The sequence below is a fragment of the Vibrio sp. SCSIO 43140 genome (assembly GCF_023716585.1).
GTDB lineage: Bacteria > Pseudomonadota > Gammaproteobacteria > Enterobacterales > Vibrionaceae > Vibrio > Vibrio maritimus_B.
In genome coordinates this window covers 2,811,176-2,926,518 of sequence record NZ_CP071850.1, presented here as the reverse complement: position 1 = coordinate 2,926,518, position 115,343 = coordinate 2,811,176, and the positions used below count along the sequence as shown (strand labels likewise).

110 protein-coding genes, 1 pseudogene and 1 other annotated feature (2 of these 112 running past the window's edge) are annotated in these 115,343 nt (G+C 46.3%); of the genes and pseudogenes, 53 read left to right on the top strand and 58 right to left on the bottom strand.

Going from position 1 to position 115,343, the window contains the following annotated elements; genetic code table 11:
* On the bottom strand, positions 1-524 hold the beginning of the coding sequence (locus tag J4N45_RS14010) for an MFS transporter (RefSeq protein ID WP_252011995.1). The gene continues 781 nt to the left of window position 1, outside the view; only the first 524 of its 1,305 coding nucleotides appear in the window; the start codon lies at positions 522-524; the stop codon falls past the left edge of the window.
* 337 nt (positions 525-861) lie between these two features.
* Between J4N45_RS14010 and J4N45_RS14005 the strand changes: the two genes are divergently transcribed.
* Positions 862-2,403 carry a sodium:solute symporter family transporter gene (locus tag J4N45_RS14005; RefSeq protein WP_252011993.1) on the top strand — a complete coding sequence of 514 codons (1,542 nt, stop codon included), beginning with the start codon at positions 862-864 and terminating at the stop codon, positions 2,401-2,403.
* A gap of 14 nt (positions 2,404-2,417) precedes the next feature.
* Positions 2,418-3,788 carry an L-serine ammonia-lyase gene (locus tag J4N45_RS14000; RefSeq protein ID WP_252011991.1) on the top strand — a complete coding sequence of 457 codons (1,371 nt, stop codon included), beginning with the start codon at positions 2,418-2,420 and terminating at the stop codon, positions 3,786-3,788.
* A 63-nt stretch (positions 3,789-3,851) separates the two neighbouring features.
* Here J4N45_RS14000 and J4N45_RS13995 read toward each other — a convergent pair whose 3' ends face one another.
* Positions 3,852-4,814: an NAD(P)H-dependent oxidoreductase gene (locus J4N45_RS13995; protein ID WP_252011988.1), complete on the bottom strand. Its 963-nt coding sequence runs from the start codon at positions 4,812-4,814 to the stop codon at positions 3,852-3,854.
* Between the two features lie 138 nt (positions 4,815-4,952).
* On the opposite strand from J4N45_RS13995, the gene J4N45_RS13990 reads away from it, so the two are divergent.
* The gene (locus J4N45_RS13990) at positions 4,953-5,855 is read left to right on the top strand and encodes a LysR family transcriptional regulator (protein ID WP_252011986.1); all 903 of its coding nucleotides are present in this window, start codon (positions 4,953-4,955) and stop codon (positions 5,853-5,855) included.
* Between the two features lie 16 nt (positions 5,856-5,871).
* Here J4N45_RS13990 and J4N45_RS13985 read toward each other — a convergent pair whose 3' ends face one another.
* Positions 5,872-6,420 (bottom strand): ricin-type beta-trefoil lectin domain protein, encoded by a 549-nt coding sequence (locus J4N45_RS13985; protein ID WP_252011985.1) that lies wholly within the window; start codon positions 6,418-6,420, stop codon positions 5,872-5,874.
* Between the two features lie 234 nt (positions 6,421-6,654).
* Between J4N45_RS13985 and J4N45_RS13980 the strand changes: the two genes are divergently transcribed.
* Complete coding sequence (locus J4N45_RS13980; RefSeq protein ID WP_252011983.1) at positions 6,655-7,275, top strand: HAD family hydrolase; 621 nt, start codon at positions 6,655-6,657, stop codon at positions 7,273-7,275.
* A gap of 51 nt (positions 7,276-7,326) precedes the next feature.
* Here the strand turns inward: J4N45_RS13980 and J4N45_RS13975 are convergent.
* The 7 genes and pseudogenes from J4N45_RS13975 to J4N45_RS13945 all read right to left on the bottom strand — a co-directional run.
* Positions 7,327-8,166: pseudogene (locus tag J4N45_RS13975) on the bottom strand (IS3 family transposase); the annotation flags it as partial.
* Entirely contained in the window at positions 8,166-8,669 is a 504-nt protein-coding gene (locus J4N45_RS13970) for a helix-turn-helix domain-containing protein (RefSeq protein ID WP_252011981.1), read from the bottom strand. The pseudogene J4N45_RS13975 and the gene J4N45_RS13970, both read right to left, overlap by 1 nt.
* Before the next feature lie 64 nt (positions 8,670-8,733).
* A complete protein-coding gene (locus J4N45_RS13965) occupies positions 8,734-9,207 on the bottom strand; it encodes a DUF2947 domain-containing protein (protein WP_234495728.1) in 474 nt (157 codons plus the stop codon).
* Positions 9,208-9,215: 8 nt separating this feature from the next.
* Positions 9,216-9,806 (bottom strand): HD domain-containing protein, encoded by a 591-nt coding sequence (locus J4N45_RS13960; RefSeq protein ID WP_252011980.1) that lies wholly within the window; start codon positions 9,804-9,806, stop codon positions 9,216-9,218.
* Positions 9,803-10,381: a ribosomal protein S5-alanine N-acetyltransferase gene (rimJ, locus tag J4N45_RS13955; protein ID WP_128648876.1), complete on the bottom strand. Its 579-nt coding sequence runs from the start codon at positions 10,379-10,381 to the stop codon at positions 9,803-9,805. The genes J4N45_RS13960 and rimJ overlap by 4 nt, the downstream gene beginning before the upstream one ends.
* Positions 10,381-11,922, bottom strand: coding sequence for a transcriptional regulator TyrR (tyrR, locus tag J4N45_RS13950; RefSeq protein WP_128648877.1), 1,542 nt, complete (start codon positions 11,920-11,922; stop codon positions 10,381-10,383). Before tyrR ends, rimJ begins: the two co-directional genes overlap by 1 nt.
* Positions 11,923-12,042: 120 nt before the next feature.
* Complete coding sequence (locus tag J4N45_RS13945; protein WP_234495725.1) at positions 12,043-12,372, bottom strand: STAS domain-containing protein; 330 nt, start codon at positions 12,370-12,372, stop codon at positions 12,043-12,045.
* A gap of 193 nt (positions 12,373-12,565) precedes the next feature.
* On the opposite strand from J4N45_RS13945, the gene J4N45_RS13940 reads away from it, so the two are divergent.
* Complete coding sequence (locus J4N45_RS13940; protein ID WP_252011979.1) at positions 12,566-13,432, top strand: DMT family transporter; 867 nt, start codon at positions 12,566-12,568, stop codon at positions 13,430-13,432.
* Between the two features lie 49 nt (positions 13,433-13,481).
* On the opposite strand, the gene glpD is transcribed toward J4N45_RS13940, so the two are convergent.
* Positions 13,482-15,014 carry a glycerol-3-phosphate dehydrogenase gene (gene glpD / locus J4N45_RS13935; protein WP_252011978.1) on the bottom strand — a complete coding sequence of 511 codons (1,533 nt, stop codon included), beginning with the start codon at positions 15,012-15,014 and terminating at the stop codon, positions 13,482-13,484.
* A 270-nt stretch (positions 15,015-15,284) separates the two neighbouring features.
* On the opposite strand from glpD, the gene glpK reads away from it, so the two are divergent.
* Positions 15,285-16,772 carry a glycerol kinase GlpK gene (gene glpK, locus J4N45_RS13930; protein WP_252011977.1) on the top strand — a complete coding sequence of 496 codons (1,488 nt, stop codon included), beginning with the start codon at positions 15,285-15,287 and terminating at the stop codon, positions 16,770-16,772.
* Positions 16,773-16,806: 34 nt separating this feature from the next.
* Here the strand turns inward: glpK and J4N45_RS13925 are convergent, their stop codons facing one another.
* Positions 16,807-17,469, bottom strand: coding sequence for an HAD family hydrolase (locus J4N45_RS13925; protein WP_252011976.1), 663 nt, complete (start codon positions 17,467-17,469; stop codon positions 16,807-16,809).
* A 139-nt stretch (positions 17,470-17,608) separates the two neighbouring features.
* Between J4N45_RS13925 and J4N45_RS13920 the strand changes: the two genes are divergently transcribed.
* A complete protein-coding gene (locus J4N45_RS13920; protein WP_252011975.1) occupies positions 17,609-18,631 on the top strand; it encodes an AbrB family transcriptional regulator in 1,023 nt (340 codons plus the stop codon).
* Positions 18,632-18,634: 3 nt separating this feature from the next.
* The gene (locus tag J4N45_RS13915; RefSeq protein ID WP_252011974.1) at positions 18,635-18,922 is read left to right on the top strand and encodes a DUF134 domain-containing protein; all 288 of its coding nucleotides are present in this window, start codon (positions 18,635-18,637) and stop codon (positions 18,920-18,922) included.
* Positions 18,923-18,928: 6 nt separating this feature from the next.
* Here J4N45_RS13915 and nqrM read toward each other — a convergent pair whose 3' ends face one another.
* From nqrM to J4N45_RS13895, 4 genes are all read right to left on the bottom strand, one after another.
* A complete protein-coding gene (gene nqrM / locus J4N45_RS13910) occupies positions 18,929-19,129 on the bottom strand; it encodes a (Na+)-NQR maturation NqrM (RefSeq protein WP_252011973.1) in 201 nt (66 codons plus the stop codon).
* A 13-nt stretch (positions 19,130-19,142) separates the two neighbouring features.
* Positions 19,143-19,580: a NifB/NifX family molybdenum-iron cluster-binding protein gene (locus tag J4N45_RS13905; protein ID WP_252011972.1), complete on the bottom strand. Its 438-nt coding sequence runs from the start codon at positions 19,578-19,580 to the stop codon at positions 19,143-19,145.
* 322 nt (positions 19,581-19,902) lie between these two features.
* Positions 19,903-20,820, bottom strand: coding sequence for a pseudouridine-5'-phosphate glycosidase (locus J4N45_RS13900; RefSeq protein WP_252011971.1), 918 nt, complete (start codon positions 20,818-20,820; stop codon positions 19,903-19,905).
* A complete protein-coding gene (locus J4N45_RS13895) occupies positions 20,814-21,911 on the bottom strand; it encodes a PfkB family carbohydrate kinase (RefSeq protein WP_252011970.1) in 1,098 nt (365 codons plus the stop codon). The genes J4N45_RS13900 and J4N45_RS13895 overlap by 7 nt, the downstream gene beginning before the upstream one ends.
* Positions 21,912-22,249: 338 nt before the next feature.
* On the opposite strand from J4N45_RS13895, the gene J4N45_RS13890 reads away from it, so the two are divergent.
* Complete coding sequence (locus J4N45_RS13890) at positions 22,250-23,278, top strand: HD-GYP domain-containing protein (protein WP_252011969.1); 1,029 nt, start codon at positions 22,250-22,252, stop codon at positions 23,276-23,278.
* Positions 23,279-23,338: 60 nt separating this feature from the next.
* On the opposite strand, the gene J4N45_RS13885 is transcribed toward J4N45_RS13890, so the two are convergent.
* Positions 23,339-24,100 (bottom strand): DeoR/GlpR family DNA-binding transcription regulator, encoded by a 762-nt coding sequence (locus tag J4N45_RS13885; protein WP_252011968.1) that lies wholly within the window; start codon positions 24,098-24,100, stop codon positions 23,339-23,341.
* A gap of 38 nt (positions 24,101-24,138) precedes the next feature.
* A complete protein-coding gene (locus tag J4N45_RS13880; protein ID WP_252011967.1) occupies positions 24,139-24,870 on the bottom strand; it encodes a glycerophosphoryl diester phosphodiesterase in 732 nt (243 codons plus the stop codon).
* 243 nt (positions 24,871-25,113) lie between these two features.
* Here J4N45_RS13880 and ugpB point away from each other — a divergent pair, with 243 nt between their 5' ends.
* Genes ugpB through J4N45_RS13855 form a run of 5 tightly spaced genes read left to right on the top strand, consistent with a single transcriptional unit; the run spans position 25,114 to position 30,109 of the window.
* Positions 25,114-26,421: a sn-glycerol-3-phosphate ABC transporter substrate-binding protein UgpB gene (gene ugpB, locus J4N45_RS13875; protein ID WP_252011966.1), complete on the top strand. Its 1,308-nt coding sequence runs from the start codon at positions 25,114-25,116 to the stop codon at positions 26,419-26,421.
* A 58-nt stretch (positions 26,422-26,479) separates the two neighbouring features.
* On the top strand, positions 26,480-27,361 hold the full coding sequence (gene ugpA / locus J4N45_RS13870; RefSeq protein WP_042472334.1) for a sn-glycerol-3-phosphate ABC transporter permease UgpA: 882 nt from the start codon (positions 26,480-26,482) through the stop codon (positions 27,359-27,361).
* Positions 27,361-28,209 carry a sn-glycerol-3-phosphate ABC transporter permease UgpE gene (ugpE, locus tag J4N45_RS13865; protein ID WP_128648886.1) on the top strand — a complete coding sequence of 283 codons (849 nt, stop codon included), beginning with the start codon at positions 27,361-27,363 and terminating at the stop codon, positions 28,207-28,209. Before ugpA ends, ugpE begins: the two co-directional genes overlap by 1 nt.
* Positions 28,210-29,313 (top strand): sn-glycerol-3-phosphate import ATP-binding protein UgpC, encoded by a 1,104-nt coding sequence (locus J4N45_RS13860; protein WP_252011965.1) that lies wholly within the window; start codon positions 28,210-28,212, stop codon positions 29,311-29,313.
* The gene (locus J4N45_RS13855; protein WP_252011964.1) at positions 29,306-30,109 is read left to right on the top strand and encodes an HAD-IIB family hydrolase; all 804 of its coding nucleotides are present in this window, start codon (positions 29,306-29,308) and stop codon (positions 30,107-30,109) included. Before J4N45_RS13860 ends, J4N45_RS13855 begins: the two co-directional genes overlap by 8 nt.
* 78 nt (positions 30,110-30,187) lie before the next feature.
* Here the strand turns inward: J4N45_RS13855 and J4N45_RS13850 are convergent, their stop codons facing one another.
* Positions 30,188-31,582 carry a nucleobase:cation symporter-2 family protein gene (locus J4N45_RS13850; RefSeq protein WP_252011962.1) on the bottom strand — a complete coding sequence of 465 codons (1,395 nt, stop codon included), beginning with the start codon at positions 31,580-31,582 and terminating at the stop codon, positions 30,188-30,190.
* 251 nt (positions 31,583-31,833) lie between these two features.
* On the opposite strand from J4N45_RS13850, the gene J4N45_RS13845 reads away from it, so the two are divergent.
* Positions 31,834-32,973 (top strand): acyl-CoA desaturase, encoded by a 1,140-nt coding sequence (locus tag J4N45_RS13845; RefSeq protein ID WP_252014697.1) that lies wholly within the window; start codon positions 31,834-31,836, stop codon positions 32,971-32,973.
* A 117-nt stretch (positions 32,974-33,090) separates the two neighbouring features.
* Positions 33,091-34,296: an MFS transporter gene (locus J4N45_RS13840; RefSeq protein WP_252011960.1), complete on the top strand. Its 1,206-nt coding sequence runs from the start codon at positions 33,091-33,093 to the stop codon at positions 34,294-34,296.
* Positions 34,297-34,358: 62 nt separating this feature from the next.
* Here J4N45_RS13840 and J4N45_RS13835 read toward each other — a convergent pair whose 3' ends face one another.
* Together J4N45_RS13835 and J4N45_RS13830 are read right to left on the bottom strand one after the other, a co-directional pair.
* Positions 34,359-35,312: a sensor domain-containing diguanylate cyclase gene (locus J4N45_RS13835; RefSeq protein ID WP_234495704.1), complete on the bottom strand. Its 954-nt coding sequence runs from the start codon at positions 35,310-35,312 to the stop codon at positions 34,359-34,361.
* Positions 35,309-36,271 carry a response regulator gene (locus J4N45_RS13830; RefSeq protein WP_252011958.1) on the bottom strand — a complete coding sequence of 321 codons (963 nt, stop codon included), beginning with the start codon at positions 36,269-36,271 and terminating at the stop codon, positions 35,309-35,311. The genes J4N45_RS13835 and J4N45_RS13830 overlap by 4 nt, the downstream gene beginning before the upstream one ends.
* 280 nt (positions 36,272-36,551) lie before the next feature.
* Between J4N45_RS13830 and J4N45_RS13825 the strand changes: the two genes are divergently transcribed.
* Entirely contained in the window at positions 36,552-37,721 is a 1,170-nt protein-coding gene (locus J4N45_RS13825) for a helix-turn-helix transcriptional regulator (RefSeq protein WP_252011957.1), read from the top strand.
* A 121-nt stretch (positions 37,722-37,842) separates the two neighbouring features.
* Positions 37,843-40,308, top strand: a complete 2,466-nt coding sequence (locus tag J4N45_RS13820) for a hypothetical protein (protein WP_252011955.1) — start codon at positions 37,843-37,845, stop codon at positions 40,306-40,308.
* A gap of 39 nt (positions 40,309-40,347) precedes the next feature.
* Here the strand turns inward: J4N45_RS13820 and J4N45_RS13815 are convergent, their stop codons facing one another.
* Positions 40,348-40,602 carry a DUF1289 domain-containing protein gene (locus tag J4N45_RS13815; RefSeq protein WP_252011953.1) on the bottom strand — a complete coding sequence of 85 codons (255 nt, stop codon included), beginning with the start codon at positions 40,600-40,602 and terminating at the stop codon, positions 40,348-40,350.
* A gap of 268 nt (positions 40,603-40,870) precedes the next feature.
* Here J4N45_RS13815 and J4N45_RS13810 point away from each other — a divergent pair, with 268 nt between their 5' ends.
* Entirely contained in the window at positions 40,871-41,329 is a 459-nt protein-coding gene (locus tag J4N45_RS13810) for an META domain-containing protein (RefSeq protein ID WP_128648896.1), read from the top strand.
* 194 nt (positions 41,330-41,523) lie between these two features.
* A complete protein-coding gene (locus J4N45_RS13805; RefSeq protein ID WP_252011951.1) occupies positions 41,524-42,393 on the top strand; it encodes a patatin-like phospholipase family protein in 870 nt (289 codons plus the stop codon).
* Positions 42,394-42,459: 66 nt separating this feature from the next.
* Here the strand turns inward: J4N45_RS13805 and J4N45_RS13800 are convergent, their stop codons facing one another.
* From J4N45_RS13800 to J4N45_RS13790, 3 genes are all read right to left on the bottom strand, one after another.
* The gene (locus J4N45_RS13800; RefSeq protein WP_252014696.1) at positions 42,460-43,392 is read right to left on the bottom strand and encodes a class I SAM-dependent methyltransferase; all 933 of its coding nucleotides are present in this window, start codon (positions 43,390-43,392) and stop codon (positions 42,460-42,462) included.
* Positions 43,393-43,409: 17 nt separating this feature from the next.
* A complete protein-coding gene (locus J4N45_RS13795; RefSeq protein ID WP_252011949.1) occupies positions 43,410-44,096 on the bottom strand; it encodes a TIGR01621 family pseudouridine synthase in 687 nt (228 codons plus the stop codon).
* 105 nt (positions 44,097-44,201) lie between these two features.
* Positions 44,202-45,545: a sodium-dependent transporter gene (locus tag J4N45_RS13790; protein WP_252011946.1), complete on the bottom strand. Its 1,344-nt coding sequence runs from the start codon at positions 45,543-45,545 to the stop codon at positions 44,202-44,204.
* 472 nt (positions 45,546-46,017) lie between these two features.
* On the opposite strand from J4N45_RS13790, the gene cls reads away from it, so the two are divergent.
* The 3 genes from cls (at position 46,018) to J4N45_RS13775 (ending at position 49,191) form a co-directional block, all read left to right on the top strand.
* The gene (cls, locus tag J4N45_RS13785) at positions 46,018-47,472 is read left to right on the top strand and encodes a cardiolipin synthase (protein WP_252011945.1); all 1,455 of its coding nucleotides are present in this window, start codon (positions 46,018-46,020) and stop codon (positions 47,470-47,472) included.
* A gap of 144 nt (positions 47,473-47,616) precedes the next feature.
* The gene (locus J4N45_RS13780) at positions 47,617-48,822 is read left to right on the top strand and encodes a cystathionine beta-lyase (RefSeq protein ID WP_252011942.1); all 1,206 of its coding nucleotides are present in this window, start codon (positions 47,617-47,619) and stop codon (positions 48,820-48,822) included.
* 54 nt (positions 48,823-48,876) lie between these two features.
* Complete coding sequence (locus J4N45_RS13775; RefSeq protein ID WP_234495694.1) at positions 48,877-49,191, top strand: DUF6693 family protein; 315 nt, start codon at positions 48,877-48,879, stop codon at positions 49,189-49,191.
* A gap of 78 nt (positions 49,192-49,269) precedes the next feature.
* On the opposite strand, the gene J4N45_RS13770 is transcribed toward J4N45_RS13775, so the two are convergent.
* Positions 49,270-49,905 (bottom strand): SDR family oxidoreductase, encoded by a 636-nt coding sequence (locus tag J4N45_RS13770; RefSeq protein WP_252011940.1) that lies wholly within the window; start codon positions 49,903-49,905, stop codon positions 49,270-49,272.
* Positions 49,906-50,051: 146 nt separating this feature from the next.
* Here J4N45_RS13770 and J4N45_RS13765 point away from each other — a divergent pair, with 146 nt between their 5' ends.
* The 3 genes from J4N45_RS13765 to J4N45_RS13755 all read left to right on the top strand — a co-directional run bounded on the left by J4N45_RS13765 (position 50,052) and on the right by J4N45_RS13755 (position 54,356).
* The gene (locus tag J4N45_RS13765; RefSeq protein WP_252011938.1) at positions 50,052-50,678 is read left to right on the top strand and encodes a DsbA family protein; all 627 of its coding nucleotides are present in this window, start codon (positions 50,052-50,054) and stop codon (positions 50,676-50,678) included.
* A 136-nt stretch (positions 50,679-50,814) separates the two neighbouring features.
* Positions 50,815-52,578: an ABC transporter ATP-binding protein gene (locus J4N45_RS13760; RefSeq protein WP_252011936.1), complete on the top strand. Its 1,764-nt coding sequence runs from the start codon at positions 50,815-50,817 to the stop codon at positions 52,576-52,578.
* The gene (locus J4N45_RS13755; RefSeq protein ID WP_252011934.1) at positions 52,572-54,356 is read left to right on the top strand and encodes an ABC transporter ATP-binding protein; all 1,785 of its coding nucleotides are present in this window, start codon (positions 52,572-52,574) and stop codon (positions 54,354-54,356) included. Before J4N45_RS13760 ends, J4N45_RS13755 begins: the two co-directional genes overlap by 7 nt.
* A gap of 273 nt (positions 54,357-54,629) precedes the next feature.
* Here J4N45_RS13755 and gyrA read toward each other — a convergent pair whose 3' ends face one another.
* The gene (gene gyrA, locus J4N45_RS13750) at positions 54,630-57,263 is read right to left on the bottom strand and encodes a DNA topoisomerase (ATP-hydrolyzing) subunit A (protein ID WP_252011932.1); all 2,634 of its coding nucleotides are present in this window, start codon (positions 57,261-57,263) and stop codon (positions 54,630-54,632) included.
* 325 nt (positions 57,264-57,588) lie between these two features.
* Here gyrA and ubiG point away from each other — a divergent pair, with 325 nt between their 5' ends.
* From ubiG to yfaE, 4 genes are all read left to right on the top strand, one after another.
* Positions 57,589-58,299 carry a bifunctional 2-polyprenyl-6-hydroxyphenol methylase/3-demethylubiquinol 3-O-methyltransferase UbiG gene (gene ubiG / locus J4N45_RS13745; RefSeq protein WP_128648901.1) on the top strand — a complete coding sequence of 237 codons (711 nt, stop codon included), beginning with the start codon at positions 57,589-57,591 and terminating at the stop codon, positions 58,297-58,299.
* Between the two features lie 507 nt (positions 58,300-58,806).
* Entirely contained in the window at positions 58,807-61,095 is a 2,289-nt protein-coding gene (gene nrdA / locus J4N45_RS13740) for a class 1a ribonucleoside-diphosphate reductase subunit alpha (RefSeq protein ID WP_252011930.1), read from the top strand.
* A gap of 89 nt (positions 61,096-61,184) precedes the next feature.
* Positions 61,185-62,318, top strand: coding sequence for a class Ia ribonucleoside-diphosphate reductase subunit beta (gene nrdB / locus J4N45_RS13735; RefSeq protein ID WP_042472287.1), 1,134 nt, complete (start codon positions 61,185-61,187; stop codon positions 62,316-62,318).
* Positions 62,318-62,593, top strand: a complete 276-nt coding sequence (gene yfaE, locus J4N45_RS13730) for a class I ribonucleotide reductase maintenance protein YfaE (protein WP_128648584.1) — start codon at positions 62,318-62,320, stop codon at positions 62,591-62,593. The genes nrdB and yfaE overlap by 1 nt, the downstream gene beginning before the upstream one ends.
* A gap of 79 nt (positions 62,594-62,672) precedes the next feature.
* Here yfaE and J4N45_RS13725 read toward each other — a convergent pair whose 3' ends face one another.
* On the bottom strand, positions 62,673-63,224 hold the full coding sequence (locus tag J4N45_RS13725; RefSeq protein WP_252011928.1) for a metal-independent carbonic anhydrase family protein: 552 nt from the start codon (positions 63,222-63,224) through the stop codon (positions 62,673-62,675).
* 330 nt (positions 63,225-63,554) lie between these two features.
* Here J4N45_RS13725 and J4N45_RS13720 point away from each other — a divergent pair, with 330 nt between their 5' ends.
* On the top strand, positions 63,555-65,087 hold the full coding sequence (locus J4N45_RS13720; protein WP_252011926.1) for a phospholipase D-like domain-containing protein: 1,533 nt from the start codon (positions 63,555-63,557) through the stop codon (positions 65,085-65,087).
* A 14-nt stretch (positions 65,088-65,101) separates the two neighbouring features.
* Here J4N45_RS13720 and J4N45_RS13715 read toward each other — a convergent pair whose 3' ends face one another.
* The 4 genes from J4N45_RS13715 to J4N45_RS13700 all read right to left on the bottom strand — a co-directional run bounded on the left by J4N45_RS13715 (position 65,102) and on the right by J4N45_RS13700 (position 68,025).
* The gene (locus J4N45_RS13715) at positions 65,102-65,746 is read right to left on the bottom strand and encodes a Crp/Fnr family transcriptional regulator (RefSeq protein WP_252011924.1); all 645 of its coding nucleotides are present in this window, start codon (positions 65,744-65,746) and stop codon (positions 65,102-65,104) included.
* A gap of 35 nt (positions 65,747-65,781) precedes the next feature.
* Positions 65,782-66,573, bottom strand: a complete 792-nt coding sequence (gene ppk2, locus J4N45_RS13710; protein WP_252011922.1) for a polyphosphate kinase 2 — start codon at positions 66,571-66,573, stop codon at positions 65,782-65,784.
* Positions 66,566-66,805 carry a hypothetical protein gene (locus tag J4N45_RS13705; protein WP_252011920.1) on the bottom strand — a complete coding sequence of 80 codons (240 nt, stop codon included), beginning with the start codon at positions 66,803-66,805 and terminating at the stop codon, positions 66,566-66,568. The genes ppk2 and J4N45_RS13705 overlap by 8 nt, the downstream gene beginning before the upstream one ends.
* Before the next feature lie 137 nt (positions 66,806-66,942).
* Complete coding sequence (locus J4N45_RS13700) at positions 66,943-68,025, bottom strand: baeRF10 domain-containing protein (RefSeq protein ID WP_252011917.1); 1,083 nt, start codon at positions 68,023-68,025, stop codon at positions 66,943-66,945.
* Between the two features lie 219 nt (positions 68,026-68,244).
* Between J4N45_RS13700 and J4N45_RS13695 the strand changes: the two genes are divergently transcribed.
* The 6 genes from J4N45_RS13695 (at position 68,245) to J4N45_RS13670 (ending at position 74,233) form a co-directional block, all read left to right on the top strand.
* Entirely contained in the window at positions 68,245-69,177 is a 933-nt protein-coding gene (locus J4N45_RS13695) for a LysR family transcriptional regulator (RefSeq protein WP_252011915.1), read from the top strand.
* A gap of 98 nt (positions 69,178-69,275) precedes the next feature.
* Positions 69,276-69,674: a DMT family transporter gene (locus tag J4N45_RS13690; protein WP_252011913.1), complete on the top strand. Its 399-nt coding sequence runs from the start codon at positions 69,276-69,278 to the stop codon at positions 69,672-69,674.
* Between the two features lie 9 nt (positions 69,675-69,683).
* Complete coding sequence (locus J4N45_RS13685; RefSeq protein ID WP_252011912.1) at positions 69,684-70,013, top strand: SMR family transporter; 330 nt, start codon at positions 69,684-69,686, stop codon at positions 70,011-70,013.
* A 160-nt stretch (positions 70,014-70,173) separates the two neighbouring features.
* Entirely contained in the window at positions 70,174-70,578 is a 405-nt protein-coding gene (locus J4N45_RS13680) for a hypothetical protein (protein ID WP_252011911.1), read from the top strand.
* 5 nt (positions 70,579-70,583) lie between these two features.
* Positions 70,584-71,423, top strand: a complete 840-nt coding sequence (locus tag J4N45_RS13675) for a magnesium transporter (protein ID WP_353505871.1) — start codon at positions 70,584-70,586, stop codon at positions 71,421-71,423.
* A gap of 89 nt (positions 71,424-71,512) precedes the next feature.
* A complete protein-coding gene (locus J4N45_RS13670) occupies positions 71,513-74,233 on the top strand; it encodes a cation-translocating P-type ATPase (RefSeq protein WP_252011909.1) in 2,721 nt (906 codons plus the stop codon).
* Between the two features lie 24 nt (positions 74,234-74,257).
* Here the strand turns inward: J4N45_RS13670 and J4N45_RS13665 are convergent, their stop codons facing one another.
* The 4 genes from J4N45_RS13665 to J4N45_RS13650 form a co-directional block, all read right to left on the bottom strand.
* Positions 74,258-75,100: a sterol desaturase family protein gene (locus J4N45_RS13665; RefSeq protein WP_252011906.1), complete on the bottom strand. Its 843-nt coding sequence runs from the start codon at positions 75,098-75,100 to the stop codon at positions 74,258-74,260.
* Positions 75,101-75,134: 34 nt separating this feature from the next.
* Positions 75,135-76,154: a DUF2804 domain-containing protein gene (locus J4N45_RS13660; protein WP_252011904.1), complete on the bottom strand. Its 1,020-nt coding sequence runs from the start codon at positions 76,152-76,154 to the stop codon at positions 75,135-75,137.
* A gap of 191 nt (positions 76,155-76,345) precedes the next feature.
* Complete coding sequence (locus J4N45_RS13655) at positions 76,346-76,585, bottom strand: hypothetical protein (RefSeq protein ID WP_042472241.1); 240 nt, start codon at positions 76,583-76,585, stop codon at positions 76,346-76,348.
* A gap of 191 nt (positions 76,586-76,776) precedes the next feature.
* Positions 76,777-78,018: a CinA family nicotinamide mononucleotide deamidase-related protein gene (locus J4N45_RS13650; protein WP_252011902.1), complete on the bottom strand. Its 1,242-nt coding sequence runs from the start codon at positions 78,016-78,018 to the stop codon at positions 76,777-76,779.
* Between the two features lie 162 nt (positions 78,019-78,180).
* On the opposite strand from J4N45_RS13650, the gene J4N45_RS13645 reads away from it, so the two are divergent.
* Positions 78,181-78,756: a TetR/AcrR family transcriptional regulator gene (locus J4N45_RS13645; protein WP_252011900.1), complete on the top strand. Its 576-nt coding sequence runs from the start codon at positions 78,181-78,183 to the stop codon at positions 78,754-78,756.
* A gap of 59 nt (positions 78,757-78,815) precedes the next feature.
* Here J4N45_RS13645 and J4N45_RS13640 read toward each other — a convergent pair whose 3' ends face one another.
* The 9 genes from J4N45_RS13640 to J4N45_RS13600 all read right to left on the bottom strand — a co-directional run bounded on the left by J4N45_RS13640 (position 78,816) and on the right by J4N45_RS13600 (position 87,897).
* Entirely contained in the window at positions 78,816-80,318 is a 1,503-nt protein-coding gene (locus J4N45_RS13640; RefSeq protein ID WP_252011898.1) for an arylsulfatase, read from the bottom strand.
* A gap of 18 nt (positions 80,319-80,336) precedes the next feature.
* Positions 80,337-80,738, bottom strand: coding sequence for a DUF4345 domain-containing protein (locus tag J4N45_RS13635; RefSeq protein ID WP_252011896.1), 402 nt, complete (start codon positions 80,736-80,738; stop codon positions 80,337-80,339).
* Between the two features lie 75 nt (positions 80,739-80,813).
* Positions 80,814-81,281, bottom strand: coding sequence for a hypothetical protein (locus J4N45_RS13630; protein ID WP_252011894.1), 468 nt, complete (start codon positions 81,279-81,281; stop codon positions 80,814-80,816).
* 12 nt (positions 81,282-81,293) lie between these two features.
* Complete coding sequence (locus tag J4N45_RS13625) at positions 81,294-82,535, bottom strand: anaerobic sulfatase maturase (protein ID WP_252011892.1); 1,242 nt, start codon at positions 82,533-82,535, stop codon at positions 81,294-81,296.
* Positions 82,536-82,638: 103 nt separating this feature from the next.
* Entirely contained in the window at positions 82,639-84,381 is a 1,743-nt protein-coding gene (locus J4N45_RS13620; protein WP_252011890.1) for an arylsulfatase, read from the bottom strand.
* Positions 84,382-84,410: 29 nt separating this feature from the next.
* On the bottom strand, positions 84,411-84,833 hold the full coding sequence (locus J4N45_RS13615) for a tetratricopeptide repeat protein (protein WP_252011888.1): 423 nt from the start codon (positions 84,831-84,833) through the stop codon (positions 84,411-84,413).
* 9 nt (positions 84,834-84,842) lie between these two features.
* A complete protein-coding gene (locus J4N45_RS13610) occupies positions 84,843-85,247 on the bottom strand; it encodes a hypothetical protein (protein ID WP_252011886.1) in 405 nt (134 codons plus the stop codon).
* Between the two features lie 105 nt (positions 85,248-85,352).
* Positions 85,353-86,534 carry an iron-containing alcohol dehydrogenase gene (locus tag J4N45_RS13605; protein WP_252014695.1) on the bottom strand — a complete coding sequence of 394 codons (1,182 nt, stop codon included), beginning with the start codon at positions 86,532-86,534 and terminating at the stop codon, positions 85,353-85,355.
* Between the two features lie 19 nt (positions 86,535-86,553).
* Entirely contained in the window at positions 86,554-87,897 is a 1,344-nt protein-coding gene (locus tag J4N45_RS13600) for a coniferyl aldehyde dehydrogenase (protein WP_353505884.1), read from the bottom strand.
* Positions 87,898-88,258: 361 nt separating this feature from the next.
* On the opposite strand from J4N45_RS13600, the gene J4N45_RS13595 reads away from it, so the two are divergent.
* The gene (locus tag J4N45_RS13595; RefSeq protein ID WP_252011881.1) at positions 88,259-88,774 is read left to right on the top strand and encodes a glycine cleavage system transcriptional repressor; all 516 of its coding nucleotides are present in this window, start codon (positions 88,259-88,261) and stop codon (positions 88,772-88,774) included.
* Positions 88,775-88,865: 91 nt separating this feature from the next.
* On the opposite strand, the gene J4N45_RS13590 is transcribed toward J4N45_RS13595, so the two are convergent.
* Complete coding sequence (locus tag J4N45_RS13590) at positions 88,866-89,546, bottom strand: DNA-3-methyladenine glycosylase I (RefSeq protein WP_252011879.1); 681 nt, start codon at positions 89,544-89,546, stop codon at positions 88,866-88,868.
* Between the two features lie 112 nt (positions 89,547-89,658).
* Here J4N45_RS13590 and J4N45_RS13585 point away from each other — a divergent pair, with 112 nt between their 5' ends.
* Positions 89,659-90,462 carry a fumarylacetoacetate hydrolase family protein gene (locus J4N45_RS13585; protein ID WP_252011877.1) on the top strand — a complete coding sequence of 268 codons (804 nt, stop codon included), beginning with the start codon at positions 89,659-89,661 and terminating at the stop codon, positions 90,460-90,462.
* Here the strand turns inward: J4N45_RS13585 and J4N45_RS13580 are convergent.
* The 5 genes from J4N45_RS13580 to J4N45_RS13560 all read right to left on the bottom strand — a co-directional run bounded on the left by J4N45_RS13580 (position 90,454) and on the right by J4N45_RS13560 (position 97,627).
* On the bottom strand, positions 90,454-91,059 hold the full coding sequence (locus tag J4N45_RS13580; RefSeq protein WP_252011875.1) for a DNA-3-methyladenine glycosylase I: 606 nt from the start codon (positions 91,057-91,059) through the stop codon (positions 90,454-90,456). The genes J4N45_RS13585 and J4N45_RS13580 overlap by 9 nt on opposite strands.
* Before the next feature lie 462 nt (positions 91,060-91,521).
* On the bottom strand, positions 91,522-94,623 hold the full coding sequence (locus J4N45_RS13575) for an efflux RND transporter permease subunit (protein WP_252011872.1): 3,102 nt from the start codon (positions 94,621-94,623) through the stop codon (positions 91,522-91,524).
* Positions 94,623-95,699 carry an efflux RND transporter periplasmic adaptor subunit gene (locus tag J4N45_RS13570; RefSeq protein ID WP_252011869.1) on the bottom strand — a complete coding sequence of 359 codons (1,077 nt, stop codon included), beginning with the start codon at positions 95,697-95,699 and terminating at the stop codon, positions 94,623-94,625. Before J4N45_RS13570 ends, J4N45_RS13575 begins: the two co-directional genes overlap by 1 nt.
* Before the next feature lies 1 nt (position 95,700).
* Positions 95,701-96,735: an efflux RND transporter periplasmic adaptor subunit gene (locus tag J4N45_RS13565; RefSeq protein WP_252011868.1), complete on the bottom strand. Its 1,035-nt coding sequence runs from the start codon at positions 96,733-96,735 to the stop codon at positions 95,701-95,703.
* Between the two features lie 124 nt (positions 96,736-96,859).
* Positions 96,860-97,627, bottom strand: coding sequence for a carbohydrate deacetylase (locus J4N45_RS13560; protein WP_252011856.1), 768 nt, complete (start codon positions 97,625-97,627; stop codon positions 96,860-96,862).
* A gap of 226 nt (positions 97,628-97,853) precedes the next feature.
* On the opposite strand from J4N45_RS13560, the gene J4N45_RS13555 reads away from it, so the two are divergent.
* A complete protein-coding gene (locus tag J4N45_RS13555) occupies positions 97,854-98,480 on the top strand; it encodes an SGNH/GDSL hydrolase family protein (RefSeq protein WP_252011854.1) in 627 nt (208 codons plus the stop codon).
* A gap of 67 nt (positions 98,481-98,547) precedes the next feature.
* Here the strand turns inward: J4N45_RS13555 and pspC are convergent, their stop codons facing one another.
* Genes pspC through pspA form a run of 3 tightly spaced genes read right to left on the bottom strand, consistent with a single transcriptional unit; the run spans position 98,548 to position 99,851 of the window.
* Positions 98,548-98,967 (bottom strand): envelope stress response membrane protein PspC, encoded by a 420-nt coding sequence (gene pspC, locus J4N45_RS13550; RefSeq protein WP_197058701.1) that lies wholly within the window; start codon positions 98,965-98,967, stop codon positions 98,548-98,550.
* Complete coding sequence (gene pspB, locus J4N45_RS13545) at positions 98,927-99,163, bottom strand: envelope stress response membrane protein PspB (protein WP_128648555.1); 237 nt, start codon at positions 99,161-99,163, stop codon at positions 98,927-98,929. Before pspB ends, pspC begins: the two co-directional genes overlap by 41 nt.
* Positions 99,164-99,182: 19 nt before the next feature.
* Positions 99,183-99,851, bottom strand: a complete 669-nt coding sequence (gene pspA / locus J4N45_RS13540; protein ID WP_234495650.1) for a phage shock protein PspA — start codon at positions 99,849-99,851, stop codon at positions 99,183-99,185.
* Between the two features lie 192 nt (positions 99,852-100,043).
* On the opposite strand from pspA, the gene pspF reads away from it, so the two are divergent.
* From pspF to J4N45_RS13510, 6 genes are all read left to right on the top strand, one after another.
* A complete protein-coding gene (gene pspF / locus J4N45_RS13535; protein ID WP_252011852.1) occupies positions 100,044-101,078 on the top strand; it encodes a phage shock protein operon transcriptional activator in 1,035 nt (344 codons plus the stop codon).
* 138 nt (positions 101,079-101,216) lie between these two features.
* Positions 101,217-102,836: an ABC transporter substrate-binding protein gene (locus tag J4N45_RS13530; protein ID WP_128648586.1), complete on the top strand. Its 1,620-nt coding sequence runs from the start codon at positions 101,217-101,219 to the stop codon at positions 102,834-102,836.
* Positions 102,837-103,799 carry an ABC transporter permease gene (locus tag J4N45_RS13525; RefSeq protein ID WP_234495647.1) on the top strand — a complete coding sequence of 321 codons (963 nt, stop codon included), beginning with the start codon at positions 102,837-102,839 and terminating at the stop codon, positions 103,797-103,799.
* Positions 103,786-104,673, top strand: coding sequence for an ABC transporter permease subunit (locus J4N45_RS13520; protein WP_042472205.1), 888 nt, complete (start codon positions 103,786-103,788; stop codon positions 104,671-104,673). Before J4N45_RS13525 ends, J4N45_RS13520 begins: the two co-directional genes overlap by 14 nt.
* Complete coding sequence (locus tag J4N45_RS13515) at positions 104,673-105,668, top strand: peptide ABC transporter ATP-binding protein (RefSeq protein WP_234495646.1); 996 nt, start codon at positions 104,673-104,675, stop codon at positions 105,666-105,668. Before J4N45_RS13520 ends, J4N45_RS13515 begins: the two co-directional genes overlap by 1 nt.
* Positions 105,665-106,450: a peptide ABC transporter ATP-binding protein gene (locus J4N45_RS13510; protein ID WP_042472203.1), complete on the top strand. Its 786-nt coding sequence runs from the start codon at positions 105,665-105,667 to the stop codon at positions 106,448-106,450. Before J4N45_RS13515 ends, J4N45_RS13510 begins: the two co-directional genes overlap by 4 nt.
* Positions 106,451-106,522: 72 nt before the next feature.
* On the opposite strand, the gene J4N45_RS13505 is transcribed toward J4N45_RS13510, so the two are convergent.
* Positions 106,523-107,419, bottom strand: coding sequence for a LysR family transcriptional regulator (locus tag J4N45_RS13505; RefSeq protein WP_252011850.1), 897 nt, complete (start codon positions 107,417-107,419; stop codon positions 106,523-106,525).
* A gap of 236 nt (positions 107,420-107,655) precedes the next feature.
* Between J4N45_RS13505 and J4N45_RS13500 the strand changes: the two genes are divergently transcribed.
* Positions 107,656-108,627 carry a linear amide C-N hydrolase gene (locus tag J4N45_RS13500; RefSeq protein ID WP_252011848.1) on the top strand — a complete coding sequence of 324 codons (972 nt, stop codon included), beginning with the start codon at positions 107,656-107,658 and terminating at the stop codon, positions 108,625-108,627.
* Positions 108,628-108,775: 148 nt separating this feature from the next.
* Positions 108,776-109,450: a trimeric intracellular cation channel family protein gene (locus tag J4N45_RS13495; protein WP_252011845.1), complete on the top strand. Its 675-nt coding sequence runs from the start codon at positions 108,776-108,778 to the stop codon at positions 109,448-109,450.
* A gap of 67 nt (positions 109,451-109,517) precedes the next feature.
* Here the strand turns inward: J4N45_RS13495 and rluB are convergent, their stop codons facing one another.
* The 3 genes from rluB to rnm all read right to left on the bottom strand — a co-directional run bounded on the left by rluB (position 109,518) and on the right by rnm (position 112,265).
* A complete protein-coding gene (rluB, locus tag J4N45_RS13490; RefSeq protein WP_252011843.1) occupies positions 109,518-110,450 on the bottom strand; it encodes a 23S rRNA pseudouridine(2605) synthase RluB in 933 nt (310 codons plus the stop codon).
* 139 nt (positions 110,451-110,589) lie between these two features.
* On the bottom strand, positions 110,590-111,210 hold the full coding sequence (locus J4N45_RS13485) for an L-threonylcarbamoyladenylate synthase (RefSeq protein ID WP_252011840.1): 621 nt from the start codon (positions 111,208-111,210) through the stop codon (positions 110,590-110,592).
* A gap of 158 nt (positions 111,211-111,368) precedes the next feature.
* Positions 111,369-112,265, bottom strand: a complete 897-nt coding sequence (gene rnm, locus J4N45_RS13480) for an RNase RNM (protein ID WP_252011838.1) — start codon at positions 112,263-112,265, stop codon at positions 111,369-111,371.
* 79 nt (positions 112,266-112,344) lie between these two features.
* Here rnm and trpL2 point away from each other — a divergent pair, with 79 nt between their 5' ends.
* The 4 genes from trpL2 to trpD form a co-directional block, all read left to right on the top strand.
* Entirely contained in the window at positions 112,345-112,455 is a 111-nt protein-coding gene (gene trpL2, locus J4N45_RS27350) for a tryptophan operon leader peptide (RefSeq protein ID WP_503055324.1), read from the top strand.
* Positions 112,402-112,504 (top strand) — a sequence feature (Trp leader region). It overlaps the preceding gene by 54 nt.
* Positions 112,505-112,668: 164 nt before the next feature.
* Complete coding sequence (locus J4N45_RS13475) at positions 112,669-114,234, top strand: anthranilate synthase component 1 (RefSeq protein ID WP_252011836.1); 1,566 nt, start codon at positions 112,669-112,671, stop codon at positions 114,232-114,234.
* A gap of 5 nt (positions 114,235-114,239) precedes the next feature.
* Positions 114,240-114,875 carry an aminodeoxychorismate/anthranilate synthase component II gene (locus J4N45_RS13470; protein WP_252011834.1) on the top strand — a complete coding sequence of 212 codons (636 nt, stop codon included), beginning with the start codon at positions 114,240-114,242 and terminating at the stop codon, positions 114,873-114,875.
* A 28-nt stretch (positions 114,876-114,903) separates the two neighbouring features.
* Positions 114,904-115,343, top strand: the start of a protein-coding gene (trpD, locus tag J4N45_RS13465) for an anthranilate phosphoribosyltransferase (RefSeq protein WP_234495637.1). 562 nt of this gene lie beyond the right edge of the window; 440 of the gene's 1,002 nt are visible here — the first part of the coding sequence; the start codon lies at positions 114,904-114,906; its stop codon lies off the right edge, out of view.

Below are 115,343 nucleotides of genomic sequence, written 5' to 3'. Positions count from 1 at the left end.
AGGCTTTGCCATGGAGCATCGATGCTTGTGATAAATGCTGCATACGCACCCATTACCATCAAAGCGACAGAGAACATAGAAGATGCAAAGGCCGTCAACTTACCGCGCACTGTTGGTGTGAATAGACCAATCATTAATGAAACAGCAACCGTGAAGTAGCCACCCAATGATAGACCGATGATGAAACGCATTGCAGCCCATGTCGCGTAGTCGGTAAACATCATATTGATGATGGTTGCGCCACCGTTTAGTGCAGTAATAGCAATCAAGGTGTTCTTTTTACCAAACTTGGTTGCGAACCAAGCACAGCTTAATGCACCAATCAGGGCACCAACTGACTGCCATGTATAGAACTGAGCCGTATCCGACAAGCTAATTCCGTCGTACGCTTCAACGATGTAGGGGCGTACGTAGTCAATAATTACAAAGTTATAACAGTAAAAGAAGTAACCAACCAAGATAGCTAAATAGGCAGCTACCCTTTGGATCATTGGAACTTCGCTCATGTGTTTTTTAGCGGTCATAGCCGTTAAACCCTTATTTTAATTAGGTATAGTATTTTTAATGGCGAGCACAGTGTTTCTAAACTTTGTTTGACTGCCCCCGTCCAGCGAGATGAATCTTACTTTTTTTGTGGTTTAAAGATCCGTGATCCATATCAAAAACCAATGAATACGCACCCAAAGCGCAGGTTTTAGTGACAACGATCACACTAACACGCAAAATTCGCCATTTTGATGTATTTGTAGTCAGTTTAGTCGATAAATCTCACATTTATTGACTCAGAACTGTATCATTCGCCTACAATGACGATAGAATCCACTCGAATTTGAAGCAAAAGATGTTTTGGAATAATCAAGAATGGTTACGTACTCAAGCCTCGTTGTAATCGCCCTATACATTACAACAACCATATTTATCAGCTACTTAGTAAATAGGAAGCTGAAAACGGGTGGAGACTTTTCGACAGGTGGACGTCAATTCGGTTGGTTTACAGCGGGAGTATCCATTCTCGCGACTTATATAAGTGCAATGACCTTTATCGGAATGCCCGGTTGGGTCTATGGAACAGGGATGGAAGCGATGGCGATCCATCTCAACTACCCTTTGGTGATCTTTTTCACCGTGGTGTTTTTCGTTCCTATCTTCTACAAGCTCAAGCTGACTTCTATCTATGAGTATCTAGAGATGCGTTTTGGTATCTATGCCAGAACCATCAACTCGATCGTTTTTCTTGTGGTGCAATGTATTTCCGCAGGTGTCATCTTGTATGCGGTGTCGCTAATTCTGGTTCAGGTGTTACCCATCACTATTACCCAAGCGATTCTATGCATAAGCGTATTTACTGCGATTTATACCTATGCTGGAGGTATTTCGACGGTCATTTGGACAGATATGCTTCAGTCGCTGATCCTAGTCATTGGTACTATCGCTATCTTCTTTATTTTAATTTTCGACATAGATAGCGGTGTGAAATCGACACCTGAGATGCTCAACGTCATTAACCTGAATATGGATCCAAGTGTCGATACCACACTCTGGGCAGGGTTAGTTGCCGTTGCGTTTCTGCATCTAAGTGTTTACGGCACCAATCAACTAATAATCCAGCGCACTCTGGCAACCAAGTGCGTTAATACAGCCCAAAAATCGATGCTACTTTGCGGTTACGGCGCGTTTTTTATCTATCTACTGTTCGCCATTTTAGGTGTGCTGCTCAATGTATTCTATGAAGGGCAAGTCTTTGATAACCAGAATGAAGTCATCCTAGATTTCGTTTTCAACCACACCAACCCAATTATTATAGGCCTGATTATTTCTGCATTAGCAGCCGCGGCGATGTCGACACTGGATTCAACCTACAACTCAATGGCAACCGTAGCGACATTTGATATTTATAAGCGCTTTATTAAAACCGATGCTGAAGATGCGCATTATGAAAGTACCGCGAGAAAAATGAGTTTAGTTGCAGCCGCTTCGGTAGTCGTACCGGCAATTTTGGCGGTATCTAACGAATCCGTATTAAAGACGATCGCTAGTCTGACCTCAATTTTTGTAGGTATTCGTCTCGGCTCTTTTGTGTTAGGAATAGCATCTAAGAAAGCCAACGAAAAAGGCATTATTCTCGGAAGTATTGTTAGCATGGTCGCCGTATTTACTGCCAAAGGATTGGACATCGCGTGGCCGTGGTTTGCACCAATAGGGACTTTGGTATTTTTGGTCGTAGGATTGACCACTAGCTATAAATGGGGCGAAGTAACGCCCGAACAGCTAGACTTTATTCATAAACAGAAGCACTTGATCGCTAAGCCAAAAGCCAGCCACTACGGGCTATTTGTCTTCGCAGCGTTCACTGTGGTTATTTGTCTATATATCCCCGACTGGCTTGGTTCAGTACTGCTGTAATAAGGTAATAAGTTATGTTGTCCATTTTCGACATATATAAAGTTGGTGTCGGCCCTTCAAGTTCCCATACGAATGGCCCAATGATCGCTGGCTATCAGTTCACAAAGCTCATTGCTGACAACCTTGATAAGGTGAATCGTGTACAGGTTGACCTCTATGGTTCGCTCTCTTTAACGGGTATTGGTCACCACACCGATAGAGCGACAATCTTAGGTCTTCTTGGCAACAAGCCAGACACCATCAAGATTTCTAGTGCTAACCAAGCTATGAAGAAAGCGATTGATGATGGCGAACTGCCTCTTGCTGGTACACATACCATCGCATTCGACTACAAAACAGACATGCTGTTCCATGAAGAAAACCTCCCTCTCCATGAAAACGGCATGACGATCTCCGCTTTTGATAAAGAAGGCAATCGTGTTGGTTTCGAAACCTATTACTCGATCGGTGGCGGCTTCATTGCGACGGAACATGAGTTGCAACACGGCAAAGACGAAGAAGAAGTCAGCGTTGAGTATCCATTCACTAGCGCAGATGAGATGTTAGCACTTGCCGAGAAGAACGGCATGAGTCTTGGCGGTATGGTGCTTCGTAACGAACTTGCGTTTAAAGACATCGAAGATATCAACGAAAAAGCTGAGCAGATTTGGCGTGTGATGACGCGCTGTATGGAACGCGGCTTTGAAACGGAAGGTATTTTGGATGGCGGTCTAAACGTGACTCGTCGTGCCCCTAACCTTCTTAAGAAGCTGGAAGCTAACGCAGCAGTAGAAAACGATCCAATGGAGATCATGGATTGGATTAACCTGTTTGCGTTTGCTGTCAGCGAAGAAAACGCAGCGGGTGGTCAAGTGGTGACCTCACCGACTAATGGTGCGGCTGGCGTTATTCCTGCCGTCTTGATGTACTACCACAGATTCATCAAAGAACTGGATACCAAACAGCTTAAAGACTTCCTTGCTGTGTCCGGCGCTATCGGTATCTTGTACAAAACCAATGCTTCGATTTCAGGTGCTGAGGTAGGTTGTCAGGGTGAAGTTGGTGTGTCTTCTTCAATGGCAGCAGCGGGTCTCACGGCGCTTCGTGGCGGCAGCAACGAGCAGATGTGTATCGCTGCAGAAATCGCTATGGAGCACTCTCTCGGTATGACTTGTGACCCTATCGGTGGTTTGGTGCAGGTTCCATGTATCGAGCGCAACGCAATGGGTGCGATGAAAGCCATTAACGCCTCGCGTATGGCGCTTAAGCGTACAAGCAAATGCCTAATCTCTCTCGATAAAGTCATTGATACCATGTACCAAACTGGTAAAGATATGAACAAGAAATATCGTGAGACGTCTCAAGGCGGTTTAGCACTGATTCACCTTGCTCCACCTTGTGAGTAATCAGTAGTTGATCAAAAACGGCAGCTCAATGAGCTGCCGTTTTTACTAACTCAGTCTAGTTTACTATGAGTTAACGGGTATCACTTCGTAGCTATGGATACGAACATCGCGATCGCTATCAAAGCTCACTTGCCAAGTTTCATTGACTAACAAGTTAATGTCATCGCCCTTCATTGGAGAGTCATCAAACGTCTCCGCGATCAATCGGATTCTAAGTTCAGCGACATAACCCAACTCCGACTCCTTCACCTCGACTTGTTCCACCACATGGTCACAATCCGGTTTAAAGACCTTGCGAACCATCGCATACCAATCTATAAATCCTTCATGTCCAATGAACTCACCTTCCGGTACTGTCCACTTAACATCCTCGGCCAAATAGCGCGTAAACTGTTCTGTCGACTCTTCAAGGCGGTCGAACTTAGCAAACCAGTTCGCAACAAACTTCTGAATACGATTCTCTGGCGAGTAAATCAGATCCTCAATTTGCGCTTCGACTCGGGTTGCATGGTCACGCGCACGCGCTTCCACCTCTTCAAGCTTGTTATACACACCCGGAATGTACACCATACGATGAGTATAGATTGGCTTGATGTAATTCATGCCCGCAAGATAAGCCGTTTGCTGCATCGGACGAAGCATCTCTTCAATAGTGAAGTGATTATACCCAAGCGGATCGTAGGACTCCTCAGGACCACCCACCGTCAACGAGAGAATGAAATCTTTACCTTTGAGCTTGTCACCTTCTGGACCATACGCGAAGTTGAAGCTAAACACGTCGTCCATCCACTTCTTCAACAAAGCAGGCATTGAATACCAGTAGAAAGGGAACTGAAGGACGATAACATCGGCTTTGATCATCGCTTGCTGCTCCGCTTCAATATCAATCTTGTAGTCTGGGTACAAGGTATCAAGGCGACGTACTTCGATGTCAGAAATGTTATCGCTAAGCTGATTTAGGATGACTTTATTGGTATATGACGAATCAAGCTCTGGGTGACCAGAAATAACAAGTACTTGGCTCATAGTCTTTCTCTCTTAGTAATTCTGTTGGTTCGTGGTGACTTAACTTGCTGAGAATTGTAGCGCCAACAATTAATAAAGATTAGATGAATTTTGTCTAAATCATTATTAGTCTATAACTAATAGTTAAAGAGGTTTGTTATGAATGGAACGACGTTTAATCAACTCGTGGTTTTCAACACCATAGTTCAGGAAGGCAGTATCACTAAGGCGGCACAAAAGCTTGAGATGGCCGCGCCGTCTGTCAGCAATGCACTGAAGGCACTTGAACAGCACATCGGACTGCCTTTGTTTACACGTACAACGAGACGTATCGAGGTGACGGAAGCAGGCAAATTACTTCACGATAGAACCTATCACTCTATATCCGACTTAAATCTAGCGGTTGAAAGCATAAGTGACCTAAGCCGCGTGCCCACAGGAAAGGTACGCATAACCGTACCTAGGTTCGTCTACCAATATGTACTCGAGCCCATCTATGCCGAATTTTGTCATCGCTACCCCCATATTGAGTTAGAGATTTCCATCTCTGACGCCGCTATTGATATCCTCAATGAAGGCTTTGATTTAGGGGTAAGGTTTGGAGACAGGGTTGAGGAAGGTATGGTGGCTAAAAAACTCACCTCCCCAACCAAAGAAGCCTTTTTTGCCTCAAAAGACTACGTGCAGAAATTTGGCCTACCGGGCAAGCCTGACGATCTAAAAGCGCACAAGATGATCCAATATCGTTTCATCTCTTCGAATCAAATCGCCCCTCTTATCCTCGATAACGGCGGAGAAAACCTCGTCGTAGAGATGCCGACCGCTATGGTGGTCAATGACACCACTCTCATGGTCAACGCAGCGCGAAAAGGTTTAGGGATTGGGCGGTTGATTGAGCCCATGATTCAAGAAGACCTTGCTCGAGGAGAGCTTATACCTGTGCTGCCTGAGTATTGGTTCCCTTATTCAGGGCTCTATGTGTACTTTCACCGCAATACACAAAAGGCGAAGCGCGTTCGGGTGCTGATCGATTTTCTGACGGAAAAAACACAGCACCTATAACAGTGCGCGAGCTAGTTTAGAGCGTGTTGGTCACCCAAGTTTGATAGTCACTACTCTCTGCTTCGCACAACTCTAGAGAAATTGGTCTCATGACATGCACAGGTGACCCTCCACGACCTTCTTTTTTCTCAGTGCTATTTACCGTAACACACAGGCTCGGCTCAGATTGAGAAACGATATTACCTTGAGCTGTTAGAGAAAAACTCTGCTCTTTAGAACCATCACAAGGGTTTAACCCTAGCGTAGCTCCCTGTTCTAGACTTGAGGCTGTCATACAAACGTCAAAATAGGAAATTCGGAACTGGTTTTCTGCCAAAAGCGCCACGTCAAACCCTTGATCTTCTAGAATACCACCCTTGTAGTTATAGCAAGTATGCGCTTGAAGCCCCTTCTCGATTGGGGCGTTAGCTCCCTGTCCCCCTGCGATATCGATGCAGTATCCACGAGACTCATCCAACTTCGATGCCAACATCACTTCTGCAACACTTTCATCTGCCGCATGGGAAGGAAAAGATGAGACAATAAGCCCAAGGATGGCACTTGATGCTAAAACACGCTTACTCATAATCTGACTCACTTTATCAATAGTAACGACCGCTAGTATAGTCAATCATTGATACGCTCTCGATATGACATAGGAGTGACCTAGTTAAAGCACTTATATGAAAGTCATTCTTATATATGCTACAGCGCTTTATGCTCGGACTTCGCTTGGTTAAACTGCTAAACACAATCACTTCATATCAAAGCAATACTGTCTTGGTACAGTCTGTTTTAATTATGACAAAAGGAAAACACCGTGAAATCTGAAAGTATAAAGAATGTTGTCTTCGACGTCGGCAACGTCATTGTTCGCTGGTCGCCTATTGAAATCGTCAACCTAACTTTCGGTACTCAAGGTGATGAATCGAAAGAGTTAGCTACACGTATTTTCCAGTCTGAAACATGGCTAGATATCAACAAAGGCTTGCTTACCGAGCAGCAGGCTAAAGCGCAGTATCAGGCGACATTGGGCTTAAGTGCTGCTGAGTGCGACAGACTGTTTTACTACGTTAAAGAAACGCAAATCTTGCTGTTTGGTACGCTCGACCTGATTAATGCATTAAAACAAGCCGGGTATCGGATCTTCGCACTCACCGACAACGTGAATGAAATTGTCGCGCATTTAAAACAAAGATACGATTTTTGGCCGCTGTTCGAACATGCCACGATTTCATCAGAACTGGGCTTTTTGAAACCGAGTAATGACATTTACCAGTCACTGCTGACTCACAACGATTTAATTGCCGAAGAAACCGTGTTTCTTGATGATATGCCTTATAACGTAGAAGGGGCGAAAAAGAGCGGCATGCACGCCATTCAGTTTGCCGATGCGGAGCAAGCCTCGGGAGCACTTAGAGAGCTGGGACTTACCTTCTAGACAGAAAAACGCCAGCAATAGTGAACTGACCCCATAAAGTTGGACTCATTTCTAAGCGGCTGCTAAGGCTTGATTTCGATATGCTATCGGACTCAGGCCTTTTAACTTCAGCTTAATTCGTTCGTTATTGTAATAGTCTATGTATTCTCTAATTCTTTCAATCAGTTCATCTGCACTTTTAAAGACTTCGTTATGATACATCTCTGTCTTGAGTATTCCGAAGAAGTTCTCAGCAACCGCATTGTCTAAGCAATTCCCTTTTCTAGACATACTTTGAGCGAGCCCTTTCTTCTTGAGATGGTTTTGATACGCCTTATTTTGATACTGCCAGCCTTGGTCTGAATGCACGATGGGATTCTCATGCTTTTTAAGTGTCTTTATCGCCTTTTTTATCATGTCAGTGACCAAGGGTAATGCTGCTGACTTACGCACCTCATAACTCACGACTTCTCGGTTGAATAAGTCGATAACGGGTGACAGATAAACCTTCTGACCATCGACTTTAAACTCGGTCACATCCGTTACCCACTTTTGGTTCGGTTTGTTGGCATTGAATTCTCTTTTTAATAAGTCCGAAGCGATCCGCCCAACTTCGCCTTTGTATGATTTGTATCTCTTGGGCCTGACCTTGGACCTAAGACCAAGCTCAATCATAAGACGTTGAACTCGTTTATGGTTAATCACCATGCCTGCCTTCCTCAAGGTGCATGTGATTCTGCGATATCCATAGCGCCCTTTGTGTTGCTGATAGATATCACGTATTTGCCTTTTTAAACTCGATTCAGAGTATGACTCCTGTGTTGTATTACGATGATAGTAATACACACTTCGGGCTAACCCAGTAGCTTTGAGTAAATGGTGCAAGCGGTACTTTGCCTTGAGCTCATCGACTACGAGTGTCTTTGCTTTGCTTTTTTCTTTTTGGCTTGAGCCAAGGCCTCTAACTTTTTTAGGACAGCATTCTCTGCACGTAAATACTCAAGTTCCTCTCTTAGTTCTTTCTCTGTCATCTGCTCAGATGGCTTAGGTTTAAGAGAGTGGTTTGTCATGCAAGGTCTGCCTTTTTTCTGTGGTTTAAGCCGGGATATACCCTGCTGAGCATAAAGCTTTTGCCATTGAAATAGTATCCCTGGAGACGATAAATCAAAGTAAGCACTGGTATATCTTAAGGACCAGTTATTAATACGCATAGTCTTTAGAACTTCTAGTTTAAAGTCTTGACTATAGGGAGCTTGCTCGTGACGAAAGCTATTTTCCCCATGAATTTGATAAACCGACACCCAATAACGAATTTGGTCTGACGATACTCCGAATTTAAGGTCAAGAGCTCTTGACCCCTCGTGTTGTGCATACTTAGCCAATTTTAGCTTGAATGCTCTGTGGTGTTTGGACATAAAAAGACCCCCAGTAATTGGAATGTCCAACTATTGGGGGTCAGTTCATAGCTGGCGTTTTTGATTACTTACGTTTACCGAGTTTTACCGTACCATTGGTCGAGAACCAAAGCGCTTCAGAGCGGCGTCGACCTAACAAAATGGGGCCGTCATCGTAAAATAGGAAGTTCTTCCAATAGCGTTTGAAGGTCGACCATTTCGTCTCAATCACGTTGTACTTTTCATAGCAGAAGTACACTGTCACGTCATCTTGCCAGTCAATGAATTGCGCTACCGCTTCTGGTAAATCATTTTCATCGGCTTCCCACGCCTGCATCCAATCCACTTCGTCCCACCAATTGTTGTCTTTCATTGGCCAGTCTTGGCTACTTAGGCGCTCTGCATCCGGACTTTGCGCACTGATGTTTTCTTTCCAAAACTGTGCGGCACGGGCTTGCGTCATCGGTTTGATCTGTGGCCAATCCGCTTCAGGCACCGGCATTGATTGATGGGTAAAAATCCATTTTCTTTGGTATTCATCCAAAGTTGTGTACGACATTCAGTTTCCTAATTCTTTAACCAGCCATTTTCAACGGCTTCTTCAATGAGCGATTTTGCTTTATCCCAGAGCACTTGTGAACCTTTTTCTATCTTTTGATTCACCTGCATCACCTGAGATTTTGAAACCTCGTTTTCTACCCAGCTTTGACCATCATTATGATAATTCAGTAGCATCGGAATAAGTCTATCTAAAGCTTTGGCAAACTTTGCTTCGGGAGATTGCGCTAACTCGAACTCCTGCCAAACATCAAACAGCTCTTGGCCTTGATCTTGAGGAAGCATCCCAAACAGACGATGCGCGGCTGCCAGTTCTTTCTCTTCTTGTTCCTTTGAAGCTTGCGCATCATACACAAAGGTATCGCCAGCATCGATTTCAACAATATCGTGAAGCAGCAACATCTTGACGACTTTGGTGATCTCTACGGATTCGTTGGCATGTTCTTGCATAAGAAGCGCTATCATAGCGACATGCCAGCTGTGCTCTGCACTGTTCTCAAGACGCCCTTCGGCGCTGCGAACGCGTGTCCTTCTCAGCACGCTTTTCAGTCGGTCTAGCTCAATCAAGAGCGATAATTGCTGCTCTAATCTCTGGTTCATGCTTGCTTCCAGTTCGGGTTATGAAGAGAAGTCAGGATGTGATCTTCCCACTTCCCATTAATCAGTAGGTAATCTTTGGCAAACCCTTCTCGTTCAAAGCCCATGTTCTCTAATACGGCTTCACTTCGCTTATTGTGAGGCATATAGCTAGCCGCTATTCGATGCATATTTTGGTATTCGAACATGTAAGGGATAGCCATAGACAGCGCACGTCGCATGTATCCTTGACCTTGTGCATCTTCAGCAAGTGAATACCCCAAATTACAAGAATGGAACGGAAAACGAACCAAATTACTGAATGACACCGTACCTTTCATCTCTTTGGTATCGGCATCAAAAATCAAACAGTAATACGCCAAGCCAAGACGATGTAGCTCTTCTAACTTAAGCAGTTTGCTTGCCCATGTATCTACCTGGAAAAAACCTTCATCTCGCTTGGGCTCCCAAGGCTGTAGAAAGCGACGATTATCTTGAAAGTACTGAGACACAGTATAAGCATCGGACGGAGAAGAGGTTCTCACCAACACATTGCCATCACGACGATGCAATTGCACCGCCGAGCTTCTGTCTTCCATTAATTCTTCCTGATGTTGTAATCACGCAGTTTGTTTGCGATGGAGGTATGCGAGACGTTCAAACGCTTCGCTAGCTTACGACTCGATGGGAAGGATTGGTATAACTTCTCCAACACCTTAGACTCGTAGTCTTTCATAATGTCGTCCAGTGAGCCGTCGATGTTGAGATTGACACTGCCTGAGCTAACTGACTCTAGTTTAGGTAAATTAAAATCTTCTAGCTTCAGCCTTGCGCCTGTGGTTTGTGTCAGTGCTCTGAGTACCATGTTATCGAGCTGACGCATGTTACCTGGCCAAGGATAGTTGCTTAGCGCATCCAAAAGCTCCTCATCCGCTTCTGGTTTGCTAATGCCTAGTTTATTGCTGTGCTTCGCTACAAATAATTCTAGCAACGGCGTAATGTCGCTAGCACGCTCTCTTAGCGGTGGAATAGTCAGCGTCAATACATTGAGGCGATAATAAAGATCCTCACGGAATGCCCCCTGCTCCGCTAGGTCGGCAAGGTTGTGGCGCGTTGACGCAATGATTCTCACATCAACATGCACTTCGTGTTCTTCGCCTACACGACGGAACGTACCATCTTGAAGGAAACGAAGCAGCTTGATTTGCAGGTGTGGACTCATCTCACCAATTTCATCAAGCAGTACCGTGCCGCCATTCGCTTGCTCAAAAATGCCTTTGTGTCCATGTTCGTGATTAAACGAACCAGGAGCATGACCAAATAGTTCCGTCTCCGCTACATCATCTGGCATCGACGCACAGCTCAATACCAAAAATGGCTGAGAAGCGCGATTGGAGCGATTATGGCAGGCTTTCGCCAGCATCTCTTTACCCGTACCCGTCTCACCTTCGATAAGTAAAGGTTGGTCAAGCATCGCGAGTTTTTTAGCTTGGCTCATTAATGCCTTATGACGGTTGGACAAGCCCACAAAGTGCTCAAAGCCGAGTGTATTGCTGTCTGCCAGAGATTCAGTGCTGACAGAGTGAGTCGTAGGGTGAATACTCATTACGGCACTGGCGAGAACGGTCTCATTCGATTCACCAGTGATGTAAACAGGCAAGATTTCCATTGTGTAATCAAGCCCATCGACGACAATCGCTTGTTTCTGTCTGGTGATATCGCCTTCAATCCACTTGGCGAAATTGAAACTTGGCAATAGCTGCGAGATTAATTGACCAATGGCCTCTTCTTCGCTTTTTGCCAACAGCTTCAACGCGGCATGGTTAGCCATGTCAATCGCGCCTTTCAGATCGATAGAAAGTACTGGGTAAGGTAAGTTAGTTAGTAGAGAGACAAGCTCTGTGTTGTGCCTTTCGCTAGGCATAAACTGGATTTTGCGGACGTCTTTTACGCCGGATATTCTTCGAATCTCTGCCATTAAGTCGCGAAACGTCTCAAAGTCTATGTCTGGACAGTTGAGGTAAATAATGCCCGTTGTATCGATTTCAATACCACGCAAGTCGATACTGTTGGATGCCAAGATATCTAACAGCTCTCGAGTCAAACCGAGCCTGTCTTCGCAAAGGACTTCTAAACGCACTTTATATTCCTGTCGAAAGTGTCACGAAATGTTGACACTAAGTGTGTATGACTCAACGTGAGTCGTCAACAAAAACAGAAAGTTGCCGATATGAATTGCGTCGTTTTTATACAACAAGACTTAGCTTGCCAGAATAGCCTGCTCTATATCACTGTATACTCGGACGATCTGGTCAACTTTGGTGACCTTAAGTAGTTGTAATACGGGAGCACTCTCTGTAACCACGGAAATCTCCGACGTCATATGGTGTTTTTTGAAAGCCATTAAAACCCCCAAAGCGCTACTGTCCATAAAACTAACGTGAGAGAGATCGAGAAGAATGGGTTTATCACCCGTTTCAGGCAGTGCGTCAATAAACTGCCTAAACTGGGTCACCATCTTTGAATCAAACGAAGAGGACTCAACTTCAATCACGGTGAGCGAGTCATTACTGTACGTTGCGAAAGCCATAAACACCTCTAGCCAAGATGCGTGTATTGTTATCTATTCTCCATATGAATATAGACGCATTTCAATCAACGTACATCATCCCTCACTAAATCATTACGTGAACAGTATAATTTGCTTAATTCATTACTTTTAATATGGCTTACCAAATCTATTTGAAGCAGAATAGACAAAAAACAACAAGACATCCCCGACATTGAACTATCGCGCTGAACTTATTCTGGTTTTCACCACTTTGCTTGCCGGTGCTGGATGGGTATTTTCGAAAGAAGCCATACAAGGTCTACCGCCATTTGGCTTTATCGGACTACGATTTATCGCCGCATCACTCATATTGCTCCCTTTTTGCTACAAAGCACTAAAGGCGGCTTCTCTCTCAGATTGCTTGCGTGCTCTTAGCGTAGGCGGCTTCTTGGGGGGCGCTATATTTTGCTGGATCCATGCAATTTCTATCAGCGACACATTAGGCGAAGGCGCATTTATTATGAGCCTGTCGATGCTGTTCGTACCTTTAGTTGCGTGGGTGCTGTTCAAATCCAAACCCATTCGTGCATTCTGGCTATCATTACCTCTCGCTGTCGTGGGTCTGTTTTTGCTTTCTTGGAAAGGAAGCTGGTCGTTCAATGCCAGTCAGCTTTGGTTCTTAGTGTCGGCCGTAGGTCTTGCCGTGCACTTCAACTTCAATAGCAAATACTCAGCGAGCCTATCGCCGATGTTGTTGACTACCCTGCAGCTGTTCTCTACTGGCTGTTTGGGTTTACTTCTCTCATGGTTTACCGAAACCTGGCCGAGCGAAATCTCAGTCGTGACGTGGAAATGGTTTACTTTAAGCGTAATTCTCGCCACCAGCTTACGCTATCTGATGCAAACGACCGGTCAGAAGCTCGCTAATCCGACCAATGCTGCACTATTGATGCTGTTAGAACCGGTTTGGACTCTGATACTCAGTGTGCTCATTTACGATGAGTCTATGCCACTAAACAAAATCCTTGGCTGTCTGTGCTTGCTCGCATCGCTGATATTCTATCGCTTAAGCTCCATGGTCATTATCCGCAGAAAATAAACGAAAAGAGCGCATTACTATGCGCTCTTTTCCTCATTGTTATCTCTACTTAGTTGCCCACACACTTTAGCACTGTCGATTTGGCGGCTAATAGTTTGCTTTGCATGTAAGCATTAAGCTTTTCAGTTTGAAGCTCGTTAAATTCTAATCCCAGTTTGCTTCTTCGCCACAAAATGTCGTCGGTGGACACAGCCCATTCGCTCTCCATCAGGTAATCAACTTCGGTTTGATACAACCCGAGTCCAAAGTGTTCTCCCATTGACTCTAGACTGGAAATTCCCGCTAACACAGCCTCGATTCGCGTTCCATACGAGCGGACCCAACGACGAATGATTGCCGACTCCAACCATGGATAACGTTTCGCCATTTGCTCTGCGAGCGCCTCTCTGTTTGAGAAATTACCACCAGGCAGTGTGGCATCTTTAGTCCAATCTGGTCCCATGTGTGGGAAGAACGGCACTAATTTATTCACTGCTGCTTGCCCTAGCTTTCGATAGGTTGTCAGCTTGCCACCAAAGATAGAAAGAAGTGGAGCATCATCGAGTTCATCATCTAGCTCGATAGTGTAATCGCGTGTCACCGCTTGCGGATCATCAGATTCATCTTCACACAGTGGCCTTACACCTGACCAATCGGAAACAATGTCTTCTTTTGAGATTTTGCTTTTGAAGTGCTGGTTGACGATTGCACACAGGTAGTCGACTTCGTTGTCATCAATCGCGACTTCACTTGGGTCACCTTGATAGTCCACATCGGTCGTCCCTACGACTGAATAGCTATCCATATACGGGATCACAAACACAATACGCTTATCTTCATTTTGAAGAATGTAAGCATGATCGCCCTCATACATTCTAGGGACAACAATATGACTGCCTTTAACCAAGCGAATATGTCTTGGTGAGCGCAGCTCTAATTGCTCGTCAAAGAAACGATCCACCCAAGGACCAGCAGCATTGACCAGCGTTTTCGCTTTGAACGTAGACCGCTCACCCGTTAAGGTGCTTTCAACCTCTACCAACCAACCGTCTTCTGCTCGCTGCGCGCCAATACACTTGGTTCGAGCAAAAATGTCTGCCCCCTTCTCCTTTGCCAATAGCGCGTTAGTTACAACCAATCTCGCATCATCCACTGCACAATCAGAGTATTCGAAACCAATCTGCATCTCAGGCTGTAACGGGCTGTTATCACTGCCAAACTTAACACTGCTGCTGCCCATTAAGGACACGCGCTTTCCAAGGTGATCGTAAAGGAACAACCCAGCACGAATCATCCAAGCAGGGCGCAAGTGGGGGCGATGAGGCAATTGAAAGCGTAGTGGAGACACTAAATGCGGTGCATTTTTCAGTAGCACTTCACGCTCTGCTAATGCTTCAGAGACCAAACGAAACTCATAGTGTTCTAGATAACGAAGACCGCCATGTATCAATTTACTGCTCGCTGATGAAGTTGCAGAGGCAAGGTCATTCATTTCAAATAGTGCCACATTTAATCCACGTCCCGCCGCATCTGCAGCCACAGCCACGCCATTGATACCACCACCAATCACCACTACGTCGTACACTTTGTTCGCTTGACTCATCACCACTGACCTCCATTAACCTTAAACTTTCAAATGAGCACTTACGAACAATATAATGCGCGAATTCGAACATTGCGAGCATTTTGATAAAAGTTACGTATATTTTTTTGTCGCTACTGCTTTGCTCACAAATTTCGTTATCGTCTTTGAACATTATTATCAACGACACTAAGATGAAACATTGATGTGCTTAGTAGACTAATTACCAACATGGTCGAAAACGAACACTAACGCCCATTGATACCATTACTATCGACTGACGGACAATCTATGAACAACAAAAACGTCATCATCGCTCTAGACCAAGGAACCACAAGTTCACGAGCGATCGTCTTTGATCACGATGCGAACATCGTTACCACGGCTCAACGTGAATTTACCCAGATATACCCTCAACCCGGCTGGGTTGAGCATGATCCAATGGAGATATGGGCGACGCAGCGCTCATCACTCACCGAAGCCTTGGCACAAGCAGATATTTCTAGTGAAGAGGTCTCTGCAATAGGCATTACCAACCAACGCGAAACCACTGTGGTTTGGGACAAAGAAACTGGGCTGCCGATTTATAATGCGATTGTCTGGCAATGCCGCAGAACAGCGAACTATTGCGACCAATTAAAAGCCGATGGTCACGAAGCCATGATTCGAGACAAGACTGGTCTCGTCATTGACGCCTACTTCTCTGCCTCTAAGGTGGCCTGGATTCTTGATAACGTAGAAGGCGCTCGTGAAAAAGCAGAAAAAGGTGAGCTTCTATTCGGTACTGTCGATACTTGGCTGATATGGAAGCTAACTCACGGCAAAACGCACGTAACCGATGTCAGTAATGCATCACGAACCATGCTCTTTAACATCCACACTCTCGAGTGGGATGATGCTCTGCTTGAGCTATTTAATATCCCTCGTACCATGCTACCTAGCGTCAAATCATCCAGCGAAACCTATGGGCATACTCAAATCGGGGGCGGTGCAAAGGCAATCCCTATTAGCGGAATCGCCGGAGATCAGCAAGCTGCGCTTTTTGGGCAGCAGTGCGTTAAGAAAGGCATGGTGAAAAACACCTACGGCACTGGTTGTTTTTTACTGATGAACACGGGTCACAGTCCAGTCACTTCTCAACATGGTCTATTAACGACGGTTGGTTTTAAAATCGGTGACGAGGTGACGTACGCTTTAGAAGGTAGCGTTTTCATGGGCGGCGCCACGATTCAATGGCTCAGGGATGAACTTGGGCTTATTCGCGATGCCAAAGATACGGCCTACTTTGCAGAGCAAGTCGATAGTGCCAACGGCGTGTACATGGTGCCTGCCTTTGTGGGGCTTGGTGCGCCTTATTGGGATCCGCATGCGCGCGGTACGCTCGTGGGCTTAACGCGAGGCACAAACCGAAACCACATCATCCGAGCCGCACTTGAAGCCATTGCCTATCAAAGTAAAGACGTACTGATGGCGATGGAAGAGGACTCAGGCATCAAACTTAACCAGATACGCGTCGATGGTGGCGCAGTAGCGAATGACTTTTTGATGCAATTCCAAGCAGATGTGATGGGCAGTAAAGTGTTAAGACCTACCGTTCGTGAATCCACGGCACTTGGTGCCGCGATGTTGGCTGGCTTAGCGGTTGGCTATTGGCAAAGCCAAGAAGAACTTGCAGAGAAAAAACAGGTGGAACGAACATTCTCACCTCAAATTGAACGAGAGAAACGTGACCAGCTTTATGCAGGTTGGCTCGATGCGGTAGAGCGAGCTAAAGACTAGCTTTCGCAGCTAGTCTCTTTAAACTCTATGTCGACTATTTATCGTTTTGATTGGATAGCTCGACATAGACCTCCATCAAGGATTGACGTGTGTTGGGATTTAGCGCTTTAACGTCGTCGCAAGGCGCCACAAGGTCTGGGATCTGATAAGTATTCATCGAAGCTGCCATAGCCGCTTTCACACCGTTGTTAGAATCTTCAAACGCCAAGCAATGTTCTGAAGGAACGCCTAAGCGCTGAGCCGCAAGATGATAGATCTCTGGGTCGGGTTTACCGCGAGTGACCTCACACCCTGTCGTGATATTATTGAAATAGCGATCAAGCCCTGCGAGCCTGAGTTTGCTTTCCGCGACTTCACGGTGAGTAGACGTTGCAACCGCGAGAGGAATATTGAGAGATTTGAGCCAATCAAGCAGCTCTACGACACCATGTTTTTTGGGAATAGCTTGGTGAAACACCACATCATTGTAATGTTTACGCCACTCTTCATTAATCGTTTGATAATCGATAATACCATCATAAGCAGCACCCAGTTTGGCGTGAATGGTCTTTGAGTTGCACCCAATGATAGACAGATAGCTTTCTTCTAAGAAAGGGACACCTAGCGTCTCGCATGCCTTTTCAAAAATACCTTTGCAGACATTCTCAGTATCTAGAAGCAACCCATCCATATCAAAAATTGCAGCTTTAAAATTCATCGTTCTCTCATCATTACCGCGATCAAATCAGAGCGCATTGTGCCGTAAGTTGACACGCTTTGCTATGGCAAAAGCCAATACTTACTCTGTTTGGTGTATAATCGAGCCCTCAAAATATCCATTGAATCAAAGGAATAAGATGGTCGCATTGAAAACAATCCTGTTCGGATTAGCTGGCGCTTTGCTTGGAAGCCTACTCCCCATTCCGTTGGGTGAGTTGTTTGCTGCGGCGTTTGCAACCATCGTTTACCTTCGCTATACCCACCAAAACGTCAGACTGCCCGATGCGGTGATCACCGTCATTCAGATCATTTTGGGAGTCAGTATCGGCATTACTGTGCATTTTTCTGATCTCGTTGGCTCTTTTTCACTTCCTTTGTTCACTGGGCTCGTCTTGTGCATGTTATCGCAGACCACCGTCAACTTCTTTTGGCTGTATAAACGTGAGCGTTGGACGCCTTTCGAGTCTTTATTAGGCGCCATTCCTGGTGCAATGGCTGCCATTCTCGTTATCAGTGAGGAGCAGGAAAAACCCTCACCAAAAATTATATTCTCGCACTCTATTCGCTTATTACTACTGGTCGTCCTAGCTGGTGTTATTGCGTCAACAGGCGAAGACGGTGGCTCGCAGTTAAGCCAAACTTTATCGGTGTCTCAAACAATGCATTTGTTGATGCTGGCTGTTATCAGCTATGCGTTAGGCAAACTGGTAGGCAAAGTCGGTGTGCCTGCCCCATACCTATTAACCAGCTTGATTGTTGCCGCTATCTATAATGTTCAATTTGCCTCGCTAGCTCTGGCGGTACCCGAAGTACTCATCATGTTTGCCACGGCTATTTTGGGAGTGTTGATCGGAAGTCGGTTAGCGCCAACAACGCTACGAGAGGCTCTCAGCTATTCGAAAGCAGGATTGATCGTCACAGTGTTAGGTGTCACCGTGACCCTTCTCTACGCGTTTGGGTTTAGCTACTTAACAGGTGCCGATTGGGAGGCATTACTTCTAGCATGGGTACCGGGTAGTGTTGAGGCAATGACTGCAGTTGCCCTATTGCTCGGCTTGGAGCCTGCATTTGTTGCCATTAACCACGTGATGCGATTGATGATGTTGTATATGATGCCCGTCGCACTAAAAAACCCACTCCAAAGATTGAGTAAGATGTAAATCATGGCAAGACCGAAAAAGCTTCGAAAAGTATGCAGCCAAGCACCCTATGAGTGTTTCAAACCCAATGGTGTGCCAACAAAACAACTTAAAAAGGTAGAGTTATTTCCCGACGAACTTGAAGCATTGCGCTTGGCGGATCTACAAGGGATGAATCAGATAGATGCAGCCAGAGAAATGGATGTGTCTAGACAGACCTTTGCTAACATCGTTAAGTCTGCCCGGAAAAAGGTGTCACAGTGCCTGATAGAGGGTCAAGCACTGATGATGTCGACCTCTGAGTTGGATTAGCTGAGCTTAGCCGCGATCAGGCTCCTGAATCTGATAGAGCGACTTCTCGCTACTTTTCGCTTGTTTCTTACAGTCACAATCACTTTCGATACCGACCTTAGAAAGACCTCCGCAACTGCCTCGTATCGCCTTACGCTTGAACATAACACCGATGGACATCAGTGCAATCGCGGACGTAAACACAACAATAGCAAGTAATATATCCATACTCTTATCCCCTTCACTCTATTTTCGTGAGCCTCATTCTTATATTACGGACCGTACTGGGTGAGAGTTTATTTCGAGGTGGCAGTGACGAAGTGCAACACGACATCTTTTTAGCAGGGTTATCCCGACCATAACTGATATCGTTAACTGTTTCTAATTGTTCGATATTTGGCTCTGATACGGTTTGCATTGACTTCGCTACCCGTACCTCTACGCCAAGTTCGAACAGAGATTGAAGCATTTTCTTACCAATATTTCGCACCAAAACCATATCGACTTGCTTGGATTCTATTAGCTGCTTCCACTGTTTCTTACGCTGGCAACCCTGCGCGTGATCCGTGAGATCGATCATAGTCGTAGAGTGCTGGCCTGTATCCAGCAAAGCGATGGATTCAGCCTTTGAGAAGTGGCCACTGACGCGCTCGTTTCTAACCGGAATGGCGATAAGCATTATAGGTTCCTCCTGTTGAACATGTTTCAAAAGAGTACGTCCATTTATAGCATATGCCAATAACTATATTTGCAACATTATGATCTGTAAAATGAGCTGTATGGAGCGTCAAGCGCTAGCTGTTAGTCCGCTTTACCCCCTCTAGCTCCCCCTTAGCAAGGGGGAGAACACTAGGCTAGCTCCTATCGTCGCATCGCCTTTCTAGTAAGCGGAGCCTAAATTGAGCTTCAGAGCCCAACTGTTAATAAGCCCCGCCTAGTAAATGAACCTAACTAGAGCGGGGCTTAAAATAACAGTAATTACAATAGCAGTTGAGGAAAGACTATGCGTTGCAGTATTCCGTCGCAATCGCTGCTCCAAGTCTTGCATTGTTCAACACAAGCTGAATATTAGAGTCTAGACTGTTCCCGCCCGTCAATTCACAGACTCGCGCTAGCAAGAAAGGTGTGGATTCTTTACCAGCGATACCTTGCTCATCCGCTTCAGCCAATGCCTGCTCTATCGCACTATTGATCGCCTCTACAGGCATTGCGTACTGCTCAGGAATTGGGTTTGCTACCACGGCGCCACCAGCAAGATTCATCTCCCATTTTGCCTTGAGCGCAGTAGCGATTTCTTCAGCAGTATCTAAGCGATAATCGATACCATGTTCGCTTTCACGAGTATAAAACGCAGGTAGACTATCGGTTTGATACCCAATGACGGGAACACCCTGTGTTTCGAGGTATTCACGAGTTAACGCAAGATCGAGAATGGATTTGGCGCCAGCACAAACAACCGCAACGTTTGTGTTCGCTAACTCTTGTAGGTCAGCTGAGATATCAAATGTCTCTTGAGCACCGCGATGCACGCCACCAATACCGCCGGTTGCAAATACTCGAATCCCTGCCATTTCAGCCAGAATCATGGTTGCTGCCACAGTTGTAGCGCCATCTTTTTGTCCCGCCACCATAAACGGTATATCTCGACGACTCACTTTTGTTACCGCTGTGCCTGCTTTACCAAGGTATTCGATTTGTTCTTTATCTAAGCCGACTTTTAGGCGGCCTTTGATAATGGCAATTGTCGCAGGGATCGCACCAGATTCACGTATCGTTGCTTCTACCGTCAGCGCTGTTTCAACATTACGTGGGTAAGGCATGCCGTGAGAAATAATCGTCGATTCCAGTGCAACGACAGGTTTATTCTCAGCCAATGCTTGTGCAACTTCTGGTTGAATATCTAGGTACTTCTCTAACATGTGGATTCCTCTATTAGGCGCGAGACCGCCTTTTCAGACATAATTGAATTGATTGTTGAGTTGGACTGTAAGGCTAGCCTCGCAGCAGCGAGTGCAAAGTCCACACTGGCTTGCCAATCCCAGCTCTGGATGTATCCGTGAGCGAGACCGGCCATTAAGGCATCACCGGCGCCTGTGACGTTGTTAACTTGCGTTTGTGATGCGGGAATAAACTGCCCCTGCCCCTCATCACTGGCATAAGCGCCTTGTTTTCCAAGACTGATCAGTAACCGCTTAATCCCCATTTTATGCAGTTGACCAGCGAGTTCAGGAAGCTGGTCTAAACCCTGCAGCTTATAACCACATAAAAGCTCTGCCTCTGCGAGATTAGGCTTAAGAGTATGAACATGTTCGAGGTAAGGCTTTATCTTGCCCGCTTTTACGGACGATACAGGGTCAACAAATATGGGCTTGTTACCGTGTGCATGGAACAGATAATCGAGTGCGCTGTCACTCAAGTTAGCGTCTAACACTATCGCGGAGGCACGGTTGAATACGGCTGCACGCTTCGCTAACTGGTCGACATTGAGCTCGTCGATAAGCGCCATGTCATTAAGTGCCAGTTGTAACTCGCCTTTGGGGTCGTGAATAGACAAGTAAGTGCTTGTGGCTCGGCCAGGTACTATCAAACAATGATCGATGCCTACTGAGGCATTTCGACAAGCATCTAGAAGCTGTTCGCCCCACAAGTCGTCGCCAATCGCGCCAACAAACTGCACCTTGCTACCCAACCGCGCTAGATTGTCCGCAATGTTGCGTGCTACGCCACCAGCTCCTGAAGTTAACACGCCCGGGTTTGAGTCCCCTATGACGAGATCAGAGGTAGAGCGACCGCACAAATCCATGTTAGCGCCACCGATAACAGCGACATAACGCTCAGGCGCGATTACATAGCCCTTGCCTTGGATAAACCCTTTCTTGGTAAGATTCATGATATGTCCCGCAACCGCGCTGCGACTCAGATCCAACATCTCTGCCAGCGTATTTTGGGGAATCATAGGATCTTGCTTTATCAAATCTAGTATCTGCTGCTCACGTTCCGTCATAAACATTTGTCCGCACATCCAAACATATGTTTGGATGTTAGACGGTAATGAACGGAAAGCAAACGATTAACTTGTTCAATTTCTAGACTTGATAGGGTGATCACAGTTCATTATATCGCCACTTATATTCATTCACTTGCATTTCCATGTGTGAATTAAGTCACTTGCTGACTCAAAGTTAAGCTCGCTAATATGACAATACCCATATAAAAACTAATGATAAGAAACATATGGACTATATAAACTGCATAGCTAGCACCAATAGAGCGCTTAGTTGCCGAAATGGCATCGATGAACTGTTCAACAGTCTAAGAAAGAAACACCCATTTCTTTCCAGATTATGTGTGTCTGTCACATCAGGCGACCACCTTGAAAACTTCCACGTTATCGACCATCAGGATGATAGCGATCGGTATGACGTCATCTCAATGTCATCCTCGAACTGCCAACCCCTTATTAACATCATTGAGAATCAAGAGATCCGTGTCGTCTCCGACCTGACCGAGCTCAGTGATAATCTGAGGAACAGCCGACTTCGCATGCTAGGCCATCGCAGTAGCTTCACCATGGGCTTAAAAGTCGATCATAAACACGGTGCCGTGCTGTTTTTTAACGCCACTAAGCCCGACTACTTCAATGACGGGACGCTACACGCAGATTTACTGTTTGTGCGAGAAGTCATCGTGAGCTTGCTGTGTCACGATCGCTATAAACACCAGATGTTTTTGCAAGCCTTAAAGCTCGCTCTTCGGATCAGTCACAAGCGTGACCCTGAAACAGCGGACCACCTGCAAAGGATGAGTCGATACAGTAAGTTATTAGCGGAGCTACTTGCGGTGAAAATTCCTGTAGATCATCGCTTCATCCAATGGATAGAGCTCTATTCACCATTTCATGACATTGGTAAGTATCGTATTCCCGATCACATCCTGTTTAGCCCACATCGATATACACCTGAAGAGCGGGCAATAATGAATAAGCACGTTGATTATGGCGTAGATATTATCGACGATGTTCTCGACAATATTGATGTGATGACCGCATCAAGTGCCGAGGTTTCCTTCTTAAAAAACATCATCTACTACCATCACGAGCGCTTCGATGGACACGGATATCCTTCGAGAATAGGCGGAATAGACATCCCTCTCGAGGCGCGTATCATCACCATCGCGGATGTGTTTGATGCACTGTTAAGTAAACGCACTTACAAGCGTGCGTGGAGTATGGGTGACACTCAACGTTATATTGAGCAAGAGGCAGGTCTCGCGTTCGACCCATTACTGGTCACGACGTTGATGGATAATCTTGATCGCTTTCAAGCCATCTACGACGAGTTTCCTCCGGAGCCTATATCCGAGGGTGATGTTGCGTAGTGACTGTTGCTGAGTGCATTTTGCTGAGTACCTTTTGCTTAGCGAGGGTGTGTAAAAAGGTTAAACGCCCTCTGCACTGCCGAACACGCGATCGAAATAGCTGATAGGTGCGACACGTGCACTCGCCGTTCTCTGCCATTTGGTACTGTTTGCGACTAGCCACTTTTGTTGTGAGCCTGCAACTATCGCTTGACTCACTGTTGCCTCACGCAGTTCGTGTTCCATGGCATACTCTTCTTGATTCAAGCCTAGAGGTGAGAGTTCTTGTGGGCTTGGCACTGCAGATGCAAGGCAAACTGCGGCGCAACAAACAATACCAATGTCAGCAGAAAACTGACCAAAGAACTGGCTAATATTGTCACCTACCACATCGCCGTCATTGGTACGTAGCCTGCCACCTGGAATCCAGGTCTCGATATGGTCGTGCTGAGAGAGAATGTGAGCAGCTTGGAAATTATTGGTCACAACACGAAGCTGCTGATGATTGGCGAGCTTTTCCGCAATAGTCGCAATCGTGGTGCCAATACCCAAAAATAAGGTACAACCGTCTGGGATTTCAGCCACCACTTGCTTAGCGATAAGCTGCTTTTCGTCTAAGTTCGTTGCGCTTCGTGAAGCAAAACTTCGATTACTCAATGTTGTCGGCAAACTCACACCACCATGATGTCGCCTAGCAAGCCCGAGTGCGCAAAGCTCATTGATGTCTCTACGAATCGTCTGCGTCGTGACATTAAAATGTCCCGACAGCGCATCAATGGTGCAGTACTCTTGAAGCTGGATTAAATCGATAATGCTCTGTTGTCGCAGGCTTAGGTTAGTCATAGTGGTGGTTGTTACCTTTTGTTTTATCTCAGTAAATACTACACAAGTGCTTCCGCGGGTTCCAAATAGTTTTGCGGCACGTCAGTGATCATCATATCCACTCCCCAACCCCATAATTGCGTCACTAGCTCAGGAAAATTCGGCGTATAGCAATAGAGTTGGTAGCCGGAAGATTTGACGACTCGAGCCGTGGCTTCATCTAGAAAACGATAGTCGCAGTGAACACTGTACGCTGACAAGTTATCTAATATAGACAGTGCGTCTTCTGGTACTTTCTGCCAAAGCTGTCCGCGGCGAATATTTGGCATCTGGTGTTTCATTTGCAGCAAGGCGTCCGTAGAGAAGCTAGAAAACAACACTTGTTCAGGTGCTGTATCGACCTCTTCCATCACAGTTTTTACTTGCTGGCAAAGCAGCTCAACGTTGTCACCTTCATAAACCTTAAGCTCGATGTTTAGCTTCACTCTATTACGCTGAGCAAAAAGCAAGGTCTCTGCCAGTGTTGGAATAGGCTCATCGCGATAGGCTTCACCAAACCATAAACCAGCATCAAGCGCTTTAAGCTCATTAAGAGTCAGTTGTGAAACTTTACCAGTGCCATTAGTGCAACGGTTTACCGTTTGGTCATGAATAACCACAGGCACTTTTTCTTGGCTAAGCTGAACATCAATTTCAATCCACTCTGCACCGTGTTTAGCGGCAAGCTCAAAAGCTGCCATCGTATTTTCAGGCGCAAGACTGGATAAGCCGCGGTGTGCTGTCGTTTTCATTTGATACCTCTAAATGTTCATTTATGTTCACCTGAAGCATCTCAACCCAATATGACACAAGTATTGCAGTAAAAACAACAAATGATGAAAACAAAACCTTTCAATTAAGTTCATTTAACTGTCACTGAATCGTCATTTTCCTAGTTTAATTTTCATTTGAACATTTAGAGCGGATAACACCACACAAATGAACATCTGCTCATGTGAACTAACACCAATACTCAATGAATGAAGGGAAAGGATATGTCTATTAAGCACCTAACAAGCATTGCTGTGACAGCCGCGCTTATCAGCACAGGCGCTCAAGCCAAAACAGAGGTTGAATGGTGGCACGCTATGGGTGGCGCTTTGGGTCAAAAAGTCAACGAAATTGCCGCTGACTTCAATGCTAGCCAATCAGAATACGAGATCAAACCTGTATACAAAGGTAGCTATGCTGAAACTATGACCAGTGCTATCGCTGCTTTTCGTGCTAAAGAGCAACCTGCAATTGTTCAGGTGTTTGAGGTCGGTACGGCAACCATGATGGGTGCAAAGCAAGCCATCTACCCTGTTTATGAGTTGATGGAAGACACAAAAGAACCGTTTAACCCTGACAACTACCTTGCGGCTGTGACGGGTTACTACACAACGAACGACGGTCAAATGCTTTCAATGCCGTTTAATAGCTCAACGCCAGTGATGTATTACAACAAAGACATGTTTGCTAAAGCCGGCATCGAGTCCGCTCCTGAGACATGGAAAGAGATGGAAGAGGTATCTCGTAAGTTACTTGCGTCAGGCGCGAAATGCGGCTTCACAACTACATGGCAATCTTGGACGCAGATCGAAAACTTTGGCGCTCGTAACAATATCCCTGTTGCGACTAAGAACAATGGTTTTGGTGGATTTGATACCGAGTTTAAGTTTAACGCCGCTCCGTATGTGAAGCACATTGAGAAGCTGGGCGAGTGGTCGAAAGAAGGCATCTATAAGTACGGTGGTCGCCAGTCGGATGGCATGCCACTTTTCTATACCCAAGAGTGTGCAATGACAATGGGCTCGTCTGCAGGCTTGGCTGGTATTCAAGAGAACATGAAGGGCATCAACGTTGGCGTTGCTCAACTTCCATATGACGATGAACTGATTGCTAAGCCACAAAACACCATCATCGGTGGCGCATCTCTTTGGGTTCTTCGTGGTCATTCATCAGAAGAGTACAAAGGCGTGGCTAAGTTCTTTAGCTACCTTTCAAGCTCAGAAGTCCAAGCTGACTGGCACCAGTTTACAGGTTACCTGCCAATCACTAAGCAAGCTTACGAGCTGACTAAGCAACAAGGCTTCTACCAAGCAAATCCAGGGACAGACACGGCTGTTGTTCAGATGACGTCGACAGAGCCAACAGCGAACTCAAAAGGCATTCGTTTTGGTAACTTCCTACAAACTCGCGACATTATCAATGAAGAGCTAGAAGCCGTTTGGGCAGGCAAAGCTTCTGCTAAATCAGCGCTAAACAACGCAGTTCGCCGTGGTGACGAGCAGCTTCGTCGCTTTGAGCGCACACAGAAGTAACCCGTTGTCCATTCTACGCCGCCACGGTTTTTGATGTGGCGGCATTTCGGTATTTTTTATGTCTTCACAAGTTGTATTCAAAAACAAGTGGTTACCCTATGCGCTTATCGCGCCGCAGTTGGTCATCACTATCGTGTTTTTTATCTGGCCCGCAGGTCAGGCCGTCTTCCAATCGTCTCAATTGGAAGACGCTTTCGGCATCAGCCGAGAGTTTGTTGGACTGGAGAACTTTAGCAAACTGCTCAATGACAGTTACTACCTAGATTCTCTTTTCACTACCCTACAGTTCAGCGTTAGTGTCGCGGTATTAGCGCTAGTCAGCGCACTGATTTTGTCTGCGTTTGCTGAGCACATCGTACGCGGCGCGACCATGTATCGCACCTTCTTAATTTGGCCATACGCCGTTGCCCCAGTCGTCGCGGGTTCACTATGGTTATTCCTCTTCGACCCAACAATTGGTGTTATCACCGATGTGCTTAAGTGGTTTGGCGTGCAGTGGAACCCAACGCTCAATGGGTCGCATGCTATGTGGATGGTCGTCATTACCTCGACGTGGAAGCAGATCAGTTACAACTTCCTGTTCTTTCTTGCCGCCCTTCAATCTGTTCCGAAGTCACTCCATGAGGCGGCAGCGATTGATGGCAGTGGCCCTGTGAAGCGATTCTTGACTATCAGCTTCCCACTTATTTCACCTACCAGTTTCTTCTTGCTGGTCGTGAACTTTGTCTACGCCTTCTTTGACACGTTCGCCATTATCCATGCAATGACACAAGGCGGACCAAGTAACAGCACGTCGACTTTAGTTTACAAAGTATATAACGATGGATTTATCGGTCTGGATCTCGGCTCATCCGCCGCTCAGTCGGTCATCCTAATGATTCTCGTCGCCCTGCTCACGGTGATTCAGTTTAAGTATGTTGAGAAAAAGGTGGCGTACTAATGGTTGAGAGAAGACCCCTATTTACGATTTTTTGCCACGTTATTTTGGCGCTCGGCATTATCTCTATTGCGCTTCCAGTATGGATCGCCCTAGTCGCGACCACTCACGACAACACTGCGTTTGCGACCGGCACACCCCTGTGGTTTGGCGACCTTGGCTTTAGCGTGTTTGGCGAACTTCTCAGCAATCAGAGTTCATTTAACAACAGTGCCTTACCTATTACGCACATGTTGACTAACTCTCTGATCATGGCGTTGTGTATTACATTCGGCAAACTCATCATCTCAATCATGTCAGCGTATGCCGTGGTGTTCTTTCGATTTAGAGGTCGCATGATTGCATTCTGGATGATTTTCTTCACCCTAATGCTACCTGTTGAGGTCAGAATCATGCCGACGTTTGAGGTCATCACTAATCTCAACATGCTGAATTCGTTCTATGGACTCACGATTCCATTGATTGCCAGTGCCACCGCTACATTCTTATTCCGTCAATTCTTTATGACGGTACCCAATGAACTAGTCGAAGCCGCAAGAATTGATGGTGCTGGCCCGATTAAGTTCTTTTTCGATATTTTGTTGCCGCTATCGCGCACCAATATCGCCGCACTATTCGTTATTACCTTTATCTATGGTTGGAACCAATACCTGTGGCCACTTCTCATCACGACTGACGTGCAGTACTACACCATCGTCATGGGCATTAAACAGATGCTTGGTGTGGTTGATGGCGTCATTGAATGGAACAAGATTATGGCGACCACCATCATCGCTATGTTGCCACCGGTCATTGTTGTCATCGGTATGCAAAAAGCATTCGTTAAAGGCTTGGTAGATTCGGAGAAATAAATGTCTACACTTACTCTTTCAAACATCGCTAAATGTTACCCAAATGGCTACCAAGCGATCCCGAACATTAACTTAAACATTGAAGACGGCGAAATGGTTGTCCTTGTTGGTCCGAGTGGCTGCGGTAAGTCGACGCTGTTACGCATGCTTGCGGGGCTTGAGGAAATCACCTCTGGAACCTTGCAAATCGACGATAAAGTGGTGAATAACCTAGAGCCTGGCGAGCGCGATATTGCGATGGTATTCCAAAACTATGCGCTTTATCCTCACATGACGGTCTATGACAACATGGCGTATGGACTCAAGAACCGTAAGACGCCGAAGGCAGAAATCAAGCGCTTAGTCTCAGAAGCGGCAGAGATGCTAGAGCTCAACGGCCTACTTGACCGTAAACCTAAACAGTTATCCGGGGGCCAAAGACAACGTGTGGCGATGGGACGTGCAATCGTGCGTGAACCAAAGGTGTTCTTGTTTGATGAACCATTGTCAAACCTCGATGCGAAGCTGCGTGTCCAGATGCGCCTTGAGATCAAACGTCTACAACGCCGATTGGGTACCACATCGGTATACGTCACACACGATCAAGTCGAAGCCATGACGCTAGCGGACAAGTTGGTTGTTCTTAACAAGGGCAACGTAGAACAGGTGGGTACGCCGCTCGAGATTTACGATAACCCCGCATCTTTGTTTGTTGCGACTTTCATTGGCTCGCCATCGATGAACATTCTTGACGCCATTGTTTCTATCGAAGGTATTGAACTTGACCACTCGCTTCTTAAGCTAAACACCTCTTCATTGGGGCTTGGTGACATTAAACTGGGTCTAAGACCAGAGCATTTGAAGCTTACTGAAGACAACCCGTGGTTCCATATTGAAGTCGAACTGATTGAGGCTCTAGGAGCAGACTTATTACTCTACTGTAAAACTCTTGGTTCAGAAGACCAAAAACTGGTTGTTCGCGTCGAAGGACACTCTAAGATTGCCATCGGTGATCAGCTGGGTATTGATATTGACCTAGAACACGTCCATCTTTTTGATAGTAAGACATCAAAACGTATTCACTTTGACGCCAATGCAGAACAACAAGAGGTTATTAATGCCTAAGCCTTTAGCAGCGATATCTCACGCTCAGGCAAATGAGATTCAATGGTTACTAACAGATGTCGACGACACACTGACATGGGAGGGAAAGCTCCCGTCAGAAACATTGAGCGCCCTATCGAAACTCAAAAATGCTGGAATTAAGGTCGTTGCGGTGACCGGTGCGTGCGCCGGTTGGTGTGACCAAATTGCCAAGCTTTGGCCAGTGCATGGTGTCATTGGGGAAAACGGTGCATTCTGGATGCAGAAAAACCCGTCTGGGTTTCATACTCACTCGCAGACCCCTATGAGTGAAATGAGAGCTCAGCAGCAAGCATTGATCGACCTCTTGAAGGAGGTACTTGTCGACTATCTAGGCATCGACTTTGCTAGCGACCAAGGTTTTCGTTTTTGCGATGTCGCCATTAACCTAGGGCAGGATCGTGAGCCTGTCGATCCTATAGTGGCTGAAACACTGCTGACTGCAATCCGACAACTCACATTGAACGGACAGCCAGTAAAAGCAACACAGAGCTCTATCCATATCAACGTTTGGGTCGGAGAGCACAACAAGCGTATCGCAAGTGAACTCTATCTTAAGCAAAACGCTGATTTCGAGAGCCTCAAGCTTGCAAACATCGCTTATATCGGCGACTCGCTTAATGACGAAGCGATGTTTGAGTGGTTGCCAACCACATTTGGGGTCAATAACATCACTCCGCTGTTAGGCAAGCTAAATGCTAAACCTAACTATGTGACTCGAGGCAATGGTGGCTATGGATTTGCCGAATTAGCTGACTTGCTCATTAGCATGCGTTGACGCACTCTACTACACGAAAAAGAGACATCCTGAAAGAATGTCTCTTTTTTGTTTTTGCGAACCGCTTACGCTTTGTTTTTACGCTTTGGTCGCTTCCATAGCATCAGACTTGGGCGTTTTACTGACCTTAGTCGGTACTGTCTGCGGAACCAATGCCAATAACCCTGTAAGCCCCAATGCAACAAGACCAGACATGGTGACCGGAGAACCAAACACGGTTTGTACTAGCTTAGGTGCCTCCTTTAGTAAATCTGGTACTAGCATCACTCCCAAACCTAAACCAAATGAGATAGCAATCGTCATGATTTTGCGTCTATCTAGCTCTTCATTAGCGATAATCTTGATGCCGGCTGCTGCGACGGTGCCAAACATCACTAGTGTTGCGCCACCAAGTACAGGCTTAGGAATAGTCATCAGTACTGCACCGAGGATCGGAAACATACCAAGAACAAAAAGAATCGCAGCAATAAAGTAACCTATGTATCGACTCGCGATCCCCGTTAAATGAATCACGCCGTTATTTTGGCTGAAGGTCGTGTTCGGAAAGGTGTTGAAGGTCGCTGCGATCAGAGAGTTAATACCATCAGCTAAAACGCCGCCTTTAACTCGTTGTAAGTACCCCTTCCCTTCAATAGGCTGTTTCGAGAACATGCAGTTTGCTGTGAGATCGCCCGTAGACTCAATAGCCGTAATTAAATAGATGAACGCAATCGGCAAAAACGCCTGCCAGTCGAATGCGAATCCATACTTAAACGGAACTGGAATACTCAAAAGAGGCTGCGCGCTAAAGTTCGCCATAGAAGCTTTACCCATCATCGAGGCAACAAACCAGCCCACTAGCAACCCAACAAGAATCGACGACAGACGAATCATAGTATTACGGCTAAGGTTTAGCACAACGATGGTTGCTAGAACGATACTACCGAGTAACAGGTTGCTTCCCGAACCAAAATCCTCGGCACCGACTCCACCTGCAATATCTGTCACTCCGACTTTAATAAGTGAAATACCTATGGTTGTGATAACTATCCCTGTGACAACAGGAGTTATGACGACTTTAAGCTTATCGATGAAACGCGACAAAATGATCTCGACAAACGCACCAAAAAAACAAACACCGAAGATGGTGGCCAGCATCTCCTCCGGACCGCCACCGTTGGCTTTGACCAGAAAGCCTGCGCCCAGTAGCGAGCCAAGAAACGCAAAACTTGTGCCTTGTACACAAATCATCCCCGCCCCAACTGGGCCAATGCGTTTTGCCTGAATGAACGTCCCTACCCCCGATACCATGAGCGCCATACTAATTAAGTAAGGAATATGCTCTCCGAGCCCAAGCACACCGCCAATGATAAGCGTGGGTGTGATGATGCCAACAAAGCTCGCTAGCACATGCTGCAAGGCAGCGTAGCTCGCAGATTTTGCCGAGGGTTTGTCATCGAGTCCGTAGATGAGATCTTCTTTGTCGTGTTCCATGTGACTTCCTTTCTGTATTTTTAATTGTATACAAAACCAACCATCGATAGTAAGCAATATGTATACCACTAATTTAAACCCCTTAAATTCAATACTTTAGTCATATTGCGTTCGACTCTACGCACCGAAAAGTAGCAACTTTTTTCTCAATTGATGCAAATATGGACAAACAAATTAACAACTTCCTCTTTGACTTACAGGTGTACGCTGATATTCTAGCGAACAGTTGTAAGCTTAAATGGAGTTTATTGATGGATACGGCGAAAAAGCCTCCGGTTATTTGGCTAAATGTAGCGATTTTTCTAGGCACTTTTATTTTGGCAACCGTCGGTGTCGCATGGTATGGCGTGGTCGAGGGCTATAGCTTGGCCCACTGGGTATGGCTGGTTATTGCTTTTGTATTTTGCGGGATGTCTATTACGGCGGGTTACCATCGTCTTTGGTCCCACAAAGCCTATGAAGCCCACAAGGCTTTGAGATATCTCTTTGCGATTGGCGGTGCTTTTGCGCTACAAAACAGCGCGTTACATTGGTCTTCGGACCATCGTGTTCATCACAAGCATGTCGATAACAACGACAAAGATCCCTACTCTGCTAAGCGTGGATTCTGGTACTCGCACATTGGTTGGATGCTAAGGGAGTATCAGGCTCAGCGTTATGATGATTACCGTAATTGTCGAGATCTACAAAAAGATCCTGTGGTCACGTGGCAACACAAACACTATGTACTTCTCGCGCTATTGACCAACTTTGGTATCCCGATTGCTCTTGGCTTACTCTACGGCGATCTAATTGGCTTTGTGCTTGTCGTAGGGGCACTGAGATTGGTGCTGAGCCATCACACTACTTTCTTTATAAACTCACTAGCTCATATCTGGGGTTCACAGCCTTACACCAGCAAAAATACAGCTCGTGATAACGGAATCCTCGCTTTCTTTACCTTTGGTGAGGGTTATCATAACTTCCACCACATCTTTGAGCACGACTACCGTAATGGTATTCGTTGGTGGCAGTTCGACCCAACAAAATGGTTAATTCGAGGTAGTGCTAGTATCGGCTTAGCTTCAAACCTAAAACGTGTTTCTGCCTATAGAATTGAAAAGGCACGTCTACAGCAAACCATGGCCAACGCTAAAGATAGAATTTTCAAGCTTCCTAATGCCGAGCAAATCCAAACTGCATTAGAGCATGAGTTGCAGCAACTATTAGCTAAACTCACCGAGTACGACGAGGTTAGGAGCCAACTTATTGACTCCGCGAAATCCAGCGTAAAAGAGAAGTACGAACTTGCACTGCTGCGCGTCAAGTTAGAGCAGTTAGATATTAGTTTGAAGGAACAGAAAAAACGTTGGAACGCGATGGTGAGCAATCCTCGTTTGGCTATAGCGTAGTACAAGATAGCGCAATCTAGCGAATGTAATGCGTTAAGCTTTATTGACACTGAGCGAGCACTATCTGTGCTCGCTTTTTCTTTATAATCACGGCTTATTTGTCCAGTCGTGATCACTATGAAAAAGAACAATCTTTGGCAATTCTCTCAAGCCTCCATGGGTATTGTGCAATGGATAGGCGTCGCCATCATCATTGCTCCAGTGATCATATCTCGTACAGGTAGTGCCATATTAGTTGGGCAGGTGATGTTAATCCTGGGGCTGATCGGGCTCATTGCTCCTCTGCTTGGTGCTCTCGCTGACCGCTACTCATTGCATCGTCAGCTGCATTGCTTTGCTCTGGGTTGCCATTGCTTTGCACTAATAATGTTACTGCTGGTCGAACATACCGCTTGGCACTACTGGGGGATTGCGGTCCTAGTGGGTCTTGGAAGTAATTTAATCCTCATCCTCAACCCAACATTTGCGTTAGAGCTCAATCACAATCCAGCAGAGCAAACAAGATCGCTAAAACGTCTGTTCCAGCTGCAGATGCTTGGTGTTGCAGTCGCTGGCATTGCTGTCGGCACACTTAGCCACTTTGGCTTTACAGACACATTTCAGATAATTGCGCTTATCATCCTAGATATGAGCTTGCTTGCTCTCATTCTTATTGCTCCACCAGCTGATATACAAACAAATGATGGTCTCGAAAATACTCTCTCAGCAGAGCACCGACGCTCTTCACCGTCAATTTGGTTTGGATTCGTAATTTGTGTGGCTTTATCGATGTTTATCGGCTCAAATATGGTTGAGTTCGGGCCCATTATTATCGAACAAGCGTTTGGCGTCACGGTCGCAAGCTCAGCATTTGGTATGGCGATAGCGGCTTTAGCGACACTTGTTTCGCTAGCTCCTGCTGGGAAATGGATGGAGAAGCACGGCCCTCAAGCGCTCTGGCTAGTAACGATAGGGATCAATCTCATCGTCGCCGCTGCAATGTGGGTCATGTATGGACAAGAAGTCGTATCGCTATTGCCGTTATCACTCATTCTCATGTCAATCATCAATGGTGCATGGAATGATATCTCTATCGCTGCACTTGCGGATCAAATAAGCCCCTATTCTCCCGCCACGTCACAAGGCTACATGGCTGCGGCGGTCTCATTAGGATTTTCGGTTGGGACATACTGTGTCGGGTATCTCATCGATAATCAGAATGTGGCTGGCGTAGTAAACTTCTTGGCGGTAAGTGGCATAGCGGTTTCAATCATTGCCGTGGTGATCATTAAACTGCACCGGTATCAATTAACGCGACAGCTAAAAGTAGAAAAAGCGATTTGACTCGCATTGGTACGGAAAAGATAGCAAGTTGAGTATCAATAAACTCAACTTGCTGCAGAAAATTAAAGTACAGACGTTCTATTTCGTCCCAGTTCCTTCGACTGGTAGAGCGCCTTATCCGCCCTCTTAAGCCACTCAAGGTGGTTGGCATCATCAGTTCGTCCCTCGGTAATGCCCAAACTGATGGTGTACTTGAGTTCCTCTCCGTCAATGACAATAACCATCTCTTCTATCTTTTTGCGTAAGCGCTCAGCAAAATACGTCGCCTGATCTGCTGACGTATCAGCTAACAATACTGCAAACTCTTCGCCGCCATAACGGCCACAAACGTCGGTCCCACGAGCCGCTTTCATCAACTGACGAGCAGTTTCTTTGATAACCTTATCTCCCCATGCATGACCATAGGTATCGTTGACCCTTTTAAAGTGGTCGATATCAAACATGACTAATGACGATTTTTGCCCTGTAGTTTGAACATGGTGAAACTCGTCGACAAAATTCGTTTCCCAAAATGCGCGATTAAAGAGACCTGTCAGACCGTCAGTACGCCCTATTTCGGTAAGCTTCTCGTTTGAGCGCTTAAGGTGCATTTTGCTCTTAGCAACGTCGCTCACGTCCTGCAACATGATGGCAAAGTGGGTCACCTCGCCTTTCGGTGACTTAAGAGGGGTGATGACCATATTCTGGTACATCTTAATGAGCCCCTGTGAAACTGGAGAGAAGTTCTTAAACTCAAAGATAATAGGCCTGTCTTCCCAGTTAGAGAATCCTCTGGTTTTTAGCTTACTAGCAGATTCCAGTTTTGCTCGCAGCCAACTCTCTGGTAGCTCTGGATAGCTATCAAATAGGCTTTTCCCCATGATTGACTCAGCGTTGATGCCACTGTAGTTCTGCATGAAGCTGTTCCATGCACATACGTGATATTCGCGGTCAATAACAACAAGTCCAGCATCTAGGGTATCAAGTAGCTGCATGGTCCAGTGAAAGTCTGACAAATCCAGTGTCATGGTCGTCATTGCAATAACTCCATTTGGCGACGAATAATATCGACTGACTCCTCGTCGAACATAAACAGGACTGAACAAAACAAGTCCAAAGCCTCTGCATCGTAGGTATATTCAACGGTAAATACATGCTCGTTATCCTTGAGCATCGAATTTTCTGGGCTAAAGTCATTGATTCTAAGAGGCTCACGTAATGAAAACTCCAAGCACAATTGCTCGGAAAGTGAGACCAAGAATGAAGAGACTAAAACGTTGACCAGATTGACCACGACTTCATCATTAGACACCTCACCGCTGGCGAAACCCAAGCGCTCACCTACCTGAGCAATAGAGTCGCCTTCAATACAAACCAGCGCTTCGCCATGCAGTCCACCGCCTACAAATCGCTGAGCGGCAGCACAGCTATTTTCTCGAGTTAATGTATCTTGAATCATCATGGTCAGTTCACTAAAAGACAACTCCCCGACAGTCGGTACTGGCAGCAAAATGAATTCTTTTAGCAACATTGATATGGTTGCCGCACCCGCACCTAAAGCAATATTGGATGTTTCTTGAAAGCGCTCAAACATCTGAGCTTTAGAGTAGTGTTGGCGCTCTGTCGAGGTTCGCGTATAGGGAATACTTAAATCGTTGAATAGCGGAATCGCAACTTCAGATGAGAGTGGTTTTTGAACAAATGCATAAGCACCTAATTCAAAACAACGGGCTTGTGCTAACTCTTGAATATCACCAGAGACCATTACGATCTTTGCCGTGCATCGTCTTTGCTGCAAAATGGATAACACTTCAAAACCATCCATTTCATGCATCGTAATATCGAGGAACACGATGTCTACGGGCTGAAGATCAATAATTTCAATGGCTTCATGTCCGTTTGTTGCAAACAGAATATCCCCCGCAAAACTTGCGTCTATACAGTTTGCTATACTCTTTCGTGCGACTTTCGAGTCATCACATATTAATATCCGCATGAACCCATTCAGCTTATTGATAAATTACCCTACGCCATATAAACAGAATTTCATTCCGGAAGCTAGAGAAAGTCTGAACCGACATCACACTTTCATCGTTAATTGCGAGTTAGCCTCCGTTCCTGTTTAGAACTGTTAAACCCCACTCCCTTTTGTTCGTAAAAACATGATCTTGCGCTCACAAAAATAGGATGAGGTGACTTAACCATACTTCGTGTTGTTTTCGCAAAGATATTTACTAACCTTACTTACAACATTAACAATAATGGCTAGGTAAGACATGGATAAGTCACTACTCGCTCCCGAACAAGAGCCTGAAATTTCCGCGGACATAGAAAACCTGTTCTCGCAATATAGCGAACTACTTGAGCTACTTTATTCATCCACTTTATCTCCTACGGGGTTTCAAGCCTTTCTTGATAAAATGGTCGAGATGTTTGACCTTGCAGATATCTGTCTCTTCTTTACCAAGAACGCAACGCTAGACATCTATTCCGCTTGGCTCTCCGGTCCAAAGGCATCGGCGATCGTGGAGTATATTGAACAAAAACATGATAAAGATGACTACGTTGTCGACTACATTCAAGGTCACCCCATGAGCCGGTTTTACTCACTAGAGCAAGACATTGGACGAAGGAGTTCTCCCATTCCTCTTGAGTCTGAAGAGTGGTTTGATGGGCAAGGGTTTAAAGACGTGTGCGGTGCTGTAATACACCGTGATAATAATTCCACCGCAACCATTGTGGCTCATCGGTTGATTGAACAAGGTCCTTTTAATAAGAAAGAGCTATTGATCCTAGATAATCTAATGCCACACATTAAGCAAGCCTACCTTTTGTACCAGCATAAAGAGCACCACGGAAATATAGACGGCTGGAGTAAAGTCATTAATCACATCCCTCATGCGACAATGCTCTTCGGTGCAAGAGGAGAGCTATTAGAAGCGAATATAGAAGCGCAACGTACTATTGCAAAACAGAGCTATATAGAAATCATCGACCAAGAGTTAAGGTTCTCATCCCCACAAAAAGCACGCCAGTTCATTGCGAAGATGCTGAGGATATGTTGTTTAGACTTCAAGGAGCAACAAAGCTTCGAAACCATGTCCTTGGGTGATGCCAAATTTATTATTTCTCCCATCACCATTAATCATGAAAACAAAGGTGCACTTGTCTACATAATCACGAGCCAGATCGAAATCAATCCCAATACCGCTCTCCTAAAGGAGTTATACCACCTCTCAGATATGGAAATAAAAGTCTGCGAGTGTTGTTTACGTGGACTCAATCGCCAAGAGATCGCAGATAAGCTTAACCGCTCGCCCTACACCATTAAGGATCACCTGAAGTCTATTTTCACCAAAACTGGCACAAGGCGACAATCTGAACTGATCGTGACAATTCTCACAACAACCAATTTACCCTCCCCCCCCACTTGGGGGGAAAACTAGTTTCAGCGTTGCCGAATATTGATAGGTAACTTAATTGTTAGTCAATCGTTGCACATACGTTCGCTACGACGTCCGGCTAGATAACAAACAATTATACCTTCAAAGGAAATGAGGCTTAACAATGAAACTTTGCAAAACCGCACTTGCTGCTTCCATCGCGGTAACACTCGCTGCCTGCGGAGGCAGCGATGATGGTACCGACTCCAATCAACAATCCACGACCTATTCAGTCGGCGGTGAAGTTGTCGATGGCTATATCTATAACGCGTTAGTTTGGATAGACATAAACCAAAATGGCACCTTAGATGATGGAGAACCTAACACCTATTCCAACTTGGATGGCTCATATGATTTAGAACTCACAAGTGAACAGGTAGATGCGATCGTCGGCCTTCCGATTTTGGCTGAATTGACCAAGGATTCGGTCGATGTTGGCGCCGACCCTGATGCTTATTCTGACGTCGAGAGCCTTACACAAGATCTGGAGAGCGGTGCATTAACACGCGTGTTCGATGAGACGAACACCGCTCATAAAGTCACGCTGAGTATGCCACCACTAGGTACTAGTGATATCGAATCGCTCAAAACCAATGAATCCGTTTCGGGTCAAGTCATTACGCCCTTTACCACACGTGCCAATGAGTCTATTACTGAGACTCTAGAAGCACTTGATACTTCTGACGATGCTGCAAGTCTAGCCCGCATCGATGAGCTCATTCAGCAAGCGTTTGATGATGTTGCGGCTCAAATACTTGACGAACTCGGCGACAATTCAGGGTTAGACTCTGACGAGTTAGCTGACTTGCTACAACAAGACTTTTTCGACTCTGAAAATGTACCTCAGTCGCTGGCTAATATTCAGGATGACTTAGGTAAAATCGCTGAACGAGATGTGCAAACCAAAGTTGATCAAGAATTAGAAATTCAAAAACTCATTGAAGACAATGCTGGTGCTACAGTAAAAGGCGGCACTAGCTCTAAGTTCTTCACTCCAGATAACACTAACCTGCCTATTACGGTCACTGAGGTATGGTCGAGTGTTGAATCTGTGGAAGGCACAATAACCACAATAGAAAATACCTCAACCACCTACTTCATTAATGACGAAGGTGAAAAACAAGAGTACAGCAAGTATTCCGGCACCTACGTGGAAGATAGTTCAAACAACAGCTTCTACTCTTACGGTACCTACCAAGCTGACTTAAACTTTGATGGTGATTTTACCTTTATTAATCACGCTTATGACGTAGGTACCTTTTCTGATTCCGACTCCGAAAGCAGCCGCACGTTTGAACGCTACCTTGACGAGCAGATTTTGGAACAAGGCGACCATATTGTCGCTGAATATACGGGTATTGAGCTTGACTACGATACCGCTGAAGAGTTTGTTACAGCCATAAAGGCTGAAGATTATTCAGGTGTAGATAGCTTGCAAAAACTAACGGAAACCTCCAAAGAAACTAGCGAGTACATGTATGATTCAAGACATCTTACCATCTACGACCATACTCAAGCCTCGCCAAAAGACTTCGCCACTTATATAGAGCTAAGAGAATATTGGCAAAATAGCGACGGTAGCACAGAAGAAGTCATCTCAAGTGACTGGGAAGCAGATGGTAGCTATAACCGCGTCGTTTCCAATGCATCGACACTTGATGGCGAATCGTATGCCATGACAGAAGAGCCTGTCTGGAATTGGGATGGCTCAGTCAGTGACGAGTATCAACTAAACTATTGGCAAGCGTCGTACGTCGAGAAATCGACCAATGCAGATGGCTACAAAGAAACCATCAGCGGCGGTGAAAAAGCTATCTTGAATGAAGATACCGCAATGCCTGTAACGGACGATAACGATGAGCTTATGGTCTTTAACGACTGGTTGGAAACGACGGTGGTATACAGTGACGACGACGTTAGGGTTCATACGCTGTGGAATCACTACCCATTGGACGGATATGAGTTCACTCGCGAAGAATCAGGGCAGAAATATCAAACTACAGTTAACGATGAGTTGGTAACCTTCCCAGAGTACTGGGGTCAATTCATCGATGATTTACCGACAGTGGTCAATGAGCTCGTTGACGAGGACCTTGGCAAACAAGCTATTTGGCTAAGGGTTATCGGTGAGTCCATTCGAGGTACACAGCACGACTATGATTATTGTGATGTCGAGATTTTTGGCGATGATGCTACATCCGCTGCATTCGCAAATGCTCTGACTCAGTGTGGTGGTACCGAAGCGTTCACTAGTGATGACCTAACAAACTCCACTATTATGAGACGTAAAAACAGTGGAACCGAAGTTCGCTATTGGACACTCAATGAAGGTCAAGCGCCACTCCAAGAGACTTGGACAGTGGACGGTATCAGGAAAAATGAATGGGATTCTTGGTCTATCAATAGCGACGGGCATCTTGTTCTTAAAGTAGGCGATTACACCCGAATCATTGCCGCATACAGTAAAGGCGAATACGGCGCCGGCGTTCTAGTCTTTGACAGTGGTGAAGGTGATGAAAGTGAAATTTGGAGTTCTTACTTCGCCGGTAAAGATGATGCTTACATTCCCGAAACACCAATAACAGAATAGAGTAACTTCAATCAACATACTCCGCCTTCGGGCGGAGTATCAAAACAAATCCTGCTGTGGGCTAGACTCTTCTTGTAATACTTCATTGGGCACGGTTGCCTTGCCTTGAGCAAGTTTGCGTCGATAACGCATACGACAAAGCTTAATAATGTGCAGCTGTTGGGCGGCAGTGTATGACAACCAATTAAAGCGCTCTTCCCGTTTACGCATGCATCCCTGGCAATAGCCTTTTTCATCCACAGTGCACACCCTGACACAAGGGCTGGGCACGGTAAAAAATTCTAATTGTTCCATTGGCTCCCCTTGCAAATAATTCAATCTCATACAATGAGCTTAAATTAAACTTCACAGACCTACTCTACTTGCCACTCCCAGTAACAAGCGCAACTGAGTAAGAATAGTCTGACTCGACCAAATTAATGGTACTAATTGAAGGTGTTACGCAATAACTTCCACATCCTGTGTTGAAATCCCACTATACTAAAGATAACCTACTCCTGACAAAAAACAGTGTTTTATTAGTTAGGCTTGTCAATAATTTCATTCAGTTGGAGCAATGTATATGAAGATTTTTTCTAAGAAGGTACTCGCAGCAGTTGCGCTTCCGGTTCTTATGACGGCGTGTGCCGCTAATGACGCAAAACAGGAGGAGCCGATGAAAGCAGTAACTGCTCAGGATCTTCAACACCACAATTGGAATCTAGTACAGATCGACGGTAACCCAATCACCGTGACTGAACAGAACCAAGTGCCGCGCCTAGAGATCGGCGAGAAAATGACAGCGAACGGCAACGCAGGTTGTAATAACTTCTTCGGCCAAGGTGAGCTAAAAGACGGTCAGTTCCGCATCGAAAAAATGGGCATGACGATGAAGATGTGTCCTGGTGAAGCGATGGATATCGAACGTACCGTATCGCAAACACTTTCAGACTGGAGTGAAATCACTGTGACTCAAAACGGCCTTGAGCTTAAAGGTGAAGCTCACACGCTAACGTTTGAGCTGAAAGATTGGGTTAACTAATCCCCTAGTCCAGCGACTGGCGCTATCAAGTTTATAAACGGCACTCAATGAGTGTCGTTTTTTTGTAGCCAGCCGCCGCCTCATCAGAGCAATCCACATAGCTTTTGCCTATCAATGAAATAAACACTTCCCATTTTCTCTATTGTGAATTCCCCGTTATCGTAACACCAAGTTAAAACACAAGAGAAACTAGCATGACCAGCAACGCACTTATCGTAGAAGGCGGCGCAATGCGAGGTATATTTGCGGCCGGGGTGCTCGATGCATTTCTAGAGCAAAACCATAAACCCTATGACTTTGTGCTTGGTGTATCCGCCGGGGCCTCCAACCTACTTGGGTATTTGGGTAATGCGCCAAGACGAAGTTATCAAGTCATCACGGAACTCGCGACCAGCCAAGCATTTTACAATCCTCGTCGGTTTGTCGCAGGAGGTCACCTAGTCGATGTTAAGTGGCTTTTTGAGGAATCCAATCGTCGCTTTCCGCTCGATTTAGACACCGTGTTTAGTTCCACTCCATTTATTGCCGCCGCAACGAATGTTGCCACTGGTCGACCAGACTATTACGAGGTGACACCAGACAACATCGCGAAGGCGATTGAAGCGACGGCATCTTTACCGTTGGCGTATAAAGATACCCCTTGTTTTGATGGCGGATGTTATACAGATGGTGGCGTCGCCGACTCTATTCCTGTCCGTGAGGCATACCGGCGCGGAGCTCGTGATATCACCGTTATTCTTTCTCACCCGCTGAGTTATGAGATGCCAAAACCTAAAGCAGGTTGGCTGATGAAAAAACTATTCATAAAACACCCCAACGTAGGGCGAGCAATGGCACAGCGCGCGAAAAACTATAATGAGTCTTTGGCGTTTATTCGTAACCCGCCCAAAGACTGCGTTGTGCGTGTTATTACACCGCAGGAAAACTTTCCAGTCCAAAGACTCACGATGGAGAAAGCATTACTTGATATCGGTTATCAGATGGGGGTTGAGGAAGGCCGCCAGCATGTGCGTAGGATAAAAGGAGAGTCATTATATCAGCAGGAAGAGTGTCACTTCTGTTGAGTAACCCTTTCTTTATCAAGAACGAATATATCGAAAAGAAAACGGCACTCGATGAGTGCCGTGTCATTACTTAAAGAGTAGAACTTTCAAGCTTGCCTCTGGGTCAATATCAGCAAACTCTGCTGGGTTATCTAACCTCTCTACAAAGGTTAACTGCGGAGCTTCTTCCGCCATACTCTCGATAAGAAAGTTTGGAGTCACCGTCGGCGAGTTAACACACGCCATTACTTCACCACCCTCGGCCATAAGGTCACCCAAGCGTCGTAAGATCTTCTTGTAGTCTTTGGTCAATGCAAAACTGCCCTTTTGGAATGAAGGCGGGTCGATAACGATAATGTCGTAAGGACCATATTTCTTGATTTTACCCCATGACTTAAAGATGTCGTGGGCCAGAAAGCTAACACTGCCCAGATCGTGACCATTCAATCTATGGTTGTCGCGGCCTTTGTTGAGAGACGCTCGTGCCATATCAACATTGACAACATGCTCAGCGCCGCCTTCTATTGCAGCGACAGAGAAACCACAGGTATACGCAAATAAGTTAAGCACCCGCTTGTCTTGCGACTTGGATTTCACCCATTCACGTCCATTGCGCATATCTAAAAACAAACCGAAGTTCTGGTTACGACCAATATCAAGTTGATACTTGCACCCCAGTTCTTCCACGACAGGTTTCGCATCCAACTCACCGCAAATCACTTCTGAAGGAGCGCCGTCACTGTAACGATGCTGAAGAACAATGGCTTTACCACCAGCTTGTTCCCATCGGTTAGATTGCGCGAGCTCGGCCAACCCCTGTTTTAGAGCGCTGAGAAAAGCGTCATCTACAGGCTTAAACAAATTAACCAGCAACTGGTTTGCTGCCCAATCACAAGTCAGTTGCTCCAGTCCTGGCCAGCACTTACCACGCCCGTGAAACAGACGGCAAACTTCCGTTGGCTTATGATCAAGCTTGGTCTCAATTTGTTGAAAAAACACCGCAAGCTGACTGGCTTGCATCATTGGGCTTTCTGAGATTATTTCTTCGGCCATGTTAACTCCCAAGGTTGAGACCATTGTTCTAATGCACTGCTCAATGCTGCGCTGTTCCATTTACATCCTAGGGATGGCATTCGCGGGTCACACTTAAACTCATAATCGTGACCAAGGAGTGAAAACCTCAATGCATATGCGTGCAGATACCCTCTATCTTCGTTAGCATTTTGCCCATAAATAGGGTCGCCAACGATAGCCGATCCGACGGATTTCAATGCCACTCGGATCTGGTGGGTTTTACCTGTTAAAGGCTTACACAAAAATGCTCGCTCACCGTTTTCACCGGCTAGAGAGAAGAACTGAGTAATCGCTGGATTCTGTTTCGTCGCAACCAACTTCCAAGATGAGCGGCGCGAACGCTCCATATCTCCAGAAACCGTACCCTGTTTTTTCTTGGGCTTTTTACAACCAATCGCTAAATAGTACTTTTCAATATCTCGGTTTTTAAATAATCGAGCAAACTCCGCGGCGACGTCTGATCGCTTCGCTAGAATCAGCAAACCTGATGTCATTTTGTCTAGGCGGTGAACCAGATACAGTGACTCAACGCCAAGATGACCCGCCACATCTCGAACCAGCATGGTATCGCCATCGTCTTTGTGGACGCTTACCCCTGGATGTTTATTGATGACCACGAAATCATCGTTTTCAAAGTGAATATCGAACATGAAAAGCGCTAGATTAGAAATTGTGGACTGGATGATACACAAAAGCTGCCTCAAGGGCAGCTTTTGGTTGGCTTAAACTTTGGTTCATCTAAATAAGGTTAAGCGTTACAGGAATGGATAGGCAAATACGATAAGAATCGCGGCTGGACAAACAAACTTCACATACCAAGGCCATATCTTCCAGAACCAAGACTGTTCAATTTCTGGATTACCTTGCTTAATTTCGTTCAGGAGAGAGTTACGACTCCAAATCCAACCGATAAAGATTGCCCAAACCACACCAAGCAAAGGCTGCATGTAAACGGTTGACGCAGTCGCTACTAGGTCAAACAAGGTATCAAAGTTTGCCGCAATCAATACGCTACATAGGAGAATAGTCCCGCCTAATATCAGCGTCGCCTTATCACGTGACATCGCGGTTTCTTCTTGTAGACATGAAACAGGGACTTCGAGCATTGCGATAGATGAGGTTAGAGCGGCAATCACCATAAGAGCAAAGAACGCGATACCAATAAGCTCTCCCGCTAACCCCATAGAGTCAAATAAGCTAGGTAGTACGACAAACACCAAGTTACCCGAACTGATAAGCTCGCCCAGCTCGTTAAAGATTTGCACCCCGTTTTGTTTAGCAACAAACATCGCAGGTAGGATCAACAAACCAGCCATGAAAGCGACACCGGTATCTATAATAGCGACCTGTCCGGCTGTCTTAGGAATGTTGATGTCTTTACTTAGATAAGAGCCGTACACCATCATCGCGCCCACACCAAGAGAGAGTGAGAAGAATGCTTGCCCCATGGCGTTCACGACTAGACTTGCATCAACATGGTTCCAGTCAGGGACTAAGTACATTTCAAGCCCATCCATCGCCCCATCTTGCGTGAAGATATAAGCGATAAGAAGGATGAATAGCGCAAACAGCACAGGCATAAGTCGAGATGACCATTTCTCAATACCATCTGAGACCCCGCGCTTAACGACGAACACCGTCATAAACATAAAGATAACCGTTAAGCTCACATTGCGTCCGTTACTAAAGGTCACCAACCATTCAGCGACAGAATCTAGACCGATAAACTTAGCAATCGGTGCTGCACCAAACCCGATCAACCAACCTGCTAGAATAGCGTAAAAACTCAGTATCATTGACGCGGTAAGCAAGGCAATCACACCAAATGTAGCGGCAAGCGATTTATTCTTAGTCCAAATCTTACGTAACGATGCAATCGGGTTGGATTGACCGTAGCGACCAATCGTCAGCTCAGCAATCAACATAGGAAAGGCAAGTAAGCCCATCATTAACAGATAGACCAAAAGAAAAGCGGCACCACCATTTGTGGCAGTTTGAGTTGGGAAACCCCAAACATTACCTAAGCCCACTGCACTACCAGCGGCAGCCATAATAAAGCCAAAGCGGGAAGTAAATTGTCCTCTATCGGAACTTGTCATTATTTTGTACCAGCACGTCGATGTTCGACGCTGTGTTGAAAATGGCTTTCCCTGATACCAATATCAACGCAAACGGCCATTCAATGTTGAACCGTTATTCCATGTGCGAAGTCATGTGACTCTAGAATAGAAGTGTATATTTGAATTTACACACCAAAAACAAGGAGAGTTTCACAAGCGGGTGGCAAGTAAAACAGGTTATCTTTACAATTGGAAGCCCAAAACTCTTGGCTGATTATTTTCCATTCAATTTACCCATGATTTGCTGCACTTATCAGCAATTGTAAACCTATTCTATTCGGTATTTCACGCCTTCTAGTCGCTATAATCTCGTTCAACTTAGTGTCAGTCTGCCTAAGTGTCGCGCCTTTCGCTCACATCTGTATCTCTTTGTATTTGACAGACACTTCACTATTCCAAATACTTGATTCTGAGATTATTATTTGCGAAATCGTCTTTCTATTGAGGCTAAATGGACAAGGTCTATCACTTTCTAACGCTCGCGGGCATCGGTTTATACTGGGTTCTGGTAGCTGGTGTCACACTTCGAGTCGTGCTTAAAAGGCGTGCCGTTAGCGTGTCACTTGCCTGGCTTATGGTGATTTATATCATCCCTGTCGTCGGGGTGATCTGTTATTTCATGTTTGGCGAGCTCAATCTCGGTAGAAAACGAGCTGAAAGAGCGCGGGTCATGTACCACCCTTTTGAGGAGTGGTTTCACCAATTAAACGACTGTAATGCCCACGTTCCCGACAATATGGGTACCCACATTTCAAAGATCGATAACCTGTGCAATAAACGCATGGGGATCCCCGCGCTGTGTGGTAACGAACTGCAGCTACAGACCACGCCTCAAGAAATTCTCCTATCCGTCATTGAAGATATAGAAAACGCCAAACACAGCATTCGCATGGTATTTTACATTTGGTATCCAGGTGGTCTTGCCGACTCTGTCGCATCAGCGTTAATTCAAGCATCCAAGCGTGGTGTAAACGTGAAGGTGTTGCTAGATTCCGCTGGTAGCCCTACATTCTTTCGAAGCCATTGGGCAACCATGATGCGGGATGCGGGTATTGAGTTGGTTGAAGGGCTCGAAGTCTCTCCTTGGCGTATCTTCCTAAGAAGGTTGGATCTAAGACAGCACCGCAAAATCATCGTTATTGATGACGACGTTGCCTATACAGGCTCTATGAATATGGTAGACCCCGCATACTTCAAACAAAACTCAGGGGTTGGGCAATGGATCGATATCATGGTCCGAGTAGAAGGGCCAACAGTCAACGTGCTATCTGCCATTCACTGTTGGGACTGGGAAGTAGAGACCGGTGACAGACAGCTACCCGCTCAACCAGAATGCCAAATTAGTATTCCAGAGGACTCAAAACCCGTTCAAGTGGTACCGTCTGGGCCTGGTATGCCGAACCAGTTGATAGGTCAAGTGCTCACCATTGCCATGCACCAAGCGGAAAAGTCAGTAAGAATAACAACGCCTTATTTTGTACCAAGTGCAGACCTCTTGGAAACCATCAAGACCACAGCACAGCGTGGCGTAGATGTTGAGCTGATTATTCCTAAGCACAATGACTCAGTGATGGTGAAATGGGCATCACGTGCCTTCTATTCTGAGCTACTCGCCTCTGGGGTTAAGATCCATGAGTTTGATGGCGGTTTACTCCATACCAAATCCGTTGTCATTGACGAGTTATTCTGCCTCGTGGGTACCGTGAATATGGATATGCGCAGTCTATGGCTGAACTTTGAGGTGACGCTCGCAGTGGAAGATCCTGAGTTCACTCACAAGATGCACCAATTACAAAGTCACTATATCGAGAGCAGCGACCTCGTAGACTCCAACGTGTGGAAACAGCGCAGCATTTATCATCGTTTCTTTGAACGACTATTCTATCTGTTCAATCCTCTGCTCTGACCATAGCGTATATTGAAACACTGACCTAGTTAATGAAGGCCAAAGACTTGCAACTCTTTGGCCTTCATGGTTTATTGCTGTTATCTACTCAATAAAATTATAGCCTCAACCACATTCGTGCTTGGGTCCAGACAGGGATTCTTGATGTCAGAAAGCAAAACCACCAAATTTGTCACCGCTGGTCGCGATAAAAAATGGACCAATGGTGTCGTTAACCCGCCAGTACAGCGCGCGTCTACTATCGTCTTTGATACCGTAGCAGAAAAACATCACGCGACCGTCAACCGAGCAAATAAGACACTGTTTTACGGTCGTCGCGGCACCAACACACACTTTGCTTTCCAAGATGCAATGACAGAGATTGAAGGCGGTGTGGGGTGTGCACTATACCCTTGCGGCACGGCTGCGATTTCTAATGCCATTCTTTCATTTGTAGAGACTGGTGATCATATTCTTATGGTGGATACTTGTTACGAACCGACTCGTGATTTCTGTGACAGCATCATGAAGAAAATGGGTGTAGAAACGACCTATTATGACCCGCTGATTGGTGAAGGCATTAAAGAGCTAATCCAACCCAACACGAAAATCCTATTTTTGGAATCTCCTGGCTCTATTACGATGGAAATCCAAGATGTTCCTGGAATGGCGAAAATCGCTCACGAACACGACATCATCGTGATGCTCGACAACACTTGGGGAGCGGGCGTTAACTTCTCGCCATTTGAGCACGGAGTAGACATCTCGATTCAGGCAGCCACTAAGTATATTGTTGGTCACTCAGATGTGATGCTAGGTACTGCGGTTACTCACGAGAAATACTGGGACCAACTTCGTGAACAAAGCTATCTAATGGGACAATGCGTGTCTCCTGACGACGCGTATTTAGGTCTTCGTGGCATACGCACCCTTGATGTGAGACTCCGTCAACATGCCGAGAACAGCCTAAAAGTCGCACAATGGTTGGCTACCCGACCAGAAGTCGATCATGTTCGCCACCCTGCCCTAGAAACCTGTCCGGGGAGCGAATATTTCCACCGCGACTTTACTGGCGGCAACGGTCTATTCTCATTCGTACTAAAAACCAGCTACCCGCGAGCAACGACTGCCCTGTTAGATGGGATGAAGCACTTCAGCATGGGCTACTCATGGGGTGGATTCGAAAGCTTGATCTTAGCGAACGAGCCAAAGAGTTTTAACTCTCTCCGAACCGTCGCTCACCCGAACTTTGAAGGCACACTCGTACGACTTCATATTGGATTAGAGAGTGTCGAAGATTTGATTGAAGATTTGAAAGCGGGTTTTGAGCGCTATAATTCGGTTATACAAGAAAAAACCGTTACTCAATAAACGTTTAATGGCTTTCTAAATGAAAGCCATTTTTTATCAGATAAGGACATATACATGAGACTTAGAGCAGACGTCGCTATCCTAGATATCCTAGGGCATCTACTAATTTGGTTGATACTGAGCTTCATTACCTTTGGTATCGCGCTGTTCTTTTTCCCTTATTCGTTTTCAAAGTTCATCCTTAATCGAACCTACGTCATCGATGACATGGGACGAGAAAGAAAAATGGATTGCGACATCGATCTATTCAGTGATCTTGGACACGTGCTGCTCTGGTTCGTGATTTCAATTTTGACGCTGGGTATTGGCTATATCTTCTACTTCTACCGCGTCTGGAACTATGCTTTGAATAATACCCGCGTTGAATAATACGCAGATTGAGTAATACTCGCGTCACTTGATGTTAAAGTGATAGATAGTAAGGCAGGTTTATACCTGCCTTTGTTATTAGTAGTAACTGACTGTAGGGTCCACGCATTGGTAGATTTGACCAATACTTTCATCATTAGTTATTAACTGATGGAGAAGACGTGCGACTTCGCTACGGTGTATGGCACCATGAATTTCAACGTGTTGCGATAACTCTCCCTGTTCGGTCACGTCCCCATCTTTTAATCCGCCAGGTCGTAAGATGGTGTAATCGAGTGTACTGCTTGTTAACCAAGCCTCTGCCAATGACTTCTCACGCACAGCGCCACCAAAACCCGCTTTTGCTCTTTCAGAAAGGTATTGCCACGAATCACCACAACCGAGCGATGTCACGAGAACGAAGCGACGAATTCCATTAAGCTCTAGCGCATCCACCAAGTAGCGATGTCCGATGTAATCAACAGGGTTATCTGAGCGGAAACTGCCCATAGTTGATAGTACCACGGCATCTTTTGGCAACTGTCCAACCGCCTCTTCTACAGACTGTTTATCGGTCGCATCACATGTGATGAGAGTCTGACACAAAGACTTTAGATCTGGTTCTTTTTCCGGGTTTCTTGCCACGCCGATGACAGGAATAGCTTGGTCTGAAAAATAGCGCACCGCTGCAAGGCCTAAGCCGCTGCTCGCTCCAAAAATTACAATTGCTTTCATTTAACGCCCTCTTTGATAATGCGAACAATTTACATCATCAATAAGAAAATTCTATAATCTGCGTCAAAGAACGTACCTTTGGGTAATACGCCATCCATGCTAAAGTTATGAATTAAAACATGGATGTCTCGATTAGGATAAATCATATGAATGCCACCTCCCCTACTCTCTACTATGTATACGACCCCATGTGTGCGTGGTGTTGGGGCTACAAACCCGTTTGGGATTCGATTCGAGCATCGCTCAGTGATGAAATAGAGATCCAATATGTCTTAGGTGGTCTAGCCGAAGATACCAACCAACCCATGCCGGTACCCATGCGAGCCCAGATTGCTGAATATTGGCGCAAGATCGAGTCTTATCTTGGTACCGAGTTTAACCATGATTTTTGGACGCTGAACGAACCGAGACGCTCCACTTATCCTGCGTGTCGCGCAGTAGTCGCCGCTCGAGCTCAAGGTGCAGAGTTGGAAATGTACGCGGCGATACAAAGAGCCTATTATCTTGAAGCTAGAAACCCGAGTGACAACCCGGTACTTATACAGCTTGCCGAGAGCATTGGCCTTGATAAAGTTAAGTTCGAACAGGACCTCACCGCTACTGAGACCCATGAAGCACTACTTCAAGAGATAAATTTTGCACGCAATATCGGCGGAAACAGTTTCCCATCTCTGTTTTTAGTCAGAGGAACCTCCGTTATAGAGTTACCTGTCGATTATCAGCGCCCTGAAGTGACCCTCTCTCAAGTGCGTTCAATAGCTCGTACTAGTTAAACGTTTCTACTTGGTAGCTAAAATATTCACGGTTTACTGTTATTTATAAAGCTGCCGTATACACTTATTCAGGAAACAAACCGATTTATTAAACGGTTTCCTTGAACTACTGTTTCACCCAATAAGAAAGTGTCTAATGACCAAAACCCAGTTTGTCGCGCATTTTTTGCGTATGAATCGCACCTCTTACTTACTCGCGATTGTCTTCATTTTTCTCGTCAACTGGCTTCAGGTTGAGATCCCACGCTACATACAATTGGCTATCGACCTTCTCGATGACATCAGCGCTGAGAGCCATAGCCAGTTGCAGTACTACGTTTCAATTGTCGTCGTAATGGCGATTGCTATGATCATCACGCGCATCCTCTCACGTATCTATGGGCTGAATCCTGGACGAATTACCGAGGCAGAACTAAAAAACATTCTTCTGAATAGACTCAATCGCTTGCCCAATCAATTTCATAGCAAGTTCGCTTCCGGTCGTCTTATATCCATAGTAAACAATGACTTGATGGGCATTCGACTCATGTTTGGGGTGGGTTTTTTGCAGCTCTTCAATACTATGCTTGCGCTGTCGATGACACCACTTTGGATGTGGCGTATTTCGCCTGAGCTAACGCTTTATTCCGTCATTCCTATCGCGATTGCCTTCGTGATTTTTCGCATTGGTTTTACGCGAATGAAAGATCTGCATATGGAGCATATGCGTCGTCTACAAAAATATTCTGCCCAGTTGATGAGCTACCTGTCAGCGATCGATTTGATCAAAAGCCAGCAAATGTCCGCATGGGTGCAAGCGGAAACTGACCAGCTCAACAAAAAGCTACTTAACTGTCAGATGAAGCTCACACGGATTCAGGTCTTCTACATGCCGGTACTCGATTACGCCAATAACGTCATGAAGATCCTCATACTTGGCCTTGGCGGATACATGCTGATGCAGCAAGAGCTAACCTTGGGTGAGATCACGGCCTTTTTGACCTACTCAGTGCTGCTGTCGATGCCGTTAATGGCGCTTGGCAGAATCGCAACCATTTATCAACGCGGTATGGTTGGTATCACAAGTGTGCAAACCATCCTCAATGCAGACATCCCGGAGATTGACACTCAAACATTACCCTCTTCAAAAATCGAATCACTTAAAGGGCAGACTTTATCCGTTCGAAATCTAAGTTATCGCTACCCGGGTGACGAAAAGCTTACTTTGGATAACATCAGCTTTGATATTCTACCTGGCAAAAAGGTTGGCATATTGGGCAGCATTGGCGCAGGCAAAACTACGCTAGTTAACTGCCTAAATCACCACCTCGACGTGCCCAGTAACAGTGTTTTTCTTGGTAATGAAGATATAACGGCATTTTCTCGAGGTGACTTAAGGCGTTATGTCAAAACCATCACTCAAGACCCGTATCTGTTTTCTGCCACTATCGAGGAAAACGTTCGATTTGGTAGTGCCAATTCAGATATTGATGAGAAGGATGTCAAAGCAGTTTTGGCGCTTAGCCAACTCGCCAATGACATTGAACGCTTTGAACAAGGTGATCAAACGGTCGTTGGTGAGAAAGGCGTCATGCTTTCAGGAGGCCAGAAACAGCGTTTAAGCATCGCCAGGGCGCTGTTAGAACCTTGCGATTTGATCATCATGGATAACGTGCTATCTGCCGTTGATTACGATACCGAACGCAAGATTCTTGAAGGACTATTTGAAAGACTAAAGAATCAATCAGTACTGGTTGTTTCTCACAGAGTCAATGCGCTCGAATATATGGACGAAATTATCGTCCTTAATGAAGGTAAAGTGATTGCCAAGGGTGATCATCAAACACTGTTAGAAACGTCACCATACTACAAAGAGACCTGGCAGCTGCAACAAACTGAAGCGGAGGTGGGCTCATGTTAAAAGGTATGGATGTAAAATACCTCAAGCACTTCTTCCAGTTTGCGAAAAAGTACAAGCGAACTGCAATTATAGGCATCGCTATGCTGCCTCTTTCTATTGCTACCAGCTTGCTGTTTCCGTGGTTAATCATCCAAGTCATCGATGTCTACCTATCGCAAGGCAACATGGATGGGTTACTACAACATATCTTCTATTTGGTTATCGTCCTTATCATCAGTTATATCGTCGATACGACTTATGCTTATAACCTAAGAAAAACTGGCCAGCACACCATCACGGATATGCGCTCGGTATTGGTGTCTCGCGTGCTTAGACTTCCACGCAGTTATTTCGATAACACGCCTATCGGTATTACCTTGTCACGTTTAACAAGCGATCTCGAAACGATCGGTGATTCGTTTGTGCAATCCGTTGTTGGGTTAGTACGAGACTCGTTAAACACCATCGCACTACTCATCATGATGCTGTTTATCGATTGGAAGTTGACCATGGTGGTACTTGTGGTCATGCCACCGGTCATTTACTTGACTGTCTTTGTCCGTAATAAACTTCGCCAAATGCATCAGATTACACGCTCGGCACTCGCGAGAGGCATTGGTTACTTACAAGAGGTGCTACTGGGCGTAAAAACCGTGCAGTTCTACCGAGCGGAAGAGGAAGTAGAAGCGAGATACAAAAGCTACACGGATGAGTTTTTGGCGGCTCAAATGAAGGTCAATAAATACGACGCTATTCTGTTTGCCTTTATCTCCGGCGTCACCTCTATCACCATCGCGCTGATGATTTGGTTTGGTTCTGGTCAGGTGCTGGAAGCCTCTTTAACGCTCGGTGTGCTCATTGCCTTCATCAATACGCTTGAGAAAGTATTCGTGCCAATACGCGATTTTACCTCTCAGATTGCGTCGATTCAGAGCTCATTTGCCGCGTTCGACCATATTGAAGAGCTATTCGTCGAACCTCTGGAAGAGGAAGGTCATCAGTTACTCGCTAAACAACAAGTTGAGCCAGAGCTTAAGGTGTTTAAAAGTTTGGAGTTTCGTAACGTGAGCTTTCGCTACAAGAAAGACGCACCTTACGTGCTGAAGGATGTTTCATTTACTCTTAACAAAGGTCATCAAGTCGCGCTAGTTGGCTCCACTGGCTCTGGTAAGTCGACAATTATGCGACTGATTACCAAGACATATCGGCACTACGAAGGCAGCATCTTGCTCAACGGTATCGAGCTTTCACAAATTGCAGCCGATGACTGCGCGCACCTTTTCTCAATGATGATGCAAGACGTTCATCTCTTTGAGCAGAGCATTCACTTCAACATCGCGCTAGGTAAAGAAGGTGTAGGCCGAGAAGAAGTCGTCGAAGCCGCGCGCTATGTTTACGCAGACCGATTTATAGAACAGCTTCCAAGAGATTATGACTTTAAGCTCGACAAAAATGGCGCCAACCTGTCTGTTGGGCAAACTCAGCTTATCTCGTTTGCTCGTGCCATCGCACAAGGCGGGCAAATTATGATGCTTGATGAAGCCACCAGCTCCGTTGACTCAATCACCGAAGACCTCATTCAAAAGGCGATGAGCCGGCTTTACCAAGAGAAAACCGTCATTGCTATCGCGCACAGATTAAGTACCGTCCGACACTCCGACCTTATTTTGGTGCTCGATAAAGGGGAAGTCGTCGAAAGGGGTAACCATCGTGAGTTGGTAGCACAGAATGGCTTGTACGCGGGACTTTTGAATGATTCGATTGAACAGACGAAAGGAGAGCAAAAAGCAGCGAGCTAGAGCCCATCTTTCATTTTATCGCTCCACAAACAAACCAAAAATTGTCGTCATCCTCGAGACATCGAGGATCTTCTGAAGCGAGTGAGTGAGTGATGGTAATCAATTGCTGTAAGTGGAATGTTGTTTTTTAGCGCATCACACGCTAGATGAGATCTCCTTTTTCAAGGAGATGACGGGGTATGAGGGTTTAAAATCAAACTAATAATCTGGCACCCTTCTTGAAACACAAAAAAACCTGCCATTTGGCAGGTTTTCTATCATTCGAGTATCAAATTACTCTTCAGAAGCGTCATCCGCTGCAGGTGCTTCAGGAGTATCAGTTGCAGTAGCATCAGCGACTGTGCCTTCTGTACCCTCTTCACCTTCAACTTCCGCTAGCTCTTCCACTTCATCGATGCGTTGTAGACCCACTACAGACTCATCAGAAGCGGTACGGATTAGCGTGACACCTTGAGTGTTACGACCGACTTGGCTCACCTCTGCAACGCGAGTACGTACTAGCGTACCTGCATCGGTGATCATCATCATTTCGTCGCCTTCTTCAACTTGAACAGCGCCAACTACAGGACCGTTTCGCTCAGAGACCTTGATTGAAACCACACCTTGCGTTGCACGACCCTTGGTTGGGTACTCTTCAAGCTCAGTACGCTTACCGTAGCCGTTTTGCGTCACAGTTAGGATGTCGCCTTCGTTTGAAGGAACAATCAGAGACACAACTTGGTCATCGTCAGCCAGCTTCATACCGCGAACACCAGCCGCAGTACGACCCATTGCACGGACTTTGTCTTCGCTAAAGCGAACCACTTTACCCTGCTTCGAGAAAAGCATCACGTCGCTGTCGCCATTGGTGATATCCACACCAATTAGCGAGTCATCATCACGTAGGTTCACAGCGATTAGGCCGTTCGCACGTACGTTAGAGAACTGATCTAGTGACGTCTTCTTCACTGTACCGTCGCCAGTCGCCATGAAGATGTACTTGTCAGCGCTGAACTCAGACACTGGCAGGATAGCCGTGATACGCTCACCTTCTTCTAGTGGAAGAATGTTAACGATAGGCTTACCACGAGCTGTACGGCTCGCTTGTGGCAATTGATATACTTTCAGACGGTAAGTCTTACCGCGAGTAGAGAAGCACAAGATGTTGTCGTGAGTGTTAGCAACAAGCAGACGCTCGATGTAATCCTCATCCTTCATCTTAGTCGCACTCTTACCTTTACCACCACGACGCTGAGCTTCGTAATCGCTTAGGTATTGATACTTCACGTAACCTTCGTGAGACAGAGTGACTACTACGTCTTCACGAGCGATCAGCTCTTCCATATCAATGTCATGAACGGCAGCAGTAATTTCACTGCGACGCTCGTCACCGTAAGTCGCTTGAACTTCTTCTAGCTCTTCGGTGATCACTTCCATCAAGCGCTCTGTGCTTGCAAGGATGTGCATTAATTCTGCAATCTCTTCTAGAAGTGCTTTGTACTCATCTAGGATCTTCTCATGCTCTAGACCGGTTAGACGGTGTAGGCGAAGTTCTAGAATCGCTTGAGCTTGTTGCTCAGTTAGGTAGTACAGACCGTCACGGATACCGTATTGGTCTTCTAGCCAATCTGGGCGAGCCGCGTCAGTACCCGCACGCTCTAGCATTGATGCTACGCTACCTAGTTCCCAACCACGAGAAACTAGACCAACTTTAGCTTCAGCAGGCGTTGGTGCGTTTTTAATAAGTTCGATAACTTCATCGATGTTCGCCAGTGCCAGAGATAGCGCTTCAAGGATATGAGCACGGTCTCTTGCTTTACGAAGTTCGAAGATAGTACGACGAGTCACAACCTCACGGCGGTGATCAACGAAGCACTTCAGCATGTCCTTAAGGTTGAACAGCTGTGGCTGACCATTGTTTAGGGCAACCATGTTGATACCGAATGTGGTTTGTAGCTGAGTCTGTGAGTACAGGTTGTTTAGAACCACTTCACCGACTGCGTCACGCTTACATTCGATAACAATGCGCATACCGTCTTTATCAGACTCATCACGTAGTGCGCTAATGCCTTCTACTTTCTTATCTTTAACAAGCTCTGCAATCTTTTCGATTAGGCGAGCTTTGTTCACCTGATAAGGGATCTCGGTAACAATGATGGTTTCTTTGCCATTCTTGTCTTCTTCGATCTCGGCTTTAGAACGCATGTAGACTTTACCACGACCCGTCTTGTAAGCATCGATGATGCCTTTACGACCACTGATCAGTGCCGCTGTCGGGAAATCTGGGCCCGGGATGTAATCCATGAGCTCATCAATCGTGATGTCTTCGTTCTTGATGTATGCCAAACAGCCATCGATAACTTCATTTAAGTTATGCGGTGGAATGTTGGTCGCCATACCTACCGCGATACCAGAAGCACCGTTTACTAGTAGGTTTGGAATCTTAGTCGGCAGAACCGCTGGAATTTGCTCTGTTCCGTCATAGTTAGGAACATAGTCAACGGTTTCTTTGTCTAGGTCTGCTAACAGCTCATGAGCGATTTTAGCCATGCGGACTTCGGTATAACGCATTGCCGCCGCTGAATCGCCATCAATGGAACCGAAGTTACCTTGACCATCTACCAACATGTAGCGAAGCGAGAACGGTTGAGCCATACGAACGATAGTGTCGTATACAGCACTATCACCGTGTGGGTGATATTTACCGATTACGTCGCCGACAACACGGGCAGACTTTTTATATGGTTTATTCCAATCATTACCTAGTACATTCATCGCGAACAGAACGCGGCGGTGTACTGGTTTTAGGCCATCACGCACATCTGGAAGAGCACGACCCACGATGACTGACATCGCGTAGTCGAGATATGAGCCTCTCAGCTCATCTTCAATGTTTACGGGCGTGATCTCTTTAGCTAGATCGCTCATAGAGCCAATATCCCTCTATATTTTGATCGTATATTGATACGTATAAGGTGACAAAATATAACACAAGAATAGTGGGTTCGGCATCACTTTCCCTGCCCTTTTATGATGTTGTGACCTTGGTTGTGATTCAAACGTCCACAATTTGCACATTTTGAATCTATGACTCTGAAAAGCGGCGAAAAAACACCCAACCAATTGAACGAAACTAGGATAAAAGTTACAAATGCACCATTAATGATCACTGAAGGCGTTTTCGCGTTCTAAATTGCGGTATACTCCTGCCCAATGTCGAACGAAGACAAGTCGGAACAAAGAATTGGCAAATATGGACAAGCAACAGAACGTCGATTTAGACGAAATCAAAAAATTTGAAGAGATGGCAAGTCGTTGGTGGGATCTCGAGGGCGAGTTCAAACCCCTACACCAAATCAACCCACTTCGTCTTAACTATGTGCTAGATAATGCGAACGGTTTGTTTGGCAAAACGGTTCTTGACGTTGGCTGTGGCGGCGGCATTTTAGCCGAAAGCATGGCGAAACAAGGCGCTAACGTAACGGGTCTCGATATGGGTAAAGAGCCATTGGAAGTGGCACGCTTACATGCACTAGAGACTGGCACCAAACTCGATTACGTTCAAAGCACGGTCGAAGAGCACGCGGCAGACAATGCAGGTAAATACGATGTCGTGACCTGTATGGAGATGCTAGAACACGTTCCGGACCCGGCATCGGTCATCGCATCTTGTGCCAAACTGGTTAAACCGGGCGGCCAAGTCTTCTTTTCTACCCTGAACCGCAATCTGCAGTCCTACCTGTTCGCGATTGTTGGTGCAGAAAAACTGCTTAAGATTGTGCCTGAAGGGACACACACTCACGATAAGTTTATCAAGCCATCTGAGCTTATTAAGATGATTGATGCGACGGATTTGATTGAGAGAGGCATTACTGGCCTTTCCTACAATCCACTGACCGACACCTACAAGCTTGGCAAGCGCGTAGATGTTAACTACATCGTGTTTACCGAAAAAGCGCTGTAGAAACACAAGATATAGTGAAAGCACCAATCTGGTTCGCCACGCAAACACGCCAAATTGGTGCTACAACTCACGTTAACTGTCACACACAATTTGTTTACAAAAACAAGACACTTTCGTCGGTTTTGTGTGCTGATATCGCACTTTTAATCACCTCATCAATAACTGCCAAAACTTGCCAAAGATCAAGGAATTTTTTTTCGCTTTGTTTAAAAGAAAACCGATCTGCTAGCACGTAATTTTCACAACTAAGTCGGGTCTAACTTCAATGGTAAGTATCCACTAACTGATTTTTTTCTTTCCCCTAGTTATCCACAGTTTCCTCAAATCGCCGAACTTGAAAATCTCGCTCTATAGCACTATCTTGTAACCCGTAAACCAAATGACCCCTATATCTTGTGTTGGAAGCCAATTTTTATAGGGTGACATTGATCACGAAGCCTTCGCTAAGACTCAACAAAATTTCATAAAAGCGAGGTTTCATATTGTTTTGTTAGGGAACACCTCAGAATGAACCAGCAACTTTCCGTTACTAAACGTAATGGCCGCAAAGAAAGTATCGATCTCGAAAAAATCCACCGCGTTATCGCATGGGCTGCTGAAGGCCTAGACAACGTTTCTGTGTCGCAGGTGGAACTTAAGGCTCACATCCAGTTTTATGATGGCATTACAACGTCAGACATCCATGAAACTATCATCAAGTCTGCAGCAGACCTTATCTCTGAAGACGCACCAGACTACCAATACCTAGCTGCTCGCTTGGCTATCTTCCACCTACGCAAAAAAGCGTACGGTCAGTATGAGCCACCAGCGCTGTTCGACCACGTCTCTAAAATGGTTGAAATGGGTAAGTATGACGCGCACCTGCTTGAAGACTACACAAAAGCTGAGCTAGACGAGCTGGACGACTACATCGACCACACTCGCGATCACGACTTCTCTTACGCTGCGGTTAAACAGCTGGAAGGTAAGTACTTCGTACAAAACCGTGTAAGCGGTCAAATCTACGAAAGTGCGCAGTTCCTATACATCCTTGTTGCGGCTTGTCTATTTGGCAAGTATCCAAAAGAGACGCGTCTTGACTACATTAAGCGTTTCTACGATGCGACATCGACATTCAAGATTTCACTACCTACGCCAATCATGTCTGGTGTACGTACGCCTACTCGTCAGTTCAGCTCTTGTGTTCTGATTGAGTGTGGTGACAGCCTAGATTCTATTAACGCGACAGCAAGCTCAATCGTACGCTACGTTTCACAACGTGCAGGTATCGGTATCAATGCTGGTCGTATTCGTGCCTTGGGTTCTGAGATCCGTGGTGGCGAAGCGTTCCACACTGGTTGTATCCCATTCTACAAATACTTCCAAACAGCGGTTAAATGCTGCTCTCAAGGTGGTGTACGTGGCGGTGCGGCGACTGTGTTCTACCCAATGTGGCACGGCGAAGTTCAGTCACTGATGGTTCTTAAGAACAACCGTGGTGTTGAAGAGAACCGTGTACGTCACATGGACTATGGTGTTCAGCTAAACAAACTGATGTACGCACGTCTTGTTCAAGGCGGCAACATTACGCTGTTCTCACCATCAGATGTTCCTGGTCTTTACGATGCATTCTTCGAAGACCAAGACGAGTTCGAGCGTCTATACGTTAAGTACGAGAATGATCCGTCAATCAAGAAAGAGACAGTAAAAGCAGTTGAGCTATTCTCACTACTGATGCAAGAGCGTGCGTCTACCGGTCGTATCTACATCCAGAACGTCGACCACTGTAACACTCACAGCCCGTTTGACTCGAAAGTTGCACCGGTTCGTCAATCTAACTTATGTCTAGAAATCGCGCTCCCAACTAAGCCACTAGCGAATGTTGAAGACGAGTCTGGTGAGATTGCGCTATGTACGCTGTCTGCATTCAACCTGGGTGCAATTAACGAACTTGATGACCTTAAAGATCTGTCTGACCTAGTGGTTCGTGCACTTGATGCACTGCTTGATTACCAAGACTACCCACTACCAGCGGCATACCGTTCTACTATGAACCGCCGTACTCTGGGTGTTGGCGTGATTAACTACGCTTACTACCTAGCGAAAAACGGTGTTAAGTATTCAGATGGTTCTGCAAACAACCTGACTCACCGCACGTTCGAAGCGATTCAGTACTACCTACTGAAAGCATCTGTAGAGCTTGCAAAAGAGCAAGGTCGCTGCCCATCGTTCCACGAGACAAACTACGCGAAAGGCTTGATGCCAATCGACACGTACAAGAAAGATATTGACCTAGTTTGTGATGAAGCACTTCACTACGATTGGGATGAGCTACGTGCAGAAATCATGGAATTCGGTCTACGTAACTCGACACTGACTGCGCTAATGCCTTCTGAGACTTCTTCACAGATCTCTAACGCAACTAACGGCATTGAGCCACCACGTGGTTACGTATCAGTGAAAGCGTCGAAAGACGGTATCCTGAAGCAGGTTGTGCCAGACTTTGCCAACCTAAAAGAGAACTACGAGCTACTGTGGAACATCGGTAGTAACGATGGCTACTTGCACCTTGTTGGTATCATGCAGAAGTTTGTAGACCAAGCTATCTCTGCGAATACTAACTACGACCCTAGCGTCTACGATAGTGGCAAAGTGCCAATGAAGAAACTACTTCAAGACCTGCTAACTGCGTATAAGTTTGGTGTGAAAACACTTTACTACCATAATACTCGTGACGGCGCGAAAGACGACCAGAACGACAAAGCGGCAGTTGTTGAGCAAGACGACGATTGTGCAGGCGGTGGCTGTAAGATCTAATGTGCTCAGCACACAACCTCTACAGCATTTAAGATTAGATTTCTCTGCCCTTCCTTGTGAAGGAAGGGCTTAAAAAGGATTGCAGCATCATGGCTTACAGTACTTTTACCCAAACTAAGAATAACGCGCTTAAAGAACCAATGTTCCTGGGTCAACCAGTCAACGTTGCGCGTTACGACCAACAAAAATTTGAGATTTTTGAAAAGCTGATCGAAAAGCAGCTTTCGTTCTTCTGGCGTCCAGAAGAAGTGGACGTGTCAAGCGACCGCATCGACTACAACAAGCTTCCAGAGCATGAAAAGCACATCTTCATCAGTAACCTGAAGTACCAAACGCTTCTAGACTCGATTCAAGGTCGTAGCCCGAACGTCGCTCTGCTACCGCTTGTATCTCTGCCTGAGCTAGAAACGTGGATCGAGACATGGTCATTCTCTGAGACTATCCACTCTCGTTCATACACGCACATCATCCGGAACATCGTGAACGATCCGGGTGTGGTTTTTGACGATATCGTTGAAAACGAGCACATCCTTAAGCGCGCAAAAGACATCGCACACTACTACGATGACCTGATTCAAGCGACAAACGACTACCACCGCTTCGGCGAAGGTACGCACAACATCAAAGGCGAAGAAGTTAAAGTTAACTTGTACGACCTGAAGAAGAAGCTGTACCTATGTCTGATGTCAGTAAACGCACTAGAAGCGATTCGTTTCTACGTGAGTTTCGCTTGTTCATTCGCATTCGCAGAGCGTGAGCTAATGGAAGGTAACGCGAAGATCATCAAGCTGATTGCTCGTGATGAAGCGCTACACCTAACCGGTACTCAGCACATGATTAACCTGCTTCGTAACGGCCAAGACGACTTCTCATTCATGCAAATCGCTGAAGAATGTAAGCAAGACTGTTTCGACCTATTCAAAGAAGCGGCAGAGCAAGAAAAAGAGTGGGCAGAATACCTATTCAAAGACGGCTCTATGATTGGTCTAAACAAAGACATCCTCTGTCAATACGTTGAGTACATTACCAACGTTCGTATGCAGGCGGTTGGTCTTGATGCGGCTTACCCAGAAGCAACATCGAACCCAATTCCTTGGATCAACGCTTGGTTGTCTTCAGATAACGTACAGGTTGCACCACAGGAAGCGGAAATCAGTTCTTACCTTGTAGGTCAGATCGACAACGAAGTAAGCGCAGACGACTTTGAGGGCTTCGAACTTTAATGCCAACCATCAAGATAAACTCTATCACCACGATCGAGTCTAACCCTTCTAACACCGTCCTTGAGACGATGGAGCAAGCTGGGTTAGAGCCAGAATATAACTGCCGAGATGGTCACTGCGGTGCCTGTCGCTGCACGCTGGTTTCAGGCGAAGTGGAGTACGTAGGGTTTGCGATGGCCTATACACAAGCAAATGAAATTTTGCCGTGTATTTGTCGAGCGAAAACCGATATTGAGCTCGATAATATTGCGCATCAGTTGAAGAAGCGAGCATAGCGCTTTATGAAAAGAGTGCTATCTCCTCAAGTAAAAAACGGCTCTTATGAGCCGTTTTTTGTATCTGATTCCAGCAAAATTAATTCGCTACATGCTCTAGAGACGAGTGATGAAGCGTAATTCTCAACTGTCCCTTATCATCTTTCACAAATGTCCACGTCTTATCAACGGATGTCACTTCGCCAGCTGCGTTAGTAAAGTGAACCTTACCCATGGTATTCACGCTGTTGCCAGCAACTAAAATACCTGCGTTATCAATGCGACATTCCGTCCAGTTTTTCAGAGCAAAACCAGAGTCTTCAGGATAGCTGTCGTTACCTCCTACAAAGTAAGACAAGGCACCTTCGCTATCGAGTCTAAACGTTTGTGGGCTGACGGTAAGAGTTGGCTTAAACAGCACTGACCCCATTTCATAACCGTAAGCACTGTCGATGACCTCGCGAGCAAGCGATTCCGCTGCTTGGTGTCCCTTCTCTTCATAGGTTTGGCTGATATGTACAACCGCATTACACCAATCTTCTTGTGCAGAAACCACTTCCACCTTACTGATGACTTCTCCTGCCCCACTTGCATATACCGCAGTAGAAATTGGTAACACGAACATCGACGCTAATAGAGAGTTAACTTTCATAATCTTTCCTTTTTTAAACTTACCCGCCGAACCATCGCTTGCGCGTTAACGGCATAACGGCGTAGGCCTTTCGAACTTGGTTAACTAAAAATCTATCAGCTTGGCGGTTTAAAGATATCGAATCCTGCCCTCAAAGCTGCATATCAGATATGCGAAGTCTCGCCTTGCCATAAGGTGTTAATAATTAGCTCTGAGCACTCTCAGTGCATTGCGTTGCGGGTTTGACCGCTTACTATTTTACGGTTCAAAACCGCTCGCTATGGAGAGTCAACAGCACAGGCAAGTGTGAAACGTCAACCAAACGCTCTAATGAGCAAAAGTGGTGTCTCTATGATGAAATATCTCTTTCTCGCTACTGTGATTGCCTCCGCACTCGGCTGTGTCACCAAGCCCCAGCACTATCACCACACGTCAGGTAGTATTCGTGTCAACAAGCAAGCTGAAAGTGATATCGCCTCTGTGATAAAAATGGCTAGACGGTCTCAGCCCAGTGAACAGAGTGGATTTCGTCTACTAAATGATCCTGTCGATGCGCTGGTCACGAGAGCGGCACTGATTAGCAGAGCTGAGCATTCTGTCGATATCCAATATTACATCTACAAAAATGATTTCAGCGGAGCACTGCTGCTAGACGAAGCCAAAAAAGCGGCAGAGCGCGGTGTGCGAGTTCGGATTTTACTCGACGATTTTGGCAGCTTTGGTATCGATGACGTCCTCATCACCCTCGACCAGCACCCAAACATCGAAGTGCGTCTTTTCAACGCCTTTCGAAGAAACCGCACCCTCATTGGCCAGCTCACTTTTGGACTTGGCCACACTACACGGCGCATGCACAACAAAGCACTCATCATCGATAATCAAGTAGCCATCGTTGGTGGACGGAACATTGGAGATGAATATTTTGGTGCGAATCCTGACATCGTATTTGAAGATATTGATGTGCTGTTAACCAATCCGGCAACCAACCAAATTTCGACATCCTTTGACGAGTTCTGGAATCACGAAAGAGCCAAACCTGCGAGTAGCCTAATTAGAAAAGTCCCCTTAGACAAAGACATCGTCGCGAAAACCCGCGCCCTAAAGAGCACCTCTACAATACCGGAAACAAGAAGCTACATAGAAGCTGTTAGCCAGAAACTCGCTCGCGCCAAGCTCAATAGCGAAGAGTTACAGTTCTCGTGGGCATTCTCTGAGGTAAAGTACGACTCGCCCAGTAAAGTCACCGTTGCACGAGATCGCTACGATCTTATGTGGTCTTCACAGATCAGTCACATGGTCGATAAGCTCGAACATCAATTGACCATAGTCTCGCCCTACTTTGTTCCCGGCCAAAAAGGGATGGATTTTTTCGCTGGCCTGCGACGCAGAGGTATTCAAGTTACCGTTATTACTAACTCTTTGAAGTCGACCGATGTTGCTATCGTTCATTCAGGTTATTCAAGGTATCGAAAACAGCTGCTGGATATGGGTGTGACTCTGTATGAAATCGATGGGCGGGAAAAACAGAAGCTCGACAAAGACAGTTTAAACGCATGGTTCGCATCTCGTTCAAGCCTACACGCTAAGCTATTCATCTTTGACGAAAGAACGGTGTTTATTGGCAGCCCCAACTTTGATCCGCGCTCCTTCTATGAGAACACAGAAATTGGTGTCTCAATACACTCTCCAGAGCTGGCAGTTGACCTAAACCAAGCGCTTGAGGATGTGGCCACGGTAAACGCATTTCACGTGACTGTAGACGCTCACGGCGGATTAATGTGGATGAAAGGCGAGGAACGCTTCGACAAAGAGCCAGGGGCAAGTTGGTGGAAACGCACATCAAACTACTTGATGCGTTTTTTGCCAGTCGAATCGCAGTTATAAAAAAGCGAGACCCGTTATTCGACAGGATCTCGCAATTCTTCCAGCACAGTAATCGCACCTTTCTCAACTTCTATTGAACCCGCTTCGGTAAGCGCTTTTAATGATCGACTCACCGAGTTGCGAGACATACCTAAAATCGTAGATAGCTGCTCATTTGAAAGGGTAAGTGTAGAACTGTTCACTGTATCACCAAGTAACGTGAGCGCTAAATGTACTTTGCGATCCATATCTTTCTCATGACTCCAGTAGAGTAACTGTGCAAAATACATGGTCTTCTTGGCCTGTGTTCGCACCAATAATTTATTCAGCTCTAAATTTTCGTCTAGCAAGGACTTAATGATTGCTGCTGGAACAAGCACAACCCGCGCCTTAGACCAAGATTGAATGACAGTATTGACTTTATTGGCCATGATAATTGGATTCTCGAAAATACTCGAACCACTCCCGAGTAACCCGACAAGCCTATTAACGCCATCATGATCAACACGCTCTACCCCAAACACCCCATCCATCACTAAGGCAAAATGCGTCGGCTCTTGCCCTCTTACTCCAAGAAAGTCGCCAACTTGAACGGTTTGAACCGTGCCCACCTCAAGAAAAAGGTCAGCTAAGTCTATGGGAACATTAAATACTTTCGCTATTTCCAATGCTGTCGTCATACGCCGCCGAGTTCGGTTAATCACACTGCTGTTGATTATAGACTGCATACTCTTAACGACTCAAACTCTGGATTCGGCTTACAATGATTAACTGCCACTTCTGGCAAAGATTCACCGATAAGCGCAGTTCGCTCAAAATCAAACTGATCGAGTATATGACGAATTAGGTTAAGTCTGCCGGTTCGCTTACAGTTGTTGTCCACGATGTACCATGGACAATGTTTCGTATGGGTTTTGCGAAACATGCGTTCTTTAGCGCGAGTGTAATACAACCACTTGTGACGAGACTTAAGATCCATAGGTGATAGCTTCCAACGCTTAGTCACTTTGTTTAGTCGTTCATGAAAGCGATTCTCTTGAGTCTGATGTGTGATAGAAAGCCAATACTTCAGCACAATCACACCCTGCCTAACCAAACTTTTCTCGAACGATGGGCAATCTTTTAGAAAGCTCGCGACTTGCTCTTCACTTGCGAAATTCATGACAGACTCTACGCCAGCTCGGGTATACCAACTGCGATCGAAGATAACCATCTCACCCTCACTAGGCATCTCTTTTACCCAGCGCTGAAAGTACCACTGTTTTTCTTCCGCATCCGTTGGTTTACCTTTTGCGACGACCCGAACGTGGTTAGGGTCGAGCTTATCGACAATCCGCTTGATGCTGCCACCTTTACCAGCAGAGTCTCTACCCTCAAAAACGATCACGACTTTGAGGCCGTTTTTAATAATGTGCCCTTGAAGCTGAACTAACTCTTCTTGAAGCTTTTTTAGCTGCTTCTTGTACTTCTTTTTCTTCATTGTCTTATTATCAAGTGCACTATTCATTGTTCAGCTTCTGATCCTCTTTTAGGTTGCGAGCCTTGATAAACTCTTGCACATTCTTTGGAAGTACAGGGCCGTAGTTGCCTAAGCTGCCGCAACAGACGCTAATACAGACTTCTTTTAGCTCGTTGCCCTTGTCACACACTTTTTTGACAATTCCCTTTTCTGCTTTGACTCCTAAAAACACACTCAAGAAAACCATTACTGCGATTGCTATAAACACAACAATAAGCATGCTGTCACCTTTCTATTAATAGAGTTAATAATTGATAGAGATATTAGATAAGAAAAGAGCCCCACCCGAGCCAAGAGACCATCCTTGGAGTCCGCTCTGGGCGGGGCAAACCATTAAATCGTTAAATCGTTAATTCGTTAGAACGCGTAATACAAGGTTGCTGAAACACCACCTAACGCATTGAGTCGCTCTGCTGCTTCGCCGTGTAGAATTTCTACATCGACATTGTTCGTCATCGCTTCTACCAGAACCATGTTGAACTTCTGAGCGTTCACTGGGTGTGGCAAGTAGATGCGTCGTACCTGACCGTTTTCCAGCGCGGTCATGACTGCATCCAGACCAAATGCGCTGCGGTCACAAGTGTTTTTACGAATCAGTAGTTCTTGTACCAGAGACGTATCTTGCACCTGCTCATACTCATCTGCGATAACTCGAACCATGCGCTTTAGATCGCGCTCAGATACCTTGAATGGGATCGGCTCAATGGATACCAGACGCTCAGCTACCGTATGGTGCAGTTCATTAGCCACCTGCTTAGCAATCTTTAGGTTTCCACCTAAAATGATGCGATCAAAATCCGTGTCTTCCATAAAGTGGGCATTGATCTCTTCTGCCGCACTGCCATAGATACGTCTTTCTGTATCAAGGTCGCGCCTTTCTGAAGCTTGCGTGCGTGACTTCTTGCCACCTGGTCGCAAGAAAACACCGCTTTCTACACCACTATCAATAAGTTGCTCGCTGCCGTTTGTGTTTAGGTTTACAGAGATAACGCGGTGTTCTTTTTCAGAAAACAGTACCACTAGGTACTTGCCGTACCGGTGCAGTTGAGAAAGTAGTTCAGAAACCTGAGGTAGCCCGAAGTGCACCTTGTTTTCCACAGGAAGCGGTAAGTCAACGATCATGCCATCTACAAAGTCAGTAAGAATCATTGCCGCCTTGCCACGAGGCTCATGCTGAGCAAATGCTTCCAGTGTTTTTTCTTCAATGTATTCCCAAGTGAGCGCAGTGCCGACCTTGCTCTCTGCATCTGCCTTTTGCTCTGGCGTTAGCATGTCGAACTGGTTCTTTAATTCAATCATCCAAGCTGGACGCTCACGCTGGTTGGTGTAATCGCTTGGGTCCAAGTTAGCGTACACCGTCATCATGTTTGACTTAGTTTCTTGGTGGTCATCGATGTAGCTACGAAGTGACACAAACAGGTCTTGAATTGTATTGTTCATAATGTTTTCTCATTGATTGAATACGTTTAACTGTTCCTGCACGCACTCTTAGTGCACAGGATTTGCGAACTGTTGAATTAAGCTCTTGGCACATCTGACAGACACGAGCATTATCGAGCGATAGTTAAATCGCTGAATAAGGACGAGATGCCAGCGTAAGGACTCATGACCACCTTCGGTCACGCACCCTGTCTTTACCCTTAACAAAGAGCACTCGTCATGACCCCAAATCTTGATAACTTCGACCTAAGCCTACTTCCTGTTGTTAGAAGCCTTGTAAAGTACAAAAGCACTAAAGCAACGGCTCTTCATCTAGGTATCTCTCAAGCCAGCGTCAGCCGTAATGTCGCCAAAATAAATCAAGCCTTCGGACAAAATCTCTTTACCCGTAGCGCCCATGGCATGGAGGCATCACCTCTTGCTAGGCGTTTGGCGAGTGTGACTGACCAAATGTTAGCCCCGCTTCAAAATGCGCTCGACGAGTTATCTGATTTTGATGCCACTCTCTACTCTGGTGACGTCTCTTTGGTCATTGACCCTTACATCCTTGAGGAACAAGCTGATGCACTGACCAAAGCCTGTGCTGACGCTTTTCCTAACGCCAAGCTTTCTTTTGACATTTGGCACCCTAATGCCGCTGAGGGGCTTAAATCAGGTGACTACCACTATTGCATTACCGACCAAGACATCGTGCTACCTCAAGCGATATACCAAGAGAAGCTTTACGAGGAGTCTGCGGTGATCATTGCTCGTGAGCATCACCCTATCCTCTCTGCTCCTTTTGATTTAAGTGATATACAGGGTTTGCCAATCGTCTCCATTCCTGCTCCCGATGGACACAAATCAACATTCAATATTGAAGGTCTGTTTCGTAATACCGAACTGGAACCCAATATTGTTTTGCAAACACTTAATTTACGCTCAGCCGCCAGTTATTTAAAAAATAGTGACGCTATTATGTTTGGTAGTCCTTCATCGGCAATGCATTACCAAGGCATTGAAACTTACTCTATTAGTAAGATTAACGTTAACCTTCCTCACTACGATATATATGGCGGGTTTAGCCAAATAAAAAGAAATAACCCGTTAACTCAACATGTCCATAGTGTGATTCAGGGAGCGTTTAGAAACAAGCAATTCCCGTTTCAATAATGAATAGCTGATATGCAATGTCGAAATAAATTATTCATGTATATTGAATATCGAAGCGCGGCAGACTCGCGTTAAACTAATTTTCAATAGAGGTAATAATGATTATCGCAAGATTCTTCTTAATGATGGCTATATTCTTTGAGGTAGCAGGTACGAGCTCAATGAATGTTGCTGGTCAAGGAGGAAACATTCTTAACTACGTATTAATGTACGTTCTAATTTCAGTTTCTTACTACTTTCTTGCTCTTGCAGCTAAAAAGATCCCAATCGGTATCGCCTATGCTTGCTGGGAAGGTTTGGGTATTGCTCTGATTACTTTAGTGTCCATCTTCTATTTTGGCGCGACACTCAATATGCAAGAAATTTTCGGATTAGTACTCGTTGTCGCTGGTGTTGTTATGGTGACACTTGGTGAGGAACACCACACAGAACAGCCTGAGCCAGTAAAAGTAAAGAGCGTTACTAAACCAAAGATTCGAACCGCTAAGTTAAGGTAGGAAGCAAACATGAACTCTATTCTAAACATCTATTTTGGATACGTAGTGCTTGCAGCACTGTTAGACGTTGCCGCTAACATGGCGCTATCAAAGTCTGAAGGTTTCAAGAAGCGCAAATGGGGCTTCTCAGCTATCGCTTTGGTACTACTTGCGTTCACGCTTTTGGCACAGGCGGTAAAAGGTATTGACCTTGCGATCGCTTACGCAAGCTGGGGGGCAATCGGTATTCTCGGTACGGCATTAGGCGGCTACCTACTATTTAACCAAAAGCTTAAGAAAATTGGTTGGGCGGGCATCTTTACAGTTATTGCGGCAATCATTGTATTGAAAACAGCTTAATCTCGCTTTTAAAAACACTGAATATATAAGTTAGCGCGGAGAAAGGATATTTGGGGGGCTCATCCATGCCTGAATAATAATAACATGATGAGCCATCTTTTCTCCGCCACCTTTTCCCCAATATTTTCACAATTAATAATCGCTATCACAGTTGAATATTATGAACTTTTATAAGAATCCTCCAAGAACACTGTTATCACAACTAAGTGATGAAGAAATATCTGCAGTCGTTGCACTGTACAGTGTCAGCACTCAGTTTGGTCAAGGCGCATACCTATTTAATCGAGACATTGGCATATGGCTGAGCGATTTGTCCTTCCAAGTTCAACTTCCTGATAACAATGGACTTGGATTTTATACAATAGAGCGTGAAGTACTTGATTCACTTGTACGCAAGAGCATTATTCAAAAGCAAAATACGATTCTATCTAGATGCCTACAGAAAATCTCTGCCTATCAGATTACTCCAAAAATAAAAGAAAAAATTGGCAACTGGCTAATAGAAAATGAAATCTCACTACCGATCTTAGTCGATTTCAATCTAAGCGCATCGCTAAAAGGCTAATCACTATGAATCTCAACGTTCAGGAGCTTGAAGACTACACCTATTCAAGGGACTACCAGGACCAATACATTGACGAGTTTGTTCACAGTAGTGATGACAGACAACTGCAATTTCTGATGCTCAATGATGTCGAGCATTGTGTTTTTGTTTTGCAGCACTGCCCTCATGGGCAAGTTCAGCATCTTCTTGAAGAGCTAGAAATGCTCGGACATGACAAAAAAGTTCGCTACATCGCGATGCAGCTCGGCATTATCCACTCAGAAGCAGAGACCAACCGTGACTACCTGACCACGAGTGTCGGAGAGCATGTATTCCAGCGAATAGGCTGGATTATTACGTTGGCACTGCTTGGTATTGTTTCCGGCCTGATCATTGCGAAATATGAAGATACCTTAAGCACCTTAGTTTTGCTTGCTGTGTATATGCCGGTCATTGCAGCTGCTGGTGGTAACACGGGCAGCCAAGCGGCAACGCTGGTGATCAGGGCACTTGCCACTGGTGAACTAAAAAAACAGCAATGGCTTCAGGTTGCTTGGAAGGAGCTACGAGTTGGCACACTCATCGCCATTGTGTTGGCAATCATTATTGCGGCGCGCGTTCTTATATTTAGTGGCGCAACAAGCCACTCCGGATTCGCACTCACAGACATCGCTTTTGCTATTTCGGTAGCGCTATTTATTCAGGTGGTTATTTCGACCGTCTTGGGTGGTGTCCTGCCAATCGTGGCTAGGGTCTTTAAGCTCGATCCTGCCGTACTTGTGAGCCCGGTACTTGCCTCTATCGTCGACATCTCTGGCATCTGGATTTACTTCACCATCGTCAGCCAATATCTCGGCATTCGATGAGAAAACTCAGTTATTTTATTTTTTATATTCACTTCCCCAAATGGATGTAATTCATTTCAACGGACTGGCTAAACATTGGAGATATCAATGTGAAAACACCATGGTTCAACATCAGTACAGCTGGTGCAATCAACAACCTTCAGACCACTAAGAGCTCAGGGTTATGCTCGGCTGAAGCGGCATCTCGCCTTGAACACTATGGCGAGAATGCCCTCACAGAAGCAGCTGCAAAGCCAATGTGGCAACTCTATCTAGAGCAGTACAAAAACCCGCTCGTATTCATTCTGGCCATTGGTTCGATTGTGTCAGCAATGACAGGTCATATGGTTGACGCGATTGCGATTGCGGTGATCATTATGATCAATACTGGCATCTCTTTCTGGCAAGAGCGTAAAGCTCATAAAGGGATGCAAGCGTTAAAGGAAATGGCTGCACCTCAAGCCGAGGTTATTCGTGACTCGAACTGGCAAATGATTCCGGCAAAGGAGTTGGTACCTGGCGATATTATCAAGCTCAACACCGGTGATATTCTGCCTGCGGACGTTCGTATTTTGGAGGCGCATCAGCTTGCTATCGACGAAGCAGCATTAACCGGTGAATCTGAGCCAGTGACCAAATCTGTGGATACGATTGGCGACCAAGACGTAACGCTCGGTGACCAAAAGAACATGGCGTTTATGACCACAATGGTGACCACAGGTAATGGACTTGGTGTCGTGACTGCCACAGGCATGCAAACTGAGGTGGGTCACATCGCTGAGATGATGAACCAGACACCTCTGACTAAGTCGCCAATGCAAGTTCGCATGGACAACCTTGCGCATCTATTGCTGTTTGTTGGACTTGGCATCGTGGCCCTAGTCTGTGGTGTCGGTTTCTATCATGGTATGCCTGTTCTCGACATTTTGACGACAGGTATTTCATTGTCTGTTGCCGCCATACCAGAGGGATTGCCGACTGTTGTGACTATTGTACTCACGATGGGCTCGACGCGCATGGCGAAAAACAACGCTCTTGCGAAGCAGCTTTCTGCTATCGAGTCGCTAGGATCAGTGACGGTTATCTGTTCGGACAAAACCGGTACGCTTACTCAAAACCAGATGCAAGTGGTTAAAGCCTACGACACCACGAATCACTTTTGGGACGTAACAGGTAAAGGCTTTGAGCCAAAGGGCGAGTTTGTCGCAGACGGTCACGACAATCGTCTTGCACACGCGTCAAGCCTGAATCAAGGACTGCTGATTTCTGCACTATGTAGCGACTCAAAAGTCATAGAACAAGACGGTAAGTTAGTCGTACAAGGCAGCCCTACTGAAGGCGCAATGGTGGTGGCGGCAGCGAAGGCTGGTTTTGTCAAAGATGCTCTGCTATGTGATGGTGGCTACCAAATCATCAAGAAGTTCCCGTTTGATTCCACTCGCAAGATGGCTTCAGCCGTGGTGAAGTCTCCAAATGGCGATTACTTTCTTGCAGTCAAAGGCGCGCCAGATGTGCTACTAACCAAGGCATCTAGCTTCCAGACTGGAACTAACTTCGCGGGTATGAGTGCGACTCAATTCGACAACGCAAAACAAGCCTTCGAAACCGCAATTGATCGTTTTGCCAATCAAGCTCTTCGCACTATCGCGGTTGGCTTTAAGCCGCTTTCAACAAATCAGCTTGATCTCGAGGCAAGCGATTTAGAGCAAGATTTTTGCCTTACCGCACTGTTTGGCATTATCGATCCACCAAGGCCAGAAGTGAAAGAAGCCATCGAGCAGTGCTACCGCGCAGGTGTTCGTACTGTGATGATCACTGGTGATCACGCAGCCACAGCTAAGGCTATCGCGAAAGAAATTGGCATCATACGTAGACCAGAACACAAAGTTCTTACGGGCACCGAGCTTGACCATATGGACGATAATCAGCTTCGAGCGATTTGTCCTTCTGTCGCTGTGTTTGCTCGCGTGACGCCTGAGCACAAACTAAGAATCGTCAAAGCGCAGCAAGAGAATCTTGAAGTGGCGTCTATGACAGGTGACGGCGTGAACGACGCCCCTGCCCTCAAACGAGCAGATATCGGTGTTGCCATGGGTATCACGGGGACATCCGTTGCTAAAGATTCAGGTGATATGATTTTGCTTGATGATAACTTCAGCACCATTGTTAAGGCAGTACGCCAAGGTCGTCAGATTTTCGATAACCTGCGAAAGTTCATGCGACAAGCATTGACAGCTAACGTCGCAGAGGTATCGGTCATTCTGTTCGCTTTCCTTGCGATGGGACCTGAAACCGTTTTGCCACTGACGCCATTGATGATTCTATGGGTGAACTTGGTATCCGATGGCCTACCTGCTTTAGCGCTGGGTATGGAGCCTCAAGAGCATGACTTGATGGATAGAAAGCCTCGCAAACGAAACGAGCCATTCTTTTCTGATGGTCTAGGTGTGAGAATTCTTACCCGTGGTTTGGCGCTGGGTGCGCTCAGCTATGTCTCGTTTGCGTGGGCACTGAACAGTGGTTTTAGTACGCAATATGCTCAGACTATTGCGTTCTTGATGCTGATCTTTGCACAGCTTTGGCATCTGTTCGATAGCCGAACGTTTACCACGCTGTTTAGAAAGAATCCGTTCACCAACCTATACCTGTTAGGTGCGATTGCATTGTCGGCTACGCTGTCACTCTGTGTGGTCTACACCTCAATGGGTCAATACGTGTTTAGCACTGAGCCTCTGGCTTTGCATCACCTATCATGGATTGTGATCGTATCGGGCGGTCTAACATTCGTGTTGTCATCAGTGAAAGAACTGACTAAGACGAAGTGGCTATAACTCGTAGCCACTGTTAGCCATAAACTAATCATCAGAGGGCGGTCTTAGTACCGCTCTCATTTTGCCCGCCATTGAGTGCTCTTTTTTCAGTGCTCTCAACATATCTCTCCATTCTGCAAAGGTTACAGTTAAAGGGTTAAAACTATTAACCGGCTTACTGATACCATACCGCACTGTTTCTACCTCCGGTTCAAAGGTGCCAAACAGCCTATCCCATATAATCAGCACGCCAGCGTAGTTTTTATCGATATACTGAGCGTTGACCCCATGATGCACACGGTGGTGAGAAGGCGTGTTAAACACCCATTCCAATGGCCCGAGTTTTCGAATCCACTGAGTATGCACAAAGAACTGAAGTCCCAGGTTGAGTAAAACCACAAACACCACCCATTTGGGTTCGAATCCAATAATGACGAGGGGCATCCAAAATAACCACATGCCAGCCAGCGGATACATCAGGCTTTGACGAAATGCAGTGCTGAAATTCATGTTCTCCGAGCTATGGTGAACAACGTGTGCCGCCCACATCCAACGCACTCTATGACTGGCGCGATGGAACCAGTAATAAAAGAAATCTTGCAGCAGTATAAGGAGCAGGAACATCGGAAGCGACATTTCAATGTTAAATAGCTTCCATCCAAACACGAGTAGATAAAGCTTAGCTATGAATAAACCTGCCATTAAATCAGACAGTTGATGTAATCCCGCAAGAGAAAAGTTACAGGCTAACTCCTTGAAAGAGTATCGTGCCGAAGCGGGTAGTCTGTTGTTTCTTTGCCCTAACCAATATTCCAGCCCCATCATGAGCAGAAAAATAGGGGCTAAAGCAATCAGTAGTAATTCAGGTTTATCCGCGAGGGTTTCCATACTTGTCCTTGTTCCTATTTTACCTAGTCATTGCTTACCATTTGGCGTAATGATCTTCCGTCAGACCCAGTACATTCTCCAGCGGATAGGTACGTCCATTCGATAGTGAAATCGTCCCAGAAAACGTGCCCACAAATTGGCGAAAGTTACTTTTAAGTAGCCAAAGGTTGAGTCGCTCCTTGCGCACATTTTTAGGGGTAAATCGAAGATCAATCAGCCCGTTAGAGTCGTAAATTCTCCAAGCAGAGTCGGGATCGTGTCGATCAAACTCAAACAGCACGGCCGGAAGAAGCACTCTTTGCCCATCTACCCATAAGGCATTCTCGCTCACCCCAGTTTCATTAACGCCAGCCGCGAGATTTAACCCTATTCGGGTTCCTTTAAAATCTGCGCTGATGCTCGCCCAGCGCCAGCTTGTCTCACGGCGCATAAATCCCGCAGAAAAGTCATAGCCTGCCCGCGCGTTGCTGAGCGAAACAGACTTGCCAGCGACGTTCAAACTGCCAGAGACATTGAGGGCATTGTGCTTTTGAGTGTAGGTCCAGCCCGCATAACCGGTAGGCGAACTCACCATAATAGGCGCGCTGTCATGACTCGGCGGCGTCAGTGTTATATCCATAGAGAAGTGCTTTGATTTAACCGCAGCACTCCAGACACCTTCTTCGATTTGTAACGTCAGTGCGCCGCCGTTGAACACGGCTTTCCCTTGCCAAGGCGACGACGTCATGAAATAGCCAAGCCCTAATGGTCGAAGCCAGCTTTGTTCTAGCAGCTCATTTCGCTTGATGTCGTAGAGGTAGCAAAAGCTATTGCCTACATAACGTATGTCGGCGATCGCAAAACCAATGACATAATCTGGCGTAAACACGCTAATGAACTGGAACTGTTTGTAGTGGAAGTACTTGGCAACCGAACTGCGCTGTTTGTCCATGGTCGAGAAATAGCGAAAACTCTCTACGTTCAGCTGCTCTGGTATAGACGTGAGATATCCCTGCAACGGACGCCCAGTCTCATCGATTAAGGTTTTAATTTGCTGAATTGACGAGAGTTCCATACTCGGGCACCCATAGCGTGATTATAGATTGTACAAGTATGAATCAGATTTTATGGACTCGACGAAGGTTAGAGCAAAAGCACCAAAGCGATCACAGTTTCAATAATTTCCGTTAAGAACTACGTAAAAAATGTGGCACAAAAAGAAAGGGCTGACGCATAGGTCAGCCCAAAAGGAATGAATATTTTGGTTTAATCGACTGTCGACAAAATTGAATCGGCGGTACCCATAGATACGCTCTTATCAGCTACATGACGACCACCGTCGTCATAAAGCGAGATTCGGAAACCATCGTCAGACAGGATCTCTTCCATAGGAGCCTTCAACCACATAGCTGCTATATCACCGCACTTTTTACTGAACGCTTCACCAAGCATGATTTGCTCATTAGCTACTTGATAAAACACTCTTATTTTAGATTGTTGGATCATATCTCCCCCCTCCTGCACACCACTATATTTAGGGTGAACATTGATTTTAATCAATTGGAGAAAAACAGCTACTCTCAAAAATGAGAATTTGAAATTCCCTTTAGAGATCAGATTATTGTGAACTAGATCCAATTTTCATATATAAATAACTAAAAAGCATATTCAACCAATCGCATTTCAAAGCAAATGGATCAAGATAGCTTCTCAAGCGGCAGGAATATATCTTGAGTTCTCGTTAAGAACCCGTAGTCAGGAAACATCGGTTGATTGTCTAGATATCGACGCAACATGTCGCCAGCAACCGTACTGATCACGGTTTTGACACTCTTTTCGTTATAGCTTCTTTGCAGTTTAAGCGTCTGCCCCCACTCTCCTTTTGGTGTTGAGATTGCAACAGAGAACTGCTCATTTTCTAATTTGCCTGTCGAGATAGCGATGTCTGCCGAACAGTTTCCTTTCGTTGCTCCTGCCAGTGCCAATGTTGCACCCAACTGTTCGCTATCACGATCTAACGGAGATGCGGTTTTGGAACCTAAGATCCACGTCGCCCCGCAACACTGCGATACTTTCTCACTGTCTTGCAACCAAGACGCTAAACAACCCTTGGTGGAGTGTTCCGAGATGGCAATGGTCGGCTTATGCACTTCAACTAGGTGTCCGATACGCTCCAACATAGGCTCATCGACACTGACGACATTGCTATGTAGCAGTTTCTCTATCATGGCAAGTACGCGAGCACCGATTTCTAAGTCGTCAGAGGGGCCAAACAGCTTTACTTCAATGAACGGCAAGTAAGAGCGGTAGCCTAGTTCATAATCGGCAGGAAGCTGTAAGTTCGATAGTGTGTCAGCAATACCAGACTCAGACAGACCGAAGGTATAAATACGTCGACAGACTCGACCCTGTTGATTTGGGAACTGAGCTTTTAGGTCGGGGATGATCTGCTCAATGGTCATCTTCTTAAACTCACTGGGCACGCCCGGCGTAAAGTAAAACAAGCAGTCATTGATCATCATTTTGAAGCCACAAGCGGTGCCAATAGGGTTATCCACTACCGAGGCATTAGCGGGCAACATTGCTTGCTTGATATTGCTCTCAGGCATAAGTTTACCGCGTTTCGCGTAGAAGGATTTTAGGTTATCGAGCCATCCTTGATTCAATACCAAAGGCTCGTCCGCAGCTTCCGCCGCTACTTCAGCGCTCAGATCATCCGATGTAGGACCTAAACCACCGTTCACAATGACGACATCTAGGTTGAGACTCAACATCACCAACTCTTGCAGCAAAGACGCTCGCTGGTCACCAACCGTCGAGCGTTTATACATAGAAAACCCATGCTCATAAAAGACACGACTGAGCCAAGCGGCATTGGTGTCCACAATGTCACCATATAGAACCTCTTCTCCAGTACTCAGCATCGCTATTTTAGGCATGATCTCTCCTTATTTGTTTTTCTTTAAGAATGACATGAGTTAAAGAAATAGCAATAGCGACAACTAAGCAAATCATAGGATTAGCAGAACCTTTACCAAACCATACTGTACGGTCGGTATGGGTATGGTTATAATGGTCAATCTACTCGTGGGAAGTGAACTATGGCAGATTTAAAACAAACACTACTGAATGCAGGTTTTGAGCTTATCAGCGAGCATGGTTTTGCTGGTATCGGCATCATGAAGATTATCCAACAAGCAAACGCAACCAAAGGCTCTTTCTACCATCACTTCAAATCGAAAGAAGACTTCGGACGCCAGCTGCTTGAGGACTACTTCGAGGATCACCTCGCCACTGTCATCTCATACCTCAGCGATGAAGATGTGCCGTTTGCCGATCGCGTTTTGAATTACTTCGAGTTCTGGTCCGAATCAAAAGTCACAGACGAGTTTCAAATTAAATGCTTAGTGGTCAAACTTTCCGGTGAGATCGCAGGAACCTCTTCAAGCATGCAAGCCGAGCTCGATAAGGGAGCTGAAAAAGTCATTAATCGAATGGCGGATTACTTCACCGAGGGGAATACGCTAGGTGTCATGTCTATCTCTGAACCTTATGCGGCATCTCGCTCCCTTTACGCTAAATGGCTAGGCGCGACCTTACTTTGTGCGGTCCAAAAGGATAGAACTCATTTAGAGCAAGCGATGCGTGAAACCGCGCAGTTGGTCGGTAGCAACTAGTTTTATTAAACACTCATACTTTTGCTGTAAAAAAGGGCTGTTTCCAGCCCTTCGTTCATTTAACGCCCTATTCCCGATGCATCGACAGCTTCAGGCTCAAACGTCAGTGGCGGCCACTCTTTGAAGGTCTCTAAGTGCTGCTTAACCGCAGCTTGCGCAGGGCCAAATGCCCACATTTTTTTACCCATCCAGTTAATGTACATCCCGGATTCTTCTGCAGCTCGCTCGTAAGGGTCTCGTCGAAGATTAAACAGCAATGGCGCGTTAAGCTCTTCTTTTGGTCCACTCCAGCCGTGATTTTGCACCACAAAGTGTGCCTTCCAGTCACCAACTCGCACTGCCTGCAACCTATCACGCTCATAGTAGATGATCTCTTTACGATTTGAAGGCCCCTGCTCTGTTAGCATCGACATTTGGTTATAGCCATCTAAGTGCGCTTTGTAGCCCTCATAGCCCGTCAACATCTGCTCTTTCAGGTCACTTGGTCCACCAGCAGCCTCAACGAGCGTTGGCAACCAATCCATCCCATCAAACATACCGTTGTGAACTTTACCCGCTGGGATTTTTCCTGGCCAACTGACCAGCAGCGGCGCTCTTACACCCCCCTCCCAGGTTGAGCCTTTTTCACCATGAAATGGCGTCATACCACCATCGGGCCAAGTCATGATCTCTGGGCCATTATCCGCCGTGAAAATCACTATGGTATTGTCTGCGACACCCAACTCTTCGAGCTTGGCGAGCATTTCCCCTACGTGATCATCAAGGTCTTTCATCACCACTTCTTGCAATCCCCAGCCGTTTTGTCCAAGCATGGCCTCATACTCAGGTGATAAGTGCGTCCATACGTGACCCCTTGATGGGCAATACCAAGTAAAGAATGGCTTATCTTCTTTGACGGCACGCTCAATAAAGTTGATGGCGTGTTTGTTCACTTCATCGTCTAAAGTGCGCATTCGATCTGTGGTCAATGGACCGTCATCCGTGATGGTTTGCCCACCTTTGCCATCAGATTTCGCATGAATTACATTTCGAGGGGCAAACTTCTGAAACGCCTCGTCTTTAGGCCAGTCCGGATCTTCGGTGTATTCCATTGCGTTTAGGTGATACAACCACCCCCAATACTCATCAAAACCGTTCATCGTAGGCAATACCGCATCTAGGTCACCAAGATGGTTTTTACCAAACTGACCTGTCGTATAGCCCAATGTTTTGAGGATTTCTGGTAAAGTCGGTGTATCCGGGTTAAGCCCTACTGGGCTTCCCGGCAGACCGACAGTGTGCATACCTGTTCGTACAGGAAACTGGCCGGTAATAAAAGCCGAGCGTCCTGCGGTACAAGATGGCTGTGCGTAGTAGTCGGTGAGCAGCATGCCCTTTTCGGCAATACTATCGATATTAGGTGTCTCACTGCTCATCACCCCACGGTGGTAGGCGCTAAGGTTAGAGATACCAATGTCATCAGTAAAAATAACAAAGATGTTCGGTGGCTTATCCTCTGCATTTGCTAGCGCGGTAAACCCCAATAACGTGACCAATAGAAACCTAATGATATGACGATGCATCCTGCCTCCTTTATACATTCATCCTGCGTACTGTGTTTCTGGTTTGCTACTTCTCAGAAGAATCAGGCCTACTACACCAAAGCCAATCTCCAACAATAAATACACCACGAGTAGCCAATGCGGCATACCATCAACAACTATGCTTACTGCTCGCCCAATACCGAGCCCCAGCATAAATACAACCAGACTTTGAAGTGCTGACTGAGCTAATAATTGACTTCCAAACGCCCCCATTAGCCAATAGATAACCAAGGCTAAGTAGAGCCCCATCACCGCCCTGAAGATATGACTAACATTGGTCGCACTGGCATCAATGTCGAACAAAAAGGGTAGAGAAAGATTAGGCATTAAGCCGTAAGAAAGTGCGATTGGCGTAAGTCCTGCAGCGGCTAGTAACAAGAACTTTTGCGTATGCGTCATGTTGCGCCTCCTCTGTTAATTAAGAGACTAGAAGTTGTAGCCAAAAATTCAAATTTCTAAATACATACCAGTCGGTTAAAGGCGAACTTTGTCGAGTAAGCCCTGAAGATTTAGCTGTTGCCCAAGGTCAAATGCACTCACTAACCCATAACTCAAGCCACTCCACCAAATTATGGATGCGATAAGCAGGGCAAATGTGGAACTGTGGGATTGACGCAGCCGTTTAGCGATTAATGTGTAAAGAGGGATGCCAACCAGAACGGGGGCAAGTACCGCCATAGTCACGTTGCCATAGCGCTTCCAAGCCATGACAAAGAGGCGCAACCTAGGTCTGAAGGGTCGTAGATTTCTGCGCGAGTAAAGAACAAAAGAATATCGCCCAGCAAACCAACCAAAGTAACCTGCAAGAAAAGCAGGTAGCGCATTGAATAGCAACATTTCTGGGTAGCTAAAGCCGACAAAAGCTGCCAATGCTGGACCCGAATACGTCTTCCAGATACTCAATAACGCCATGGCTAAACCCAATAGCAGGTAACTTTCCATCACAGTCTCTCTTTAGCGGTTAGCAGAGATTTCAAGCCCATTTAACGCAAGTATATGCGTAATAATTGGGTCGATATGATGAAATATTTGTTGCCAGCCCTCACAAAGATAATTCAGACCTGGATTACCGTACCGGTCGTTTTTTATTCTGTTCTTAGGACACTCACCACGGCAAGCAAACCGATATTGGCACTCGTTACACTGCTTTGGCAGTGCTTTTTGTTTTGCAAAACCAAAGGCCATTTGCTGTTTCGAGAACGCAATATCAGCCAGCGACTTATCACTGATATTGCCTACCTTAAAGTCAGGATGTACATAGTGGTCACAAGCGTACACATCGCCATTTGGTTCAACCGCAATGCCCTTTCCACAGATATCGTTAAGTGTACACATGGTGCTTGGTTTACCCATCCACATCCCAAAGAAATTCTCAAAGTACGGAACGTGAACGCGCGCAAAATCATGTGCCATCCACTCGTCAAATACCTTAGTCAGGAACGCTCCCCATTGTTTAGGCTCAACACTCCATCGAGTGGGAGCTGAAGGGACGGGAATAATCGCAGCCTCTGAATAACGAAGCCAACTAGCCTCCTCGTTGGAGTTGACAACCGGTATAAACTGGATCTGAGACGGCGCCACAATATCCCTTAGAAACCGATACACCTCGAGCGGATGGTTCGCGTTTAGGTTATTCACGCAGGTTAAGGTCGCAAATCGAACCTTGTGAGCCTTTAGCTTTTCAACCGCCCGCATCACCTTTTCAAACGTACCTCGCCCACCACGATTCTTACGGTAGTGGTTGTGAAGATGCTCGGGACCATCAATACTCAAGCCCACAAAGAAGTCATGTAGTTTGAAAAAGTGACACCACTTGTCATCAACCAAAAGGCCGTTGGTTTGAATGTCATTGACGATCTTAACGCCCTGTGGTGCGTATTTTCCCTGCAGCTCAACAATCCTCTCGAAGTAGCCTAACCCTAGAAGGGTCGGTTCGCCTCCGTGCCAAGAGAAGACAATCTCCTCAGTATTTTGTCCTTGAATGTACTGCCTAATGTATCGCTCTAGTAACTCATCCGTCATTCGGTACTCTTCACCTTTTGGATAGGCGAGCAGCTGTTGTTTATCAAGGTAGTAACAGTAGTCGCAATTGATGTTGCAGATAGCACCAATCGGCTTAGCTAACGCCTGAAATTTGCTGTGCGCTTTGCCTCGAAACTGGGGTACGGATAACGACACGTGGTTGCGCTCAATCATAGAACACTCCTGCAAGTAAACGGTGAATCGACTTCCTGTTAAAAATATGGCGTCCTTGCCAATTTCTAGACCTACTGGTCGGTATGATGACGACGTAAAATTTTTATTTCACGTTCTCAAACGGGTTCCATTGCTCATCAACTGGCACAATATTCATCGCTTTTTCATACTCCTTGTACGATGCCAGCATCTGTTTGAACAGAGCAGGATACTGAGCCTTCACGTCGTTTGTCTCTGCTGGGTCGAGTTTCGTGTTGTACATATGCCATTGATTATCACCACCCATTCCAACGGAGATTCGAATGATCTTGTAATCACCTTGCAGCAAGATGCCGCTACCAAACAGCTCAAACGGGATCGGATTACCATCCGAATGAATGGTGTCGCTTTGTCCCTTAAAGTATGGAATTAAGCTCTGCCCGCTCATTGGAGCAACTTCTCTACCTTTGTACTCTGTACCAGGATGATTAACGTTAGCGACGTCGAGGATTGTCGCTGCGAGATCTTTCACTTGAGCAAGTTCATTGGTTGATGTTCCTGATTCCAACGTCCCTTCGCTGTCCAACACATCTTTGGCCGGCTTAATAATCAGTGGTACACGGATACCGCCCTCAGCAGTGTATGCCTTGAACCACGAGAGGCCGCCGGTTGAAGCGCTCGCCCATTCAGGACCTAAAGAGACACTTGAGTTCGCATTACCTAGGTTTTCAGTACTGTTGTCGAAATGGTGATGAGTCCAAGAACGAATCAAATCACTCACATTTTCTCCTGTCATATCTGTCGCCTCGGGACCATTGTCGGCAAGGTAGATAATGTAGGTATTGTCATACTCACCAATCTTCTTCAGATAGTCAGTGACCTGACCTATTTGTTGGTCTTGGAGTTCCATCATCCCCATCGCAACGGCCATTTTTTTGCCGTACCACGCCTTCTCTTCTTCGGTCAGTTTATCCCATGGTCGGCTGAGACTGTTCCGTGTAGAAATCTGCGCTTCTTCAGGAATCACGCCCATATCCTTCATACGCTCGAATCTATCTTTTCTCACGACATCCCAACCGTTTTCGACGTAATAATCGACCTTATCTTCAAACGACTCTTTTGGCGCTTGAAGTGGAAGGTGAATCGCGGTAAATGGCAGGTAAGCAAAGAAGGGTTTTCCAGAGTCTTTATTCTTGTCGATCATGCTGATCAACTCTTCTATGTAGCCTTGGTCTGAGTATTCCCCAGGGTACTTATCTTTCACTCGTTGCCCGTTCTCATAAATAGGCTCAGGTTCAACACCCGGCATTCTCCCCTCTTGAATCGCCAGTGCCGTCGCTTCATTTTTGGCAGGAAACATCATATTGCGGTTAAAGTGATTTGAGCCACCCGCCAAGATGCCGTAGCTGCTTTCAAAGCCTCTATCATCAGGTAGATAACCATCCTCATGTCCTAGATGCCACTTACCTGATAGATAAGTGTGATAACTATTGTCTCGCAATAATGTGGCGACGGTGACACCTTTGTGAGTCAAGTAACCCTCATAACCCGGTTTACCGATTGCAGGGGGATAGACGGCATAATCAAACGTACCAAGCCCCACTTCATGGCTGTTTGCGCCGGTGAGCATCATAGAGCGAGTGACCGATGATGTTGGCGAGGCGTGGAAGTTGGTGAATTTGACCCCTTCTTCAGCCAATTCAACCAAGTTCGGTGTATCAACCTCAGAGCCATACGGCTGGGTGTCAGCGAAACCAACATCATCACCGACAATCAGTAAGATATTCGGCTGTTCTTGAGAAGCGTTCACCGCTGGCGAAATCGCAGCGGCAACTGCAGTCCACAATAGAGTTTTGTTACTGTTCATTGAGTTACCTTTGAATAATAAGCTCTCAATTAATGAGCGCTTTGAGACACCCAGTGAAGCAAGTCCAGTGCTTGTGGATGATTTTGATCTGCAGCCTTGCCGATCCAACTGACTGCCATTGAGGCATCTTGCTCACCACCCGTACCAGAAGCGTAAAGCAAACCGAGTTGAAGCTGAGCATCCGCATGCCCATTGTGAGCTGATTGGGACAACCAAGCCCTCGCTTGCTCACTATTTTGCTCTAGGTACGCACTGCCACTATCGACACCATTTAGATAGTGCATGCCAATTTGATATTGGGCTTTCGAGTCACCTTGATATCCGTTTTGAAATGTGACGCCAAGGCTTGAATCTATGGGAGGCATATCGTCTCTTGCGTGATCAAAAAAGGTCATGCCTACTACTAACAATGCAAATATACTGAGTATTGAAATACGGTTAGCGTTCTCCATTTCAGCCTCCTAACGCATCGCTATAGAAACGTCTGCTGCCCTTTTTTGCTCCCACCAATAGCCCAAAGTCCAAAGTACAACTACGGTATCCATGACGCCTGCCAATATGAAGCCGTTGATATCTGGGTTACCTAAATTGGCTAATAGCAATATCACCATAAAGCCCTTCTCAATCGCTGAGTAAAGCATGATGCTTTCACGCCATTGCGGCTTAAAAGCAGCGCCGATCATCATGACACCCATTATGCCTACCATGATTCCCCAGTGCTGATAGAAAACGAAATCTTGCTCTAGATAAGGTAGCTGACCGATATTGGTCACTGCCCACTGTGGGAAGAACGCATAGGCTAGTGCAGCCGCAGTACCGATACCCGTAATTAACAACATTTTTTCGACGTATTTAGTAAAGAACATAATTAATCTCCAAGGACCTAGGTGCGTGTTTGGAATGAGTTGTTGAACGCACTTTTTGATTACCCAGTTAAGTTAGCCATCCTTGGCACCGCATTTATGGAAGACCTAGCACGCTGCCGCTAAGATCTGCTCGATTTTCTGCTTTGGAATGGCATAAAACTGATAACTCATGTCTTTTGCGATGCCCTGTGCAATCTCAAACTGCGTGTCTGCACTTAAACTCCAGTTAGTGAAAGTCTGGTGAGCCTTCACTTGGGCTTGGAAGGCACGCAGTGACAGCACAACCTCGCGATGTTTTTCCTCGGCCGATAGCGATTGAGGTACATCAAAAATCCCCGCAAGCTTATCGATGCTCGGCAGATAGAACTCTGGTAGCGTCTCAATCACCACAGGTAGCAATACACTGTTTGCGTCACCATGCGGAATATGCGCAATGGCACCAAACGCATGCGCGCAGTTGTGAATCGGTATACCGCCTAACGAGGAGTAAAATGCCGAAATGGCCATAGTGCTAGCTTGAAGAAGTTCAGATCTCGCGTTTACGTTGCTCGGGTCTGACACCACTTTTGGAAGGTTGTCTAGAATCAAACGACTGGCTTGAATAGCATAAGCGTCGGTAAAACAGTTACTCATGGGAGAAGCAACGGCTTCGATCGCGTGAGTCAATGCATCCATTGCTGTAGACACCGTGAGTGGAACCCGCAATCCAAGTGTCAAAGTCGGGTCTAGTACCGCAATATCACACTCAAGCCCAGACACCACTAGACTCGCCTTCACTTGCTCGACATCATTAAAGAACACTGCAATCGGCGACGCTTCTGCGCCCGTACCCGCTGTTGTCGGTACACCAATATGAGGGATAGTAAATGGCTTAACGTGAGGGCCTACATCGATACGCCCACCACCACGAATCGCGTCGCGAATATCTTCGAGTTGGTGCTCAAGCGAATACTTGATGCCTTTCGATGCATCGATCACGCTGCCACCACCGAGGGCCACAATACTGTCCGCTTGAACCTTGTTGGCATATTGAACGGCCTTATTGATGTCATCGCAACTCGCATCAGGTTTTATATCGGTATACACGCCAACGAGTTCGACTTGCTTGTTGCCCTCGAAAACACCAATGAGTTTGTTAACAAGACCAACGCTCTCAAGTCCCACATCGCTGAGTAGCAACACGCGATGTGCGCCTTTTGCTGCTAACTGAGCCGGAATATCTCTGATTGAATCCTCACCCGATAGGACCACGGTACGCATGTTAAACATAAAGTTGTTGTTCATGATTTCATCTCCAAACTAATAATTAGGCGCACAGTGAAGCGAGCACTGCACGTTTGAATTCGTTGTCTTCAGGGCCTAGCAGCTGACTCACGTTGTGAGCCTTGGCATCCGTTTTCATCACGGTCTTTGCATGAGAAAAGGTAAGAAACCCTTCTTTGCCGTGATACGCCCCTTTTCCTGACTCACCGATGCCGCCAAACGGAGCATCATCGACAGCCAAATGGAACACGCAGTCATTGATACACATGCCGCCGGAATGAACCTGAGTAGATACCTTGTGCTGTAGCGATTCATTCTCAGACATTAGGTACAGCGCAAGAGGTCGCGGTCTTGCGGTGATGAACGCTATGGCTTGCTCAACCGTTGAATAGGTGATAATTGGAAGCAGAGGACCAAAAATCTCTTCGCTCATAACCGGAGAATCCACCTTCGGATTCACAATGAGATGAGTGACCATTATTTGTCTGTCTGTTGATATCGAGTTGCTGTGACACGCGACGACTTTGCTGTTTACAGCAATTTCGTGTTCTAGCAGTGTTTGAACGCGATCAAACTGTCGTTTGTTGATAAGCCCAGTCAGGTTGTCAGAGTCGATTCCGTTGGTATAAAGCTTTTGATAGTGACTGCAGTATGCATCTACGAACGCTTGCTCTTTGCCCTCTGGAAGCAACACATAATCTGGCGCGACGCAAACTTGTCCATTATTGAGGCTCTTGCCGTAAATGATTCTCTCAACTGCCATCTCGATATCGACATCATCAGCAACAATCACCGGGGACTTACCACCCAGTTCGAGCGTCAGTGGAGTAAGGTTCTCAGCGGCTGACTTCATTACCATGCGGCCAACCCCAGTAGAGCCAGTGAACAACAAGTGATCAAACGGCAGGCTAGTAAAGCAGGCTGCGATATCAGCCTCCCCCTCGATGACAACCACTTCATTTTCACTAAAGCAGCTCGCCAGCATCTTTTTAATGGTTTGGTTGGTGTGTGGCGTAAACTCGCTAAGCTTGATCATTGCTAAGTTACCCGCAGCGATAGCTGAGATAAGCGGACCAATTGATAGCATCACCGGAAAATTCCAAGGCGTCACAATACCCACGACACCTTTAGGCTGATAAACCACTTCAACGGTCGAACTTGAGAGCAGCGGCCCCGGATTGCGTTTACAAGGTGCCATCCAGCTGTCCAGTTGAGACAGGGTGTGATCAATATTGCCGATACATGGCAGTACATCAGCAATCAAGGTGTCCTGATGACTGCGTCTTCCATAATCTTTGTCGAGTGCCAGGCAGAGCTCTTGACTGAATTCCTGCAGAGCACGTTTCAGCGCTTTGAGTTTTGATATGCGCTGTTCAAAGCTTGGCATTGGCGTACATTGATAGTGCGTTTTCAGTCTCGCATGAATCGCGACAAGTTGTTCATTCGATATGGTTTGCATGTCAATCCTCCTCAGAAAGTGATTACACATTAAACAAAACAAACCGGTCGGTCTAGTTAATAAATGTCAGAGATCTGTCAATTGAAAACACGCAATACAAGATCGGCTCAATAACTTGTTGTCAGCAAAGCAGAAACCTTGAATTTTGTGCGGCTAATTACACTTCAATAAACTCATGACTGTTTTCGGTGTGAACCTTGAGGTCGGTCATGCGAGACCGCCGTTTTAGATCTAAACTGGAATTAACTAATCAATTAGTTATCGGTTTTATACCTGTGGAGGGAAACGTATGAGCAGTAGTACCTTTATCGTCAACTTTGTTGGCCAAGCTACCCCAGCCACCATCAAAAACCTTGCATCCGTTACCCACGAAAATGGCGGGAAATGGCTGGTGAGTAAAGTGAACTTCATTGAAGACAATGTCGCAGCCGTCATCAAAGTCGAACTTCCAAGCGAAAATGAGCAAGCTGTCAAAGATGCCTTCAACAACCAACAAGGTTTGCTCGTTCAGATATCAGATACTGACCCGCATCGACATGACCAAGAAACGGTTTTCCAGCTCCGACTCGACGCCAATGACAGAGCAGGTATCGTCAATGAAATTACCCAATTCTTAGATGGTCAAGATATCCGCATTTTAGATATGGATTGCCACCGTGTGTTTATCGCTGGCGGGGGTGGTATTGGCTCAAGTCTGTTTACTGCCAACATGGCCCTGAAAATCCCGTCAGCCATGCAAATTGAAGATGTGGCAAGCGAACTTGAAGCGCTGAGTGAGGACACACGAGTAATTCTTGAGTCGTAATTTCATTTCGAGCATCACTTCAAAGTTTCGTCACCCCACTAGCCGCGCGCCTGCGCAGGCAGTGGGCTTCTTACAGCGCGCTCGAATTAATCTAAACGCGATTGTCCCCAAACCCATAAGCAATAATTTGACTAATCTCAGACAGCGAGCGACCTGATTCTTGATGCCACTCCATAAACGCTTTGTTTGCAGCTGTCATCGCACGCTTTGTGCCTCTACCAGAATCAATGATGTTGGTGTTACGCAAATACCCTTCTACATCATTCGATAAGATAAAGGTGTCAACGCCAAGTTGTCGTAAGGCGTAAGGCCCTGTATTTCCACCCAAGCGCGCACCGTGTTTTTTAAGGTGCGCCCATAAATCCGTTATCGATTCCTTCGGCCAATCTGCCACCATTTGAGCAAAAGAGTCATGCTCAAATCGCGCACGTTGGATCATCGCAGCATTGGCTGGAATCGACATCACCTTGGTCATGTGGCGAATAATCTTCGGATCTTGCGCTTTCTGCGCCCACTGTTCTTCTGAAAGCATCAACAATGGGTCGATACGAAACTGGAAAAAGTGCTCCTCAAAGTTCGGCCATTTGTTGCGCACGACTTTCCAAGAGATACCGCTTTGGAACACCTTCATAGAAAACGCCGACAACCAACGGTCCTCGGGAATAGCGGCAACTTCGTCGCGAGTTAGCGGCTTAGAAACAATAGACTCAAGCCCTTGCTCTCCCCCTTTACGCTCTGCAGCTCTTGCATAAATCGAATCAAACTTTTCCATATATTTCCATTACCTAATGCCAAAATAGCAAACGGCTAAATTGAACCAAAAAAGATGCATTTCGTAACTATACTCGTTACTGACACTTGGAATCTAGCTAAGGATAGCCTTTATGAGAGCGCTTTTAATTTTTGTTCTACTGCCGCTAAATGTTCTAGCCGCACAATTTGGTCGGATTGAATATGAAGGCAGCCAGCATTGGATCAAAGTCGCCGAAGAAAACCAAAAACTCTACGACATCTTGTCTGATGCTCCTTTCGATAGCCCCAAAACGCTAGAGACCATCAAAGCCTCCGAAGCAACGCTCATCGCCCCGCTGACAAGTGGCAGCGTCTACGCCGTTGGGCTCAACTTTAGAAGCCATGCTGGAAACTCTGGTGCGGCTAAGCCAGAGATATTCTTTAAATCTGTCGACTCAGTGCGAGTAAGCGGCGATCTTTCCTTCCCTAAGGGCGCCAGCAATGTGCACTTTGAAGGTGAACTCGTCATTGTGATTGGTAAGGAGTGTCAAGAGGTCAGTAAATCTTCGGCACTAGAATGTGTGTTCGGCTATCTCGCGGGTAACGATCTCACAGAGCGCAGCTGGCAAGGGCAAGATCTGCAATGGTGGCGAGCGAAAGGAGCTCGAGGATTTGGGCCGGTTTCTAACTTTATCGTGAGTGACATCGCCATTAAAGACCAAGTCATCACAACAACACTTAACGGCAATGTTATGCAGCAAGAGAGTGTCGCCAACATGATTCATGATGTTCCTGCTATCGTCTCTTACATTAGCACCTATATCACCCTACATCCTGGTGACTTGATTTTCGCTGGCACGCCTGGCAGAACTCGCTCTCTTAAAGCAGGGGATGTGGTGAGCGTAGCAATAGAAGGTATTGGTGAAGTCACCAACACCATCCAAAGTTCAAACTAACTCGTATTCCAGACCTAATGCTTGGTAGCTATCGATGACTTCTTGGCGTCGATAGCAGTTTAGGCTGTGGTCATTGATAAGACCAGCAGCCTGTAGATACGCATAGACTATGGTTGATCCCACAAACTTAAAGCCGCGTTTTTTCAGGTCTTTGCTTAATGCATCGGAAACCTGCGAAGTCGCAGGGTAGTCTTCTAGCGTTTCGTGACTGCTCACTATTACCTTGTTATTGGTAAAGGACCAAAGATAACTGCTAAAGCTGCCAAACTCTTTTTGAATCGCTATAAAGTGCTGAGCATTGGTAATGGTAGAGCTTATTTTGAGCTTGTTGCGAATAATGCCCGTGTCTTGCTGCAATCGAAGTTCATCTTGCTCAGTAAACGCTGCGACTTTCTCAACATCGAAGTCTGCAAACGCGTTTCGGTATCCTTCTCTTCTTTTGAGAATGGTGTACCAGCTAAGACCGGCTTGAGCAGATTCTAGGACCAGGAACTCAAACAGAGTTTTGTCGTCAAGGACGGGGACACCCCATTCTTTGTCGTGGTATTCGACGTAGTCTGGTTTGGTTTCGTCTAGCCATGGGCAGCGGGTGGACATTGGGGTTGTGCTCCTTGTTGTTGGGTTTGTACTGTTAAGCCTCCTTCGTTTGCTAACGGGAGGCTGGGAGGCGTGAAACGCGGAGTATGTATCGAGCGTTAGTCGGTCGTTGTTAGTCCGTGTTACCCCCTCTAGCTCCCCCTTATCAAGGGGGAGAACTACTGGCTAGCTCCTTTCGTCGCATCGCCTTTTTAAAACGCTACGCGATAGCGAGCATTAGCTACTCCCCTTGCAAGCGGGGCGCGTAGTTGGCCGGCTGGGAGGGGTGAAACGCCGAGTATGAATCGATAGTTAGTCGGTCGTTGTTAGTCCGCATTACCCCCCTCTAACTCCCCCTTATCAAGGGGGAGAACCGCAGGCTAGCTCCTGTCGTCGCATCGCCTTTTCAAAAAGCTACGCGATAGCGAGCATTAGCTCCTCCCCTTAATAAGGGGAGGCTGGGAGGGGTAAGGCTCTTCAACCTCACACCACCTTCACACGATGGAAAATACGATACAGCACCGGCACAACAATTAACGTCAACACTGTCGCAAAACCCAAACCAAACATGATGGTTACGGCCATTGGTTTAAAGAAGATATCAGGCAATAGCGGAATCATACCAAGAATCGTGGTAATCGCCGCCATACATACCGGACGAACACGACTTAAAGCCGCATCAACTACCGCCAAATAAGGCTCTTTACCTGACTTCATCTCAATCTCAATCTGGTCTAGGAGTACAATACCATTTTTCAGTAACATGCCCGACAGACTCAAGAAGCCAAGCAGTGCCATAAAACCAAATGGCGTATTTAACGCAAGCAAGCCTGTCGTTACACCAATGACAGCCAACGGCACGGTCAGCCAGACGATAAGCGCCTCTTTCACCGCATTGAACAAGAAGATGGTGATCAAGAACATAAACAGATAGCCAAGTGGCATTGTCTGGAACAGTGACTCTTGAGCGTCGCCAGAAGACTCATACTCACCACCCCACTCCAACGAATAACCCGGTGGAAGCTCGATGGCCTCAATCTGAGGTTGCAGACGTTTTTGAAGCGTAGCTGCCGTCTCTTCACCAAGTAGATCTGGGTCTGCCATAATGGTTAGCATGCGTTTACGGTTCTTACGAACAATGATCGGGTCTTCCCATCGAGTGTCATAACCTTGCGTAACTTGTTGGAATGGAATGAACTCGCTCAGCGCTGGACTCCAAATCATCATGCCTTCGATATTCCGAATATCGACACGCTCAGCATCTGGAAGACGTGCGACGATTGGCATCAGAGTCGTACCATCGCGATACAAACCAACCGACTTACCAGAGAAAGACATCATGAGTACATCATCCACATCGGATTTTGTGATGCCGTAACGTCTTGCCTGACTCTCGTTGAAGATCGGCTCTAAAACTTTAGTGCGCTCGCGCCAGTCATGGCGAATGTTATAAGCACCAGGATCGGCATACATAATATCCATCACTTGAGATGCAATACTACGTAACACCGTTGGATCAGAGCCGATAATACGCGCTTCAATCTTCGCACCACCGCCAGGACCTAACTCAATCTGTTTCAACTTGTAGTTAATCTCTGGGAAAGTCGCATCCAAATACTCTCGGAATCGCTCCATCAGAGAGTTCAACTCTTCGTAGTTATGAACGCGAGTAGTGATCTCACCGTAAGCCGCATAGCTTTTCTCTGGCGCGTAAGTAAGCATGAAACGTTGTAAGCCCTTACCCGCCGTTGTGGTGATATGATCAGTTTCTGGCTGATCGGCAATCCATGTTTCGATCGCTTTCAGTTTGGTGTTGGTTGCTCGAATATCGGTTCCCTCAGGAAGCCAAACATCCACTTGGAACATAGGCGTCGTTGAGGCTGGGAAGAATGACTGTTTCACCTGAGTAAAGCCATAAAGGGCCGCGACTAGTGCTGCGATTAGCACTACAACCGTCAACCACGCTCTGTGCATACAGAACTCAAGGAACTTGCGGTATGCAACGAAGACAAAGCCGTTATACGGGTCCTTGCCTTCCTCCCCCTCTTTCACCTTTTGTCCTTTAAAGAAGATATCGGCAAAGAAAGGCGTCAGCGAGATAGCGGTAAACCAACTCAGCATCAGTGAAATCAGGAGCACTGAAAATAAGGTGCCACAATACTCACCGGTAGAATCTTCGGAAAGTCCAATTGGAGCAAACGCGGTAACCGCAATCACGGTTGCACCAAGAAGCGGCCACTTGGTTTGCGTGACAATATCAGTTGCCGCTTGCAGCCTCGTTCGCCCTTTTTGGGTCCCTATGAGTATCCCTTCGACCACCACAATGGCATTATCCACCAGCATCCCCAACGCTATAACCAGCGCTCCCAGTGAGATACGTTGTAAGTCGATGGCCATATACTGCATGAAGATAAAGGTGCCAAGTACGGTAAGCAGCAATATGAGACCAATCAGCAGCCCTGAGCGAAGCCCCATAAAGAACAGCAGTACAACAATAACAATCGCAACCGCCTGTCCAAGACTGACAACAAACCCTCGAACCGACTTGTCCACCTCTTTCGGTTGGCTGTAGACTTCGTTTATCTCAATCCCTACAGGTTGTTGGAACTTAAGCTCTGCGAGCCTGCGATATAGGCGCTCTCCCACTTCCACTACGTTAACACCTGTAGCAAATGAGATACCGACGTTAAGTGCCACATCACCGTTGTAGGTAATAATGTTACTTGGCACTTCTATAAAGCCGCGCTTAATATCCGCTACGTCTTTCAAATAGATAAGACCTTGAGCCCCGCCTTCGGTCAGAATCAAATCACCAAGTTCAGACACATCGGTAAACTCACCAGTCGGCTGGATGCGAATATACTCATCTCCGATACGCGTTGCACCGGCGTTAGACACGATGTTCTGGGTTTGCAGCAGGTTAAAGATCGTGCTTGGAGCGATTCCTAGCGCACTAATGCGTTTGATAGAAATCTCAATGAAAACCTGTTCTTGCTGATCGCCTGTCACAGAGACTTTACTGACACCATCAACAAGCTCGAGTTCTCGACGTAAATAATCAACGTAATCCAAAAGCTCTTTGTAGCTATAACCCTCACCCGTCAGGGCAAACAGCACCCCATAAACGTCACCAAAGTCATCAATAACCGAGGGTTCGTTCACACCTGGAGGGAGCGAGCCTTTCACATCATTCACTTTTCGACGCAACTCATCCCAGATCTGCGGAAGATCATCAGGACCATAGTTGTTTTTCATCGTCACCGTGATTTGTGAAAGACCTCTACTTGAAATCGAATTGATCTCATCAACATACGTTAGCTGTTGGATCGCTTTCTCAATAGGATAAGTCACCTCCTCTTCCACTTGTTGAGGCGTCGCACCAGGATAAGAAGTAACAACCATGGCATCTTTGATGGTGAAAGCAGGGTCTTCTAGTCGTCCTAACCCAAAAAATGCTGAAACGCCGCCGATCAAAAAGATCAGCGAGACCATCCAACTTATCACGCGATTGCGGATAAAATACGCCGCTACGCCAGTGATTTCATCATCGGATTGCGGTAATGATTTTTGTTGTTCTTGGCTCATTACTTCGCCTCCTGCGGTAATACTTCAACCTTCATGCCTTCCCTCAATCGTGCAATCCCTGCCACGACAATTTGCTGTGACTGCTCAAGCCCTTTCAGTATCTGGATCGTCGATTGTGATACCTTGCCTGTCGTCACTTGTTGTTTGGTCACCGTATTATCTGAGTTGAGGACCCAAACAAACTTCTCATCGTCGGCAAGTGAATCACCATCCTGATTGAACACCGCGGCAATTGGTACACTTACGCCTGCAGCAAGCTTGAGACCGACGTCCTCTGCTTTAGAGGTCACATCCACCGCCATTCCATCGAGAATGTATTCATTCTCAGGCATTGGCAGTACTAATGTTGCGGTAAATGTACCAAGCGCGGGGTCTGGCTCGGTAGTAAACTCCTTCAAGGTCGCGACATATTCATTGCCAGATGGCACACGAACGAGAGCTTCAATATTGGTGATATCTTGGTGTTTAGGTTGGTTAAGTGAGAAGCTGTCCGGCATTTGAACCACTACCTCGACCTCTTCAATACTGTGGATGTTCACTATCTGCTGACCAATCTGAACGTTCTCAAATTTTTCCGCAGAAACGCGAGAAATAATGCCATCTACAGGTGCCTTCAACTCAGTAAACGAGAGGCGCAACTTAGCAAGTTCCAACTCAGCTCTTGCATACGCTCGCTGAGCCGCTATCTCATCAAACTGCGACTGCGCAAGTAAGCCTTTTTTCACTAGCGGGCTAGAACGGCGATATTGACTATCGATCACGTTAAATCGTGCCTGAGCGTTATCGACAGCGAGTTTGTAGTCGGTCGGTTCTAAGACCGCGAGTACATCTCCTCGGTTTACAAAATCCCCTTCCTTCAGATCAATAGTGCTGATCTCTCCCGCGACGCGAAAGCTTAAGTGGGAACGGTCAGCTGCGCTTGCGAGTGCGGGAAAGTAAAGCCTGCTCTTAAGTTCCGTTTTGCCTATGGCAGACACTCGAACTTTCGGTACTTCATCACGGACGCCAACTTCTGGCTTACCGCAACCAACAAGGACTGAGCCAAGTATGATGGCAATAAGATAACGATGAGTCATATTAGAGCCCTCTCTCTTTAATCCATTCGCGGACCTTAATGCCAGCTTCAATACCCTGAACACCGGAGATCACGATTTGGTCGCCATCATTCAGTCCGCTCACTACTTGACGTTTTTCATTCAGTTCAACAGCCACTTTCTCGACTAGACCTTGCTCGTTAACACGCCATACACATTGTGCATTCCCCTCCATAAAGAGCGCTGAGGTTGGAATAACCGTTGCGGAACCACTTTTAGCGATCACGCGAACTTGTCCCGCCATTCCAGGTAAGATCCCAATATCGGTCGGTCTTTCCATCACCATGGTTACCTTGTAGCTACCGGTTTTTGGGTCCGCTTCTGTATCAATTTCTTGGAAAGTCAGCTCGTACTGGTTGGAGGGATAGGCGTCATACGCCATCGTTGCTTCGACTTCAGTACCGCTTTGAAAACGATTCAAAAGATGGTCTGGAAGCTGAAAAATCACCTTGAGAAGTTGATTAGACTGAATGTTCATCACGCCTTCTTTGGCTTGAATGTATTCATAGTTATCGGCTGGGATGATAGAGACGGTTCCATCATAAGGCGCGATTAAGCGAGTGTAGCTAAGGTTAGCTTTTGCTTGTGACCAGTCAGCTCGGGCTGAATTCATGTTAGCTTTGGCTTGGTCAAAATCTTGCTCAGACACAACCTGGCTTTTACGAAGACTTAATGCACGCTGATACTGTACGTCTGCAAGACGGAAATTGGCTTGAGCTTGCTTTTCAAGCAGTTGATATTCATCTGGATTAAGCTCAGCGAGAAGATCCCCTTTGGTTACAGGTTGACCTGCGCGAACCGCAATACGCTCTAGTTGTCCTGGCACTCGAAATGCTAATACCGCTCGGTCGCCCGCCTCAGAAGTGGCTGGAAAGGTTCGTTCAAACTGGCTATTACCGACGGCTACAGAGAAAAGTTTGGCTGGGCGAGATTCTGGCTCGGGAACGGGTGGCGGCTCCTTACCGCAACCACTAAGAAGGCTAGTGACGACCACCAGCAAGGTAAACTTACTATTCATTCTCTAACTACCTTGTTTTAATTGTAATTTAAAACATAGTCTAGAGATGAAGGACTTGCCACCAAGTCATTAATAATTAATAGTTTTACCTTGCTTTTATTGGTGTATTAACAACCGCTTTTCGCTAATTGTTCAAATCATCAAATCCTACACACTGGATCTGCTTTTCATCCAGCCAGGCTTTTAACTCTGGATCCGTGAGGATAGTTAGCTCTTCAACTCGCTCAGCGCTATATCCTGATAGCTGAGTTAGCTCCTTTGTCACTGCATTCGAAGGATGACACATGAACTCAATAATGCCATCTGGGCATGATGCTCTGTGCTCCAATAACAACTCTTGAAACCGAGCGAGTGAAACACCCTCGGCGAAAAAACGCATATCAAATCTTGTCGGTGTCGCCACCTCTAACCCTTCTTGACCGGCAATGATATTGTCTATTCGTCGAACGGGCAGCCCAATCTCATTGGCTACCTGAGTGAAAGCCTGTTTGAGCGGAGCAAACACACCACCAAAATGGTGGCTATCGAGGTGATTAATTTTTAGTCCGGCGTCAATGGCTGCTTGATATTGTGCATAGAGCTCGGCCGATACCTCTGCAGGATTGACGTCTGCCTTGTTTTGCAGCACCGACTTATTGAGAAAGTAACCACTATCGTCAACCAGACTAGAAACGTACTCAGCAGGCAAAACAGGCTTACCACTGGTCACGGTGAAATGAAGTCCCACTTCTGGTACTTGTCCCATGTGGTAAAGCTCGATCGCGTGCTCGGTACCAGGTTGATTCATCATTATGGTCGTCGACTTAACGATACCTGCACGAAAGCACTCAACAATACCCATATTTACCGCTTCCGTTAGACCAAAATCATCTGCATTCACAATAAGCTTCATGTTTTACCTCGCAACAGCCAATCAAAGGGATAGATTGGGATTCATAGTGTGAGGTCTACTATTCAAAATCAACCGCTTAATGGAAAAAAATTGATAACAAAAACTAAACCTAAGCTCTCTTTCCAAAGCAAAGTCTAATCAACATCTCACCTATGACATTAAGTTAACACCCATCAGCTAAATTTGTCATACAATTAAATTCTGTATTAATTTGTAAGTATGAACGATGAAAACCATTCTATGCTTTGGAGACTCCAATACTTGGGGTTGCTCTCCAGATTTACCGCGTCGATACACACCCGAAGAGCGCTGGACCATGCTGCTTAAAGCAAAGCTATCAGGAGAGTTCAACGTTATTGAAGAAGGCTTGAACAGCCGCACTACGGTTCTCGATGATCCATACGAAGATGGAAAAAACGGACTGAGCTATCTTTTACCTTGCTTAGAAAGCCATCACCCTGACTTGGTGGTACTGATGCTTGGTACCAATGACTTAAAGTCTCGCTTCAACCTGACAGCAAGTGATATCTCCAAAGGCGCTGCTAGATTGGTTCAGACGATTCAAAACTTCCAGCATAGTTTTATGACTAGCCCGCCAAAGGTGCTATTAGTGTCACCAACGCACGTCTATGAAGTCGATCCTTCAAAGGAAGGCTTTTATGGCGCGGAAGCTAAATCCAAAGAGCTTAGTTTTTTCTACGAACGCCGTGCCAAAGAACTTGATTGCTACTTTTTTGATGCAGCTTCAGAGATAGAGCCATGTTCTAAAGAAGGGATACACTGGCAAGTCGATCAACATGCAAAGTTTGCTGATATTCTCGCAAAACGTATTCCTGAGCTGTTGCTGCGCTAAAACAAGAAAAGAGGTCTTGCGACCTCTTTTCATTTTGTCTGTTTGGACTTAGTTCAGTTACCTAGTGCTACAGCTTACTGAACTCACGATTCACTTTAAACGCTTCAGAAGTCACATACGCTTCCATATCACGTACCTTGTGTTCCATTGAGTCGAAATCGCGCTCCAATGTAGACAGTAGATCCTTGGCGTTTTGTCCTTGCTGCCAAGGTTTACTCTTTAGTGAGTGTTCTTTCTTGCTTTTCATCGCTTGGACAAAATTATCTGGCTGCTTCTCTAGCATCAAGCTAAGCGCAAAATACGCCAACATCACAAGGAAAAAGCCACTGAACAGCGCGGCGGAGATGAACAGAATCCGCACCAGCCACACTTCCAGTCCAAAGTAGTTTGCAAGTCCTGCGCAAACCCCGGTGAGCTTACCGTTGACAGGATCTTTATACAGCTCCCTATGAGTCATAATTTTGTCTCCAGTTCGGCGCTTCCGCATCTAGAATCCTTTCTAGATTATCAACTCGAGCCTGCATTTTTTCTGCTCGTTGTGACAAGGTCTGCAGCTTTTGAAAGTCTTGTTCAGACAACCCATTCTCTGACTTGCGTTTGCTGCGGTAGTGGAGAAAAAGCCACAGCGGTGCAACAAAAATCAGAAAGACAATTAATGGACCCGCAATTAAAAAAGACGACATGTTTTTCTCCTACTCCGCGTTATTTTTCGTTATTCATCTGCTCTTTGAGTTTCGCAAGTTCTTTGTCGATCTCATCTTGCGCTTGCAGCTCTGCAAACTCTTGGTCTAAAGACTTAGCGTTGCCCGTTTTTGAATAAAGATCCGCCTCTGCTTCAAGCTCATCGATCTTACGAGAATACTGCTCAAACTTCGCCATCGCTTCGTTTGTGCGGCTTGTATGCAGGTGTTTTTGCACATCTCGGCGGTTGCTTGCCGCTTCCGAGCGAATAATCAACGCTTGTTGTTTAGCGCGAGTTTCAGTGATCTTTGATTCAAGCTTAGCAATTTCGTTGGTCAATTTCTCAATGGTTTCTTCCACTAAGGTTTGCTCATCGTGCAAGCCTTTTACAACGTTTTCAAGCTTTTGCTTTTCAATCAGAGCTGCGCGAGCAAGATCTTCACGCTGCTTCGTCAGTGCCAACGTCGCTTTTTGTGCCCACTCAGCGATTTGCTCTTCAATTGCAATCACTTTACGAGCCAGTTCTTTTTTATCGGCAATGGCTTTTGCTGAGTTAGTACGCACCTCAACCAAAGTATCTTCCATTTCCTGAATGATTAGACGAATCATTTTTTCTGGATCTTCTGCTTTATCAAGCAGTGCACTAATATTTGAGTTTACGATATCGGCAAAACGAGAAAAAATACCCATAATACATCTCCTGTCTGGACGAGTTCGCCATTGAACTCTTTGGTAGTTGTTATTGATAATCCAAGTACCGTGCCAATTTTAATATTCAATAAAATTCAATAACTTAATAAATTTCACTCGATTTATCATGTCTCAGTGCTAAGATGCATTAGCCAACTATTGGTAATTTTTACCAACTTCAAAGGGAAAATCATGGCTCAAAACTTAATTGGTGAATCTCCTGCGTTTCTTGCCGTTCTAGATAAGGTTTCTCGACTTGCTCCGATTGATCGACCCGTGCTGGTGATTGGAGAACGAGGAACGGGTAAAGAGCTCATTGCACAACGCTTACATTACCTGTCTAAGCGTTGGGACCAACCGCTTGTCTCTTTGAACTGTTCTACATTAAGTGAAGGCTTGATTGATTCAGAGTTATTTGGGCATGAGTCTGGTGCTTTTACTGGTGCAAAAGGTCGACACCAAGGGCGCTTTGAGCGCGCTGAGAATGGCACTTTATTCTTAGATGAGCTCGCGACTACGCCACTGTCAGTCCAAGAGAAACTGTTAAGGGTGATCGAATATGGTCAATATGAGCGAGTCGGCGGTGCTACTGCACTCGAGGCCAACGTTCGCCTTGTATGCGCAACCAATGAAGATTTACCCTTGCTCGCTGATAAAGGTAAGTTTCGTCCCGATCTACTCGATAGACTGGCATTCGACGTTATTCACCTTCCCCCATTAAGACACCGACAAGAGGACATCTCGCTGCTGGCGGAATTTTTTGCTATCAAAATGTGCCGAGAGCTCGGGTTACCCTTCTTTGTTGGCTTTACCGAGCAGGCGTGGCAAAGCATCCACAATTACCAATGGCCCGGCAACGTACGTGAACTCAAAAATGTTGTAGAGCGCGCTGTATATCAGCAAGGTACCAATGAAGCCCCTATTGAATCTCTCATATTCAATCCATTCGAGAGCGATTTTGGCAGGCTCAGTTCGATGGCAAGAAAGGATGATCTTGAGGGCACTAATAGTGAAGAGAACAACGCGTCAGAGGATTCTGATGCTTCTGCACCGCCAGTGGACTATGCATTCCCGCTAGACTTTAAGTCTTGGCAGGATGAACAGAATATAAAGTTGATTAATGAAGCACTTAAGCAAGCTCAATACAATCAACGAGGTGCTGCCAAACTGCTAAGCTTGAGTTATGACCAGCTAAGAGGATTGGTGCGAAAGTACAAACTGGTTTGAGAACGATGGATTCCTCGCCTACCTATCTAACAAAGTCGACGATAAGTGCTTGTCGTTATTGGTTTAGCGAGTAAAAAAGTGGTAAATTACCCTGATCTCAATACAGATATTACGTTCGCCAACGAATGTAGCGTGTTTATGAAGGCAATAATCAAATTATCACTTGGGCTATGTGGCTTAGTTCTGCTAGCAGGGTGTGAAGACAAAGTCGACCACTCCAAAATAAGACAAGACGGTTTCGTCTACTGTGACCAAGGCAGACCAAGTACATTCAACCCACAGCTAGTCGACGGTGGTATCACTGTTGAATCAATAGCACCGCAAATATTCGATACCTTGCTCACGCTAAATTCGGGTACCCATCAGCCTGTGCCAAATCTGGCGAAATCGTGGCAGGTCGACAAAACAGGCACTGAGTATACCTTTTATCTGCGTCAAGGCGTGCAGTTTCAAACCACAGATTGGTTTACTCCCACTCGAACTCTAAACGCCGATGATGTGGTCTTCAGTTTCAATCGAATTATTGACCCTAATAACCCATTTCATCAGGTTGGCGGTAGCGTCTACCCTTGGTTTGCGGGTATAGATTTTGCCAATCTTGTACAGAGCGTCGAAGCGGTTGACAAGCTCACCGTGAAATTTACCTTGTCTCGACCAGACAACTCTTTCCTATCGAATATCTCGACTGCGCATGCGCCTATTTACTCAGCCGAGTATGCAGGCAATCTATTGTTTAGCGACAAGAAGCTGGATATTGATACATTGCCTGTTGGCACGGGGCCGTTTTACCTCGATGAGTATCAAGTGGCTGACTTGGTTAGGCTAAAACGTCACGATAATTACTGGCGTGGTCCAGTACAAATGTCGCAAGTGGTATTTGATATCTCACACCGTGGCGCTGGCGCACTGGCTAAGCTTCTTCGAAATGAGTGCGATGTGCTCAACTCGCCAATCTCTAGTCAGATCCCGGTCATCCTTGAAGAAGACTCTGTTGTGTTGCAAGCCAAACCTGCGATGAACGTGGCGTTTGTTGCTATGAATACACAACATCGAGCGCTTAGCGATGCTCGGGTACGCAAAGCGTTGAATCTAGCTATCAATCGCGACAACATCTTAGAGGCCGTTTACTTCGGCAGCGGAGAGAAGGCATATAGCCTGCTCCCACCAAGCTCTTGGGCACATCAAAAAGATGCGGTTCAAGTACGCTATGACCGTAACTACGCCATGGCGCTGCTTAGAGAAGCAGGCTACGCTCACGGCTTAGAGCTTACAATGGCGGTTCCTCTAGAGCCACGCGTATACAATCCAAGTCCTCGTAAAACCGCCGAACTTATTCAGGCGAATTTTGCCGACATTGGCATCACTCTGAATCTATTAACAGATGACCGCGTTGACCGCCAAGAGTTATCTAATATCGAGTCTGTCGATATGTTGCTCACCGGTTGGGTTGGCAATACCGGTGACCCAGATAACTATTTGCGCCCCCTTCTTTCCTGCACCTCTAAGCGTGAAGGTCTTAACCTTTCAATGTGGTGTAACGACGACTTTGATTTCATTTTGGACTTAGCACTCGAAGTGAATCAACCAAGGTATCGCCTGAATCTTTATCGCCAGGCACAAAACATTCTGAACGAGGAAGTACCTGTGCTGCCTATCGCTCATGGACAGAAATACCAAGCACATAACGAGAATCTAACCGGTTTTAGAACCAGCCCATTTAACGCTCAGCCGTTTGACCAAGTTGTGAGGTTGAAGTAGATGTTTTGGTATTCGATTCGCCGCCTCAACCTCTTTGTGATCACACTGCTGATCCTAACGTTTGTCGGCTATAGCTTGGTGCGACTAGAGCCTCAGTCTCACTGGGCGACGCAGCCAATGATGGCAGGCTGGTTTGAGTATTTGGGCCGACTGATTGAACTCGATTTTGGTCTTACCAAAGCTGGCGTTCCTATCACTCAAGAATTGGCGTCAGTTCTTCCTGCCACACTCGAGCTCTGTTTTGCAGCCTTCACTATCTCTGTGTTCCTGGGTATTCCAGCGGGCACTATTGCGGGTATGCGCAAAGGGAAATGGCTCGACAACGTAATTTCGTTTTCTTCAATGGTTGGCTACGCCGCGCCTCTCTTTTGGATTGCGCTGTTGATGATCATGTATTTCTCGCTCAACTATCAATGGTTTCCAGTAGCTGGTCGATATGACCTTCTGTACGAGATCGATCATGTCACAGGGTTTGCACTTATCGACGCATTGCTCTCAGACGGACCTTATCGCAAAGAAGCACTGCAAAGTGTCATTGAGCATATGATTCTCCCTTGTTTGGTATTGGCACTGTCACCCACGATGCAGGTTATCCGCATGATGAGAACTTCGGTGACTGAGGTGATGTCGCAAAACTATATCCGAGCTGCGCGTATTCGTGGTTTGTCTAACTATGAAATCGTCATCGAGCACGTGCTGCGGAATGCGATTCCGCCAATTATTCCTAAACTCGGTGTTCAGCTCTCGAGTATGATTACGCTCGCGATTATGACAGAGTCCATTTTTAACTGGCCGGGTGTCGGTCGTTGGCTTTTAGACGCGCTATCAAACCAAGACTACGCGTCTATTCAAGCGGGTGTATTGGTCGTAGCCACTATCGTGTTAGCGGCAAGTATTGTGTCAGATTTGATTGGTGCGATGATCAATCCGCTAGTAAGGAAGGAATGGTATGCTGTCAGATAATGTCTATCAGGAAGAGCGCATTCCGACCCAACTAGAGCGATTTTGGCGCAGCTATCGCTCTAATAGCCTGTCCATGTTCGGGTTGTGGTGTTTAGGGTTTCTGATCCTTATTACTCTGCTTTCTCCGTTTATAACGCCTTACGACCCGATGGCGCAAAGCTCGAATCTGCTGGTGCCGCCTTCGTGGGATCCAGAGGGTACAGTCGACTTTTTCTTCGGCACCGATGACTTAGGACGCGATATTTTATCGCGTATCATCGACGGCTCTCGATTGTCATTTGGCGCGGCGGTGATCATCACTGCGATTGCAACTCTAGTCGGCTGCTTAATTGGTATCCTTGCAGGTATGACGCGCGGTTTGCTGTCCAGTACACTAAACCACTTGCTCGATACCGTAATGTCGATTCCTTCGCTGCTGCTAGCGATTATCTTTGTCGCCTTCTTGGGTCCCGGTGAGTTCAATATCATGTTGGCGATCTGCCTTGCGCTGATCCCTCGATTTATTCGCTCTATCTACGTAGCGGTGCACACCGAAGTTGAGAAAGACTACATCATGGCGGCAAGACTTGATGGTGCGAACGAATTTTATCTACTTTGGAACTCGATCTTGCCCAACCTACTCACCGTTATTGCCGCTGAGGTCACCTTTGCGTTGTCTATCGCAATTCTCGATATCACTGCACTAGGCTTCTTGGGTTTAGGCGCTCAAGCACCAAGCAGTGAATGGGGTGCGGTACTCGGTGACGCCGCTGAGCTTCTCTATCTGGCGCCTTGGACTGTTATTCTGCCGGGCCTAGCCATTCTATTTACAGTAGTAGCGGTGAACATCGTGGGTGAAGGCATCCGAAGTGCATTAAGTGCGGGGATCGAATAATGCCAGTATTAGATATTCGACATCTCACCATCGAAATCGAAACCCCTCAGGGGCTAGTGAAAGCCGTAGATCGTATGAGCTTCACGATCAACGAGGGTGAAATCCGCGGTCTTGTGGGTGAATCAGGCTCAGGTAAAAGTCTTGTCGCTAAAGCCATCGTTGGCGTAACCAAAGACAACTGGAAGGTCACGGCTGACCGCATGCGTCTTGGCAATATCGACCTACTGCAGCTCACGCCCCGTGAACGTCGCCGAGTCATCGCTCGTGACGTGGCGATGATCTTCCAAGAGCCAACAACCTGTTTGGACCCTTCTGAACAGGTTGGTAAGCAGCTTATCGAATCCATCCCATCGCGCTCGTTCGAAGGTAAATGGTGGGAGCGCTTTAAATGGCGTAAGAAGCAAGCCATTGCCCTACTTCATAAAGTCGGCATTAAAGAACACACGCGTGTCATGCACAGCTATCCTTATGAGCTTACCGATGGTGAGTGTCAAAAGATCATGATTGCTATGGCTATCGCTGCCAAGCCGAAACTGCTGCTTGCCGATGAGCCAACTAACGACTTAGACCCAATTACTCAGTCGCAAATCCTGCGTCTATTGAGTCGCATGAACCAGCTCAACAACACCACTATTGTGTTGATTGGTCACGACTTAACAACGATCACGCAATGGGCAACACGTATTACGGTTATGTATTGCGGTCAATCGGTGGAATCAGCGGACACAGCTAAGATTCTTGCTAAGCCGAAGCACCCTTATACAGTTGCACTGCTCAAGGCGATGCCAGACTTTGGTGAGTGGATCCCTCATAAAGAGAAACTGCAGTCACTTCCAGGCTCAATTCCCCCACTACAGCATCTTCCTATTGGCTGTCGTTTGGGACCACGATGCCCATATGCCCAGAGACAGTGCGTTGAAATCCCTGAAGCAAAACGAATTAAGAATCATAAGTTCAGTTGTCACTTCCCTCTGAACACGGAGAAAAAAGCATGAGTTCTTTGTTAGAAGTCTCCGACCTAAAAAAAGACTTTGTCACGCGCTCTAAGCTATTTCAAAAGAAAGTGCAGCACGCAGTTAAGCCTGTGAGCTTCAGCCTCGAAGCGGGACAAACGATTGGCTTTATCGGCAAGAACGGCTCCGGCAAATCGACATTGGCTCGCATGCTTGCCGGAGTGGTTGAGCCAACCGCTGGCGAAATTCGAGTGAACGGTGATTTACTGGAACATAAAGACTACTCGACCCGCTGTAAGCTGATTCGGATGATCTTCCAAGACCCGAACACATCTCTGAACCCTCGAATTCAGATTGGTCGTATCCTAGAAGGTCCGCTCAAGCGAAACACCAATATGCCGCCAGAGGCACGTATGAAGCGCGTTAAAGACACCCTGATTCGTGTCGGCTTGCTACCAGAGCACGCCTACTTCTATCCGCAAATGCTGGCGACAGGTCAGAAGCAGCGTATCTGTCTAGCTCGAGCTTTGATTTTGCAGCCTTCGATCATCGTTGCCGATGAAGCGCTGAATGGATTGGATATGGCAATGCGCTCGCAGATCATTAACTTGTTTCTAGAGCTTCAGGAAGAGATGGGTGTTGCGTTTGTTTATGTGTCTCAGCATCTAGGCATAGTGAAACACATTACGGATAAGGTGATGGTGATGCACGAAGGCGACGTTGTGGAGTATGGCAAGACCAGTGAAGTGCTTACCAACCCACAACATATTGTCACGCAGCGCATGGTAGAAAGTCACTTCCACAAGACGCCCATGCATCGTTAGTGGACGGCATCGTTAGTGAACAGCATCGTTAAAAAACGGCATCGCTAGTAGAAGACAGCGCTAAAAAGCCGACTAAGCAATCAGCTCTATATAACTGTCGATACCTTTTTGTATCGACTTTTTTATTTCCATAAGAGGCTTAGATTGCAAGCTCCAGAGCGCGACCGGCACAGACAATCCACCGCGTATCTTCTCACACTTTATCTCGGTGAGGTTATCCGCCACATAGTCGCCGGTTTCAATGTTCTTAGGCATCAAAGTCCAGCCTAAGCCTTTCTGAGTGAGCTTAATGGTCAGTGCTAACTGATCTATCAGGTCATGGTTTGCTGACAAAACCACATGATTCGCTAGCCCTTCATCAACAAGAGATTTGAGAACAAACTGACGCGTCGTCTTCAGTGCGTCATAAACTTGATCTTCGGGTAAGCTCGCTAAATCACTGTACTTACTGGCAAAAGGAACAAACGGCATATTGCCAATCATGGTGTAGTCGATGTTGCTCATTGCACTCGCTTTGGTCACATTGACGATACCAAACTGAATCGACTCATCAGCGAGTCCTTCGCGGATCTGCTCTTGCGTTCTCACCAACAAGTTCACGCGAAGCGCCGGGAAGTCGTCAATAAGCTGCTCGCGGATTAACGCAATCGCAAGGTGTGGTAAAAAGCTACTGTAGGCAACGGTGACTGCATCAAGCTCTCCAAACGATAAGCTCAATGCCACCTTGTCAAAGGTCTTAGCTTGATCAAGCGCCTGTTTTGCATACCGATAAAGAAAATGCCCATCTTGAGTCGGGTCAACGCTGCGCGTATTGCGCTCAAACAGCTCAACGGAGACTTGATCTTCTAAGTTAGCAATAACCTGCCCTACGGTAGTTCTATGTTTACCTAGTCTGGTCCCCGCTTTACTAAAAGAGCGCTCTTCGTAGACACTGACAAATGCCGCCAACTGTTCCAAGCTAAAATTCACACACGCCTCCTAAACTCGATTAAAACGTAACTTATTGTCGAAACGTTACTTTTCTTGTCAATGATAGACGAATTAATCCATTTTTCACACGCCGCAACCGTATCCCAATGGTGATGATTGAATCCTCTCCAGTGAATTCAGGGGTTAGAGACAAGCCGGATACTATACCCGCAGTTGTTGAGACAAACATATTACTGCTCAACGAAATATCAAAACTCAACTTGGAGAAAGCACTTATGTGTACTCGTATTATCTATCAAACAGAAACTGGCAAATTCATTACCGCACGTGGCATGGACTGGAATGATCCAACTGCAAAAACCAGCATGATCGTATACCCACGCGGCCTAGCACAAACCGGTGGCAACATGGAAAATGCACTGACTTGGACATCTAAGTACGGCTCTGTTTTTGCGTCGTTCTACGGAAAAGCATCTTCAGACGGTCTAAATGAAGCGGGTTTGGTCGCAAACACTCTTTACCTTGCTGAGGCGGATTACGGTGACTATACGCTATCGAACAAACCTCGCATCTCTATTGGCGCATGGAACCAGTACTTCTTAGATAATTTCGCTACTGTTGCTGAAGCCGTTGCTGCAATGCAAGAGCCTCCTTTTGTGATTGTTGCACCGCTAATGCCTAACGGTCGTCCTGCTTCAGTTCACCTTTCACTCTCTGATAAAACGGGTGACAGCGCAGTATTTGAATATGTCGATGGTGAACTTAAAATCCACCACAGCAACGACTACCGTGTCATGACTAACTCACCAGTTTTTGACGAGCAAATCGCAATCAACAAATACTGGGAGCTTGTCGGTGGCGACAAAATGCTACCAGGCACAATCAATGCGGCAGACCGTTTTGTTCGCGCTAACTACCTACTAAAAAGCACGCCTAACTTCGCTGACGGTCAAGAAGCAACGGCTGCTGCCCTGTCTGTATTGCGCTCTGTAGGCGTACCTCTAGGCATGGCTGATACTGAACACCCAAATATCTCTGCAACGCTATGGCGCTCAATGTCAGACCATGACGCAAAACGCTTTTTCCTAGACTCAGCAAGCCAACCAGCGCTTATCTGGGTTGACCTAGACAACCTAAATCTAGAGCAAGGTGCGCCAATTATGGCAATTGAGCTAAATGGCCCAGAGTTCATCGCCGGTGATGTGACTGACAAGCTAGCTCAGACATCAATGATCACTTGGATGTAATCATCGACGCGACTTACCGCGCAGTTATCTCTTCCGAGAAGTAGATGGTTGCGTGGTAACCCTTTAGATGAAGAGATTCGAAAGGACGACAACCCAGACCTTCGAATCCTGTTTCTCACCTTTTTTCTACACATGATTGAGGCAAAAAATGAGCTCTGGTCAAGAAATTTTCAGTGAAGTAGTCACCGTACTTGGAACCGCCGCTTTTGCGCTGTCGGCCGTACTGGCCGCAAGTAAAAGACGAGTCGATATTTTCTCACTCATCATACTAGGACTTATCACTTCAATAGGCGGGGGAACCATGCGTGACCTCATGTTGGATGTCCCTGTCTTTTGGTCTCAAGACCTTAGCTATGTGTGGATCTCGATCAGCGCGAGCCTGTTGGGTTTCGTTTTCTTTGGCTTGCTGAAAAAGCGTTGGATAAATGAGTTCTATCTTCATATTGATGCCTTTGCTATCGCTCTGTTTGCCATTCAGGCCACCAACAAAGCCTGGGCGCTTGGGTTTGGACTCCCTATCGCTCCTGTGTTTATGGGCTTAATAACTGCGGTAGGTGGTGGCATTGTCAGAGATATGTTGATGCAAAGGCCTACTCTACTTTTTGAAAGCGAACTCTACGCGATTCCTATCGCACTAGGCTGTGCCATGCACTGCGTTGTTTTAAGTCTCGCTCCACAGTGGTCGGTACTTAGCTCGACACTCTGTATCTTGCTCATCATTGCCGGTCGTTCACTGTCCATCTACTTCAATATTGGAGTACCAAACTGGGCGCTGCTCGGTCAGCGATTTACTCTTGTTAAGAGCCAAGAAAACGAGAGTTAATACCCAAACGTCAGACACAAAAAAACCAGCTTACGCTGGTTTTCTTAGTATTCGATAGCTGCCGTGATTAGCGACGCGTCTTACTACGAGCGCCCTGCTCGCCTGAAGACTTCTTATTACGACGCTGTTGGTTGCTACGACCTTTTGGTGCATTTGCACGCTCTTCGTGGCGACGTACTGCGCGACGAATTTTCTGGCTGCGAGAACGCTCACGCTGACGAGAGGTGTTCTGGCTTTGGTCTAGCATGGTCTCTTTCTCTGGACGAAGTTCAACTAGCTCACGTAGGTAGTTTACTTCTTTTAGAGTTAGCTCCATCCAACCGCCACGAGGCAGTTTCTTGTCTAGGTAGATGTCGCCGTAGCGAACACGCTTAAGGCGGCTAACTGTGGTCTCTTGAGACTCCCACAGACGACGTACTTCACGGTTACGACCTTCGTTGATAACAACGTAGAAGGTGTGGTTCATACCTTCACCACCCGCGTAAACCACGTCTTCGAAGCGAGCCATACCATCGTCAAGCTCAACACCGTTTACCACGTTGCGAACTTTTTGCTCGTTCACTTCACCAAATACACGTACAAGGTATTCACGCTCAACTTGGCGGCTTGGGTGCATTAGGCGGTTAGCCAGTTCACCATCGGTCGTGAAAAGAAGTAGACCTGATGTGTTGGCGTCAAGACGACCAACAGAAATCCAGCGAGAACCGCGGATCTTCGGCAAGCGGTCGAATACGGTACGACGACCTTCAGGGTCGTGACGTGTACACAGCTCACCTTCCGGCTTGTAGTAGGCCAGAACTCGACAAACCACTTCTTCTTGTGCTTTGGCAGAAACAGTATGACCATCGATACGGATGACCGCATTTTCGTCTTCCAGACGTTCGCCCAGTCTTGCTACCTGACCATTCACACTCACGCGCCCAGATTTAATCAGGGTTTCAAGTTCACGACGAGAACCGTGGCCTGCGCGAGCAAGCACTTTTTGTAATTTTTCGCTCATTTACCTACCTATAATGTCGTCTTCACAGACGTCGAAACCAGATAATGCGACCTAAAAATCGCGGTCGCGTATTATCGCAAAGAAACCTGATTCACGCATCAAGTTTCTTCACTAATTTAGTAAGAAAACATTCAAAACTCTACTCGAATGGTTCTGGGTCGCCTGCACCAACACGTAGAACTTTTGCTTCGTCGTCACTAAAGTCAATCACTGTCGTAGGTTGCTCGCCTAAATAGCCACCATTTAGGATGCAATCTACCGCATGCTCTAGCTTGTCACGGATATCTTCAGGATCCGATTCTGTCACTTCGTTACCAGGCAAAATTAACGATGTTGACATCAATGGCTCACCAAGCGCCTCGAGCAAATCCAGGGCAATTTGATTGTTTGGAACACGAATACCAATCGTCTTACGCTTTGGATTCATCAAACGGCGCGGGACTTCCTTCGTGCCTTTGAAGATAAAGGTGTAAGGACCCGGTGTGTTGTTCTTTAACAGACGGAATGCCGTGTTATCAACACGTGCGTAAAGAGATAGCTCAGACAAGTCACGACACAGCAGAGTGAAGTTATGTTTGTCATCGAGGCGACGGATCTGGCAAATACGCTCTAACGCTTGTTTGTTTTCAAGCTGACAGCCAAGTGCATAACCAGAGTCGGTTGGGTAGATAATGACACCGCCGTTACGAATAATGGCAACCGCTTGAGTGATCAAGCGTGCCTGCGGGTTGTCTGGGTGTACATAAAAAAATTGGCTCATTGTTATTCCTTCAAACTTAAGGACGCTCTCGGTACGACCTTCCCTGTCGTTCGACTTCAAGAGCTGTCTCTTCAATACGATAATGAATCAAAAGAAAGTGAGGTGAAGATGCTTATGTCTATTTGGACAAACGCCAAGGCCAAAAGATATCGGCTTCGTTATTCTTTTTCACCATCTTCAGCACCACCCTCAATTGTAGTGGTCGTCAGCGAAGTTGCTGTCTTTAATGGTAGGCGGTCCCATACTGGCTCTACCCCTGATGGCAGCCATAGGTTTCTACCTAACTCCATCCAAGGGGAAGGATAGTGGAAATCTGACCCTTGTGAAGCTAATAGATTGTATTGTATCGCATAATCTGCGAGGTTGCGCCTTTCTTGTTGACTTTGTTGTGGCTGAGCCACTTCCATGGCATCGCCATTAGCTTCAACAAATGCCGTCAGTAGACGCTTTAGCCACTTAGCCGTTAACTGATAACGGCCCGGATGCGCCAGCACGGCTACCCCACCCGCTTGATGAATGGCATCCACCGCTTCTGACATAGTGCACCAGTTTGGTGGCACATAGCCGGTGTTATTGCGCGTCATAAACTTCTTGAACACCTGCTGCATGTTTTTCGCGTAGCCATTGTCCACCAGCCATTTCGCAAAATGAGCGCGAGTGATTGGGGCATCGCCCGCTATCGCCTTCACCTCTTCAAGCAAACCCTCACGGGTTGCTTTTTCCAGTCGATGCGCGATGAGTTCAGAGCGCTCTACTCTTCTGGCTTGCTGAGCACGGATCAGCGCATTTAATTCAGGGGAGTCAATGTCTACACCAAGCCCGACAATATGAATGTCTTTATTCTGCCAGACCGTCGAAATTTCGATGCCGTTCACCAACTCAATAGGCAGGGACTGCTCGTCAATTAGCTGATGCGCGGTAGGCAACGCGTCTAAGGTGTCATGGTCAGTAATCGCCAGAACTTTTACATCGAAGCTTATGGCTCTGTCTAAGAGATCAGCAACCGATAATCGGCCATCAGAGGCGGTAGTGTGACTGTGTAAATCTATCTTCATTTTTTCACATTTTCGGTTGACTTTTGCCGCACGAACTAGTTAACTAGTACGCAGATACAGATTTTGAGATTAGGCACGTATGTTACTCGATATTCATACATTCAAAAAACCTTTAAACCTTGGGGTTAATGCTCTAGTAGGTTGGTGGCGCACTTGGACACAATCCGAGTGGGCTTTTTTGCGTGCATAATCAAACCCGAATTTGATTAAAGCCCACTCAATCGAGTGGGCTTTTTTGTTTTTCGATTCATCTGACAAAGAATTCAATTTAAACGATTATTTTAGCAACAATTTGGGTACATTGAGCGTTGGGCAAACGTTTTAATTGTGCGACTATAGCTTAATGACCGCTAGGTGAACCAAGATTGTTGCAACAGCAGATTCAAGATTAAAAGGAGCTTTTGTGAATAAAGCCATTAGCATCAATAAACAGGGTCGATTGGAAGTCCTTTCTCTCCAAGTGCCATACGCGCAAGACCCAACCAGACTGTTTCACACCCTGTGTGAAAACAAAACCGATAGTCTGCTACTTGAGTCTGCTGAAATCGACTCAAAACAAGACCTACAGAGCCTACTTATCGTTGATTCTGCCGTTCGTATTGTGTGTGAAGGTCACAAGGTACGCTATGAAGCGCTGACCACAAACGGTGTCAATCTTCTTAACATCATTGCTCAAAACATTGCTGACGACATCAAACACACGCTAACAGACAATGAGCTCGTCGTTCAGTTTGAAATGCCAGATGACACGCTAGATGAAGACTCTCGACTTCGTGAAGCCTCCTCTTTTGATGCGCTTCGTCTCGTTCAACACAGCTTTGACCTGAGCGGTTTAGACAAGAACGCCATTTTCATGGGCGGCTTATTTGCTTACGACATCGTTGCGAACTTTGAGCCACTGGGCGATGCAAACCAAGCGAACCAGTGTCCAGACTTTGTATTCTATGTTGCTGAGAGCCTGCTGGTCGTCGACCACCAAAAAGAGTCTTGCGACCTACAAACGACCCTCTTTAACCACGACGATGCCGAACTTGCACGTATTCGCGGCCGAATCACAGAGATCAGCCAGCAATGCGAGAACCTAAAAATGGTGCCAGCGGCAACGAAAGTCGAAGGTATTCAAGAAGACGTCAGCATCTCAGATGAAGACTTTTGCCAAATCGTTCGCGACTTAAAAGAGTACGTGGTTCGTGGCGACATCTTCCAAGTTGTACCATCTCGCCGTTTCACACTGCCATGTCCTTCACCTCTTGCTGCCTACAAAGAGCTGAAGCAGAGCAACCCAAGCCCTTACATGTTCTATATGCAAGATGAGCTGTTTACTCTGTTTGGTGCCTCTCCAGAGAGTGCACTTAAGTACGGCAAAGACTCAAACCAAATTGAGATCTACCCTATCGCAGGTACTCGACGTCGTGGCAAGAATGCAGATGGCAGCATCAACAAAGACCTTGATAGCCGCATCGAGCTCGAGCTTCGTAGCGACATGAAAGAGAACGCGGAGCACATGATGCTGGTTGACCTAGCACGTAACGACGTGGCTCGCATTGCAGAGCCCGGCTCTCGCCATGTAGCCGACCTTCTAAAAACAGACCGCTACAGTCACGTGATGCACTTAGTGTCTCGTGTTGTCGGTCAGCTTCGTGTTGACCTAGATGCGCTGCACGGCTACCAAGCTTGTATGAATATGGGCACGCTCACCGGCGCTCCTAAAATTCGAGCAATGCAACTGATTCGTCAATTCGAGGGTCAAACTCGCGGCAGCTACGGCGGCGCTGTTGGCTACATGAACGGTGCTGGTGATTTGGATACCTGTATCGTAATCCGCTCAGCGTACGTTGAAGACGGTATTGCTCAAGTTCAAGCAGGTGCTGGTGTGGTCTTTGACTCTGACCCTCAATCCGAAGCGGATGAGACTCGTGGTAAGGCGCAAGCCGTTATTTCAGCAATCAAAACGGCGCACAAGGGGTAATCACGATGTCTAACACTACAAATTCAGTGAACAACGAACTCGCCAATATCGTATTTGTCGATAACTTTGACTCATTTACCTACAACCTAGTGGATCAGTTCCGAAGCCTAGGACACAGCGTTAAGATTTATCGCAACCATATTGCCGCAGACAAAATCGCTAAAGCAGTACTAGAGCTCGATAACCCTGTGGTTGTACTTTCACCGGGTCCCGGTGCGCCTTCAGAAGCGGGTTGTATGCCAGAGCTGATTAAGACATTGCGTGGCAAAGTACCCATGATCGGTATATGCCTTGGCCACCAAGCCATCGTAGAAGCATACGGTGGTGTGGTAGCAGGCGCTGGAGAAATCATTCACGGCAAAGTATCAATGATGGCGCACGATAACCACGCTATCTACGAAGGTTTACCTTCACCGCTAGCCATTGCTCGTTATCACTCTCTCGTGGCAACGAAAGTGCCTGACTCATTGGAAGTGACTGCGCAAGTTGATGGTCTAGTGATGTCAGTCGTGAACGAGCAAGATCGTATCTGTGGTTTTCAGTTCCACCCAGAGTCTATTATGACGACCTACGGTGCGACACTGCTTAGCAATGCCATCTCTTGGGCGACAGAAAAATCTAGCGAAACCAAATCGGCTTAAGAATTCAAACAACTAAGGAATCGTAATTATGGAAACCATTATCAACAAACTTTACGACCAACTGGATCTGACCCAAGAAGAGAGCCAGTCGTTGTTTGACACGATTATCAAAGGCGAGCTTGACCCAATCCTAATGTCAGCGGCTCTGACAGCACTGAAAATCAAAGGTGAAACACCAGACGAGATCGCGGGCGCAGCAAAAGCACTGCTTGCCAACGCGAACCCATTCCCTCGTCCTGATTATGACTTCGCCGACATCGTAGGCACAGGTGGCGACGGCGCCAACACCATCAACATCTCAACAACGGCTGCATTTGTGGCAGCAGCGTGTGGCCTGAAAGTCGCAAAACACGGTAACCGTGGTGTATCGAGTAAGTCTGGCTCTTCAGATCTACTTGATTCATTTGGCATCGACTTGGCTATGTCGGCGGAAGATACCCGCAGCGCAGTCGATGAAATTGGCGTAGC

Excerpts from the sequence above, each read along its gene's own strand:
- J4N45_RS13905 (WP_252011972.1), bottom strand. The coding sequence starts at position 19,580 with ATGCTTATCGCCATTCCGGTTAGAAACGAGCGCGTCAGTGGCCACTTC.
- J4N45_RS13685 (WP_252011912.1), top strand. The coding sequence starts at position 69,684 with ATGAACTCTATTCTAAACATCTATTTTGGATACGTAGTGCTTGCAGCA.
- J4N45_RS13805 (WP_252011951.1), top strand. The coding sequence starts at position 41,524 with ATGACCAGCAACGCACTTATCGTAGAAGGCGGCGCAATGCGAGGTATA.
- J4N45_RS13570 (WP_252011869.1), bottom strand. The coding sequence starts at position 95,699 with ATGACTCATCGTTATCTTATTGCCATCATACTTGGCTCAGTCCTTGTT.
- J4N45_RS13485 (WP_252011840.1), bottom strand. The coding sequence starts at position 111,210 with ATGAGCCAATTTTTTTATGTACACCCAGACAACCCGCAGGCACGCTTG.
- yfaE (WP_128648584.1), top strand. The coding sequence starts at position 62,318 with ATGCCAACCATCAAGATAAACTCTATCACCACGATCGAGTCTAACCCT.
- J4N45_RS13795 (WP_252011949.1), bottom strand. The coding sequence starts at position 44,096 with ATGTTCGATATTCACTTTGAAAACGATGATTTCGTGGTCATCAATAAA.
- J4N45_RS13830 (WP_252011958.1), bottom strand. The coding sequence starts at position 36,271 with ATGCGGATATTAATATGTGATGACTCGAAAGTCGCACGAAAGAGTATA.
- ubiG (WP_128648901.1), top strand. The coding sequence starts at position 57,589 with ATGGACAAGCAACAGAACGTCGATTTAGACGAAATCAAAAAATTTGAA.
- J4N45_RS14005 (WP_252011993.1), top strand. The coding sequence starts at position 862 with ATGGTTACGTACTCAAGCCTCGTTGTAATCGCCCTATACATTACAACA.
- J4N45_RS13990 (WP_252011986.1), top strand. The coding sequence starts at position 4,953 with ATGAATGGAACGACGTTTAATCAACTCGTGGTTTTCAACACCATAGTT.
- J4N45_RS13765 (WP_252011938.1), top strand. The coding sequence starts at position 50,052 with ATGAATGCCACCTCCCCTACTCTCTACTATGTATACGACCCCATGTGT.
- J4N45_RS13885 (WP_252011968.1), bottom strand. The coding sequence starts at position 24,100 with ATGACTAACCTAAGCCTGCGACAACAGAGCATTATCGATTTAATCCAG.
- J4N45_RS13855 (WP_252011964.1), top strand. The coding sequence starts at position 29,306 with ATGCCTAAGCCTTTAGCAGCGATATCTCACGCTCAGGCAAATGAGATT.
- J4N45_RS13645 (WP_252011900.1), top strand. The coding sequence starts at position 78,181 with ATGGCAGATTTAAAACAAACACTACTGAATGCAGGTTTTGAGCTTATC.
- nrdA (WP_252011930.1), top strand. The coding sequence starts at position 58,807 with ATGAACCAGCAACTTTCCGTTACTAAACGTAATGGCCGCAAAGAAAGT.
- pspF (WP_252011852.1), top strand. The coding sequence starts at position 100,044 with ATGGCTCAAAACTTAATTGGTGAATCTCCTGCGTTTCTTGCCGTTCTA.
- gyrA (WP_252011932.1), bottom strand. The coding sequence starts at position 57,263 with ATGAGCGATCTAGCTAAAGAGATCACGCCCGTAAACATTGAAGATGAG.
- rimJ (WP_128648876.1), bottom strand. The coding sequence starts at position 10,381 with ATGGAAGACAGAAGCTCGGCGGTGCAATTGCATCGTCGTGATGGCAAT.
- rluB (WP_252011843.1), bottom strand. The coding sequence starts at position 110,450 with ATGAGCGAAAAATTACAAAAAGTGCTTGCTCGCGCAGGCCACGGTTCT.
- J4N45_RS13600 (WP_353505884.1), bottom strand. The coding sequence starts at position 87,897 with ATGCCAAGCTTTGAACAGCGCATATCAAAACTCAAAGCGCTGAAACGT.
- J4N45_RS13555 (WP_252011854.1), top strand. The coding sequence starts at position 97,854 with ATGAAAACCATTCTATGCTTTGGAGACTCCAATACTTGGGGTTGCTCT.
- J4N45_RS13525 (WP_234495647.1), top strand. The coding sequence starts at position 102,837 with ATGTTTTGGTATTCGATTCGCCGCCTCAACCTCTTTGTGATCACACTG.
- J4N45_RS13660 (WP_252011904.1), bottom strand. The coding sequence starts at position 76,154 with ATGGAACTCTCGTCAATTCAGCAAATTAAAACCTTAATCGATGAGACT.
- J4N45_RS13760 (WP_252011936.1), top strand. The coding sequence starts at position 50,815 with ATGACCAAAACCCAGTTTGTCGCGCATTTTTTGCGTATGAATCGCACC.
- nrdB (WP_042472287.1), top strand. The coding sequence starts at position 61,185 with ATGGCTTACAGTACTTTTACCCAAACTAAGAATAACGCGCTTAAAGAA.
- ppk2 (WP_252011922.1), bottom strand. The coding sequence starts at position 66,573 with ATGAATAGTGCACTTGATAATAAGACAATGAAGAAAAAGAAGTACAAG.
- J4N45_RS13635 (WP_252011896.1), bottom strand. The coding sequence starts at position 80,738 with ATGACGCATACGCAAAAGTTCTTGTTACTAGCCGCTGCAGGACTTACG.
- J4N45_RS13615 (WP_252011888.1), bottom strand. The coding sequence starts at position 84,833 with ATGGAGAACGCTAACCGTATTTCAATACTCAGTATATTTGCATTGTTA.
- glpK (WP_252011977.1), top strand. The coding sequence starts at position 15,285 with ATGAACAACAAAAACGTCATCATCGCTCTAGACCAAGGAACCACAAGT.
- J4N45_RS13965 (WP_234495728.1), bottom strand. The coding sequence starts at position 9,207 with ATGTCGTACACAACTTTGGATGAATACCAAAGAAAATGGATTTTTACC.
- J4N45_RS13985 (WP_252011985.1), bottom strand. The coding sequence starts at position 6,420 with ATGAGTAAGCGTGTTTTAGCATCAAGTGCCATCCTTGGGCTTATTGTC.
- J4N45_RS13915 (WP_252011974.1), top strand. The coding sequence starts at position 18,635 with ATGGCAAGACCGAAAAAGCTTCGAAAAGTATGCAGCCAAGCACCCTAT.
- J4N45_RS13770 (WP_252011940.1), bottom strand. The coding sequence starts at position 49,905 with ATGAAAGCAATTGTAATTTTTGGAGCGAGCAGCGGCTTAGGCCTTGCA.
- J4N45_RS13815 (WP_252011953.1), bottom strand. The coding sequence starts at position 40,602 with ATGGAACAATTAGAATTTTTTACCGTGCCCAGCCCTTGTGTCAGGGTG.
- J4N45_RS13845 (WP_252014697.1), top strand. The coding sequence starts at position 31,834 with ATGGATACGGCGAAAAAGCCTCCGGTTATTTGGCTAAATGTAGCGATT.
- ugpE (WP_128648886.1), top strand. The coding sequence starts at position 27,361 with ATGGTTGAGAGAAGACCCCTATTTACGATTTTTTGCCACGTTATTTTG.
- J4N45_RS13530 (WP_128648586.1), top strand. The coding sequence starts at position 101,217 with ATGAAGGCAATAATCAAATTATCACTTGGGCTATGTGGCTTAGTTCTG.
- J4N45_RS13860 (WP_252011965.1), top strand. The coding sequence starts at position 28,210 with ATGTCTACACTTACTCTTTCAAACATCGCTAAATGTTACCCAAATGGC.
- J4N45_RS13590 (WP_252011879.1), bottom strand. The coding sequence starts at position 89,546 with ATGGAAAAGTTTGATTCGATTTATGCAAGAGCTGCAGAGCGTAAAGGG.
- J4N45_RS13895 (WP_252011970.1), bottom strand. The coding sequence starts at position 21,911 with ATGTTTATGACGGAACGTGAGCAGCAGATACTAGATTTGATAAAGCAA.
- pspA (WP_234495650.1), bottom strand. The coding sequence starts at position 99,851 with ATGGGTATTTTTTCTCGTTTTGCCGATATCGTAAACTCAAATATTAGT.
- J4N45_RS13835 (WP_234495704.1), bottom strand. The coding sequence starts at position 35,312 with ATGACGACCATGACACTGGATTTGTCAGACTTTCACTGGACCATGCAG.
- J4N45_RS13500 (WP_252011848.1), top strand. The coding sequence starts at position 107,656 with ATGTGTACTCGTATTATCTATCAAACAGAAACTGGCAAATTCATTACC.
- J4N45_RS13945 (WP_234495725.1), bottom strand. The coding sequence starts at position 12,372 with ATGGCTTTCGCAACGTACAGTAATGACTCGCTCACCGTGATTGAAGTT.
- J4N45_RS13700 (WP_252011917.1), bottom strand. The coding sequence starts at position 68,025 with ATGAACAATACAATTCAAGACCTGTTTGTGTCACTTCGTAGCTACATC.
- J4N45_RS13900 (WP_252011971.1), bottom strand. The coding sequence starts at position 20,820 with ATGTTAGAGAAGTACCTAGATATTCAACCAGAAGTTGCACAAGCATTG.
- J4N45_RS13840 (WP_252011960.1), top strand. The coding sequence starts at position 33,091 with ATGAAAAAGAACAATCTTTGGCAATTCTCTCAAGCCTCCATGGGTATT.
- J4N45_RS13810 (WP_128648896.1), top strand. The coding sequence starts at position 40,871 with ATGAAGATTTTTTCTAAGAAGGTACTCGCAGCAGTTGCGCTTCCGGTT.
- cls (WP_252011945.1), top strand. The coding sequence starts at position 46,018 with ATGGACAAGGTCTATCACTTTCTAACGCTCGCGGGCATCGGTTTATAC.
- J4N45_RS13755 (WP_252011934.1), top strand. The coding sequence starts at position 52,572 with ATGTTAAAAGGTATGGATGTAAAATACCTCAAGCACTTCTTCCAGTTT.
- J4N45_RS13560 (WP_252011856.1), bottom strand. The coding sequence starts at position 97,627 with ATGAAGCTTATTGTGAATGCAGATGATTTTGGTCTAACGGAAGCGGTA.
- J4N45_RS13495 (WP_252011845.1), top strand. The coding sequence starts at position 108,776 with ATGAGCTCTGGTCAAGAAATTTTCAGTGAAGTAGTCACCGTACTTGGA.
- J4N45_RS13960 (WP_252011980.1), bottom strand. The coding sequence starts at position 9,806 with ATGAACCAGAGATTAGAGCAGCAATTATCGCTCTTGATTGAGCTAGAC.
- J4N45_RS13790 (WP_252011946.1), bottom strand. The coding sequence starts at position 45,545 with ATGACAAGTTCCGATAGAGGACAATTTACTTCCCGCTTTGGCTTTATT.
- J4N45_RS13725 (WP_252011928.1), bottom strand. The coding sequence starts at position 63,224 with ATGAAAGTTAACTCTCTATTAGCGTCGATGTTCGTGTTACCAATTTCT.
- J4N45_RS13630 (WP_252011894.1), bottom strand. The coding sequence starts at position 81,281 with ATGGAAAGTTACCTGCTATTGGGTTTAGCCATGGCGTTATTGAGTATC.
- J4N45_RS13850 (WP_252011962.1), bottom strand. The coding sequence starts at position 31,582 with ATGGAACACGACAAAGAAGATCTCATCTACGGACTCGATGACAAACCC.
- J4N45_RS13520 (WP_042472205.1), top strand. The coding sequence starts at position 103,786 with ATGCTGTCAGATAATGTCTATCAGGAAGAGCGCATTCCGACCCAACTA.
- J4N45_RS14000 (WP_252011991.1), top strand. The coding sequence starts at position 2,418 with ATGTTGTCCATTTTCGACATATATAAAGTTGGTGTCGGCCCTTCAAGT.
- J4N45_RS13655 (WP_042472241.1), bottom strand. The coding sequence starts at position 76,585 with ATGATCCAACAATCTAAAATAAGAGTGTTTTATCAAGTAGCTAATGAG.
- J4N45_RS13775 (WP_234495694.1), top strand. The coding sequence starts at position 48,877 with ATGAGACTTAGAGCAGACGTCGCTATCCTAGATATCCTAGGGCATCTA.
- J4N45_RS13510 (WP_042472203.1), top strand. The coding sequence starts at position 105,665 with ATGAGTTCTTTGTTAGAAGTCTCCGACCTAAAAAAAGACTTTGTCACG.
- J4N45_RS13575 (WP_252011872.1), bottom strand. The coding sequence starts at position 94,623 with ATGAGCCAAGAACAACAAAAATCATTACCGCAATCCGATGATGAAATC.
- J4N45_RS13880 (WP_252011967.1), bottom strand. The coding sequence starts at position 24,870 with ATGAAAACGACAGCACACCGCGGCTTATCCAGTCTTGCGCCTGAAAAT.
- pspC (WP_197058701.1), bottom strand. The coding sequence starts at position 98,967 with ATGCGGAAGCGCCGAACTGGAGACAAAATTATGACTCATAGGGAGCTG.
- J4N45_RS13665 (WP_252011906.1), bottom strand. The coding sequence starts at position 75,100 with ATGGAAACCCTCGCGGATAAACCTGAATTACTACTGATTGCTTTAGCC.
- J4N45_RS13580 (WP_252011875.1), bottom strand. The coding sequence starts at position 91,059 with ATGTCCACCCGCTGCCCATGGCTAGACGAAACCAAACCAGACTACGTC.
- J4N45_RS13780 (WP_252011942.1), top strand. The coding sequence starts at position 47,617 with ATGTCAGAAAGCAAAACCACCAAATTTGTCACCGCTGGTCGCGATAAA.
- J4N45_RS13715 (WP_252011924.1), bottom strand. The coding sequence starts at position 65,746 with ATGACGACAGCATTGGAAATAGCGAAAGTATTTAATGTTCCCATAGAC.
- ugpA (WP_042472334.1), top strand. The coding sequence starts at position 26,480 with ATGTCTTCACAAGTTGTATTCAAAAACAAGTGGTTACCCTATGCGCTT.
- J4N45_RS13995 (WP_252011988.1), bottom strand. The coding sequence starts at position 4,814 with ATGAGCCAAGTACTTGTTATTTCTGGTCACCCAGAGCTTGATTCGTCA.
- J4N45_RS13625 (WP_252011892.1), bottom strand. The coding sequence starts at position 82,535 with ATGATTGAGCGCAACCACGTGTCGTTATCCGTACCCCAGTTTCGAGGC.
- pspB (WP_128648555.1), bottom strand. The coding sequence starts at position 99,163 with ATGTCGTCTTTTTTAATTGCGGGTCCATTAATTGTCTTTCTGATTTTT.
- glpD (WP_252011978.1), bottom strand. The coding sequence starts at position 15,014 with ATGAGTCAAGCGAACAAAGTGTACGACGTAGTGGTGATTGGTGGTGGT.
- J4N45_RS13695 (WP_252011915.1), top strand. The coding sequence starts at position 68,245 with ATGACCCCAAATCTTGATAACTTCGACCTAAGCCTACTTCCTGTTGTT.
- J4N45_RS13925 (WP_252011976.1), bottom strand. The coding sequence starts at position 17,469 with ATGAATTTTAAAGCTGCAATTTTTGATATGGATGGGTTGCTTCTAGAT.
- J4N45_RS13515 (WP_234495646.1), top strand. The coding sequence starts at position 104,673 with ATGCCAGTATTAGATATTCGACATCTCACCATCGAAATCGAAACCCCT.
- J4N45_RS13720 (WP_252011926.1), top strand. The coding sequence starts at position 63,555 with ATGATGAAATATCTCTTTCTCGCTACTGTGATTGCCTCCGCACTCGGC.
- ugpB (WP_252011966.1), top strand. The coding sequence starts at position 25,114 with ATGTCTATTAAGCACCTAACAAGCATTGCTGTGACAGCCGCGCTTATC.
- J4N45_RS13640 (WP_252011898.1), bottom strand. The coding sequence starts at position 80,318 with ATGCATCGTCATATCATTAGGTTTCTATTGGTCACGTTATTGGGGTTT.
- J4N45_RS13800 (WP_252014696.1), bottom strand. The coding sequence starts at position 43,392 with ATGCAAGCCAGTCAGCTTGCGGTGTTTTTTCAACAAATTGAGACCAAG.
- rnm (WP_252011838.1), bottom strand. The coding sequence starts at position 112,265 with ATGAAGATAGATTTACACAGTCACACTACCGCCTCTGATGGCCGATTA.
- J4N45_RS13650 (WP_252011902.1), bottom strand. The coding sequence starts at position 78,018 with ATGCCTAAAATAGCGATGCTGAGTACTGGAGAAGAGGTTCTATATGGT.
- J4N45_RS13920 (WP_252011975.1), top strand. The coding sequence starts at position 17,609 with ATGGTCGCATTGAAAACAATCCTGTTCGGATTAGCTGGCGCTTTGCTT.
- J4N45_RS13585 (WP_252011877.1), top strand. The coding sequence starts at position 89,659 with ATGAGAGCGCTTTTAATTTTTGTTCTACTGCCGCTAAATGTTCTAGCC.
- J4N45_RS13675 (WP_353505871.1), top strand. The coding sequence starts at position 70,584 with ATGAATCTCAACGTTCAGGAGCTTGAAGACTACACCTATTCAAGGGAC.
- J4N45_RS13565 (WP_252011868.1), bottom strand. The coding sequence starts at position 96,735 with ATGAATAGTAAGTTTACCTTGCTGGTGGTCGTCACTAGCCTTCTTAGT.
- J4N45_RS13595 (WP_252011881.1), top strand. The coding sequence starts at position 88,259 with ATGAGCAGTAGTACCTTTATCGTCAACTTTGTTGGCCAAGCTACCCCA.
- J4N45_RS13610 (WP_252011886.1), bottom strand. The coding sequence starts at position 85,247 with ATGTTCTTTACTAAATACGTCGAAAAAATGTTGTTAATTACGGGTATC.
- J4N45_RS13680 (WP_252011911.1), top strand. The coding sequence starts at position 70,174 with ATGAACTTTTATAAGAATCCTCCAAGAACACTGTTATCACAACTAAGT.
- J4N45_RS13825 (WP_252011957.1), top strand. The coding sequence starts at position 36,552 with ATGGATAAGTCACTACTCGCTCCCGAACAAGAGCCTGAAATTTCCGCG.
- J4N45_RS13705 (WP_252011920.1), bottom strand. The coding sequence starts at position 66,805 with ATGCTTATTGTTGTGTTTATAGCAATCGCAGTAATGGTTTTCTTGAGT.
- trpL2 (WP_503055324.1), top strand. The coding sequence starts at position 112,345 with ATGTTACTCGATATTCATACATTCAAAAAACCTTTAAACCTTGGGGTT.
- nqrM (WP_252011973.1), bottom strand. The coding sequence starts at position 19,129 with ATGGATATATTACTTGCTATTGTTGTGTTTACGTCCGCGATTGCACTG.
- J4N45_RS13970 (WP_252011981.1), bottom strand. The coding sequence starts at position 8,669 with ATGTCCAAACACCACAGAGCATTCAAGCTAAAATTGGCTAAGTATGCA.
- J4N45_RS13690 (WP_252011913.1), top strand. The coding sequence starts at position 69,276 with ATGATTATCGCAAGATTCTTCTTAATGATGGCTATATTCTTTGAGGTA.
- J4N45_RS13620 (WP_252011890.1), bottom strand. The coding sequence starts at position 84,381 with ATGAACAGTAACAAAACTCTATTGTGGACTGCAGTTGCCGCTGCGATT.
- J4N45_RS13470 (WP_252011834.1), top strand. The coding sequence starts at position 114,240 with ATGTCTAACACTACAAATTCAGTGAACAACGAACTCGCCAATATCGTA.
- J4N45_RS13820 (WP_252011955.1), top strand. The coding sequence starts at position 37,843 with ATGAAACTTTGCAAAACCGCACTTGCTGCTTCCATCGCGGTAACACTC.